General features: G+C 42.3%; 101 protein-coding genes, 6 tRNA genes and 2 pseudogenes (2 of these 109 only partly in view). 69 read left to right on the plus strand and 40 right to left on the minus strand.

Annotated features, from left to right (window positions below):
- Both dnaE and C7Y71_RS01205 read right to left on the minus strand, forming a co-directional pair.
- On the minus strand, positions 1 to 1,482 hold the 5' portion of the coding sequence (gene dnaE / locus C7Y71_RS01200; RefSeq protein WP_111897872.1) for a DNA polymerase III subunit alpha. It extends 2,331 nt beyond the left edge of the window; 1,482 of the gene's 3,813 nt are visible here — the first part of the coding sequence; it begins with the start codon at positions 1,480 to 1,482; its stop codon lies off the left edge, out of view.
- Between the two features lie 100 nt (positions 1,483 to 1,582).
- A complete protein-coding gene (locus C7Y71_RS01205) occupies positions 1,583 to 2,653 on the minus strand; it encodes a restriction endonuclease subunit S (RefSeq protein ID WP_111897871.1) in 1,071 nt (356 codons plus the stop codon).
- 672 nt (positions 2,654 to 3,325) lie between these two features.
- On the opposite strand from C7Y71_RS01205, the gene C7Y71_RS01210 reads away from it, so the two are divergent.
- From C7Y71_RS01210 to C7Y71_RS12095, 4 genes are all read left to right on the plus strand, one after another.
- The gene (locus tag C7Y71_RS01210; RefSeq protein ID WP_146739364.1) at positions 3,326 to 4,510 is read left to right on the plus strand and encodes a hypothetical protein; all 1,185 of its coding nucleotides are present in this window, start codon (positions 3,326 to 3,328) and stop codon (positions 4,508 to 4,510) included.
- Positions 4,511 to 4,522: 12 nt separating this feature from the next.
- On the plus strand, positions 4,523 to 5,401 hold the full coding sequence (locus tag C7Y71_RS01215; protein ID WP_111897869.1) for a nucleoside phosphorylase: 879 nt from the start codon (positions 4,523 to 4,525) through the stop codon (positions 5,399 to 5,401).
- Between the two features lie 290 nt (positions 5,402 to 5,691).
- Positions 5,692 to 6,549 (plus strand): hypothetical protein, encoded by an 858-nt coding sequence (locus tag C7Y71_RS01220; RefSeq protein ID WP_146739363.1) that lies wholly within the window; start codon positions 5,692 to 5,694, stop codon positions 6,547 to 6,549.
- A gap of 355 nt (positions 6,550 to 6,904) precedes the next feature.
- Positions 6,905 to 7,033: a hypothetical protein gene (locus C7Y71_RS12095; protein WP_262883955.1), complete on the plus strand. Its 129-nt coding sequence runs from the start codon at positions 6,905 to 6,907 to the stop codon at positions 7,031 to 7,033.
- Positions 7,034 to 7,044: 11 nt separating this feature from the next.
- On the opposite strand, the gene C7Y71_RS01225 is transcribed toward C7Y71_RS12095, so the two are convergent.
- The 9 genes from C7Y71_RS01225 to C7Y71_RS01265 are packed head-to-tail and all read right to left on the minus strand — an operon-like array spanning position 7,045 to position 15,946.
- Complete coding sequence (locus C7Y71_RS01225; RefSeq protein ID WP_111897867.1) at positions 7,045 to 7,638, minus strand: uracil-DNA glycosylase family protein; 594 nt, start codon at positions 7,636 to 7,638, stop codon at positions 7,045 to 7,047.
- A gap of 27 nt (positions 7,639 to 7,665) precedes the next feature.
- On the minus strand, positions 7,666 to 8,907 hold the full coding sequence (locus C7Y71_RS01230) for a DUF4421 domain-containing protein (protein WP_146739362.1): 1,242 nt from the start codon (positions 8,905 to 8,907) through the stop codon (positions 7,666 to 7,668).
- Positions 8,908 to 8,914: 7 nt separating this feature from the next.
- Positions 8,915 to 9,907 carry a Gfo/Idh/MocA family protein gene (locus C7Y71_RS01235; RefSeq protein ID WP_111897865.1) on the minus strand — a complete coding sequence of 331 codons (993 nt, stop codon included), beginning with the start codon at positions 9,905 to 9,907 and terminating at the stop codon, positions 8,915 to 8,917.
- 15 nt (positions 9,908 to 9,922) lie between these two features.
- Complete coding sequence (locus tag C7Y71_RS01240) at positions 9,923 to 11,452, minus strand: RapZ C-terminal domain-containing protein (RefSeq protein ID WP_111897864.1); 1,530 nt, start codon at positions 11,450 to 11,452, stop codon at positions 9,923 to 9,925.
- A 6-nt stretch (positions 11,453 to 11,458) separates the two neighbouring features.
- Positions 11,459 to 12,655 carry an ABC transporter permease gene (locus C7Y71_RS01245; RefSeq protein WP_111897863.1) on the minus strand — a complete coding sequence of 399 codons (1,197 nt, stop codon included), beginning with the start codon at positions 12,653 to 12,655 and terminating at the stop codon, positions 11,459 to 11,461.
- A gap of 51 nt (positions 12,656 to 12,706) precedes the next feature.
- The gene (locus C7Y71_RS01250) at positions 12,707 to 13,351 is read right to left on the minus strand and encodes an ATP-binding cassette domain-containing protein (protein ID WP_111897862.1); all 645 of its coding nucleotides are present in this window, start codon (positions 13,349 to 13,351) and stop codon (positions 12,707 to 12,709) included.
- Positions 13,352 to 13,356: 5 nt separating this feature from the next.
- Positions 13,357 to 14,598, minus strand: coding sequence for a DUF4836 family protein (locus tag C7Y71_RS01255; RefSeq protein WP_111897861.1), 1,242 nt, complete (start codon positions 14,596 to 14,598; stop codon positions 13,357 to 13,359).
- Positions 14,595 to 15,338 carry a 16S rRNA (uracil(1498)-N(3))-methyltransferase gene (locus C7Y71_RS01260; RefSeq protein ID WP_111897933.1) on the minus strand — a complete coding sequence of 248 codons (744 nt, stop codon included), beginning with the start codon at positions 15,336 to 15,338 and terminating at the stop codon, positions 14,595 to 14,597. Before C7Y71_RS01260 ends, C7Y71_RS01255 begins: the two co-directional genes overlap by 4 nt.
- Positions 15,339 to 15,376: 38 nt before the next feature.
- Positions 15,377 to 15,946 (minus strand): hypothetical protein, encoded by a 570-nt coding sequence (locus tag C7Y71_RS01265; protein ID WP_146739361.1) that lies wholly within the window; start codon positions 15,944 to 15,946, stop codon positions 15,377 to 15,379.
- A gap of 224 nt (positions 15,947 to 16,170) precedes the next feature.
- On the opposite strand from C7Y71_RS01265, the gene C7Y71_RS01270 reads away from it, so the two are divergent.
- The 3 genes from C7Y71_RS01270 to C7Y71_RS01280 all read left to right on the plus strand — a co-directional run bounded on the left by C7Y71_RS01270 (position 16,171) and on the right by C7Y71_RS01280 (position 19,810).
- Positions 16,171 to 17,133, plus strand: coding sequence for a glucosaminidase domain-containing protein (locus C7Y71_RS01270; protein WP_226943507.1), 963 nt, complete (start codon positions 16,171 to 16,173; stop codon positions 17,131 to 17,133).
- Between the two features lie 136 nt (positions 17,134 to 17,269).
- On the plus strand, positions 17,270 to 18,196 hold the full coding sequence (locus tag C7Y71_RS01275) for a hypothetical protein (RefSeq protein WP_146739360.1): 927 nt from the start codon (positions 17,270 to 17,272) through the stop codon (positions 18,194 to 18,196).
- 117 nt (positions 18,197 to 18,313) lie between these two features.
- On the plus strand, positions 18,314 to 19,810 hold the full coding sequence (locus tag C7Y71_RS01280) for an OmpP1/FadL family transporter (RefSeq protein ID WP_146739359.1): 1,497 nt from the start codon (positions 18,314 to 18,316) through the stop codon (positions 19,808 to 19,810).
- A 101-nt stretch (positions 19,811 to 19,911) separates the two neighbouring features.
- Here C7Y71_RS01280 and C7Y71_RS01285 read toward each other — a convergent pair whose 3' ends face one another.
- The 5 genes from C7Y71_RS01285 to C7Y71_RS01305 form a co-directional block, all read right to left on the minus strand.
- Positions 19,912 to 20,643, minus strand: a complete 732-nt coding sequence (locus tag C7Y71_RS01285; protein ID WP_111897856.1) for an EFR1 family ferrodoxin — start codon at positions 20,641 to 20,643, stop codon at positions 19,912 to 19,914.
- Positions 20,644 to 20,666: 23 nt separating this feature from the next.
- Positions 20,667 to 21,509, minus strand: a complete 843-nt coding sequence (gene ispE / locus C7Y71_RS01290) for a 4-(cytidine 5'-diphospho)-2-C-methyl-D-erythritol kinase (protein WP_262883956.1) — start codon at positions 21,507 to 21,509, stop codon at positions 20,667 to 20,669.
- A gap of 132 nt (positions 21,510 to 21,641) precedes the next feature.
- Positions 21,642 to 23,222 carry a glycoside hydrolase family 57 protein gene (locus tag C7Y71_RS01295; protein ID WP_111897855.1) on the minus strand — a complete coding sequence of 527 codons (1,581 nt, stop codon included), beginning with the start codon at positions 23,220 to 23,222 and terminating at the stop codon, positions 21,642 to 21,644.
- 51 nt (positions 23,223 to 23,273) lie between these two features.
- Complete coding sequence (locus C7Y71_RS01300; protein ID WP_111897854.1) at positions 23,274 to 24,551, minus strand: glycosyltransferase family 4 protein; 1,278 nt, start codon at positions 24,549 to 24,551, stop codon at positions 23,274 to 23,276.
- A gap of 21 nt (positions 24,552 to 24,572) precedes the next feature.
- A complete protein-coding gene (locus C7Y71_RS01305) occupies positions 24,573 to 26,531 on the minus strand; it encodes a glycogen debranching enzyme N-terminal domain-containing protein (protein ID WP_111897853.1) in 1,959 nt (652 codons plus the stop codon).
- 419 nt (positions 26,532 to 26,950) lie between these two features.
- Here C7Y71_RS01305 and C7Y71_RS01310 point away from each other — a divergent pair, with 419 nt between their 5' ends.
- On the plus strand, positions 26,951 to 28,621 hold the full coding sequence (locus C7Y71_RS01310) for a glycogen/starch synthase (RefSeq protein ID WP_111897852.1): 1,671 nt from the start codon (positions 26,951 to 26,953) through the stop codon (positions 28,619 to 28,621).
- Between the two features lie 39 nt (positions 28,622 to 28,660).
- On the plus strand, positions 28,661 to 31,222 hold the full coding sequence (gene glgP, locus C7Y71_RS01315) for an alpha-glucan family phosphorylase (protein WP_111897851.1): 2,562 nt from the start codon (positions 28,661 to 28,663) through the stop codon (positions 31,220 to 31,222).
- 99 nt (positions 31,223 to 31,321) lie between these two features.
- On the opposite strand, the gene C7Y71_RS01320 is transcribed toward glgP, so the two are convergent.
- Together C7Y71_RS01320 and C7Y71_RS01325 are read right to left on the minus strand one after the other, a co-directional pair.
- Positions 31,322 to 31,867 (minus strand): acyltransferase, encoded by a 546-nt coding sequence (locus tag C7Y71_RS01320; protein WP_111897850.1) that lies wholly within the window; start codon positions 31,865 to 31,867, stop codon positions 31,322 to 31,324.
- On the minus strand, positions 31,864 to 32,841 hold the full coding sequence (locus tag C7Y71_RS01325; protein ID WP_111897849.1) for a polysaccharide deacetylase family protein: 978 nt from the start codon (positions 32,839 to 32,841) through the stop codon (positions 31,864 to 31,866). The genes C7Y71_RS01320 and C7Y71_RS01325 overlap by 4 nt, the downstream gene beginning before the upstream one ends.
- A 505-nt stretch (positions 32,842 to 33,346) precedes the next feature.
- Here C7Y71_RS01325 and C7Y71_RS12100 point away from each other — a divergent pair.
- From C7Y71_RS12100 to C7Y71_RS01370, 10 genes and pseudogenes are all read left to right on the plus strand, one after another.
- A pseudogene (locus tag C7Y71_RS12100) lies at positions 33,347 to 33,718 on the plus strand (A1S_2505 family phage non-structural protein); the annotation flags it as partial.
- A 3-nt stretch (positions 33,719 to 33,721) separates the two neighbouring features.
- The gene (locus C7Y71_RS12105) at positions 33,722 to 34,162 is read left to right on the plus strand and encodes a DUF1810 domain-containing protein (RefSeq protein ID WP_193215984.1); all 441 of its coding nucleotides are present in this window, start codon (positions 33,722 to 33,724) and stop codon (positions 34,160 to 34,162) included.
- Positions 34,163 to 34,166: 4 nt separating this feature from the next.
- Complete coding sequence (locus tag C7Y71_RS01335) at positions 34,167 to 34,976, plus strand: ADP-ribosylglycohydrolase family protein (protein ID WP_111897847.1); 810 nt, start codon at positions 34,167 to 34,169, stop codon at positions 34,974 to 34,976.
- A gap of 245 nt (positions 34,977 to 35,221) precedes the next feature.
- Positions 35,222 to 35,294: transfer RNA gene (locus C7Y71_RS01340), tRNA-Gly, on the plus strand.
- Between the two features lie 28 nt (positions 35,295 to 35,322).
- A tRNA-Leu gene (locus tag C7Y71_RS01345) sits at positions 35,323 to 35,405 on the plus strand.
- A gap of 27 nt (positions 35,406 to 35,432) precedes the next feature.
- A tRNA-Leu gene (locus tag C7Y71_RS01350) sits at positions 35,433 to 35,516 on the plus strand.
- A gap of 21 nt (positions 35,517 to 35,537) precedes the next feature.
- Positions 35,538 to 35,610 (plus strand) — tRNA-Gly (locus tag C7Y71_RS01355).
- 163 nt (positions 35,611 to 35,773) lie between these two features.
- A complete protein-coding gene (locus tag C7Y71_RS01360; protein ID WP_111897846.1) occupies positions 35,774 to 36,367 on the plus strand; it encodes a hypothetical protein in 594 nt (197 codons plus the stop codon).
- A 140-nt stretch (positions 36,368 to 36,507) separates the two neighbouring features.
- Positions 36,508 to 36,582: transfer RNA gene (locus C7Y71_RS01365), tRNA-Arg, on the plus strand.
- A 94-nt stretch (positions 36,583 to 36,676) separates the two neighbouring features.
- Entirely contained in the window at positions 36,677 to 37,390 is a 714-nt protein-coding gene (locus C7Y71_RS01370) for a S24 family peptidase (RefSeq protein ID WP_111897845.1), read from the plus strand.
- 79 nt (positions 37,391 to 37,469) lie between these two features.
- Here the strand turns inward: C7Y71_RS01370 and C7Y71_RS01375 are convergent, their stop codons facing one another.
- From C7Y71_RS01375 to C7Y71_RS01390, 4 genes are read right to left on the minus strand one after another with little or no spacing between them, the layout of a single operon-like run.
- Complete coding sequence (locus tag C7Y71_RS01375) at positions 37,470 to 38,486, minus strand: carbohydrate-binding family 9-like protein (RefSeq protein ID WP_111897844.1); 1,017 nt, start codon at positions 38,484 to 38,486, stop codon at positions 37,470 to 37,472.
- A 42-nt stretch (positions 38,487 to 38,528) separates the two neighbouring features.
- Entirely contained in the window at positions 38,529 to 39,884 is a 1,356-nt protein-coding gene (locus C7Y71_RS01380; protein ID WP_394366620.1) for an alpha-L-fucosidase, read from the minus strand.
- A gap of 13 nt (positions 39,885 to 39,897) precedes the next feature.
- On the minus strand, positions 39,898 to 40,371 hold the full coding sequence (locus C7Y71_RS01385) for an alanyl-tRNA editing protein (RefSeq protein ID WP_111897843.1): 474 nt from the start codon (positions 40,369 to 40,371) through the stop codon (positions 39,898 to 39,900).
- A gap of 35 nt (positions 40,372 to 40,406) precedes the next feature.
- The gene (locus tag C7Y71_RS01390; protein ID WP_394366608.1) at positions 40,407 to 41,657 is read right to left on the minus strand and encodes an HD domain-containing protein; all 1,251 of its coding nucleotides are present in this window, start codon (positions 41,655 to 41,657) and stop codon (positions 40,407 to 40,409) included.
- Positions 41,658 to 41,744: 87 nt separating this feature from the next.
- On the opposite strand from C7Y71_RS01390, the gene serS reads away from it, so the two are divergent.
- The 4 genes from serS to C7Y71_RS01410 are packed head-to-tail and all read left to right on the plus strand — an operon-like array spanning position 41,745 to position 47,178.
- A complete protein-coding gene (gene serS / locus C7Y71_RS01395; RefSeq protein WP_111897842.1) occupies positions 41,745 to 43,019 on the plus strand; it encodes a serine--tRNA ligase in 1,275 nt (424 codons plus the stop codon).
- Positions 43,020 to 43,044: 25 nt separating this feature from the next.
- A complete protein-coding gene (gene ruvX, locus C7Y71_RS01400) occupies positions 43,045 to 43,470 on the plus strand; it encodes a Holliday junction resolvase RuvX (protein WP_111897841.1) in 426 nt (141 codons plus the stop codon).
- A gap of 23 nt (positions 43,471 to 43,493) precedes the next feature.
- A complete protein-coding gene (def, locus tag C7Y71_RS01405; protein ID WP_111897840.1) occupies positions 43,494 to 44,048 on the plus strand; it encodes a peptide deformylase in 555 nt (184 codons plus the stop codon).
- A 25-nt stretch (positions 44,049 to 44,073) separates the two neighbouring features.
- A complete protein-coding gene (locus tag C7Y71_RS01410; protein WP_111897839.1) occupies positions 44,074 to 47,178 on the plus strand; it encodes a glycoside hydrolase family 2 TIM barrel-domain containing protein in 3,105 nt (1,034 codons plus the stop codon).
- A 72-nt stretch (positions 47,179 to 47,250) separates the two neighbouring features.
- Here C7Y71_RS01410 and C7Y71_RS01415 read toward each other — a convergent pair whose 3' ends face one another.
- The 5 genes from C7Y71_RS01415 to rfbA all read right to left on the minus strand — a co-directional run bounded on the left by C7Y71_RS01415 (position 47,251) and on the right by rfbA (position 52,155).
- On the minus strand, positions 47,251 to 47,934 hold the full coding sequence (locus C7Y71_RS01415) for a class I SAM-dependent methyltransferase (RefSeq protein WP_111897838.1): 684 nt from the start codon (positions 47,932 to 47,934) through the stop codon (positions 47,251 to 47,253).
- 40 nt (positions 47,935 to 47,974) lie between these two features.
- Positions 47,975 to 49,111, minus strand: coding sequence for a DUF4831 family protein (locus C7Y71_RS01420; protein ID WP_193215935.1), 1,137 nt, complete (start codon positions 49,109 to 49,111; stop codon positions 47,975 to 47,977).
- A 51-nt stretch (positions 49,112 to 49,162) separates the two neighbouring features.
- Positions 49,163 to 50,680 (minus strand): NAD(P)H-hydrate dehydratase, encoded by a 1,518-nt coding sequence (locus C7Y71_RS01425; protein WP_111897836.1) that lies wholly within the window; start codon positions 50,678 to 50,680, stop codon positions 49,163 to 49,165.
- Positions 50,681 to 50,711: 31 nt separating this feature from the next.
- Positions 50,712 to 51,128, minus strand: a complete 417-nt coding sequence (locus C7Y71_RS01430; RefSeq protein WP_111897835.1) for a BT0820 family HAD-type phosphatase — start codon at positions 51,126 to 51,128, stop codon at positions 50,712 to 50,714.
- Between the two features lie 151 nt (positions 51,129 to 51,279).
- Positions 51,280 to 52,155, minus strand: coding sequence for a glucose-1-phosphate thymidylyltransferase RfbA (gene rfbA / locus C7Y71_RS01435; protein ID WP_111897834.1), 876 nt, complete (start codon positions 52,153 to 52,155; stop codon positions 51,280 to 51,282).
- Positions 52,156 to 52,370: 215 nt separating this feature from the next.
- Here rfbA and C7Y71_RS01440 point away from each other — a divergent pair, with 215 nt between their 5' ends.
- Genes C7Y71_RS01440 through pyrF form a run of 6 tightly spaced genes read left to right on the plus strand, consistent with a single transcriptional unit; the run spans position 52,371 to position 57,525 of the window.
- Complete coding sequence (locus tag C7Y71_RS01440) at positions 52,371 to 53,234, plus strand: TPM domain-containing protein (protein WP_146739358.1); 864 nt, start codon at positions 52,371 to 52,373, stop codon at positions 53,232 to 53,234.
- A 44-nt stretch (positions 53,235 to 53,278) separates the two neighbouring features.
- Complete coding sequence (locus C7Y71_RS01445) at positions 53,279 to 53,884, plus strand: LemA family protein (RefSeq protein ID WP_111897832.1); 606 nt, start codon at positions 53,279 to 53,281, stop codon at positions 53,882 to 53,884.
- A 25-nt stretch (positions 53,885 to 53,909) separates the two neighbouring features.
- The gene (locus C7Y71_RS01450) at positions 53,910 to 55,076 is read left to right on the plus strand and encodes an AIR synthase related protein (RefSeq protein ID WP_111897831.1); all 1,167 of its coding nucleotides are present in this window, start codon (positions 53,910 to 53,912) and stop codon (positions 55,074 to 55,076) included.
- Positions 55,077 to 55,087: 11 nt separating this feature from the next.
- The gene (locus C7Y71_RS01455) at positions 55,088 to 55,546 is read left to right on the plus strand and encodes a hypothetical protein (RefSeq protein WP_111897830.1); all 459 of its coding nucleotides are present in this window, start codon (positions 55,088 to 55,090) and stop codon (positions 55,544 to 55,546) included.
- A gap of 23 nt (positions 55,547 to 55,569) precedes the next feature.
- Positions 55,570 to 56,673: a peptide chain release factor 1 gene (gene prfA, locus C7Y71_RS01460; protein ID WP_111897829.1), complete on the plus strand. Its 1,104-nt coding sequence runs from the start codon at positions 55,570 to 55,572 to the stop codon at positions 56,671 to 56,673.
- A gap of 24 nt (positions 56,674 to 56,697) precedes the next feature.
- Positions 56,698 to 57,525: an orotidine-5'-phosphate decarboxylase gene (gene pyrF, locus C7Y71_RS01465; protein WP_111897828.1), complete on the plus strand. Its 828-nt coding sequence runs from the start codon at positions 56,698 to 56,700 to the stop codon at positions 57,523 to 57,525.
- Between the two features lie 94 nt (positions 57,526 to 57,619).
- Here pyrF and aspS read toward each other — a convergent pair whose 3' ends face one another.
- The 13 genes from aspS to galE all read right to left on the minus strand — a co-directional run bounded on the left by aspS (position 57,620) and on the right by galE (position 76,018).
- A complete protein-coding gene (gene aspS, locus C7Y71_RS01470; protein WP_111897827.1) occupies positions 57,620 to 59,386 on the minus strand; it encodes an aspartate--tRNA ligase in 1,767 nt (588 codons plus the stop codon).
- 39 nt (positions 59,387 to 59,425) lie between these two features.
- Entirely contained in the window at positions 59,426 to 62,650 is a 3,225-nt protein-coding gene (gene carB, locus C7Y71_RS01475) for a carbamoyl-phosphate synthase (glutamine-hydrolyzing) large subunit (protein WP_111897826.1), read from the minus strand.
- Positions 62,647 to 63,729 (minus strand): glutamine-hydrolyzing carbamoyl-phosphate synthase small subunit, encoded by a 1,083-nt coding sequence (carA, locus tag C7Y71_RS01480; protein WP_111897825.1) that lies wholly within the window; start codon positions 63,727 to 63,729, stop codon positions 62,647 to 62,649. Before carA ends, carB begins: the two co-directional genes overlap by 4 nt.
- A 146-nt stretch (positions 63,730 to 63,875) precedes the next feature.
- Positions 63,876 to 65,150 (minus strand): NADH:ubiquinone reductase (Na(+)-transporting) subunit F, encoded by a 1,275-nt coding sequence (nqrF, locus tag C7Y71_RS01485; RefSeq protein WP_111897824.1) that lies wholly within the window; start codon positions 65,148 to 65,150, stop codon positions 63,876 to 63,878.
- Positions 65,151 to 65,186: 36 nt separating this feature from the next.
- Complete coding sequence (nqrE, locus tag C7Y71_RS01490; RefSeq protein WP_111897823.1) at positions 65,187 to 65,813, minus strand: NADH:ubiquinone reductase (Na(+)-transporting) subunit E; 627 nt, start codon at positions 65,811 to 65,813, stop codon at positions 65,187 to 65,189.
- Positions 65,814 to 65,873: 60 nt separating this feature from the next.
- Positions 65,874 to 66,482, minus strand: a complete 609-nt coding sequence (locus C7Y71_RS01495; protein WP_111897822.1) for an NADH:ubiquinone reductase (Na(+)-transporting) subunit D — start codon at positions 66,480 to 66,482, stop codon at positions 65,874 to 65,876.
- A gap of 39 nt (positions 66,483 to 66,521) precedes the next feature.
- Positions 66,522 to 67,241, minus strand: coding sequence for an NADH:ubiquinone reductase (Na(+)-transporting) subunit C (nqrC, locus tag C7Y71_RS01500; RefSeq protein WP_193215985.1), 720 nt, complete (start codon positions 67,239 to 67,241; stop codon positions 66,522 to 66,524).
- A 26-nt stretch (positions 67,242 to 67,267) separates the two neighbouring features.
- Positions 67,268 to 68,437, minus strand: coding sequence for an NADH:ubiquinone reductase (Na(+)-transporting) subunit B (locus C7Y71_RS01505; RefSeq protein WP_111897820.1), 1,170 nt, complete (start codon positions 68,435 to 68,437; stop codon positions 67,268 to 67,270).
- Between the two features lie 62 nt (positions 68,438 to 68,499).
- Entirely contained in the window at positions 68,500 to 69,855 is a 1,356-nt protein-coding gene (locus tag C7Y71_RS01510) for a Na(+)-translocating NADH-quinone reductase subunit A (protein ID WP_111897819.1), read from the minus strand.
- A gap of 717 nt (positions 69,856 to 70,572) precedes the next feature.
- Positions 70,573 to 71,598, minus strand: a complete 1,026-nt coding sequence (locus C7Y71_RS01520) for a leucine-rich repeat domain-containing protein (protein WP_146739357.1) — start codon at positions 71,596 to 71,598, stop codon at positions 70,573 to 70,575.
- A gap of 125 nt (positions 71,599 to 71,723) precedes the next feature.
- Positions 71,724 to 73,694 carry an OPT family oligopeptide transporter gene (locus C7Y71_RS01525; RefSeq protein ID WP_111897816.1) on the minus strand — a complete coding sequence of 657 codons (1,971 nt, stop codon included), beginning with the start codon at positions 73,692 to 73,694 and terminating at the stop codon, positions 71,724 to 71,726.
- 36 nt (positions 73,695 to 73,730) lie between these two features.
- Positions 73,731 to 74,876 carry a carboxynorspermidine decarboxylase gene (gene nspC, locus C7Y71_RS01530; RefSeq protein ID WP_111897815.1) on the minus strand — a complete coding sequence of 382 codons (1,146 nt, stop codon included), beginning with the start codon at positions 74,874 to 74,876 and terminating at the stop codon, positions 73,731 to 73,733.
- Between the two features lie 101 nt (positions 74,877 to 74,977).
- Positions 74,978 to 76,018: a UDP-glucose 4-epimerase GalE gene (galE, locus tag C7Y71_RS01535; RefSeq protein ID WP_111897814.1), complete on the minus strand. Its 1,041-nt coding sequence runs from the start codon at positions 76,016 to 76,018 to the stop codon at positions 74,978 to 74,980.
- 174 nt (positions 76,019 to 76,192) lie between these two features.
- On the opposite strand from galE, the gene C7Y71_RS01540 reads away from it, so the two are divergent.
- The 40 genes and pseudogenes from C7Y71_RS01540 to C7Y71_RS01730 all read left to right on the plus strand — a co-directional run.
- A complete protein-coding gene (locus C7Y71_RS01540; RefSeq protein WP_111897813.1) occupies positions 76,193 to 77,311 on the plus strand; it encodes an SEL1-like repeat protein in 1,119 nt (372 codons plus the stop codon).
- Positions 77,312 to 77,437: 126 nt separating this feature from the next.
- Entirely contained in the window at positions 77,438 to 79,906 is a 2,469-nt protein-coding gene (gene lon, locus C7Y71_RS01545) for an endopeptidase La (protein WP_111897812.1), read from the plus strand.
- The gene (gene tgt / locus C7Y71_RS01550; RefSeq protein WP_111897811.1) at positions 79,903 to 81,033 is read left to right on the plus strand and encodes a tRNA guanosine(34) transglycosylase Tgt; all 1,131 of its coding nucleotides are present in this window, start codon (positions 79,903 to 79,905) and stop codon (positions 81,031 to 81,033) included. Before lon ends, tgt begins: the two co-directional genes overlap by 4 nt.
- Positions 81,034 to 81,140: 107 nt before the next feature.
- Positions 81,141 to 82,244, plus strand: a complete 1,104-nt coding sequence (locus tag C7Y71_RS01555) for an LptF/LptG family permease (protein ID WP_111897810.1) — start codon at positions 81,141 to 81,143, stop codon at positions 82,242 to 82,244.
- 24 nt (positions 82,245 to 82,268) lie between these two features.
- Positions 82,269 to 83,591: a DEAD/DEAH box helicase gene (locus tag C7Y71_RS01560; protein ID WP_111897809.1), complete on the plus strand. Its 1,323-nt coding sequence runs from the start codon at positions 82,269 to 82,271 to the stop codon at positions 83,589 to 83,591.
- 65 nt (positions 83,592 to 83,656) lie between these two features.
- Complete coding sequence (locus C7Y71_RS01565; RefSeq protein ID WP_111897808.1) at positions 83,657 to 84,244, plus strand: hypothetical protein; 588 nt, start codon at positions 83,657 to 83,659, stop codon at positions 84,242 to 84,244.
- A 147-nt stretch (positions 84,245 to 84,391) separates the two neighbouring features.
- Positions 84,392 to 86,548 carry an elongation factor G gene (locus C7Y71_RS01570; protein ID WP_111897929.1) on the plus strand — a complete coding sequence of 719 codons (2,157 nt, stop codon included), beginning with the start codon at positions 84,392 to 84,394 and terminating at the stop codon, positions 86,546 to 86,548.
- 139 nt (positions 86,549 to 86,687) lie between these two features.
- Positions 86,688 to 88,685, plus strand: coding sequence for a family 20 glycosylhydrolase (locus C7Y71_RS01575; protein WP_111897928.1), 1,998 nt, complete (start codon positions 86,688 to 86,690; stop codon positions 88,683 to 88,685).
- A gap of 90 nt (positions 88,686 to 88,775) precedes the next feature.
- Complete coding sequence (locus C7Y71_RS01580) at positions 88,776 to 88,958, plus strand: hypothetical protein (protein ID WP_146739356.1); 183 nt, start codon at positions 88,776 to 88,778, stop codon at positions 88,956 to 88,958.
- Positions 88,959 to 89,022: 64 nt separating this feature from the next.
- Positions 89,023 to 89,160 (plus strand): hypothetical protein, encoded by a 138-nt coding sequence (locus C7Y71_RS11750; protein WP_193215936.1) that lies wholly within the window; start codon positions 89,023 to 89,025, stop codon positions 89,158 to 89,160.
- Between the two features lie 516 nt (positions 89,161 to 89,676).
- On the plus strand, positions 89,677 to 89,973 hold the full coding sequence (locus C7Y71_RS01585) for a hypothetical protein (RefSeq protein WP_146739355.1): 297 nt from the start codon (positions 89,677 to 89,679) through the stop codon (positions 89,971 to 89,973).
- A 325-nt stretch (positions 89,974 to 90,298) separates the two neighbouring features.
- A complete protein-coding gene (locus C7Y71_RS01590; protein ID WP_111897807.1) occupies positions 90,299 to 90,628 on the plus strand; it encodes a hypothetical protein in 330 nt (109 codons plus the stop codon).
- Between the two features lie 49 nt (positions 90,629 to 90,677).
- Positions 90,678 to 90,833: a hypothetical protein gene (locus tag C7Y71_RS11755; protein WP_193215937.1), complete on the plus strand. Its 156-nt coding sequence runs from the start codon at positions 90,678 to 90,680 to the stop codon at positions 90,831 to 90,833.
- 298 nt (positions 90,834 to 91,131) lie between these two features.
- Positions 91,132 to 91,548 (plus strand): sugar 3,4-ketoisomerase, encoded by a 417-nt coding sequence (locus tag C7Y71_RS01595; RefSeq protein ID WP_226943512.1) that lies wholly within the window; start codon positions 91,132 to 91,134, stop codon positions 91,546 to 91,548.
- Positions 91,545 to 92,528: a GNAT family N-acetyltransferase gene (locus tag C7Y71_RS01600; RefSeq protein WP_111897806.1), complete on the plus strand. Its 984-nt coding sequence runs from the start codon at positions 91,545 to 91,547 to the stop codon at positions 92,526 to 92,528. The genes C7Y71_RS01595 and C7Y71_RS01600 overlap by 4 nt, the downstream gene beginning before the upstream one ends.
- Positions 92,525 to 93,625 carry a DegT/DnrJ/EryC1/StrS family aminotransferase gene (locus C7Y71_RS01605; RefSeq protein ID WP_111897805.1) on the plus strand — a complete coding sequence of 367 codons (1,101 nt, stop codon included), beginning with the start codon at positions 92,525 to 92,527 and terminating at the stop codon, positions 93,623 to 93,625. The genes C7Y71_RS01600 and C7Y71_RS01605 overlap by 4 nt, the downstream gene beginning before the upstream one ends.
- Positions 93,626 to 93,660: 35 nt before the next feature.
- Positions 93,661 to 94,467: a glycosyltransferase family 2 protein gene (locus C7Y71_RS01610; protein ID WP_111897804.1), complete on the plus strand. Its 807-nt coding sequence runs from the start codon at positions 93,661 to 93,663 to the stop codon at positions 94,465 to 94,467.
- 10 nt (positions 94,468 to 94,477) lie between these two features.
- Positions 94,478 to 95,290 carry a glycosyltransferase gene (locus tag C7Y71_RS01615; RefSeq protein WP_111897803.1) on the plus strand — a complete coding sequence of 271 codons (813 nt, stop codon included), beginning with the start codon at positions 94,478 to 94,480 and terminating at the stop codon, positions 95,288 to 95,290.
- Between the two features lie 15 nt (positions 95,291 to 95,305).
- Positions 95,306 to 96,226 carry a glycosyltransferase family 2 protein gene (locus C7Y71_RS01620; protein WP_111897802.1) on the plus strand — a complete coding sequence of 307 codons (921 nt, stop codon included), beginning with the start codon at positions 95,306 to 95,308 and terminating at the stop codon, positions 96,224 to 96,226.
- Between the two features lie 37 nt (positions 96,227 to 96,263).
- Positions 96,264 to 98,198 carry an ABC-F family ATP-binding cassette domain-containing protein gene (locus C7Y71_RS01625; RefSeq protein WP_111897801.1) on the plus strand — a complete coding sequence of 645 codons (1,935 nt, stop codon included), beginning with the start codon at positions 96,264 to 96,266 and terminating at the stop codon, positions 98,196 to 98,198.
- Positions 98,199 to 98,313: 115 nt separating this feature from the next.
- Positions 98,314 to 98,799 carry a hypothetical protein gene (locus C7Y71_RS01630; RefSeq protein ID WP_146739354.1) on the plus strand — a complete coding sequence of 162 codons (486 nt, stop codon included), beginning with the start codon at positions 98,314 to 98,316 and terminating at the stop codon, positions 98,797 to 98,799.
- A 72-nt stretch (positions 98,800 to 98,871) separates the two neighbouring features.
- Positions 98,872 to 99,747, plus strand: a complete 876-nt coding sequence (locus C7Y71_RS01635; protein ID WP_111897799.1) for a homoserine O-acetyltransferase/O-succinyltransferase family protein — start codon at positions 98,872 to 98,874, stop codon at positions 99,745 to 99,747.
- A gap of 15 nt (positions 99,748 to 99,762) precedes the next feature.
- Entirely contained in the window at positions 99,763 to 100,314 is a 552-nt protein-coding gene (locus C7Y71_RS01640; protein ID WP_111897926.1) for a DUF1599 domain-containing protein, read from the plus strand.
- Between the two features lie 12 nt (positions 100,315 to 100,326).
- Positions 100,327 to 102,368, plus strand: a pseudogene (gene tpiA / locus C7Y71_RS12240) (triose-phosphate isomerase).
- 102 nt (positions 102,369 to 102,470) lie between these two features.
- Positions 102,471 to 103,202, plus strand: coding sequence for an SPOR domain-containing protein (locus C7Y71_RS01655; protein ID WP_111897796.1), 732 nt, complete (start codon positions 102,471 to 102,473; stop codon positions 103,200 to 103,202).
- A gap of 6 nt (positions 103,203 to 103,208) precedes the next feature.
- Positions 103,209 to 103,775 carry a GTP cyclohydrolase I FolE gene (gene folE, locus C7Y71_RS01660; RefSeq protein WP_111897795.1) on the plus strand — a complete coding sequence of 189 codons (567 nt, stop codon included), beginning with the start codon at positions 103,209 to 103,211 and terminating at the stop codon, positions 103,773 to 103,775.
- A 97-nt stretch (positions 103,776 to 103,872) separates the two neighbouring features.
- Positions 103,873 to 103,944: transfer RNA gene (locus C7Y71_RS01665), tRNA-Gly, on the plus strand.
- 57 nt (positions 103,945 to 104,001) lie between these two features.
- Positions 104,002 to 105,345, plus strand: a complete 1,344-nt coding sequence (locus tag C7Y71_RS01670; protein ID WP_111897794.1) for an SLC13 family permease — start codon at positions 104,002 to 104,004, stop codon at positions 105,343 to 105,345.
- A 25-nt stretch (positions 105,346 to 105,370) separates the two neighbouring features.
- On the plus strand, positions 105,371 to 106,348 hold the full coding sequence (gene pfkA, locus C7Y71_RS01675; protein WP_111897793.1) for a 6-phosphofructokinase: 978 nt from the start codon (positions 105,371 to 105,373) through the stop codon (positions 106,346 to 106,348).
- Between the two features lie 185 nt (positions 106,349 to 106,533).
- The gene (gene atpD, locus C7Y71_RS01680; protein WP_111897792.1) at positions 106,534 to 108,072 is read left to right on the plus strand and encodes a F0F1 ATP synthase subunit beta; all 1,539 of its coding nucleotides are present in this window, start codon (positions 106,534 to 106,536) and stop codon (positions 108,070 to 108,072) included.
- An 11-nt stretch (positions 108,073 to 108,083) separates the two neighbouring features.
- A complete protein-coding gene (gene atpC, locus C7Y71_RS01685) occupies positions 108,084 to 108,320 on the plus strand; it encodes an ATP synthase F1 subunit epsilon (RefSeq protein WP_111897791.1) in 237 nt (78 codons plus the stop codon).
- A 1-nt stretch (position 108,321) separates the two neighbouring features.
- On the plus strand, positions 108,322 to 108,732 hold the full coding sequence (locus C7Y71_RS01690; RefSeq protein ID WP_111897790.1) for a hypothetical protein: 411 nt from the start codon (positions 108,322 to 108,324) through the stop codon (positions 108,730 to 108,732).
- The gene (atpB, locus tag C7Y71_RS01695; protein ID WP_193215938.1) at positions 108,729 to 109,787 is read left to right on the plus strand and encodes a F0F1 ATP synthase subunit A; all 1,059 of its coding nucleotides are present in this window, start codon (positions 108,729 to 108,731) and stop codon (positions 109,785 to 109,787) included. The genes C7Y71_RS01690 and atpB overlap by 4 nt, the downstream gene beginning before the upstream one ends.
- A 60-nt stretch (positions 109,788 to 109,847) precedes the next feature.
- The gene (gene atpE / locus C7Y71_RS01700; RefSeq protein WP_111897789.1) at positions 109,848 to 110,099 is read left to right on the plus strand and encodes an ATP synthase F0 subunit C; all 252 of its coding nucleotides are present in this window, start codon (positions 109,848 to 109,850) and stop codon (positions 110,097 to 110,099) included.
- 21 nt (positions 110,100 to 110,120) lie between these two features.
- Entirely contained in the window at positions 110,121 to 110,627 is a 507-nt protein-coding gene (atpF, locus tag C7Y71_RS01705; RefSeq protein WP_111897788.1) for a F0F1 ATP synthase subunit B, read from the plus strand.
- A gap of 30 nt (positions 110,628 to 110,657) precedes the next feature.
- Positions 110,658 to 111,200 carry a F0F1 ATP synthase subunit delta gene (locus C7Y71_RS01710; protein WP_111897787.1) on the plus strand — a complete coding sequence of 181 codons (543 nt, stop codon included), beginning with the start codon at positions 110,658 to 110,660 and terminating at the stop codon, positions 111,198 to 111,200.
- A 48-nt stretch (positions 111,201 to 111,248) separates the two neighbouring features.
- Positions 111,249 to 112,829 carry a F0F1 ATP synthase subunit alpha gene (atpA, locus tag C7Y71_RS01715; protein ID WP_111897786.1) on the plus strand — a complete coding sequence of 527 codons (1,581 nt, stop codon included), beginning with the start codon at positions 111,249 to 111,251 and terminating at the stop codon, positions 112,827 to 112,829.
- A gap of 16 nt (positions 112,830 to 112,845) precedes the next feature.
- Positions 112,846 to 113,706, plus strand: a complete 861-nt coding sequence (locus C7Y71_RS01720) for a F0F1 ATP synthase subunit gamma (protein ID WP_111897785.1) — start codon at positions 112,846 to 112,848, stop codon at positions 113,704 to 113,706.
- Between the two features lie 237 nt (positions 113,707 to 113,943).
- Positions 113,944 to 115,032 (plus strand): aldose epimerase family protein, encoded by a 1,089-nt coding sequence (locus C7Y71_RS01725; RefSeq protein ID WP_111897784.1) that lies wholly within the window; start codon positions 113,944 to 113,946, stop codon positions 115,030 to 115,032.
- Between the two features lie 49 nt (positions 115,033 to 115,081).
- On the plus strand, positions 115,082 to 115,343 hold the 5' end (the start) of the coding sequence (locus C7Y71_RS01730) for an MFS transporter (RefSeq protein ID WP_111897783.1). Its footprint extends 1,040 nt past the window's final position; only the first 262 of its 1,302 coding nucleotides appear in the window; the start codon lies at positions 115,082 to 115,084; its stop codon lies beyond the right edge, outside the window.

The raw sequence follows: 115,343 nt of genomic DNA on the forward strand, positions 1-115,343 counted from the left end.
ATTCAGGAAGCGCTCAAACAGCAGGTCGTACTTGATGGGGTCAACCTGAGTGATGCCCAGACAATATGCCACGACACTGCCTGCCGCACTGCCACGTCCGGGACCTACACTCACGTCCAGTTCATTTCGGGCGGCTGCTATGTAGTCCTGAACAATAAGGAAGTAGCCCGGGAAGCCCATCGTCTTCATGATGTGCAACTCGAACTTCACCTGCTCTGCCACATTGTCAGGGATAGGCTCGCCATATCTCCGTTTAGCGCCCTCGTATGCCAACTTGCCGAGATAGTCGGCTTCGAGTTTGATGCGGTAGAGTTTGTCGTATCCGCCGAGTTTTGAAATCTTTTTGCGCCCTTCTTCCTCCGACATAATCACATTGCCATTCTCGTCGCACGTAAATTCTTTGAAGAGGTCTTCTTCTGTCAGTTTTGCGCGATAGCCTTCCTCTGTGCCGAAGTCTTCAGGAATCTCGAAGTTCGGCATAATGGGTGCGTGGTTGATGTCGTAAAACTCCACCTTGTTTATGACTTCTATGGTATTCGACAGTGCTTCGGGCACATCGCTGAAGATGGCATTCATCTCCGCACGTGTCTTGAACCATTCCTGTTTGCTGTAGAGCATGCGGTTGGGGTCGTTGAGGTCCTTGCCGGTACTCAGACAGATGAGAAGGTCGTGTGCATCGGCATTCTCTTCGTCAACAAAGTGAACGTCGTTGCTGCAGATGAGTTTGATGTTGTGTTTGCTTGCGAGGTCGATGAGTACAGGATTTACTTTGGACTGCAACTCGTATGCCTCGCGGTTGGCACGCTGTTGCGGGTCGGTTACCTTGTGTCTCTGAAGTTCGAGATAATAGTCGTCGCCAAATACCTTTTTGAACCACAGCACACTTTCCTCAGCCCCTTTTATGTCGTCGTTTAAGATTTTATTAGGCACCTCGCCTGCCACACATGCAGAGCATACAATGAGCCCCTCATGATATTTTTCCAACTCAGCATGGTCCGTGCGCGGACGCATGTAATAGCCGTCCACCCAGGCGTTGGACACGAGTTTTACAAGATTGTGGTAGCCTGTGCTGTTTTTTGCCAGCACAATCAGGTGGTTACCACCCATGTCCTCTTTGGTTTCTTTGGTTTTCATGTCACGCCGCGCCACGTACATCTCACATCCGAAGATGGGCATAAAGTTTGCCTGCCGTTCGTGCTTGGCGATTTGGTTTCTCACTTCTTCTATTGCTGCCTCGCCAGCGCCTTGTTGCTGTAGCGTTTCCAGTTTCTCCTTTGCTTCTTTCAGCAGTGCAGCACCCTTGTTGCGCGTTTTCATGCTGACATCAAAGAATTCCTTGATGCCCATCATGTTTCCGTGGTCGGTAACGGCAAAGCCCCGCATACCATCCTTTACAGCCTTGTCTATCAGTTTCTGTATAGACGCCTGGCCATCAAGTATGGAGTATTGTGTATGTACGTGAAGATGAACGAAATCTTGCATTGTTTTTCTGAATAATAATCGACTGCGAAGATAACAAATTCCACGCAATAATCAAGACGGTTGAAAGAAAAAACATTGTCTGAATTCCCACATGTTGCATTCAGCCAAAATAGTAGTCCATTCGGCTGTTGAACAGGGTTTCTGTCTCCTTTACGGATTGCTTAATCAGTTCCTTTTGCTTCTCTATTGCCTCTATCTTCTTCGCAAATTGCTGTTGGAGGTGGAGAGGGGGGAGAGGCAAATTATACTGTTCCATACCATGCTTTGTTAAATGAACCATTCCTATGCCATGAACATCGTTCATAAAGGTATTAGTCATAGTGTTTAGCAAATAACAATAAAACATTTTGTTAAGTTGCTCCTCATCAAACATAACTTTCCATATATGATAGTGATAAATGACTTTTTCTCCATTCCAAATAAAAGCACCAAATGAAGCAGACCACGCAAATAACAAATCTCCATTGTCGCAATACTTGTTATCTTCTAATTCCAAATCAGAATAATAGTAATTGCTATTGGTAAAGAAATTGCCAACTCTTAGAACCTTATACTTTCCTTCATCTAATAGTTCGTCTTGCTTATATGCTCTGCCATTTATAAGAGTAGATACTTCCTCTAATTTCTTAATTTCCCATCCCTTTTCATTCATTACAGGGTCACCAAACATATCATAGAATATGGCTTGTGCGAGTTGTTCATATTCTTTGAGTTGTTCCTTTTTCTTCTCGATGATGCCCGAAAGAAGGTCAAGTTCAGATACTATACGCTCCTGAACGGGAAGAGGAGGGATGGGGATTTGTATTTCTTTAAGGAGTTTATAATGGCGTGAATATCCTAAACTTGGTATTTTGCACCATTTCAAATAATATAAGAAAAACTTGGCATTTAATTTGTCTATCGGTTGTAGTATCTTAACTCCATCTGCCCCAAGAACAAAATCAAAATCTATATATTTCAATGTTCTAGTGTGGTCGCCAAATATCACCACAGGTTTATTGACCTTAAATACATCAGAACCATTATCCCAATAGCCAGAAATCATATCATCTTCTTGAGAAATGATAGGATAGAGGCCTTTTCCTTTGTAGTCAGAAGATTGAACTTTAGTCGTATACTTCACCTTCTCAATGCTTTCTTCAAGTTTCCTATATATCCAATTCTCTTTCATTTATTCCGAACAGTTATAGTCTTTCATGTTAACATTTGCTGTTTTTTGCTTATCGCAAAAATACGAAATAATTTGAAAACAATTATTGTTGTCCGCAAAACTTATTCTTGTCCGCTAAAACGGGCTGAAAGTCCGTAAAGCCCATAGCACAGGGCAACGCCCTGGGGGATAAGGTCAATGGCAATGGCGCACTGTAAGTGCAAAAGCAGAACGAGATCAGTATTGAAAAATAATATGGCTTTTGTCCTTTCAGGACGCAAATACTCATACGTCCACATACCCAAGGCGTTCCTTGGGCTATAAGCAGTAAGGCTTTCAGCCTAATCAGCGTGCAGAAAATGATATATCAAAGTCAAAGCGTAAGCCCCTCATAACTCTGCTCATCCTAAAAGCACCTACGCAAACAGACTTGCGGCAGAGTTCTCGAAAATATTACCGGACACCAATAGAAAACAATAAGCATTCACCCCCTAATTTATACAGTCCGTCGCAAGGCCAGTGTCCTTGCCGAGCGATGTAATGGCAATAATCCAAGTCTGAGCGGCAATGTCCGTTTAATCCGCGTCCTTCGCGTTCTGAAACAGTGCGACAGAGTGTTACAGTTTGCCAAAAAAGAAATAATTATTATTTTTGCGATACAAACCGCTTATGCTTGAACGATATCACATAACAGTGCACCGGGTCAGAGGCATATTCCTATGCCTCGCCATCCTTACGTCTTCATCTTTGTCATCGCAGAATAACGTACAAATTGATGAATATGACTTTGATGGCAACGTAAAGTCGATAGTCAAGGATATGGCAGAAGCAAAAACGAAAGGGCAGGACACGGAAGCCATGCGGGCGAAGTTGTTTAGAAACGAACTGGGGCAGGCGCTGATGGGCAGGGTAAGCAATGTCATGATTGTTGACAGCGCAGTCATAGAGTACAGCCGCTTGCCGGAACTCTACCAAGACTTTACGATAACCATACGAAGTAACAACAAATGCTTTTCTTCTGTCTTTGAAAATTCCGACCGTACGCGTCGTTTAATACCGACTGTCGATGAGAAAGGCTTTCTGAAGATGGCAGAGTCGGTAAGAATTGGTTCTGATGCCTGGAGCCGTCCGGTCATGTTGCCTGAGTTTGAGCATGAGTCGGAGCAGGTGAATTTCCCATACCTTTCTGCTGATGGCAGGACGATGTACTATAGTGTTCAGAACGAGCACACGCTCGGAGGTTATGACATCCTTGTTTCCTGTTTCGATGAAACGACGGGAAAGTTCAGCAATGGCGTCAATCTTGGTTTACCCTTTAATTCTCCCTGGAACGATTTTCTCTTCGTATGGGACGAAACGTTGCGCTATGGCAAGTTTGCTACCGACCGCAACACACCTAAAGGCTATGTACGCGTATATACCTTTGTGGAAGGCGACAGCATAAAGTTCCTTCAAGATGTTGATAATGAAAGCCGAAAGGTATTTGCCAGTACATGTCAACTCAAATCAGACTCTCTTTCAAACGACCACGCCAGTCAGCATTTGAATGATTTACGCCAGGCAATCAAGCAGAAAACCAGCGACAGGGCAACAGTGAATACTTCTGGCAGAATTGTAATTACGGATGACGTGGTCTGTTCCAATGATTCTGAACTAAAAAGCCCTAATGCCAGGAGAATTGCCGCAGATCTCAGGAAACAGGAAGCGATGTTGATCGATAAGGCGAGAATACTTGAAGAAAAGCGCAAAGCCTATCACAACGCACCGTCCGACCAGTTAAGGAAAGAGATACTGTCGATTGAAAGTGAAGTGGATAAACTTGAAACAACAATAGCGACGATGCTTATAAACATACGTCAGGCAGAAATAAAAATCTAAAAACAGCATATTATGAAAAAGTATTTTGAACCCTCAGAGTTGATAATCAACGACGACAATTCAGTATTTCATCTCCATCTGAAGCCGGAAGAACTCGCAGACAAGGTCATCCTCGTAGGCGATCCGGGACGTGTACCTACAGTTGCCGCTCATTTTGAGGAAAAGGAATGTGATGTAGAAAACCGCGAGTTCCATTCCATTACGGGAACATACAACGGCAAGAGGATAACCGTGCTGAGTACGGGTATCGGTTGCGACAACATAGACATAGTACTCAACGAACTCGACGCACTCGCCAATATCGACTTTCAGACACGTGAAGAGAAAGACCAACTGCGTATGCTCGACATCGTGAGAATCGGCACCTGCGGAGGGTTGCAGGAGACTGTTCCCGAAGGCACGTTCATCGCCTCCGTAAAGAGCATCGGTTTCGACGGTTTGCTCAACTTCTACGGCGGAAGAAACGATGTTTGCGACCTTGAACTGGAAGACGCTTTCATCAAGCACATGCAGTGGACTGGTAATCAGTGCATACAGCATCCTTACGTTATTGATGCCAATGCAGAACTGACAGAACGCGTGGCAGGTGATGATATGGTAAGAGGAATCACCGTGGCATGCGGCGGATTTTTCGGACCTCAGGGACGCGAGTTGCGCATTCCTTTGGCAGACCCGCACCAGAACGAAAAAATCATGTCGTTTGAGCACAAAGGGCTGAAAATCACGAATTTTGAGATGGAAAGTAGTGCCGTAGCAGGTCTGTCAAGGCTGTTGGGCCACCGCGCCATGACTTGCTGCATGGTCATAGCCAACAGAGTGGCACACCGCGCCAACACAGGCTATAAGAACACCATAGACCATCTCATACAAATCGTGCTCGACAGGATTTGAACAAACAGTTTGTCATCTGATACCAAAGTGTTCACGATGTTCATGGCGTTCACAGCGTTCATGGCGTTCACGGTGTTCATGCGTTCACGGTGTTCACACTCCTCAAGCGTGAACGCGTGAACACTTTCGCTTAAATTATCAAGTAACAAACTGAATATCAAGTGTTTATGTAAATAAACAGGTGTTCACGCTATTTGTCCGATATATATTACACATGAATTTTTATCAGACAACAATAGTTTTTTTAGGCAATTATATAGGGCTTGACCAAAATAACAATAATAAACTATATGAACAACAAAAATATTTCAAAAGAACAAATAATCAACAAAGCAATTCAAAATGCTATAAATGAATTTTTAAAATCATTAGAAAAAAGGAATAGTGGTTCAGCACGTATTGATGGTGAAATACCTGATGTGAGAGAATACATAAAAACCTTCGATAATATAAATTCTTATGATATATATAATACAATGATTGATGAAGGTTTAATAAAGACTTACCCAATAGATAAGACTATAAATTATATAGTAAGAAAATATGGATTGGATAACCGTCAAGTACGTGTTTCACCTATAAATAATGGGATTGTTGATGTTGATATTATAACCATAATTCTTAGAAACACAATTGATAGTAACACATTAGGAGATATTAAACATGATTTCCAAACTTGTGGGTACTTTAATAACCAAAAACCAACACAAATTCATAATACAAATTATTTGTTTTTTTGTTTTGAGCCAAAATTTAGTCAAGATGTTACTACAATGGTTAGACAGAATTATCGTTACTTGTATCACAGTTCACCTAAAATCTTTCAAGATAAGGTAATGAGATGTGGTTTAATACCCAAATCTAAAAACACTCTCTTCTTATATCCTGATAGAACATTTTTGATGGTTGGTGATAATCTAAATTCACAACAAATTAATGTTTTAAAAAATGTACAAACTGAAAGAAATTCTAATTGCAACACTTTAAACCAAAAAGAAACTAAAGAACACATACTCATAACAATAGATGTATCAAAAATACCACAAGATGTTAAATTTTATTGTGATCCATTATCACATCGTGCTATTTTCACAAATGACAACATCCCAAGACATTCCATAGTCAATGTTGAACCATTCACATTATAAAAAGTTTAAGATGTTGTTAATTTTTAGGTAAACTTTTTTAATTCAATCAATCCTTGACTAATGATAAAAAAAATGAAAGATAACAGATTCTTATATTATTCCTAAAAACAACAGGGGTCAAACCCTATATAATTTCCTTTTTTTATTTTCAAGAATAACAGACGTATTGTTGAGCGTATGCCAAAAATTATAGAATTTATTCTCAAAAAAAAACTTGATGTGTATGAACTGAAAGAGTTGGTTGTACAGAAAATAATAATTCTAAAAATAATAATTCTTAAATTCTCAAATTGATTAACATATAATCTATTATAAAGGTTAAATAATTGATAATTAATCTTTTAACTGATATTTTGTGTCAAGTGTTCACGCGTTCACGCTTGAGGAGTGTGAACACCGTGAACGCATGAACACCGTGAACGCTGTGAACACTGTGAACGCCGTGAACATCGTGAACGCTGTGAACACCATGAAAGTGAAATGATGTTTTCCGTTTTACAATCCTATTTCATTAAGCATTTCTTTGTAAAAAGCAGCCTTCTTTTCGAGTTTCATGGGGTATGCCCTGCTACTGCTCGGCAACCTGTAAAGTTTCATGGCCCTGCCTTCGGCACTGAATTCGGTGTAATCGCCCATCTTTGGCAGATGGTTTATGCCATAGTGCTGACAAATGGTGTCGGTTGCTTTCTGGCCGGTCGTAACAATAGCCCTACATAGCGGCAACTTGTTCAAAAGTGCATCAACATCCGTCGGGCGCACCACTTCAAGGTCTTTGTCAGCGGCATTACCTTGTAAGCGTATAACTGCTTCTGCCGTGTCGTATAATGCTACGCCGATTGTATTCAAAAAAAACACCAATTCCGTTTCTTTGAACAGTTTTTGTTCGGTATCAATGAAATGGCTGGCATCGTTGAAATAAATCAAGCCGAAAATCCGCCACATATCGTTGTTGAAATTGGGATAGTAGAATTTCATTTTCCATCGTTTTTCCTGCGGTGGAAAACTGCCAAGCATCAGCAACTTTGCATGCTTCGGCAAGAATGGTTCGAATGGATGTTCTTCAATGATATGTTCTTCCGTAATCGACATAAGAAATGCTGTATCTACAAAACCCTGCTACCACCTGCGTTCTCCGTTCTTATGGTATTTCTTTTTCTTGTAGAAATTGATACCGGCATACACATTAAAGTAGGTTAAGGCATTAGTTACTGAATAGTTGGATTTGCCATAGTTGAAAAGATGGTTGACCACGGACGTACCGACATACCATCGGCTTGTGTTCCATACGAATCCTAACCTTGAAACGACATCTACATTCAGGTTACGAACGTCCATCCACATGTTCTTAGTAACAGTCTGGAGCGACTCGTTATGCGACTGCCCTTTAGTGTGTCTGTATCCGAGCGATGGCATTACGGATACAGCCAGAAGCAGATTACGGGCGCACACCCAGTTATAGCCATATCCAAAACTGATGTTGTAGTTTTGGTAGTCGTATCCCGTGTTCTTCAACTCATCCATCAGGTACTCGTCATTTTCTCCTCTGAGTTCAGGTGGTAGCAATTCATGATTGAACGTACACTTCTGTTTGTCGTATCTCAAGCCAAGCATCCACGAGCCGCAGCTTTTGCGCTGTATGGTGCTCTGACTGAATGCAGCGGGGTAGGAGAAATGTTTATGATTGAAAACATAGTAGAGGTTGAAACTCAGTGTGTTGTTGCGCATGCCATTGAATTTCACGCCCCTTACATTGGTCTTAAGAGAATCAAACCCACTGACATGGCCTATGGTGTAGTTGCCGTTGTTCTTTACATATACAAAATCAAATCCTATCCTTGAACTGTAAAGGCTCAGGGTGAATTCTGTCTGTTTGCCTGCCTTTTGCGGTCTTGCTACGTCGAAAGTATAACCCAAGAACAACCATCTCCAGCCAAAGTAAGGACCTATGCGGAATGCAGCAGTAGGATTGAGTTGTATGCTCTGTTTCCTGCCGTTATCGTTTCCCGCTCTTATATAGTAAGACTGGTAAACATTCGTGTTCTGGAGCATGAACGAATAGTTGTAGAAATTAGGTTCAATCCATGTCTCGTCGATGTCGTCGAATGTCTTTTCAAAATCTCTTTGCCATCCTTCTATAAACTCGTTGATTGACTTTCTGCGCTTTTTGGGTATTTTTTCGGGTATTGTGTCGCTTACTGTCAATGATTCTTTCGGATCAGAGAAAGATGCGACGCTGTTCTGATTGTTTTTATCGCCAACCAGACTGTCGCCACGTACATCCTGCCCATGCATTGTCAAAACACATGAGAAAAACACTGCAATCAGTGCAGCAACTGTCCTGATAGTGGCGATAGACATGTTTTTGTCAGAATTTACCAAGTATGCGGTCCATTACCCAGTTTGCCGATGTTGCACTTATGCAGTCGCAGGTGCAAATGGCTTTGCCTTGTAGGTGTCGGACAACTTTTTCTATAAGCGGACGCTGAACATAGCGTGGATTTTCAACTACTATTTCCTGTTTACCTTCAGACGTGAAGACTATTATAGGCTTGTAACTGAACACCGAGAACTCGAGGCTTCCTTTGTCGCCGATTATCTGTATAGAATCTTCTTTTGCCGATTCGTGCCCTACAAAGCACCATGAGCCAGATCCTGGAAGTCCGTCAGCGAATTTGAAACAGGCGCTTACCGTATCTTCCGTTTCATAAAGCCCGCCACGATTTGCTTTAAAGCCTTCGGCTTCTACTATCGGACCGAATATCTCCTGAAGAAGGTCTATCTGGTGCGGTGCGAGGTCGTAGAAATAACCTCCGCCTGCTATGTCGGGAATAACACGCCATGGAAGGTTCGTTCGGTTATAGTCCAGGTCGCGCGGTGGCACGGAAAAACGAATCTGTACATTGATGGCATTGCCAATCATGCCGTCTGCCACCATCGACTTCGCCTTTTGGAAATAGGGTAGTTCCCGTCGATAGTATGCCACAAAGCAAGGTATGTTTGTCTTCTCCGATATCCTGCAAACGCGCATACAGTCTTCATAATTTGCAGCCAATGGTTTCTCCACATAAACTGGTTTGCCGGATTTCATCGCCATAATGGCAAAGGTGGCATGAGTGGATGGTGGGGTTGCTATGTAAACGGCATTGACGTTAGGATCGTCGATGAGTCTCTGGGCATCATCATACCAACGTGGAATGTTGTGTCGCTCCGCATAAGATTTTGCCTTTTCTATCCTGCGACTCATCACGGCTACGACACTCGAACCTTCTATTTCGTTGAAAGCCGGTCCGCTCTTCCTTTCCGTTACTTCACCACAACCTATGAAGCCCCATTTCACTTTTGGCAATATTTCAGACATAAATGTGTCGTTTTTTTAAGTGTTTTCTAAATTCTCGTTTGTAAAAACTCTTGTATGGTTTTGAGGTAGAACAGAGTTAATACCTTGTTCGCGATGACAAAGACGTATTTCTATGCCATACTTATCATGGAGGTGTTCTGCTAAATGCTGAGCGCAATACACACTGCGGTGCTGACCGCCTGTACATCCGAATGAAAACATCAGGTTCGTAAATCCGCGCTTCATAAAGCACTCTACGTGATGGTCTGCGAGAGGATAAACCGATTTTAAGAAATCGAGTATTTCACCATCGTCTTCCAGGAATTTGATGACTGGTTCATCAAGACCTGTAATAGACTTGTATGGCTCGTATCTACCCGGATTATGTGTACTGCGACAGTCGAACACATAACCGCCGCCGTTGCCCGAGGAATCTTCGGGAATACCCTTCTTGTAACTGAAACTGAAAATTCGGACAACGAGGGGATTTTCCGTCTGATGTGCAAGCAACTCTTTTGCAAGAGGTTGCTTCTCCGCAGATTTTTGCGTTGTTTCCTTACGTTGCGACTTTTCCAGTGCTACCAATCTCTGTAACGTGTCGTACAGACACGGATATTCTGCCGAAGCGCCTTCTTTCAGACACTCATCGAGATTATCGATGGCTGCGGGAATACTGTCGAGGAAGTATTGCTTGTGCTCAAAATAGCCACGCAAGCCATAAGCACCGAGCACCTGAAGCGTGCGGAAAAGTACGAATTTTTTAAGTGTCTTCTTGAATATATCCTTGTCAGTGGGAATTAACTTGCCAAGTTCGTCAAGGTAGGCGTCAATCATCCTTTCTTTTAACTGACGCGGATAGCGTGATGATGCCTGCCATAGGAAACATACCAAATCGTATTGCAACGGTCCCTTTCTGCCGCCTTGATAGTCGATGAGGTAAGGTTTCCCATCCTTCATCATAACATTTCGCGCCTGGAAGTCACGATAGAGGAAATGCTGGGGCATTGTCTTTGAGAGGTGCTGTGAAAAAGTTTCAAAGTCCGCCTCCAAGGCTATTTCGTCGAAATGGAGGTCGCTGGGTTTCAGAAAGCAATATTTGAAATAGTTGAGGTCGAATTTGATTGATGTCGCATCAAACTGACGTGGCGTGAGACACTGGCTGTAGTCTAAGTCTTTGTGGTTTTCTATCTGTATGTGAGGGAGTAGTCTCACGGTTTTTTCGATTTCCGCGCAGTCTTCTTCAGTGTAGTGAAAACCGTTCTCACGCGCATTTTTAAGCAGGTCGTATAATGACGTGTGTCCCAGATCTTCCTGAATATAGCAATTCTCATCCTCGCTTACCGCTAAAATCTGAGGGGCGGGCAGTCCTTTTGCAGAGAGATGCCGGCTCAGGTAGATAAAACTATGATTTTCATCCCACGATGTCCCCACAACACCAATTGTGGATTTCCCCATGTCGTCATAAAGGCGATAGTATTTCCTGTTGCTACCTGCCTTGGGGAGAGGAGAGATGTGCTTGGGGTCAGCACCTTTCCAATCATTATAGAGTTGAATGAGTCGTTTCATGACAGTCTATTTCTTATTCCTCCAGATTTTGTTGATTTTCAATCTGATTGCGATAATATTGAAAACTGAAACTAATATGAATATTATTATACCCGCAATAATTGCGGTCAGTAAACTTTCTTTCACCATTTCCGGGAAAAGCGAGCCAATCATCTTCATATAGTAACCACGCACGGGCAATATCAGTAATATGGCAAGTATTAGCACCATTGCATTCATTCCTATAGTCAGCAACTGGTATGGCAGACTGACGCGCGATGGGCTATAGCCGATCAATAGCAAATTCTGAAGTTTTTCGCTGTTCTTCTGCACAAGCAGATATATGCTAAGCATGAGAATATAAAAAGACAGGGCGCTTATCAGCAAACCTATGAACAGTACAAGCGTGATAACGATTTTCAGGAAATACGTGGCTTTTGCTGCATCGAGTTTGTTGTCCTCAACCTCATAGCCATTCTGATTCATGTAAAGTGAAATGGCATCGTCGGTGGGGTTGTTTACTTTCAGAATAAGTCGGGTAGGTTCCGGTGTTTTTTCAGGTGCAAAAGTCTTGTTGCTCCATGTGATGAACTCCATCGGTACGAGAATCGTATTAAGGCGGCTACTAAAACCAATCACCTTGCCTTTCATTTCGCGTTCTTCTGTATCTCCTTTGATACGTATTTTCATCTCTATCATGCCTACAAGACCATTCGATACTTTAGGGAGACCTCTGCTTTGTGCAAAGCCGAAGTTATAGAGCGCAATGTACGTACTCGGAATGATGACCGGCACACTGTCGCTGCCTTCAGTGTATGACCAGTCGGCTTTCTTGTTGTCAACAAACTGGTCAGGCACCGCCTCGAAAAACATCTCCGTGCTCAATGCGTCCGACCCTTTCAGGCCCATAGTGGCATTTACTTTGTACTGCGATGAAGTAAACTCACCTGCGTCAACACAGAAGGACTGAGACCGAATGTCCTCTATTTCTCCTTTTTTGAAGGCGTTGTTGCTGCCTGAAAGAGATTTTACGGTACTGATGTGTTTTGAAATGACGATGAAATTGTCGTCGAAAGCATCGTCCATTGTAAAGAGAGGGACTACGTCCTTATAAAACTGTATGCCGAGCATGATGACCCACATGCCGAACAGGTTGGCAAGGAAGAAGCCTGCCAACTGAAATATGTTGATGTGCTGCCTGAGCAAGCGCCAGATTAGGGACATGAGTTATATGAATTATGGAATGTTCTGTTAATTCTGATAATTATTTATATCCTAAAGATGCAATACATGGTCGTAGTTGATTTCAACGTGTTTGCCAATGCTTGTAATTATCACACCTGCTCCTTGACGTTTCGCTTCTTCGAGCATAATGTCGCACATGATGTTGGAATTGCTGTCGTCGAGATGACTGATGGGTTCATCTGCGAGGATAAAATCGAAAGGCTGCACCAGCGCACGAATCATTGCTACGCGCTGTTGCTGACCAAAACTCATAATTCCCACCTTGCTGTTCCATTTCTCAATTATTCCAAGGCGTTCAAACCATTCCTTGATCTGACTTTCATCCTTGAAGCCTGTCAAGTTGTTCTTAATCTGTATGTTTTCGTATGCCGTAAGTTCCGGAAAGAGGCGTAGTTCCTGGAATACATGGCTCAGCGATGTCTGGCGAAGCGTAGTCCATTTGTTCACGCTGAATGAAGATATGTCTTCGCCGTCGAATTCTATCTTGCCCGAATAGTCATTCCGATAGCCAATGATGTAACTGCATAGTGATGATTTTCCTGTGCCCGACATGGCTTCCACAAGGTAGGTCTTGCCTTTCTCAAACGCAATATCCTTCTGCCATACATCGCTTTTTATGTCTGTACGGTCCTTGAAAACATTGGGTAGGGTATGGTGTAATGAAATCTTGTCCATAATTATTACTGATATGTTTCTACTTCTGTTTTTGCAGTTCTGTTCGTCGTGGCTTTGTATGTAATGCTCTTGATATTGCCAAAAAGTTTCACGAGGGTGGGGTGTTTCTCCTGCAATGCCTTGTTGTTCTGAAGCGGCAGGAAGTTGAGATGAAAATAGAACTTCAGACCTTTTGCCTGCTCTGAAATTTTCGCCCCATCAAATGCTGCTTCGGAAAGTTTTTTCTTCGACTCAATGACAACAGGTGAGCCTTCTTTCGTCTTCCCTGTGAGCAAACATGCTGCATGGAGATTTTCATCAATGTTTTCTATGCAGAAAGAATAGCCCCCTGTCATTTCTTTTATCTTTTGCTTGACATTCGTGCTGTCGTTGAAAGACGCAAAGAGCATCTGCATCGTATTGTCCTTGTTGATGATTTTTGAGAGTTGCCCGTATTCTGCATTTCCAGCCATGAAGAGCAAATTGTTACAGCCCACGCCTTCGGGTTCTACAGTTGAGATTTGTGTGTTCTTTTTTTCTGCAGTGTTCATTATGCGTAGAATATCTTCGTCTTCACTGGTGATGTTACAATCTGCCAACCATTTTCCGCCTTCATTCTTCGCGTTTGCATATATCAGCACTTTTTCTGCTTCACAGGTGTCAGGAATACACATTTTGAAAGGCAGGTTGTATGGCATGGGAATGACTTCAAGTTTTGAAAACAGGCGAATATCTCCATCTGAAGCCATCATCTGTTTGTAGCGGTCAGTATGCCCAAACCCTTCGTCTGCCGATGCATCGAGCATTATCGACAATGTCCGCCTGATATGTGCCTGATCTTCAATCGTGCTCGGACCAAGTGCCAGAAAAACATCATCAGTCCAACACAACTGCCAGGCGTCGCCAAACCACAGCCACTGCGCACCATCACCTTTTTCTATTTTCTGATTCGGAAAAGACTGTGCCACTTTGTCTTTATTATCCACCTTAATCGCCATGCCGTAGTATTCGTTCGGTGTAATAAATACATAGGATGGCTCTGTGAAGTCCAGGCCTTCCACATTGAGATTTACGATGTCTCTCATCAGTTGCTGAAGCGCTTCACCAGTTTCTTCATTCGAGGGTGTTATCACGACGACAGCCTTCGATTTGGCAGGTATATGGTCGATGACATCCTTATTGCGTATCAACAAAAAAGCAAGAAGCCCCGCAACTATTGCTGCAAGGACAATGCAAATAACTGTTATATACTTCTTTTTCTTTGTCATTGGCTTATTCTTTTCTTCATCCACATCATGAAAACTGCAGCCACTCCTGCTGTTTCCGTGCGCAAACGGCTCTCACCGAGACTGACACTTCTGAATCCAGCCTTATTTGCAAGTTCCACCTCTTCGAGTGTGAAATCGCCTTCAGGCCCTATAAGGACCAACGATGGCACGTCTGGCGACACTACGTCGTATAAGAAAGGGCTTGGTGTACTGCCGCCTTCGGAAATCAAAGAACCGCTGCCATTTCCATAGCAGTGAGCAATGAATTTTTCGCCATCAAATTGTTGATTTATGAACGACTTAAATGCAGTGATGTCATGAATTTCGGGTTTGAAAGCCTTGTGGCTTTGCTTCATGGCAGAAATTGCGGTCTTGTTGATGCGTTCCGTCTTTATGACACGTCGGTCGGAGTTGGTACTATCTAAAAATGTAAGACTGTCAAAGCCTATTTCCGTACACTTTTCTGTCATCCACTCCATTCTGTCCATCATTTTTGTCGGAGCAACAGCGAGATGCACTCCACTATACCATGAAGGCTCCACTTCTGTTCGTTCGTTTATTTCAATTTGACATGATTTCTTGTTGCACGATACGATGTTTGCTGAAAACAATTTTCCTCTGCCGTCTGTTACCTTTATCTCATCACCAACTCCCATGCGCAGCACACGTATGGCATGTGCTGCTTCTTCATCAGGCAAGGAAAGTGTTTCCTCAATATCGGGAGAATAGAACAGGTGTATTTCTTTCAAATCTTCTGATTGCTTGTAATGTTGATGATTCAGTTTGACGACTCCAGATGCAAATCTTTCCTGCGTGCTATTTCGTCGCGGAGCAGACTTGCCAATTCAAAGTTGTCTTCCTTAACAGCCATTTGAAGTGCATCGCCGAGCAACTTGTCGGTCATGGAACTGATGGGGAAAGACACCTGTCCTTCGGTTCCTGTCTGTCGGTTTGCCAGACGGCTAAATACAATTTCCGGCAACCGTAATGGCACATCTTCAGACAACGAGGCTGTCACACCGGTCGCTAAGTCCGTCTCGAGAGTTTTTGTGGTTATGCCATTTTGGCAAAGTATCAATGTGGAAACCATGCTTCCGCCAGTAGGTGGCTGATGAAGGATTACATAGTCCAACTTTATGTCAAATACAGACGCAATTTCTTTGGCTAAGTTGTTTTTGGGCTTATTTCCGCGGAACACACTGCGAAGCATGACAAAAGTCTCCTTGTCTATCAAGACAGGAATGCAGCGGTTACCATCCTTTTCTTTAAGAATCAAGATGAATACATCCTCGAATTTCATCCCTCGAGTAAGACCGATGGGTACTATGTCAACGAAATCTTCTTTCATGCCTGTTGTCATTCTTGATGCAAATTTAATAAGTGAAATGCAATATCTAAAACTTTTGCATGTAATAATTCTCGTTAAAATTGTTTAATATTTCAATGTTGTAGGATTTGATTAAATTTTTTGCATATAAATCACGTATTATATCTCATATTCACTGAATAATTGGTCAAACCATATTTATTTCCTATCTTCGCATCAGAAAAAGGTTAAATAAAATGTTTAAAATGAGGTTATATATCGTTATAGCAGCCTTCTTTGCCGTGTTGCATCTTGATGCTCAACAGAGTCAGGACTATCTGATGTATATAGAGCAATATAAGGATGCAGCGGTAGAACAGATGGAGAAACATGGCGTTCCTGCCAGCATAACGTTGGCGCAAGGCATTCTGGAGAGTGCCGCAGGCAAGAGCATGCTGGCAGTTAAGGCAAACAACCACTTCGGAATTAAGACAGGCGGCACTTGGAATGGTCCATACGTTTGTAAAGACGATGATGAAAAACAGGAGAAGTTCAGAAAATATGGTTCTGTACAGGAATCTTACGAAGATCACTCCGTGTTTCTTAAGAAACCCAGATATGCATCGCTTTTCAAACTCGAAAAGACGGACTACAGAGGTTGGGCAAACGGACTGAAAATGGCTGGCTATGCCACTAATCCTCAATATGCCAACAAACTGATAAACCTCATTGAAACATACGAACTATGGCGTTACGACTCAAAAGACGGGAGAACATCACATCATCTGGCTCAGCATGAAGAAAAGCCCCGTCATCACGTCAGGAGCCATCAACCCAAGCCGCGACAGGAAGTCAAGCATGTTGTTCGTGTTGCAGAGCCTTCTTCGAATGTAATGAAACGCTGCAATGGTGTCTATTATGTTGTGGCAGGAGAGGGTGATACGTATGCATCAATATCTGAAAAATGGAAGGTCAGTGAAAAGCATTTAAGAAGATACAACGATGTTGACGAAAGTTACAGATTAACAAAAGGCGACGTGGTTTTCCTGCAGAAGAAAAAAATGTCTGCAAGCGAGACATCAAAAAGTGATTTCCACAAAGTATTGGCAGGCGAATCGCTCTATTCTATCTCACAAAAATATGGCATCCAACTTAAAGCCCTATACAAAAAGAATCAGTTGAAGCGAAACTATATGATAAAAGTGGGCGATTTTTTGAAAATAAGGTAATGAAATTGTAAAAATGAGTTAAAAAAATAACTTTTTTGCGTTTTTTTTGAAAACTCGATTTTACTTTTCGGTGTTAAAACTATCTTTGCATATAGAAGCAATTGCAAAATTTCAGAAAACTAAAACAAACAGAAATATGAAAAGATCATTATTTATCTTGTTGGCAGCAGGTTTTGGAACACTTGCCAACTATGCGCAGGACGATGACATCTATTTCGTTCCTTCGCAAGACAGCGAAAGTGCTGAAGTAAGCCGTTCGTACAACTATGACGACGGTTCGTCCTATACAGACATCGACGAAAGCGAGTCCTTCAGCGATTACGACAACTGGGCGGAAGGACGTACCGACTACAGAGATGTGGACGAGTACAACCGCAGGGGTAACACCAAGTTCTACTCAGAATATTCGGCTGTTGACACCACAAAGACAGGCGACGACGTGTATGATAACGATTTTGACGAAACATGCACCAGTCGTCTTGTGCGTTTCCACTCACCACGCATTGGTGTTTACGTAAGCAGTCCTTACTACGGCTACTACGGATGCTTTGACCCATGGTATGACTGGTACGATCCTTGGTACTACAGCGGATGGTATGGCTATCGTTGGTATCGTCCTTGGGGATGGTACAGCAGTTGGTATGGCTGGAGTCGTCCATATTACGGCTGGTATGGCTATAGAGGCCGTCCTTACGCCGGATATCGTGGCAGACCGGGTTATCGCGGTGGCTATACTGGTCCGCGCAGCGGATGGGGACGTGGCAATGGTCGCACATATCGTGGCGGATTTGCAGGACGCAGAGAAGCGTATAACGGCAGAACTCTCGGTAACCCTTCATCACGTATGAGCGGACGCCCATCAGCAAGACAAGGTGCCCCAAGCTCACCTTCCAACAGAGGCTTTGGATCTCAGAGAACCGCGCCATCACGCAGCTATAGCTCACCAAGCCGCTCAGGAAGCTTCAGCAGCGGACGCTCAGGAGGTTTTGGCGGTGGTGCTCGTTCAGGTGGCTTCGGCGGTGGCGGCGGAAGGTCCATGGGAGGACATGGCGGTCGCAGATAATAATTGAATAATATTGAATATAGTGTTCTTGCAGTTCGCTGCAAGAACACTATAAAAACTAAAACTAAAACTTAAACTAAAACTTAAACTTAAACAAACTAAACTATACATAATATTATGAAATTAAGACTCCTCACATTATCAGGTGCGCTTCTCGCCTTGATGCCTGTCATAGCACAGGACGTATATGAAGTTGAGTCCTTGTCAAGTCAGGACCTGAATGGTACAGCGAGATATGTAGGTATGGGTGGTGCCATGAATGCTCTTGGTGCCGACCTTTCAACGATTGGTTCCAACCCGGCAGGTATCGGTATGTACCGCCGCAACGATGTGGCTGTTACAGGTAGCATAACTTCACAGCCCAACGGTGAGAAATTCCTTGACATCAACAAGGCGCGCACATCTTTCGACCAGGCTGGTATCGTTTTCAAGACCAACCTTGGTGGCAGCAGCCTAAAGTACATCAATTTTGGCTTTAACTATCAGAAGCGAAATAACTTCAAGAAGTATATAAACGTAGAGGGATCTACTGGTGGTGCTTCACAAATGGATGAACTGACCGCTCTTGCACCATACGACAACTATCCTTATCTGCTTGATGCTGCATACGATGCAGGTGCATTTAATATAATAAACAATGGCGCTGCTGGCGAAGTTGTTTATACTCCTTCTTACAATGCCACAAACAACAAGATGAAGAAAGCACAGTGGGGTTATGTTTCTCAGTATGACTTCAACGTGTCAATGAACTTCAATCATCAAGTTTATGTGGGTGTAACTATGGGTGTTTATGACGTTGACAAACATAGCGGAACTGATTATTGGGAAGGCAATGCTGCAGACCCGAATATCGGCTACTATATGAACAACGACGAGCGCCTCACCGGTACTGGATTTGATGTAAAAGCAGGTGTGATTGTTCGTCCGATAAAGGACAATCCTTTCCGTTTTGGTCTCTCTGTTGCTACACCGATCTGGTATGACCTGACATACGACGGCAATGCCTATGCAGAATACACAAACGATAATTGGGCAACAAACGGGGCAGGCGAAAAGTATTCAGCGCCTTTCGATTATAAGATACGTACACCCTGGAAATTTAACGTCAGTGCCGCTACAACTATAGGAAAGATTGCTGCCATCGATGCAGAATACGAATACAGCGACTATAGTACGGCAAACGTAAGTTATCCTGATGGTTGGGATAGATGGAACAATGTGAAAGATCAATACCTCAAAGAAGAAATCAAGCACAACCTGAAAGGAGTAAGTACAGTAAGAGTGGGTGCTGAAGTGAACTTCCTGCCTAATTGCTTCGTACGCGCAGGTTATAACTACGTTTCTTCACCTTTCGAGGACAATGCTTCGAGAAATCTTAACATTGACGGCCCCGCACCTACAGGTGCTGTAGGAACAGAATATGTCAACCTCGGTGCCATCAACCGTCTGACGGTTGGTCTTGGCTATCGTGTGAAGGGTTTCTACATGGACGCTGCATATCAATACCAGAATCAGGAAGGCAAGGTATATGGTTTCCAGTCAGCCAACCTGCCGGAACAGAAGTTTGCCCTCAATCGCAACAATTTCATGCTGACATTGGGTTATAAATTCTAAGCCATAAGCCTAATACTTATAATTGCCAACTGCATTCGTAAATGTGGTTGGCAATTATTTGTTAAGGGGTTTTTATAAATTTGGATTTAGTCCCAATCGTTTCAAATCAACTTCTTCTGTCCTTTATTCTTTGTAAACGAACTGTGTTGTATCGCGTGTTTCGGACAAACATGGTAACAGGCAGAGCAATCGGCACAATGGTGTAGCCATTTGGGAATGCCTTCATCGGTCATTCTGACATTCTGAACCGGGCAAATGTCTGCGCATCTGTTGCAATGAATACAGGCCTTTGTATCTACCTTGAATCTTTTATCACCCGTAAGGCAATGATTGAACAAAGGCCGCAAGATATAACTCTTTATCCTTGGAAAACCTCCACGAACGACGTCTATAACTTCTTTACTATCCTTCAACCGCTCTGCAATAACCTGCAAACGAATGTGCGCATTTTCCATTTTCTTGGAAACAACATCCTGGCTGTCTGTATCAAAACCCGGCAAAGCAACATAAGTGTTTGGCATCTGTAGCGAATGACAAGAATTCATCCTGCTATTCCGTTTACTGAAAAAATTGCGTAGTTCTACATCAGTCATGCCTATATCGTCACCACAAGTGAGAACAATGTCTATCTTTTGTGGCAGTTCGGCTGTTATAAGATATTGTTTCACCCATCTGGGCACACCCCATGCATAAACAGGAATAACGAGTATTTTGACTTTGATAAAGTCATCTGATGCCACGGATGTGATGTTGACCACTTCCTGCTCTAAAAGAACTCCCAATTTCTGAGCGACCCACTTGCTGTTACCCGTGCCCGAAAAAAACGCAATCATTTCAAAGCCGAAAAAAATACTTATTATCGTAATTGACTTTGATATACAAAACAATCGTTGAACACACGTTTAAGTCCTTCCTGCTTATGCCTGAAAAGTGCATAAACTGTGCTGCCGCTTCCACTCATGGAAGCGTATGTTGCCCCCATGTCGTATAAAGTTGACTTTATTGCTGCAATCTCAGGATGGAGGGCAAATACGCTTGTTTCAAAGACGTTTCTTATCATGTCCTTCCAACTGTCAACCGGTAATTGCACGGCTTCTCTCAAGTCTATATCGCTCTTGTCCGGTTTTATTCCGGAATAAGCCTCCCGAGTAGAAACAAAAGTCTTTGGCTTGATAAGCACCAATACCCAGCCTTTGAGTGAAAAGTCTATGGGTGTCAGCATATCACCTATACCTGTTGCAAAGGCAGGTGTTTTTTTTACGAAGAAGGGACAGTCTGCGCCAAAGTTGGACAATCGCTCTTCCATTTCTGCATCAGAGAGTCCGATGTTGAACATCTCGTTCAATAATTTCATCATTTCTGCAGCATCACTACTGCCACCTCCTAAGCCTGCACCCATAGGAATGTGTTTGTCAAGATAGATGTTTACAGAAGGCAAGCCGAACTCTTCTCGAAGAGATTTATACACTTTCACTATCAGATTGTCTTCAGATTTGCCTTCTATCTTATAACCAGCCGTTTCCAAGACATACTCGCGTGAATCATCTATGGGGTCAACTTGCAGTGTGTCGCAGAGCGGGATAGGGTAGAAGATGGTTTCAAGGTTGTGGTAACCGTCATCTTTTTTGGCTGTAACGTAAAGACCGATATTTATTTTTGCCATTGCGTAGCGAGTGTGGCTTTCATTATTCAGTGGCATAGTTGAAACATTTAATATTATCTTTTTGCAAATTTACAATAATAATGAATACGACAAGTCGGTCTGTAACGAAAAATCGCTGCGAAAGTTCGCAGCGATTGGGAAGATTATCAGATTGACTTTTACGTCAAACTACTTCTTCTTGGGAGCAGCCTTAGCCGTTGGTTTCTTTGCTGCTGGTTTTGCGGCAGCCTTCTTTGCGTCAACCTTCTTTGCGGCAGGTTTCTTCGGCTCTTCCTTCTTTGCTACAGGTTTTGCGACAGCCTTCTTTGCAATAGCCTTCTTTGCGACAGATTTCTTCGGCTCTTCCTTCTTTGCTACAGGTTTTGCGACAGCCTTCTTTGCTGCAGATTTCTTTGGGGCAGGTTTCTTTTCTGCCTCTTTAGTTTCCTGTTTCTCAACCTGATTGCCTGTCATTTCTTCCAGATGTGCCAGGAAATGCTGCAATTTTTCAATTTCTTTTTCCTTCATCTCAAGTTCTTCTTCCTGATTGCGAATAGTTGTCAGGAGAGAATTGAGTTCTTCGTTTTCGTATTCCGGATAAAGGTTGTTCACACGGCTTACGAAGTCGCCAAGTATGTTCATGTAGTTTGTGAAAGCATCGTATGGCGAATCATAAATACCTCTGTATCCACCATAACTGTTGGCTTTTGTGCTCATGAAGCGGAAATTGTTCGATGCCTGCAGGTAGTCGTAATCTTGCTTCAGACGCTTGTCGTTGCATATTGCTACACGTTCTGCTACACTATACAGTTTTTCGAGCGCTTCGCGTTGCATATCGTTGCCAAGCCATGGAGAAAGGTCTCGCTCTTCGTCAACCCAAGATGTTGGGTAGTTCACATCGAGTTCACCTGCACTCTTCATCTTAGCGCAAATTTCCGATGGTGTGCTGAACACAACACCGCGCTCTTTGAGTTGAGCCGGAAGAGCCTTCATGAATTCGAGGATATTAGAAGACAATGGTTGGAAGATGCCAAGTGCACAAAGTTCCATAAAGATGTTTACGACTTGTTCTTCTGCCGGCAGATTTGCAATCCATTGAGCATAATTGTCTGCAAAGAGCGGATATTCGCTCCAGGTAGAGTCGTTGAAGCGATAACTGATGTCTTCAGAGAGACTGTAATCACGCAACAACAGTTTCAGTTTCGGATTTCTGTTGCAGTGGTAAACGAAGTGTGGACTCTTCCAGCCAAGGACGTGTTTTGCACCTTCTGCAAGCATACCCTTGAAGCCCATGTCGGCAACGAGTTCTCCGATCTCATCGCTATAGATCAGGCAAGAGTTGCGGAACACCTTCGGTGTCTGACCGAACAGGGATTTTACTTTCTTGCAGACACGTGTTACCTCTTCCTTGAAACAGTCATGGTTCGTTAGCGATGAGAAGCCATGGCTGTACGGTTCAGCAAGGAACTCTACTGTGCTCTTTTCGTTAAGTTCCTGCAGGAGGTCAATCACCTGAGGTGCATAGCGTTCCAGAAGTTCTATGGCACAACCTGAAAGTGATATGGCGCATTTGAAATAACTGCCATACTGTTCTGCCATTTCAATAAGTGCTTTCAGCGCGGGCACGTATGAACGGTCGGCTGTTTCCTGAATTGAGCGTTCATTCTCGTAGTCGTCATAGTAGTAATGATCCGTGCCGATGTCGAAAAAACGATAACGTTTCAGATGAATATTCTGGTGAATTTCAAAATATAAACAAACGGTTTTCATCTATTTCGTATTTTTATAATTATTATTTCTTTTTGTTGTTCTGTTCTTGCATCATTTCCAACCCAGGCATTCCTTATAGCAGTTGTAGATGCGTTCGCCCACCTTTTCCCATGTTATTTGGTCAACCTCCTTACGTCCTTCTTCTTTAAGGTAGTGGTGGTACGAATGGTATGTGCATAGCGCATATATTGCGTCAGCCATGGCATCGATGTCCCAATAATCAGTCTTGACACAATTTGTCAGAATTTCTGCACATCCGCTCTGTTTACTGATGATGCTTGGTACACCGCATTGCATGGCTTCAAGGGGCGAGATGCCGAAAGGTTCACTGACTGATGGCATGACGTAAACGTAACTTTCCCTGAATGCTTCATACACCTGATGCCCTTTCATGAAGCCAGGGAAATGGAATCTGTCAGCAATACCTTTCTTGGCTACGAGGTCAATCATTTCGTCCATCTTGTCGCCGGAACCTGCCATGCAGAAACGTATGCCTTTGGTACGATTGAGCACCTTGGCGGCAGCCTCAACAAAGTATTCCGGTCCCTTCTGCATTGTGATACGTCCGAGGAAGGTAACAACTTTGTCGCGTTGTTCAGCATTCTCTATAGGAATGTCAACGAATTTCTTGATTTCCGGGTCTAAGGGATATACGGCATTGTGCATTGCCACGCATTTAGCCGGGTCTTGATGATAGTGATTGATAACAGTCTGACGAGTCAGTTCACTCACACACATGATGCAGTCTGCGTGGTCCATACCATCTTTCTCTATGCTGTAAACAGTGGGATTGACATTACCGCGACTACGGTCGAAATCTGTGGCATGTACGTGAATTACCAAAGGTTTGCCTGAGATAGACTTAGCATGGATGCCTGCTGGATAAGTAAGCCAATCGTGTGCATGGATGATGTCATATTCCTGCTGACGTGCTATTACACCTGCAACGATTGAATAATTGTTGATTTCTTCGTGTAGGTTTTGAGGATATTTTCCTGAGAACTCGATACAGCCAAGGTCGTCAGTCATCCTGTAACTGAAATCTGCGTAGATATGATCCCTGAGTGCATAGTATTGTTCCGGTGTCATCTTGTCGCCTATGCGTTCTTTCACATAGTCATAACTTACATCTTTCCAAACAATAGGCGTTTGGCTCATTCCGATGATGTTCATGAACGATTTGTCCTCATCGCCCCATGGACGGGGTATGCAGAAAGTAATCTCCATGTCTTGCTGTGCGGAAAGGCCTTTTGTTATGCCGTAACTTGCGGTTCCGAGACCTCCCAAAATATGAGGTGGAAATTCCCATCCGAACATTAATACTTTCATATCGTGTATATGTATTATGCGTTACTGATTATTCTGATACTTATCAAGCATTCTGATGGCTCTCAGGATGCCGCTTACATTCATGGCAAGTGATACAGCACCGCGTCCGTGGAATGGAGGATTGCCGTCGAACAGTTCTGGTATCGTGCCAAGACTGTGGTAGAACAATTCTTCTTCGAATCCTATAAGTTGGCGTTCAATATAGTTAACGCCGCTCATCTTATATACACGAAGATATGCTTCAAGATAGAAACCCGTCAGCCAAGGCCATGCAGTGCCCTGATGGTAGGCCAAGTCTCTTTGAGTCTGTGAACCTGTGTAGAGCGGATTATAACCACCGCTCTTTGGCGACAGGCTTCTGATGCCCTTTGGAGTTACCAACTCCTTTGTACAAATATCAAGAACACGCTTTCGTTCATGTATGTCGAGTGGGCAGAAGTCGAGCGCGATACCCAATAATTGGTTGGGGCGTACGCTCCAGTCTGCCATCTGTCCGTCAACGAAGTCGAAGAGATAGCCATATTCGTTCAGGAATACGTCTTTGAACGATTTTCCGACCTTTTCTGCGAGTTCTTTTGTCTTCTTTGCCATGTTTTTTTCTTCAGTCTTTCCATTTTCTGACAGAAGTTGATCGATAAAACAAAGGTCATTATACCATAGCGCATTGAACTCTACAATGTAACCCGAACGTGGAACGATGGGGCGGCCATCAATGGTAGAATTCATCCATGTTACCGGTTTGTCGTGACCATTAGTGTACAGGAGACCGTTAGAATGCATGAATAAATTCTCGTGTTTCCCATCATAGATGAACTGTGCTATGCGTTTGAGCAAGACGCCATATTTTTCGTAACATTCTTTCCTGCCGACATGTTTGCTGTATTGCTGAATACACCACATTGCCCACAACAGCACGTCGGGCTGGTCCATTTCGTAAATATCGACACTGATGTCGCGCCTTTCGAGGAAATCATCCAACGCTTTAGTGGCGGTGTCCATATATTGCTCAAAACGTTCACGTTCGCCGATAGAGAGCGTTAATCCTGGTAATGACATGAATGTGTCGCGGGCACGTGCCTTGAACCAGTGGAAACCTGCCATCATGTATAATTCGCCGTCTTTTTCAACACGGAATTGGTGCGCTGCATTGACCAGACAATGTACGAAACTGTCGTGGTGGTCCAACGTCGCCATTTCGCCGGACATGCTAATTTCTAAAAGTTTCGCGTCAGCCTCTGTCGTACCTGCAGAGAATACGATGCTCTCGCCTTTCTTCAGTTCTGTTTCGAAATAGCCGGGAACCAGCGCGTCTTCTACGTCGCCATAACCACGCTCAGCTTCTTTCGGATATTCAAGTCCGAGATACCAGTTGGGGTCGTATTTGAATTCACAAGGTCTGTCTGTTTGCATGTAGAGGTCGGGATAACCTTCATAGAGCCGCATAGAGATGCCTTGATCGACTGGTGTAAAACCTGTGTTTGCTGCGTTGTTGGCATGTGTCCAGGCTCTGACACTTCTGAATGAAAGCATAGGCTTCAGGCGAAGTAAGGTCTTGGAGTGAGCGTCAACAAGAGTGTAGCGAATCAAAATCTGGAATTTCTTTTGGCGACGGAATACTATTTCCTTTTTCAGAATGACGCCACCAACCCGGTATGTCCATGTCGGAACCTTGTCCCAATCAAAACTCATAATGTATTTATGGCCCTTAGGACTGTAGTGCCCGCCTTGATAACGATGAAGGCCAAGATTGAATTCTGCTCCGTGCTGGATAACTGTCTCATCCAGCGCAGAGAGCAATACATGGTTCTCATCGTCGATTTCGGGTACGGGGACTACCAACAGGCCATGATACTTTCGAATGTTGCAACCAACCAATGTGGTTGAGCAGTAGGCACCTTGCCGATTTGTAATCAGCAACTCTTTGAACAAACTGTCCTGAAGATTAGCCATCTGCGTCTTGTCAAAGTGTAAGTATGGCATAGAAAGTGGTTTATAGTTTTTGATGTTAATTATTATAAGGGCAACCTAATATAAAGGTTAATCTAAACTATATAATTTTCATGGTGTGATATTTCAAATATTTAACTTTGTTACAAAATTATATCATTATTTCCAATTTGCAAAATTTAAATGGCAATTTTATGCTTTAGCATATTATATCAACCCAACTTAAACTCAACGCAAGAAATAAGGTTAAAGTTCTCTTTTTACAATGTTTTTAAACTCAATATTACAAATCTTGTTTACAAACTAAAAATCATTTGGTTTTGTGTTTACTCATCTGCATATTGTTTGGTCTGTTTGGCGCTTTTATGTAATTTTGCGCAACAAAAATTGATGTGAAATGGCTTAAATGGAGATTTTAAAATTCCATGTAAAGCACCGCTATATTATTATTAATGAATTCAAAACTCATTCATGCTGACTTTGTTTTTGAAACAAGCTGGGAAGTTTGCAATAAAGTTGGTGGAATATACACAGTTCTTTCTTCTATTGCCAAGACACTTGAGCAAAGGCACAAGAACAACGTCTGCTTCGTTGGACCAGACATTTGGAAAGATGACGCATGTCCTTATTTTAAGGAAAGCAAAACACTGCACAAAGATTGGGTGAAGGCCGCAGCAGATGGTGGCCTTAAAATTCGTGTAGGACACTGGCTGGTGCCTGGCAAACCGCTTGCAGTATTGGTTGATTTCAAAACATATTACAACATTAAGGACCAACTTTATGGTCTTGCCTGGGAATACTTCAAAGTGGACTCACTTCATTCCTACGGTGATTACGATGAAGCATCCATGTTCTCTTATGCAGCAGGGCGCTTTGCAGAAATCATTATACGTGAATTCCTTTCAGAAAAGAAACATATAGTCTATCAGGCGCACGAATGGATGAGCGGACTGGGGATGATGTTCCTCAAGAAGAATCTGCCACAAGTTGCAACTGTTTTCACAACACATGCCACAAGCATAGGAAGAAGCATTACGAGCAACAACAAGAATCTCTACGAGTATTTCGAAGGCTACAATGGCGACCAAATGGCTTTGGAACTCAACATGGAAGCCAAGCATAGTGTTGAAAAACAAAGTGCGCATCGCGCGGACTGTTTTACCACTGTCAGTTCTTTTACAAATAAAGAATGCATCCAGTTGTTGGAGAAAGCCGCTGATGTGGTTATTCCAAACGGATTTGAAAATGATTTTGTACCTGTAGGTGCAGAATTAACAAAAACAAGAAAAAAGGCAAGGACAGCGATTATAAATGCAGCCGAGGCTTTGACTGCGAGCAAAATTGAAGATGATGTCCTGATTGTCAGCACGAGTGGCAGGAACGATTTCCGATGCAAGGGCTTTGACGTATATATTGATGCACTTTCTGAACTAAACAGCCAACTGAAAGGTATCCAAAACGCAAAAAAGACCATGGTGCTTGCTCTTGTGGAAGTACCTGCATGGTGTGCAGGTGCCAGAGAGGATTTGGCGGAAAGGTTAAAGACCAAAGATACATACTCCGAGCCTTTGAATGAACCTAATCTAACTCATTGGCTTCACAATCCGTATGAAGACAGGATATTGAACATGATAAAGGCGCTTGGACTGAACAACGAGCCCAACGACCCAGTAAAAGTTGTTTTCATACCGTGCTACCTCGAAGGCAACGATGGCATCTTTAATATGTCATATTATGACCTGCTTACAGCAAACGACCTGTGTGTGTACCCTTCATATTATGAGCCATGGGGATATACTCCGCTCGAAAGTTGCGCATTCAGCATACCTTGCATCACCACTGACCTGAGTGGTTTCGGTCAGTGGGTTAATGAGACCAAAGGCCATGATTGCACATTAAACGAAGGTGTTGCCGTGCTTCATAGAGACGACAATAATTATTTCAAGGTTTCTGCAGATATCAGTCTCGCCATAATGGCATACAGCGAATTAACACCACGTCAAAGAAGCAACATCCGCAAAAAAGCCGCTGCAATAGCAAATCAAGCCCAATGGAGCACCTTTGCAGACAACTATATGCAAGCGTTCCATTTTGCATTGCAAAAGGCACAAAGTCAACAATAAATTACAAAAAACGAAAACAATATATAAAACGCATAACACATGAAAGTAAGAATCTGTAATGCTAATTATCCTAATTGGATAACGCTGAACGTCAAGTCGCATCTGCCTGAAAAGTTGATTAAACTTGACGAACTTGCACGTAATCTTTGGAGTGTATGGAATCAGCCTGCAAAGGAACTTTTCCGCAGTCTTGACCCGGAACTTTACAAAGAAGTTGACCACAATCCGATGGAATTGCTCTATCGTATGGATTACGATAAATTGGAAGAACTTGCCGATGACCCAGAAGTTATTGGAAGAATGGAGAAGGTGTATAAGGAATTCAAGAGTTACATGTCTGTAAAACCCAATACAGATCGCCCTTCCGTTGCATATTTCTGCATGGAATATGGTATGCACCATACACTGAAAATCTATTCTGGCGGTTTGGGTATTTTGGCTGGCGACTACATGAAAGAAGCATCTGACAGTAATGTTAACATGTGCGGAATAGGTTTCCTATACAGGTATGGTTATTTCACACAGTCATTATCACTCGATGGTCAGCAAATAGCCAATTACGAGCCACAGGATTTTGACCGTCTGCCAATTGACAAGGTCCTTGACGAACATGGTAACCAAATTATGGTAGATGTTCCATTCCCAGGTCGTGATGTGCATGCTGGATTATGGGTTGCACATGTGGGTCGTGTTGAACTTTATCTGCTTGATACCGATAACCAATTCAATGCAGATGCCGACCGCACTATCACACACTCACTCTATGGTGGTGATTGGGAAAACAGAATTAAGCAAGAGTTTCTTCTAGGTATCGGTGGTGTGCTCGCTCTTAAGCGTTTGGGCATAACAAAAGATATCTATCATTGTAACGAAGGACATGCAGCGCTGTGTAATGTGCAACGTCTTGTTGACTATGTAGAAGAAGGGCTTAATTTTAACGAAGCATTAGAGCTTGTCCGCGCTTCTTCGCTCTATACGGTACACACACCTGTACCAGCCGGTCACGATTATTTTGATGAAAACCTGTTCGGAAGATATATGGGTGGTTATCCATCACGTCTTGGAATTACCTGGGACGAATTTATCGGACTTGGAAGGACTAATCCCGAAGACAAGAACGAAAAATTCTGTATGTCAACATTCTGCTGCAAGACTTGTCAGGAAGTGAATGGTGTAAGTTATCTGCACCAAAACGTAAGCCGCGACATGTTCCAGCACATCTGGAAGGGCTATTTCCCACAGGAGAGTCATGTAGGTTACGTTACAAACGGTGTACACTTCCCAACATGGTGCGCCTTTGAATGGAAAACGGTATATAAAAAGTATTTCGACAAAACTTTCATGTCCGACCAAAGTAATGCAAATATTTGGGAGGCCATTTACAATGTGCCAGACAAGGTGGTTTGGGAAACCCGTACTGCCCTCAAGGAAAAACTCGTACGCTTCATCCGCGCACGTTTCCGTGAGTCATGGCTCAAAAATCAAGGCGATCCTTCTCGCGTAGTTTCTCTGCTCGAGAAAATCAATCCAAATGCTCTGACTATTGGTTTCGCACGAAGATTTGCTACATATAAGCGTGCGCACCTGCTCTTCACCGACTTAGACAGACTTTCCAAGATAGTTAACAACCCCAACTATCCGGTTCAGTTTATCTTTGCAGGTAAAGCACACCCGGCAGATGGGGCAGGGCAGGGGCTTATAAAGAAAATATTCGAGATTTCACAGCGCCCTGAATTTATCGGAAAGATACTCTTCCTCGAGAACTATGACATACAACTTGCCCGCCGTCTGGTGAGTGGTGTGGATATCTGGATGAATACACCGACACGTCCACTCGAAGCCAGCGGAACAAGCGGTGAGAAAGCACTTATGAATGGTGTTGTCAACTTCAGTGTACTCGACGGATGGTGGTATGAAGGCTATCGTGAAGGCGCTGGTTGGGCACTGACAGAAAAGCGCACCTACGACAATCAGGAGTATCAAGACCGTCTCGATGCCAGCACCATCTATTCTATGCTTGAGCAGGAAATCATTCCGCTTTACTATGCCCGCAATGCACAAGGCTATAGCGAAAATTGGGTAAGAGTTGTAAAGAATTCAATCGCAAAGATTGCACCTCACTACACGATGAAACGCCAATTGGATGACTACTACGAGAAGTTCTATGGTCCTTTGGCAGAGCACATGAAAGTGCTTTCTGCAGACAACAATCGTAAGGCAAAAGAACTCGCTGCATGGAAAGAAAATGTTGCAGAGAAATGGGACGCAATTCGCATTGTATCAAGCGAAAAGAGTGAGAACATCTCAAGCAATGATGTAATCAGTGGAAAACAATTTACTGTGTCCTACGTCATAGACGAAGCAGGCTTAGACGATGCTATCGGTGTTGACCTTGTAATTATGAGCACCATCGACGGAAATGAGCACTTCTATAAGGCTTGTCCTATGGAATTAGTGAAACGCGAAGGAAATCTCTATACATTCAAGATTTCTATGGCAATGGATCTTGCAGGCACGTTTAAGGTTGCATACAGAATGTACCCCAAGCATTCACTCCTTACTCACAGACAAGACTTCTGCTATGTTCGCTGGTTCTATTGATACAAGCGTATTGTAACAACATTCTAACAAACAAAGAAGTTGACCTCATCTCAGGTCAACTTCTTTGTTTATGCATACTTTAATGAAATTGCTGTCTTCTTAGTCTTTCTCAGTGCCTGAACTGTCGTCTCTCTGCTTTATCTCTTTAATAACACGGCAGGGATTGCCTACGGCTATTGTCCACGCCGGAATGTCTTTTGTAACGACAGAACCCGCTCCGATTATTGCACCTTCTCCTATGGTTACGCCGGGCATCACAATGCTGCCCATGCCGAGATGAACACCTTTACAGATATGCACTTCAGCCTTGATATAGGGCAGTTTGTTTACATCATCGCCAACTCTGTATCCCGACATGTCGCGACGATGGCACAGCAGCAGGCAACGGCTCGTAATCCATGCGCCTTCGTCTATTCTCAAGAGTTTTGCGTTTGTTACGTCATAATACACGTCGTAGCCAATACAAACCTTGCCATTTATCTGTACTCCCGTTTTTTTCCATAACCATGGACGCAAACGTGCACTAATGCGGTTCAGAATGACCCAATTCTTTGCAATTTTGAATAGCAACCATTTAATGTAAACAACAAACTCGTGAGAGATAACTCTTGGCGCTACTTTTATTTTATGTGCTAATGAACTCATTTTCTTGGGAATAAATTGATAAGTAACTTAAAGGTGTTGAGCGTTATAGGCAGTCCAATACGTGGTATTATGGCTTTCTGTGATTGAGACGTAATGCGTTCGCGACCTTTGGTAGAGAAACCTAAAGCGTAACTGTCTTCAACACATTTGTTGCTGAACGTAGTGAAATTACCATTCGGATATGCAAAATACCGACATTCTGCTCCCAGTTCTTTTTCTATAATCTGTTTGCTTTGTTTGATTTGTTGTTCAAGAACATCTTCGTTCTGATTGTCGTGGCAACAAATGTGTTGTTGACAATGTGAACCTATTGTTGCGCCCTTTTTGTGTAATTCGCGCACTTCATCCCAAGTCATTGGACGAACTGACTTGTATTTTTCTTTAAGGGCTTCCCATACATCCTGTGAGACATTAGATATCAAATCATTGGTAATTTGCTTAACCTCATCCAAGGGCTTTGTTTTCAGAAGGTCGGAAATCTGACGAACCACCTTCCCGCGTTCATCATCATTCCGAACGCTGAAGTGCAACTGCTGCGAGGGAATATTAATCTCTTGCAAATCAGCACCTTTCACTATAATTCTATTGACAGAAGTGGGAAAGTACTCTCCGTTACTGATGTTGTCTGTTGAAACGAACACACTGAAAGGCAGACCGAAACGATTTAGAATCGGTTGAACTTTATAAAGATTGTTGGCATAACCATCATCAAAGGTCAAAACAACTTCTCTTCCTGTAAAATCGTCTGCCAAATATCGTTTTTCAAATTCTTCTATTGATACAATTTCAAAGTGTTTGGATATATACGCTATCTGCTTTTCGAAAATCTCTACATCGAAAATCTCTTGTTCAACTTCAGAATTTATCCTATCGTCAACACCATGCCAGAAAACAATTCTCGGACAGCGGTTATTCGCCCTGATAAGTGCGTCAACTTTAAATGTTAAAAGTGTATTCTTTAGAAGGTTGTTCATGATTACGAAACTATTATATCAAACGCAAAATTATGTATTTTTCTCGAAATGGTCAAAACATTTATAAAGCACATATTAAAAATTCCAAAATTCAAGACAATCACTCTAATGTAAATTTTACACAAGAAAATTGGAGCATCGACATTTAAGGCGTATATTTGCTAACAAATACACAAACAAATCGAGAGACAACAATCAATTCGCGAACGAAAGTATCATTTCACTTCAGATTTAACATCAATCACAAAGGACTGCAACGAAGGTAATTCTGGCTTGATTTAAAGGCAAAGACGACAGGATGGTCAATACTATATATGAGGAGAAAGAAAGTCAAGGTTGATAAAATGCATCAACATATAGTATTCTTAACAGAAGTGGGGATGTGTAGTGAAAGCGGCCTGAACACCTGTGGAGGAAATGACGTCTTGTGAAAAAAAAATAATTGGCGATATTATGCAAGTGAAAGAATGAATTTACTATTGGGAATAATCAAAAACATACAGACATGTACAACAGAGAATATACACCTGAAAGAATTTCAGAGTTAAAGCAGAATGAGATATTTGTCTTTGGCAGCAATCTTGCCGGAGCACACGGTGGCGGTGCAGCCCGTCTTGCTTATAATAAGTTTGGCGCAATATGGGGAGAAGGAGTAGGGCTACATGGTCAAAGTTATGCCATTCCTACGATGCAAGGTGGGGTGGAAACTATCAGACCTTATGTTGACGACTTCATTCGTTTTGCCCGGACTCGTCCCGAACTTAAATTCTATGTAACTCAGATTGGCTGTGGAATAGCCGGATTTAAGATAAGAGAGATTGCCCCACTGTTTCAAAATGCATTAGATGTGGAGAATGTCATCCTTCCGCAATCTTTTGTAATGGAACTGGAAGGTGAAGACAAGTATGATTTGAGCCGTTTTGTCAGGATTCAAGCCTCCAACTATGAACAAGCGTTGAAAGAAGTAAAGGATGGATTAAAGCGTTCACACTGGATATGGTATATTTTTCCTCAACTAAAGCATCTCGGCCATAGTTGGAATTCTAAATTTTATGGTATAAGCGGCATAGAAGAAGCAGAAGCATACCTTAATCATCCTGTCCTTGGCAAAAGACTGAGAGAGATTACGAATGTGCTTCTTATGCACAAAGATTTAGCAGCAAAAGATATATTTGGCGGCTTGGATGCAATGAAGGTGCGTTCCTGCATGACATTGTTCAATGCCGCTTCGCCTAATGACATTTTTGAAGAAGTATTAGCGGTGTTCTATGATAATACTAACGACAAGAGAACTATAAATAACCTAAAAACAAAAAAGTAGGTCAATGTTAGGAGCCGTATTTGGAGACATTGTAGGGAGTGCCTACGAATGGAATAATGTGAAAAGGAAGAACTTTCCTCTTCACAGGTCATCAACTCGATATACAGATGACAGTGTAATGACCCTGGCTGTTGCCAAATGGTTAATGGAAGATCTCGAGCATTCGGAACAAGGGCTGATAAATGCAATGCAACAACTTGGACATGCTCATCCAAGAGCCGGTTATGGTGGCAGATTCAGAAAGTGGCTGGCATCAAACAATCCTCAACCCTATAATAGTTGGGGAAATGGCTCTGCCATGCGTGTAAGCCCTGTGGCTCTGTATGCCACTTCTCTTGAAGAATCCTTGGAACTTGCCAAGAAATCCGCCATTGTAACCCATAACCACCCGGAAGGCATAAAGGGAGCATTGGCGGTTGCAGAATGTGTTTTCATCTGCAAGGATGCAGACCATCTTGAATCTGCAAAAGAAATAATTAGAAGCAAAATCCCGCAAAAATATGATTATAACTTAAACAGGACACTTGACGAGATCAGGCCAAACTATTCATTTGACGTTAGCTGCCAAGGAAGTGTGCCTGAAGCCATCATTGCTTTCCTCGAAAGTACGTCGTTGGAGGAGTGTGTGCGAAATGCTATTTCAATAGGTGGAGATTCTGATACTATTGCCGCGATTGCATGTTCCATATTTGCGGCAAATAAAGAATGGAGAGAAGAACAACTGATGTCGCAGTTCACAAAATATCTGCCTGATGATTTAATAAGAATCATGGATAAATTTGAAAAATTGGTATATCACAATAATCCTACCTGAACAGTTAAAAGATTCGGACTAAATGCATACAAGAGAATGACCACGAGACAAGGACAATCAAAGAGTGTTCAGAAAAACTCAAATTTTTGATTCTACAATGCAACACATCAGATTTTCCATAGCGTGCTTCTCCGCTTTGAGTTACACGCGTGTAAGTTTTTTTCAAAAATATTTGGATAATAAAAAAAAAGCAGTATCTTTGCACCGCATTTGACGAAATGCCGTTGCTGTAGCAATGATTATAAGCGGAAATAGCTCAGTTGGTAGAGCACAACCTTGCCAAGGTTGGGGTCGCGGGTCCGAGTCCCGTTTTCCGCTCAACATATTGTAAAGAACTCTAAATCGAGCCCAGGTGGCGGAATGGTAGACGCGCTAGTTTCAGGTACTAGTGTCAGCAATGACGTGCAGGTTCGAGTCCTGTTCTGGGCACTGAGTTCAGACTACTACGAAAAGAACGGAGAGGTGGCGGAATTGGTAGACGCGCTACTTTGAGGGGGTAGTGTCAATTACGACGTGGGAGTTCGAGTCTCCTCCTCTTCACTCTTTGAGTGATAGTATTTTGCGGAAATAGCTCAGTTGGTAGAGCACAACCTTGCCAAGGTTGGGGTCGCGGGTCCGAGTCCCGTTTTCCGCTCAACTCGGAGCGAAAGCTCCGATTTTGGTATTTTGAATTCGTTTTAGAATTCATCGTTTTACATATTACAATTCAAGAAAAACAGGAAGCCATCATTATTTTGAAAGTATAAAACAAAAACCTGATTTTTGAAGTTACGCACGCAAACTTAAATTATACAACAGTGAACATATACGCGAGATATTTTGACCAGGACGTGCTGGTTCATAACATCGATGAACTTGTAGATTTTCTCAATAGCATACCCGACATTACAGTTACACAACAGTTGTATGACGAAATCAATGCTTACATAGAGAGCGAAATGCCTTATCCTAAGCGTTACAAAATCCGGCCGCGAGTGTATTTCATCCTCATCAAGACTACTGCTGAAACTATGGAGGAATTCAAGGCATACAACAAAAAGAGTGCTACACCACTGCATGATGTTGAAGAAATGCATACTAAGAAAGATACCCGACAGAACCAACTGACAGAAGATATTCAAGGTTGGTATTTCTGTCTGATGACTTTTAAGCGCGTTATACAAATACCGGAAACACAAAAGTTCCAATATCAAGATACCAGATTCTCTGCATTTGTAAAAGGCAGAAGCGGACAGGACTGCTACGACAAGATGGTAGCACATCTAAAAAACCGTCAAGACATAGACCTTCGCAGCCAGTTCCCCAGTTCTCGAGGCAACAACTATTCATTTGATTATGTTGGAGAAGTGATTACACCCGAGGATGTTGAAAGCGTAAAGTCGATGTTTTAAGTTTAAGTAAGGGTGAGGCATTTTTTGTATTGAATTTGCTATCAATAATAACAATTTAATCAAATATAATCCCCTTAAAGAAGATTATTTCGTATTTTGTTTCGCTTAATCAATAAAATGCACTAATTTTGCAGTCGATTGGTCCGGTAGCTCAGTTGGATTAGAGCAACAGCCTTCTAAGCTGTGGGTCTTGGGTTCGAATCCCAACCGGATCACAAACTTGTCAAGGTATATATTTTTAATCTTAGCAATTATCTATACTATTCTAACGCAAGTCATTATAGCATAACCTGGTTTATCAAATAAAATATGATTAAAGCAGATAATCTTAATCCTTTATCAGAGCGCTTTCTCAAGGCTATGGATGTTTTGGGTGTTACTGGTTACAAATTGGCTAAACAAAAGATACTCCCAGCCGACTCAACACTGACAGCCATTAAGCGAGGTTATCAGAAACCAAGCAGAAACACGATTGAAGCGTTTCTGGAGGCCTATCCTAACATCAATCGTACGTGGTTGCTGAAAGGAGAAGGCAAAATGACCAACCAAAATGTAGTTAAGACGGATAGTGGCAGTCATATATTTGTAAAGGATTATAAAGAACAGGTAGATCCTGTGCCAATTTATGAGATACAAGTTTCAGCCGGTCTGAACTCCATTTTTGCAGGCAGCAATCCTGAATATCTTGCCGGAATGGTACTCTTTCCTAAGATGCCTCGCGCAGAAGGCGGCATGTTTGTTGTGGGCGACTCGATGTACCCACTGCTTAAGGCCGGCGACATCATAGGTTGCGTTTCTCTTCATGATTTGGAAAGTGTAATCTATGGTGAAATCTACGTTCTTCAGATTGAGAACGCAGGAGACATCTCTATTGTAGTGAAGTACATACAGCCTTCTGAAAAAGAGGGACATTACAAATTGGTTTCCTACAACAAGGAACATGCCACGATGGAAGTTCACAAGTCGTGTATCACATCAATAGCACGTGTAACATTCTCCATAAGGAAGTTTGCACCTATGTAATATTATTCTGCAGTTTACAGAAAACGTCATAATGAAAAATCCTGCGCAACAATGCACAGGATTTTTCGGATTCAATTGATTAGTCCTCGCTTGTTACTCTGATAGTTCTGTCGTCCGACTTATATTGAATTTCAAACTTATTGCGCGTACATTCTATGTTTAATTTACGTCTATCAATACCTATAAGATCCACTTCTGCGACTCCCAGAACTTTTGGTGAATTAGTGTAAGTCTTGTGTTTTGTGTAATAGTCCTTTTCTGCATAATAAAGTGCCCAAATCAAAATCTCTTCTTTAGTGCGTGTTATTGTTGAAGTTGTTGCTCCTTCATCAAGCAGACATACGTACCCCCAGCGTTCGGGCATGTGCATATTTATGGCACCCGTAGGCGACCATACCCAGTTTTCTTCAGGACCTCCATCTTTCAGCCATTCCACACGAGAAAAATTCACTCGCCATATACGTCCTTGCTTAAGACCATTGTCAAACCCAACTTTCAGGGCTTCATGCGGTATTGCCATCTCAACGGTCCACCCCTCGTCTATGTCGGTTGAATCATTCAATGAGCCATTGCAATGAACTGCAGATTTCAGTCCGGGACAGTCCCATGTTGAGACAAACTGTCCACCGCTTCGATAAGGACGTGTCATAAAGAGTTCGAACAGAGTGTTCCGTGCATTAACTTCTATTTCAAAATATTCCTTACCGTCACCATTAGGGTCGATAAACACTTCAAAATCATTCTCATGCCAAACAATATCATCGTGATTTTCGAGTTGTGCCCTTATGTAGGGCTCTTTGATGGTGGCAAGAACGTAGAAGTTATCTTCGTCCCAAAGCATCTTGGCACGCGTATCATAAAGTGGGGCAGGATGTCCTTCTCCGCTTATATCAACAAATAATTCTGTCTCTTCGGCTTCATGCCATGCCACGTCATCTGCACAACCATCAATAATGGGCGCCACTTTTGCTTTATGGCAATTATATACGCGAGGTACCGTCAGGCATGATGCGTATTTTTCAAGAACAGATTGAGCATCTGTCATAACGCATGAACAAAGAAAGGTAATTATAATGTATAATAACTTTGTTTTCATTCTAAGAAATGTTTGGATGGAAAGTACAATAATTATGCATTTTCAATTAACACTGATAACCTGACCCGCACCTCTGTATAGTTTTGCAGGTCCATCGAGCAGAACTGCAAGAACCGTTATTTGCGGATCGAGCACTTCGTCAGGTACATCAATATATAGGTTGCCAGGCACTTCGCTCCAATAGTTTTTGTTATAAACTTTATAATTGAGCATTGTGCCATTTCCGACAACCCAAACGCGATTTACCTTGTTAACCAAGCCTTTAATTTCAACAACGCCATTTGGACGATATGGTAGATACAAATACAAGATATCGCCTGAGGGATTTAGCGTTGTATAACCTTGGAAATGTTCGTTCGGAATACCAGCGCGTGTTTCGTATATGGCTTCCTTATGTTTTGTTATCCATCGTCCGAACTCCTTTAATATATCTATTTCTTCCTGCGGAATAGTGCCATCTTCTCGTGGTCCGATGTCAAGTAGCATATTGCCGCCGTTTGATAAACAATCCACAAAGGTGCGAAGTAGCATATAAGGCGACTTAAAATTCTTGTCATGTGGCTGCCATCCCCAACTGTCATTCATAGTCATACAAAGTTCCCAATGTGGTTCTTTGGGGCGAACAACAGGCACTCCTTGTTCTGGTGTGGCATAGTCGCCATAGCCTTGAATGCGCGAATTGAAGATAACATTAGGATTGTCTTTTCTCAGCATACTGACAATGTCTGCAGCACGCCAATCGAGAGCAGTTTGTTCCCAATCGCCATCAAACCAATACAAATCGGGTTTGAACTGATTGTTGAGTTCTTTCATTTGGGCAAAGTTGAAGTCGCAGAACCTTTGCCAGCGCGCAGTGTCATCGGAAATCTTATATCTTGTTGTAGTTTTAGTCCAATTGGGATAATCGGGATGTGACCAATCGAGTAGGGAATAATAGAGTCCTAATTTCAAACCACTATCTCTTACAGCCTTTACGAAGGGTGTTATCAAGTCTCTTTTAGCAGGTGTTGATTTTTTTGTGCTAAGCGTGCCAGCTTGTGTGTCCCACAGCGCCACACCATCGTGATGTTTCGTGGTAATGACAGTGTATTGAGCACCGCTCTCTTTTATGAGTTTAACCCATTCTTGAGGATTGTAGTGTTTTGCAGTGAATCCTTTTGCTTGTTGCATATATTCAGAGTATGGGATGTAATTGTTATAGAATGACCAACTTTCGGAAATGCCATTCACAGCATATATTCCCCAATGGATAAATATACCCAATTTTGCGTTATCAAACCACTCCATGCGCTGCTTATGTTCAGCAGATTCTTCTACATTTTGTGCTGAAATAGCAGTATTTCCAAGCGAAAACACTAATGTGGCTATTAAGGTGGGAAATCTCATCATATTCTTTATGTATTTCATGATTTTATTCTGATAAAGGTTTTACTTTATAACGTATGCGAAAATTCTTTTTCTCTTCGTCCCAGTTCGTACCTAAGAGGATAAATTCGCCTATTTCAGACGTGCTATTGACATGGTTTCCTGCACAAAGACAAGCATCATAATCGCCAATTCTGACCACTCTAACTGTTTCGCTTGCATTTTCAGGGAGACGTTCCGTTGAAATATCTTCAGGTAAGTCTTGTTGGATATAGTAATGGTATGATACGGGCAGATTGGCTTGTATTAACTCATTCATTTTCTGTACAATACCATCTACTTGCGCATCCGTTGGTTTAACTTGTATGTGATAACTTATTTTGCTTTTCATGCGTTCTATATGGGCATTTCTTGATCGTTCGCAGCCGAACATTCTTACCATAGTTTGATTGAGCAAATGTTCTGCTGTGTGGGATGGGGCATGTTCAGACTTATTATGTTCGTTAAGTTGTTTATCCATTTGTTATACTCGTCATTTCGTTTTTGAAAAGTTTCTTATAATCGCTGATACAAAAGGTAGTATTTGCTATCTTTCAAATTGGATGTTTCGTTCCGAACGATGTGCGACACACTGCTCAAATCGTGAATATTTCCATTCATGTCTATAAGGTCAATGCCATCAGCAACTGTGGAGTACATTTCATTTTGTAACTTACGATAGCGCACAAAGTATTTGCTTTCAGAATATGAAATGCCTAATTCTTTTTGCATGAGTTTACACTTTTCTTCAATGGTTTCTTCTGATAATGGTGTATCACTTACGATGGCTTTGAAGAGGGTCCTATTTATGAAATCATTGCTCAAAATAGCGAGCACTTTGTCCTCCGATTTTGACCACATCTTTAATGCAGTAAGAATGTCGCTATCATCAAGCATGGAGTATTGGTTAAGACATTCTGGATCGTTTGCAAATCTTTCGGGTGAAATCTCGTTGTAAAGAAAGAAATGCAGAGCAGGTGAGCATGGTAATTGATGTCCATCCCTTGCAAGAGACTTTGCACGCTTTAGAGCGCAACGCAACACTTCTTCAGCAGCAACAGTGGTTTTATGTAGATACACCTGCCAGTACATCACACGACGCGCCATTAGATAATTTTCCACTGTGTAGATGCCTTTCTCGTTTATAAGTAGTTTGTCATCACGCACCTCCAGCATCTGTATCAAGCGTTGTGCGCCGATGTTCCCCTCACGTACTCCTGTATAGAAACTATCTCTGCACAAGTAATCAAGACGATCCATGTCAAGTTGGCTACTGATTAGTTCATGGAGAAAATGCTTTGGATGTTCATTTTTGAAAATACTTATGGCTAATGATAACTCGCCATGCATCGCTTCATTGATTTGTTCCATCATCATAAGCGAGATGGTCTCGTGGCTCATACCTGGCACGAAAACACTTTCGAGGACATGTGAATATGGACCATGTCCTAAATCGTGCATAAGAATGGCTGCCTCTGTGGCTTCAACTTCACTATCGAACAAAAACACGCCCTTGCTTGCAAGTGTACTGAACGCACGTGTCATAAGATGGTATGCTCCCAAAGAATGTTGTTTTCTTGTATGTTGAGCACCAGGATAGACCATTGCGCTCGTTCCCAACTGGTGAATGCGTTCAAGTCGTTGGAAATAAGGGTGCTTTACTATGTTACGGAGGAGTCCGAGAGGGATATGGATAAAACCATATACAGGATCAATGATAGTTGTCATTAGGAAGTGATGAGGATTTTCCTCTGCAAATTTAGTCATAAATAGTATTATTTCGCTATTTTTGCAGATTAAAGATATGAACACTGATTCAATATTCTCTAACTGATAACAAATATTCATAATAATATGCTAACAATTAAACAAATTACAGATGACAAAGAGGCCGTCATTCGCGGTCTGGAAAAAAAGCATTTCAAAAATGCCCGTGAAGCGGTTGATGCCGTTTTAGGGTTCAATGATATAAGAAAGAAGACGCAGGCAGAACTGGACAATAATCTTTCACAATTGAAAAGCATCTCAAAGAGTATAGGGCTCCTCATGAAAGAAGGAAAGAAAGATGAAGCAGAGGCCGCCAAGCAAAAAGTAGCAGCAATAAAAGAAAGCAATAAGTCTCTTGAAGAACGCATGGCAAAAGCACAAGAAGACATGACAGCCATGCTTCTTACTATTCCAAACTTGCCATACGACTTAGTGCCAGAAGGTGCTACTGCTGAAGACAATGAAATTGTAAAAACTGGCGGACATGACATACCATTACCTGAGAATCCGCTGCCTCACTGGGAGTTAGCAAAAAAATACAATCTTATTGATTTTGATCTTGGTGTTAAGGTAACAGGCGCTGGCTTCCCCGTATATATAGGGTGGGGTGCACGTCTTCAACGCGCTCTTATCAATTTTTTTCTTGACGAAGCAAGAAAAGCTGGCTATACTGAAATCATGCCGCCTACTGTGGTAAATACTGCGTCAGGCTACGGCACAGGGCAACTCCCTGATAAAGAAGGGCAGATGTATCATTGCGAAAATGATGATTTGTATCTTATTCCAACCGCAGAAGTTCCTGTAACAAACATCTATCGCGATGTTATACTTGACGAGAAGCAATTGCCTATTAAGAATTGCGCATACACACAGTGTTTCCGCCGTGAAGCAGGTTCTTACGGAAAAGACGTAAGAGGTCTAAATCGTCTTCATGAATTCTCTAAAATAGAAATTGTACGCATTGACACGCCTGAACATTCTGCAGAGTCACATCAAGAGATGCTTGACCATGTAGAAGGATTGCTACAAAAACTTGAATTACCTTATCGCATTCTGCGCCTATGTGGTGGCGATATCAGTTTTACCGCAGCACTTTGTTACGATTTTGAAGTTTATAGCGAAGCCCAACAAAGATGGTTAGAGGTAAGTTCAGTCTCTAATTTCGATACCTATCAAGCCAATCGTTTGCATTGTCGTTATCGCAATGCAGAGAAGAAAATTCAACTTTGCCACACTCTTAATGGTTCTGCACTCGCGCTGCCACGCATAGTTGCAGCATTACTTGAGAACTTCCAGACACCCGACGGTATTCGTGTTCCTAAGGCGCTACAACCTTATATGGGTACTGATTTGATTTGTTGATTCTTATTTCAAGATAATATCATCAATGGGCAGGTTGCTTTCCATCGATTATGGTACAAAACGTTGTGGCATCGCAGTTTCCGATACGCTGCAAATCATAGCCAACGGATTAACCACAGTCAAGACGTCTGAGTTGTTGTCATTTCTAAAGGAATATGCCAATAAGGAGGATGTGGAATGTTTTGTCATGGGAAAGCCTATGCAGACCAATGGTGCGCCATCCGACACATACAGCAAAGTCATGTCCTTTGCCAAACAACTCGAAAAGGCATTCCCTGATATTCCCGTAGATTTCTATGACGAACGTTACACTTCTGTCATTGCCCATCAAGCCATGTTGGATGGTGGGCTAAAAAAGAAACAACGGCAGGACAAAGCCTTAGTGGACGAAATCAGTGCCTGCATTATTCTACAGGATTATATGAACAGCAAGCAAAGAAATAAAGTATAAAGAAATAACATTAAATAATACAAATGATACTACCAATTTATACATACGGGCAGAATGTACTAAGGGAAGAAACTGAAGACGTTACTCCTGAATACCCTGAATTATCTCAACTTATTCAGAACATGTTTGAGACGATGTATAAGTCGGAAGGTGTAGGACTGGCAGCACCTCAGGTTGGCCTTCCCATACGCCTGATTGTTGTAACACTCGATGTTCTCAAGGATGAGTACCCTGAATATGAGGGTTTCAACAAGGCTTACATCAATCCTTACATAGAGGAAGAAAGTTCGGAAACGGTGATGATAGAGGAAGGCTGTCTCAGCATACCAGGCATTCATGAAAAAGTTAAAAGACCATCAAGAGTGAGAATATCATATCAGGATGAAAAATTTGAGATGCACGATGAGTGGGTTGACGGTTACCTCGCCCGTGTGCTGCAACACGAAATAGACCATCTCGATGGATTTCTTTTTACAGACAGGCTCTCACCACTACGTAAACGTCTTGTCCGGAAAAGTCTCACAAACATCATTAAGGGAAAGGTGAGTTGCAATTACAAGATTAAAACAGCCCACTAAATGAAATCGATAAAACCATGAAAATATGAAAAAGATAATCTTAAAATCGCTGCTCGTTTTGGGGCTTTTACCGTTTGTGGCAAATGCTCAGAATGAGACAAAGCCATATTGGCTTGACCAATCAAAAAATCGCATCAATACGGAAGAGCCACGGTCTGACTTTTTTGCTTTTGAAGATGCTGACAAAGCCCTAAATGGCGACAAAAAGTCTTCAAGCCGCTATATTTCGTTGGAAGGTACATGGAAGTTCAATTTCGTTAATGATCACCAAGATGCTCCCAAAGATTTCTTTAAATCAGACTTTGACGATTCCAAATGGGAAAATTTTCCCGTGCCCGGACTGTTTGAACTGAACGGTCACGGAGACCCCATTTATAAAAATGTGGGTTATGCCTGGAACACCCAGTTTGACAATAATCCACCAGTCGTAGAAGAAAACAACAACTACACAGGGTCATACCGCAAATTTGTTGATGTGCCTGCCACGTGGAACGGGGGAAAAGTTGTTTTGCACGTAGGCTCTGCTACTTCCAATCTGCAAGTGTGGGTAAACGGAATATGGGTAGGTTATAGTGAGGACAGCAAGGTTGCAGCAGAATTCGATATTACTGAATATATAAAACCAGGTGCAAGAAATCTGATTGCCTTGCAAATTATGCGTTGGTGCGATGGCTCATATCTTGAAGACCAAGACTTCTGGCGCTTTACAGGAATCGCACGTGAAGTCTATCTCTATAGCCGCCCGAAAGTACATATCAAAGATGTTATTGCTATTCCCGACCTTGATGCAAATTATAAGAATGGTACGATTACAGTCAAAACCATAATTGAGGGTAGCGGTGCAACACCTGAATATATCCTTCTCGACACTAATGGCAACAAAGTGGTATCTGGTAAAGGCGCAGAGGCGAATCTGAAAGTGAAAAGCCCTGCTAAATGGACAGCAGAAACACCTAATCTATACAAATTGCAGGTCAATTTGAAAGATGCCAGCGGCTCTGTTGTTGAGAGCCTTGTGCAGAATGTTGGCTTCAGAAAAGTGGAGATTAAAAATGCCCAACTTCTTGTAAATGGCAAGCCAATTTTGATTAAAGGCGCTGACCGTCATGAACTTGATCCGGATGGCGGTTATGTAATAAGCGTTGACAGAATGGTGCAAGACGTCAAGATAATGAAGGAAATGAATATCAACGCTGTGCGTACCAGCCACTATCCCAACGACCCGCGTTGGTACGACCTGTGCGACCAATATGGACTTTATGTAGTTGGCGAAGCGAACCTTGAAAGTCATGGTATGGGTTACGGAAAGGCGTCTCTTGCAAAAGACATTTCATGGGAACAAGCACATATAGAAAGGAACAAGAACAATGTATATGTGCTGAAAAACCACCCGTCTATCATCATCTGGAGCCTTGGCAATGAAGCCGGCTATGGTTCAAACTTTGAAAAAGCCTACGATTTCGTACGAGCATACGACCCCTCACGTCCTATTCAGTATGAACGCGCAGAAAAAGATGGTAAGACAGATATTTTCTGCCCGATGTACTATAGACCTGATGCGAGCGAAAAATATGTCAAAGAAAGTCCTAAGAAACCTTTGATTCAATGTGAATATGCGCATGCCATGGGTAATTCTATGGGAGGTTTCCGCGACTATTGGAGAATAATCCGCGAATATCCTCACTATCAGGGTGGATTTATCTGGGACTTTGTTGACCAAGGTATAACAGCACACAGAGACGAGAATGGCGTGATGCAGGTGGGATCAGGAAAGACCAACAGCGGACTCCCGTCATTTGCATACGGTGGCGACTTCGGACGTTATCCTGCTTCCGACCACAACTTCAACTGCAATGGTCTGATACGTCCCGACAGAGTACCTAATCCTCATGCTAACGAGGTACGCTATTATTACCAGAATTTGTGGACCACACTCAAAGATGCAGAAAAGGCACAAATCGAGGTGTATAATGAAAACTTTTTCCGCACCATCGATAACGTGTCGCTCAACTGGCAGATGTCAGTAAATGGTGAGACAATGAAGGACGGAACCATATCAAACATCAAATTATTACCACAACAACGCCAAGTGCTCACATTGGGTAATGCAAGCGACTTGACGACACTTCGTTCGCAAGGCGATGTGTTAATTACATTGAAGTATGTCCTCAACAACGATGAACCTCTTCTCAAAACAGGCTATGCCGTTGCACGTCAGCAACTCGTTGCTAAGAGCACGGAATCCGTTGTGCCTGCAACACCTCTGCTTGTAAATCCACAAAAGCGCGAAATGAAAGCAGCAGTAACGCTTTCGCAAGACAACATGAGCGTTACATTCAACAAATACACCGGATGGATTGACTATATCGACATCGACGGCAAACCACTGCTTAAGTATGGAACAAGCCTCAAGCCCAACTTCTGGCGTGCTCCGACAGACAACGATTATGGTGCAGGCTTCCAAAGACGTTTTGCTGCATGGAAAGAACCCGCGATGAACCTCAAGGAATTTAAGGTAGAAGCAGGTAAGGTAACTGCAAAATATGAAATGCCTGCCGTGAAGTGCCAGCTCATCATGACATACCAGATGAATGCTGAAGGATTGGACGTAACCGAACAACTCATCCCAGAAGATCAAAACCAACTTCTTCCCCGCATAGCCATGCAGATAACACTGCCCAAAGGCTATGAAGACATTGAGTACTATGGTCGTGGACCTGGAGAAAACTACATAGACAGAAACGACGGAGATTTGCTCGGCATATATAAACAGACCGTAACAGAACAGTATTTCGGCTATGTACGTCCGCAGGAAAGTGGTAACAAAACAGATGTGCGTTGGTTCGATGTTAAGGATAATTCCGGAAAAGGGCTGTTCATCAAGTCCATAGAAGAACCAGTTGAAGTCTCTGCCCTTCATTATGAAGTAGCAGACCTTGACGGCGGTCCACAGAAAGAAGCACAGCACATGCATAGTGGCGACCTCAAACCACGCAACTATACAGTCGTAAACATAGGCTACCAAATGGGCTTAGGCTGCATCGATAGTTGGGGAGCATGGCCACTGCCAAAGTATATGCTCAAGGCAGGCGATAAAGTCGTGAAATTCAGAATTTGCAGCAAGAAGTAAGATTACAACTAATCACATAATAAAATCGGGAGCGGTATAGTGCCGTTCCCGATTGTTTCGTAAATGTCTATATCAAACTTTAAACAATTCAAAAATAAGATACGAACTATACTCTTTAAGCAATCTTGAATTGGCTAACGCATAGTCGATGCTACACATGGGTTTGCGCAGGAATTTCGGGAGGCGATGGATGGGTGCTAACATGATGCCTTTTACTTGCCTTATTTCGAAAAGTCCTTGGCATAACTCCTGCATGAGTTTGATGTCCAGGCTTGTGTTGCCGTGCCACAGTTCGGGTTTTCGGTTGGTGAGTTTTCTGCGTTTCAGCGAGGGGATGTCGCAGATCCACCTGCCGCCGGGCGCAATGATGCGGTGCATTTCGTGAAGCACTTTGACTACTGTGTCCTCATCAAGGTGCATCAGGAAATGAAAGGAAAGAACCGTTTCAAACGAACGGTCTTGAAATGGTGTCTTGCAAGCATCAGTGAGTGTGAATTGTTTATCTGGGTGCTGCTTTTGTGCTATCTTCAACATCTCCACACTGGCATCGGCGCACTCGGATGCATAGCCTGTAAGTCGCCCGGTGCCGCAGGGCAGGTCAAGAGTGCCTTCGGGCGACACGTTAAGGGTGTCCAATGCACGCCTTTCCTGTTGGTCGATAAAGCGCCCGTATGTGTTGGCAAAGCGGTCGTTGTCGTACTGTTTTGCGATATTGTTGTAATAATCGACAACTCTGTCTTCTTCCAAAGTGCTCATATTGTCAAAGAAAATGCTAATTTATGATAGGGTAGGACAACTATTTTCGTCTAAAAATAGTTGTTCTGTTCGTATTAGGAGATGCCGACGGTGCCGGTGATACTGCAGTGGTTGTTTTCTCTCCTTTTTCAATCTTCAAAATTCCACCATTTACCGGTGAATAGGTTATTTTCGTACCGAAATTATTGTCGAAATAGTCGTTACTTAGTTTTGCTGTATGTCCAAATTGCGCCATTGGTACGGTGGTGGTTAGAAGTTGTTTTGTACCGAGTGTAATTGTTGCTTTAACATTCGCAGGGATGCAATACACAACACCTTCTTGATTGTTTACATTCGCCAGTGTGTCGGGTGTGCATTCAAACTTTATTTTGTATGGGGTGCCGCTAACGTCGTCTTTGGCTGTCAAACCATAGTATTTTGAAAATCTGAATGCCACATCTTCCGTTTTGTCGCGACTTGGAACGTAGTTTGTGGTTAGTATGTGCGTCTCAATTTGTTTGGTACCCGTGAACAATTTCAACAATGCATTTTCTTCTCTTTCGAGTTCACGTAACATGACGTCCATCTGCTCTTTATCAACCGGCATATAGTCTGCTTCGCCTTTCGCCAAAGAACTGCGCTTCCGTCGTATATCGCATATTTCGCGATAAGCAGCGCGTGCCATTTCTTCCTTGCTCCCAGCCTGAAGCATAAGCGGTGTGCGATATGTGCTGCCTGTTTTGTCTGCTGCCTGAAGTAATGATGTGGCGGGCTTTATGAGTTGTGGTAATTCGGGTAAGTCGCCATTTATCGCCAACAGGCAATGGTCCGAACTGAGTTTAACAAAGCCTGATGATGAATTCTCTGGGTCGAATTTTATGGTATAACTTTTGCTTTCATCTGCAATGCCGTAAGGTGTCAGCATGAGCGACTTAATTCGCCAATTATCGCATTGTTCTGTCATTACATCAGTCAAATCCAAGTATGATGCTGCGTATTCCGACAATTCACCAGGAAAGAACGTGGTACGTTCTGCTGTTATTGCTATTTGCAGAGCAGTTTTCGGCAGACGATATTGCACGGATTTCAAAGCAACCGGTTTTTGCTGCTCACTACTTAAATTTTGGCGTACTACCTGTGCAGTAACTGACAAAAATCCGAGGACTATTGAGAAAAGTAATATAAGTACCCGTTTCATAATTTCCATTCTATATATTACAGGGAATAGACGTACAATCATACTTGTTCGTTACATATTGAGCAAGTCTCTGAATGAATTGCTAATGTTATTGACAATGTCGGATGCTGTTATGCTATACTCTCCGAGTGTAGATGAAGCCAAGTCGCCCGCCTTTCCATGAAGGAACACTGCTATCAATGCTGCAACTGAAGGTTGATAGTGCTGGGCAAGCAAACTGACTATAATGCCACTAAGCACATCGCCGCTTCCCGCTGTTGCCATTCCGGAATTGCCTGTGGAATTGAAATACACGCGACCGTCCGGCAAACAAATAGCAGTATGATGTCCTTTTAAGATTACTATTAGTTCATGACTTTCAGACAGTTCCTGTGCCACTTTCAGCCTGCTATAGCCATCATTCTTACAGTCAGTAAGTCGCTGAAATTCTAAAGGATGGGGTGTGATGATTGTTTTTGCCGGCAAAAAATCCAACCATTCCTTATTCCGGGCGATGATGTTAAGGGCATCAGCATCAAGCACCAATGGACAACGTGTACGCCTAATCTGGTCATAGAGAGCACGGGACGTGTCGGTATGCGTACCGATGCCGGGCCCTATGCAAATGGCGTCAAAGCGCGTATCACTACTGATGGGGTTACAGAATCGCTTCTCATTATAATCATGGTGAATTATAGCCTCAGGTAGCCCTATCTGAATGATATTGTTGTTTAGTAGAGGTGTATGGACCATTACTTTACCACATCCCGAACGCAAGCACGCACTCCCTGCCAAAAGTGCAGCGCCAGCCATGCCATATTGCCCGGCAACAATCATAGCAGTGCCGAACGTTCCCTTGTTTCCTGAATTTACACGAGGCTTGAACAACTCTCTAATATAATCCGCCTCTATGTATTCGTAGGGAGTAGATGTGGAATTTATCTTTGACGAAGACAACTGTATGTCCAAAACTTTTAATTTTCCAACATACATCTCATTTTCATCGAACATGAAAGCCAATTTGCGAAATTGGAAAGTGAGCGTCAGAGATGCCCTTACAATGCTTTCAAGATTGTTAGAGGAGTTGTCTTCACACATCAAACCTGACGGTACGTCAATAGACACAACTGTGCACCCTGTACTATTGATAAAACGCACCAATGTTGCAAAACCGCCTTCCAACGGGCGAGACAGCCCTGTACCAAACAGACCATCAATGATAAGTGTGTCTGCAGAAAGTTCCGGTGGCTCAAAAGTGCTTGTTATCTCTGTGAGATGGCCCTCACCCAACGATTTCAGTCTTTCTGCCTCTTCTTTACAGTCGGCGCTGATCCGGCTTGCTATATTGAAGAGGTAAGTCTTCACAGCATATCCTCCACAAATAAGCATTCTCGCGACAGCCAAAGCATCTCCACCATTATTGCCCGGTCCGGCAAAGACCACTATTGGTGTGCTTGTTGACCATTGCGAAGTTATGGCATCTGTCAGGCTGTAAGCCGCACGTTCCATCAGGTCAATAGAAGAGATGCCCTCGTCCGAAATGGTGAAGGCATCTATTTCTTTAATCTGTTTCGCAGTTGGTATTATCATGTTTTCAAGAATCTGGAAAATATAGCAATTGCTAAAAATTCCACCAATGTTTCTTTTTTCTTCTGATGGGTTGAGGATTGTCGCTATAGAACTGTTCTGCACTCATGCGCTTGGAAATCATTTCATATATGCTTCCCCAGTCAGGGATACCACCCACATTGCAGTCGTCTATAAAAACATCAGCCTTTACTTTTCGACTGAAATGGCGGTTGTTCTCTATCGTTTCTTCAGGATAATCGCGATTTACAGAATAAAAAACAACTCCCTTGCTTTCACACCATTCAACGGCTTCATCAAGCAGACGTCCTTCACGTACTGTCCAGAGAATAAGCCGATGCCCGTCTTCTATGAGTTTCTTTAAAGTTGCAGTTGCAAACGGACGTTCTTTTCCTATTTTTGGGTATTTGTGTTCAACAATCGTTCCATCAAAATCTACAGCAATAAGCATAATGATAAAGGTTATTTTTGTTTATGTCTATGTTCAGTATAAAGTTTTATTTTTATGATTTACGTGTGCAAAAGTAAGAATAAATAGGCTAATTCTGACTAATCCCACATAAAAAACGTATATTTATCAATTTATTGTTTCTTGTGGTTTTCTACTTTTTGAGAAGATTTAGAAGATATTGACCATATTGATTCTTTATCATTGGCTGTGCGTTTTCGCGCAACTGATCTTCAGTAATCCAACCGAATTGGTATGCAATGCCTTCAAGGCATGCCACTTTCAAGCCCGTACGCTTTTCTATCACTTCTATAAATGTAGAAGCCTCACTGAGACTATCGTGTGTACCTGTATCAAGCCAGGCAAAGCCCCGACCCAACGTCTGAACCATGAGTTCTCCATCTTTGAGAAACTCCTGATTTACAGTGGTTATTTCCAATTCACCTCGTGCCGATGGCTTAATGTGTTTAGCAACATCAACCACTTTATTCGGATAGAAGTATAAGCCCACTACTGCATAATTTGATTTCGGCTCGGCAGGCTTTTCTTCTATACTCAAGCATTCGCCTTTATCGTCAAACTCAACAACTCCATATCGTTCCGGATCATTCACCCTATAACCGAACACAGTGGCCTTGCGTTGTTCGGCAGCAGTCTTTACTGCACTATGAAGCATCGTACGCATACCGCTGCCATGGAAGATATTATCGCCAAGTACAAGACACACATCATCATCACCTATAAACTCTTCGCCGATAATAAACGCCTGAGCCAGACCATCCGGACTGGGTTGCTCTGCATAACTGAAGGATACGCCAAGATTACTGCCATCACCCAACAGGCGCTTAAACAGAGGCAAGTCAGTTGGGGTTGATATAATGAGTATTTCACGGATACCTGCAAGCATCAATACAGAGATGGGGTAATACACCATCGGCTTGTCAAATATAGGAATCAACTGCTTGCTTATTCCTTTAGTTATGGGATAGAGACGAGTTCCGCTTCCTCCTGCTAATACTATACCTTTCATTTGTTTATGGTGTTTGTGAATATAGATTCAATCCAGTTAATAAGATTTTTTCTCTAATTATTGTTGCAAAGATATTGCAAAACACTTTTATTACCAAATTATTTTCGCTACTTCCTCAAAGAATTTGCTTTATTAACGACTTTAACGTAATTTTGTAGCGATAAAAAGTCAATCAATAGTAGAGACATAATTTGGTACGCACAGTTAAATACATATTGTTAATACTTCTTCTGCCCATCACTGCTTTTGGGCAAGGAGTGATGTATAATGCGGACAACATTCCGATGCCGCACTATAAAGACGCCCTTCGTTACACAAGCAATCCTGATAACGTACTCGACCAAGCCGCTGTTGACAGTATTGACGTTATTTGCCAACACCTTGACAAAACGCGCGGTATTGAAATGGTTTTTGTCGTAGTTAACAACGTTGAAGGTGGCGATGTCTATCCAATAGGTGAAGCATTGTTCGACAAGCACAAGTTTGGCAAAAAAGATAAGGACACGGGGCTTCTTGTAATAATCAGCAAGAATGACCGCGGCTACTTCATACATACCGGCAAAGGTATGGAAGGCGTGTTGCCTGATGCAATATGCCACAGAATAGGTAGCAAGGTGTTGGTTCCGGAACTCAAAAACAATAATTGGAGCGAAGGTGCGCTGAAGACTGCCCGCGCCATCAAAGGCGTCATAGAAGACGATCCCGAATTTGCAGAATTGACTTCTGAAGAGGAAGATGACGATTTAGGTGGAGTAGGTCTGTTTGTAATTGGTGTATCAGCGGTTTGTGCTTATGGTGCATTTGCGAGAAGGAAGAAATGTCCTCTGTGCAAAAAGTCGATGAATCAGGTCGCTCGCCAGGTTGTAAGCAAAAGTGGATATATCACCACCTATAATGTTAAATATCGCTGTACAAAATGTGGCCATGAGATGAATATCGTTGAGAAAGTTGACCACACACCTACTGCTGGTGGAGGTATCGGCGGCGGCTACAGAGGATCCGGCGGCGGTAGTTTTGGCGGTGGAGGAAGTTTCGGCGGCGGCAGTTATGGCGGCGGCGGTGCAGGAGGAAGATTCTAATAAAAAAAGAATATCAATAACAATTAAAATAGTAAATAGAATTTATGAAAAAGTTATCAGGTACCACAATAGCCTTATTGGCTGTGGCAGTTATCGCTTTATTGTTCGGCGTTTCAAAGTATAATGGCTTCGTTTCTTCAGAAGAGGGAGTGAACAAAGCATGGGCTGACGTACAGTCTGCTTATCAGCGTCGCGCAGACCTTATCCCCAACTTGGTAAGCGTAGTAAAAGGTTATGCAAAACACGAACAAGAAACTTTTGAGAAAGTAACCGCTGCTCGTGCAAAGGCAACAAGCATTACCATTGATGCAGAAAACATGAATCCGGATGAGATTGCTGCGAAAATGAAAGAATTCCAACAGGCACAGGGAGAACTCTCCAGTGCGTTGAAATCTTTGCTTGCCGTACAGGAAGCATATCCTGACTTGAAGGCAAATGAACAGTTCTCAACACTTCAGGCACAACTTGAGGGTACAGAGAACAGGATCAACAAAGCGCGAAATGACTATAACACAACTGTTCAGGGCTACAACAAAGATGTCCGCAGTTTCCCTGGCAACTTGGTAGCAGGTATTTTCGGCTTTGAGAAAAAGACACCATTCGAGGCTGAAGCAGGGGCAGAGAAAGCACCTACAGTGAAGTTCGACTAATGAATCTCTAATCAGAATAATACTGATGACTAATCAACGCTACATGATGCGAGGCGTGAGCGCCATGAAAGAGGACGTTCACAACGCAATTAAGAATATTGACAAAGGCCTGTTTCCACAGGCCTTTTGCAAAATTATCCCCGACATTCTTGGCGGAGACCCGGATTACTGCAACATCATGCATGCAGATGGCGCGGGCACAAAGAGCAGTTTGGCATACGCCTATTGGAAAGAGGCCGGTGATCTTTCCGTCTGGAAGGGCATTGCACAGGATGCACTGGTCATGAATACAGACGACCTGCTGTGTGTTGGTGCTGTTGACAACATTCTCGTTTCTTCCACAATAGGTAGGAATAAAATGCTGATACCAGGTGAAGTTATCTCAGCCATCATCAATGGTACCGATGAACTCATGCAGCAGATGCGCGAAATGGGCATTGGCATTTATGGCACTGGCGGCGAAACGGCAGACGTGGGTGATTTGGTACGCACAATCATCGTTGACAGCACCGTAACATGCAGAATGAAACGCAGTGATGTCATCAACAATGCAAACATAGTACCTGGCGATGTCATTGTAGGTTTGTCTTCTTCAGGGCAAGCCACATACGAAACGTCCTACAATGGTGGCATGGGTAGCAATGGACTTACTTCTGCCCGACATGATGTCTTTGCTAAGTATCTTGCTGAAAAATATCCAGAAACATACGATGCAGCAGTACCTGAAGAATTGGTTTACAGTGGCTCATATAAATTGACTGATGCTGTAGCGGATTCGCCGGTTGCTGCCGGACTGTTGGTGCTTTCTCCAACTCGCACCTATGCTCCTGTAATAAAGCAACTGCTTGACAAAATGCGTCCTCGCATTCATGGTATGGTTCATTGCACAGGTGGCGCACAGACGAAAGTGTTGCATTTTGTAAGCGATAATTGCAGAGTAATAAAAGATAACATGTTCCCATTACCTCCACTCTTCAGAATCATACAGAAAGAAAGCGGCACGGATTGGTCAGAGATGTACAAGGTGTTTAATATGGGGCATCGCATGGAAATCTATGTAGATCCGAAAGATGCAGAAGACGTCATCAATATCAGCAAGTCATTTGATATTGACGCACGGATAGTGGGACACATCGAAGAAGGAGAAAAACACCTTACGATAAGAAGTGAATTTGGAGAATTTAATTATTAACACAAACTGAAATGAAGCGTTTACTTCTGTTCTTAGCAGTAGCCACATTTTCTGTCAGTTCTGTCTTTGCTGCCGCACATATTTATAAAGGCAACAGTACATATACCTACGACATCCTTTATACATACGATGGCAAACACCTGTACAGGGGCAATAGTACATACACCTATGACATTCTCTGCACTTTTGACGGCAGACGTATTTACAAAGGTAATAGTACATATACCTACGACATCCTTTACACCTATAATGGCAAGCATTTGTACAAGGGGAACAGCACATATACATACGATATCCTATGTACATTCAATGGTAACCGTATTCACAAGGGAAACAGTACATACACTTATGACATTTTGTTTACATACGACGGAAGACATCTGTACAAAGGTAACAGTACATATACCTACGACATCCTTCTGACAACTGATGCACCTATACCAATGCCTATCCTGATGTATGCCATGTAAATCTATATAATCCAAACGCAGACATGAATTCACTTTTGGAAAAACTTGACGGTTTGACAGCAAGGTTCGAAGAAGTTTCCACGCTTATTACAGATCCATCTGTCATAGCAGACCAGCAACGATACGTACGCCTTACAAAAGAATATAAAGAACTCGAGAACCTTATGACAGCAAAAAAGGAGTACGAAGAATTGCTGACAAATCTTGATGGAAGTAAGCAGATACTCCTCTCCGAAGACGATGCCGAAATGAAAGAACTGGCGCGTGAAGAAGTTGCTGCATGTGAGGCAAGAATACCGCAACTGGAAGAAGAAATAAAGATAATGCTTGTGCCAAAAGACCCAGAAGACAGCAAAAATGCCATACTGGAAATCAGGGCAGGAACCGGCGGCGACGAAGCAGCACTCTTTGCCGGCGACCTGTTCCGTATGTATTCAAAGTACTGCGAATCGAAGGGATGGAAGTTTGAGGTTTCAAGTGCAAGCGAAGGCGCTGTCGGTGGTTTCAAGGAAATAGTGGTTTCAGTAACAGGTGCAGACGTTTATGGCACTTTGAAATACGAAAGTGGTGTACATCGCGTACAAAGAATACCCCAGACAGAGACACAGGGCAGGGTACACACTTCCGCTGCAACTGTAGCAGTACTGCCTGAAGCAGAGGCTTTTGATGTTGTTATCAACGAAGGTGAAATAAAATGGGACACATTCCGGTCAAGCGGCGCAGGTGGGCAAAATGTCAACAAGGTCGAGTCAGGGGTGCGCCTACGCTATAATTGGAAGAATCCTAATACCGGCGAAGTTCAGGAAATACTGATAGAATGTACAGAAACCCGCGACCAACCAAAAAATAAGGAGCGTGCTCTTGCCCGACTTCGTACGTTCATCTATGACAACGAACATAAAAAATATGTAGATGATATTGCATCACGCCGAAAGACACTGGTATCGACAGGCGACCGATCTGCAAAAATCCGTACATACAATTATCCGCAAGGCAGGATAACCGACCATCGCATCAACTACACGATCTATAATCTGTCAGCATTTATGGATGGTGACATACAGGACTGCATAGACCATCTCATCATAGCAGAAAATGCTGAACGACTTAAAGAAGCAGAATTATAATCAGAATTTTCAAAAAGACACTAAATGAACAAGCAAAAATTAGTAGAACAAATTCGCACAAAAAGATCTTTTCTATGTGTGGGACTTGACACTGATCTCAAAAAAGTACCTCAGTGCATGTTGAGCGAAGAAGACCCAATATTCGCATTCAATAAAGCCATTATAGATGCAACAGCATCGTATTGTATTGCTTACAAACCTAATCTTGCTTTTTACGAGTGTTTTGGAGTAAAAGGTTGGGTGGCTTTTGAAAAGACAATCAATTATCTCCGCAAGAATTATCCGGAACAGTTCATCATAGCAGATGCTAAACGCGGAGACATAGGCAACACTTCTGCAATGTATGCCCGGGCGTTCTTTGAGGATCTTGACGTTGATGCACTGACAGTTGCTCCATATATGGGAGAAGACAGTGTAACACCATTTCTCAATTATAAGGATAAATGGGTGGTGCTGTTAGCACTGACAAGCAATAAGGGGTCGCACGATTTCCAACTTACAACGGACGAAAACGGCAAACGGTTGTTCGAGGAGGTTCTCGATAAGTCTCAGAAATGGGCAAACGATGAACAGATGATGTACGTTGTGGGCGCTACACAGGGAAAACTTTTTGCAGACATAAGGAAGCACGTACCCAATCATTTTCTTCTTGTTCCCGGTGTCGGTGCGCAAGGAGGGTCTCTTGAAGAGGTTTGTAAATACGGCATGACCAGCGATTGCGGCCTTATCGTAAATTCTTCCCGAGGTATCATCTATGCCGACAGCACTACAAATTTTGCAGAAGCAGCCGGCAAAGCAGCAAAAGCTTTACAAGAAGAGATGGCGACATTACTTTTAGCCCATAAGGTTTAGCGTCATCTAACACGTCTCAACAACAAAACTGCGCCATAGCACAATTGCTAATGGCGCAGTTTTGTTTGTTGAAAAATAGCATATAGGCACGTTGCTATTCTTCATTATGCCTGACATCAATCATAAGTTCGTCCAATTGCTTTTGATCAACATGTGCCGGCGCATCAAGCATAACATCGCGTCCTGAGTTGTTCTTGGGGAATGCGATGCAGTCACGTATGCTGTCAAGCCCTGCAAAGAGGCTGACCCAGCGGTCGAGCCCGTATGCCAAACCGCCATGGGGTGGGGCACCATATTTGAAGGCATTCATCAGGAAGCCAAATTGTGCTTGTGCCTGTTCGGGTGTGAATCCAAGAATTTTAAATATTTTGGCTTGAAGCACGGCGTCGTGGATACGAATACTGCCGCCTCCGACCTCGCAACCATTGCAAACCATGTCGTAAGCATTGGCTTTTACGTTGGCAGGATCTGAATCGAGAAGCGGTATGTCTTCAGGTTTTGGTGAAGTGAAGGGGTGGTGCATAGCCATTAAGCGTTGTTCCTCATCACTCCATTCAAACATAGGGAAATCAACGACCCAAAGAAGGGCAAATTTGTTTTTGTCTCGAAGTCCCATGCGGTTTCCCATTTCCAGACGTAGTTCGCAAAGTTGCTTACGCGCTTTCATGGCATTGTCGCCACTAATAATCAGTATCAAGTCGCCTGGTTTTGCTGCCATTTTCGTCTTAAGTTCCTGAAGTACTTCCTGACTATAGAACTTATCAACGGAACTTTTTACTGAACCATCTTCGTTTACGCGAGCATAAACCAACCCTTTTGCACCAATTTGTGGGCTTTTCACAAAGTTGGTGAGTTCATCAATTTGCTTACGAGTATAAACAGCACACCCTTCTGCACAAATACCACCGATATATGCTGCATCATTGAATACGGCGAAGTCAGATTTCCCCTGCAGCGTATCCATCAACTCCACAAACTCCATGCCGAAGCGCATATCAGGTTTGTCTGACCCGAAACGTTTCATCGCATCCAACCATGGCAAGCGAAGGAATGGTTTTTCTCCAAGGTCAACACCGCGTACCTTTTTAAAAAGATATTTTGTCATTTCTTCGAAAAGACTGATAACGTCATCCTGTTCGACAAAACTCATCTCACAGTCTATCTGAGTAAATTCAGGCTGACGGTCAGCGCGCAAATCTTCATCACGGAAGCATTTCACGATTTGAAAATATCTGTCCATGCCTGCCACCATAAGTAACTGCTTCAGTGTTTGCGGACTTTGGGGCAAGGCATAGAAACACCCGGGATTCATTCGTGAGGGTACGATAAAGTCACGTGCACCTTCAGGTGTTGAACCGACCAAAACTGGAGTTTCTATTTCCAGAAAGCCTTTACTGTCCAAGAAATGACGGACTTCAATGCACATTTTATGCCGCAATTCCAGATTTTTACGGACGTTTTCTCTTCTCAAATCCAGATATCGGTATTTCATGCGTAAATCATCGCCGCCGTCTGTGTCATTTTCAATAGTAAAAGGAGGTGTTGTCGATGCGTTGAGTACAAGCAGTTTATCAACAATGATTTCAATGTCTCCGGTTGGCATCTTGGCATTTTTGTTATAACGCTCGTTGACGATGCCTTCAACTTGTATGACATATTCACGGCCTAACTTGTTAGCCTCTTCACAGAGAGTGGTATTTGTTTCTTCATTGAAAACCAACTGTGTGATGCCATATCTGTCGCGAAGGTCAACGAAAGTCATACCGCCCATTTTTCGGATTCTTTGTACCCAACCCGACAATGTTACTTTTGTATTGACGTGGCTGATTCTTAGTTCGCCACAAGTGTGAGTTCTATACATTTTTATTGTGATTGTAAATCTTTATTCTAAAACATTTTATCAATATTCATCCCAGCTCTTCACTTCTATATCATCCACCTTTATTTTGCAGAAGGCATTGATAAATGCGCTTGCTAATCGTGCATTGGTGATAAGCGGAATGTTCAGGTCGATGGCTGTACGGCGTATCTTATATCCATTGGTCAATTCGCGAGGCGTCAAATCCTTTGGAACATTCACAACAAAGTCGATACCATGATTGTGCATGATGTCGAGCACCTGCGGCTCTTGTCCTTCTTCGCTTGGCCAATGAACGAGAGTGTTCGGTACACCATTCTGTGTGAGATAACGACTCGTGCCCGGTGTGGCATAAAGTTTATAGCCGTGTTCAACCAACATTTTTGAGGCATCGAGCATATCTGCTTTTTGATGACCATCACCTGTGGAAAGAAGTATATTCTTTTCAGGTATGCGTTGCCCTACAGAAAGCATACTCTTCAGAAGAGCATCGCTCGAATTCTCACCGATACATCCCACTTCACCTGTACTGCTCATGTCAACTCCCAAAACGGGGTCTGCCTTCTGTAAACGGTTGAAGGAGAACTGACTTGCCTTAATACCTACATAATCGAGGTCGAACAGATTTTTGTCCGGTCGTTCCACAGGAAGTCCTAATATGATTCGCGTAGCCAGTTCTATAAGATTGATTTTAAGGACTTTGCTAACGAATGGAAAACTGCGGGAAGCACGCAAGTTGCATTCTATGACCTTTATGTCGTTTTCACGTGCAAGGAATTGTATATTAAAGGGACCACTGATGTGAAGTTCTTTAGCAATGAGACGCGAAATCTTCTTAATCCTCCTGAATGTTTCGATGTAAAGTTTCTGAGGGGGAAACTGAATGGTAGCATCGCCAGAGTGTACACCTGCAAACTCAATATGTTCACTTATGGCGTACGCAATGATTTCTCCATCTCTGGCAACTGCGTCCATCTCTATTTCTTTGGCATGTTCTATAAACTGCGAAACGACTACAGGATGCTCTTTAGAAACATCTGATGCCAATCGGAGGAAGCGCTCCAATTCTTCCATATTGGAACAAACGTTCATCGCTGCACCGGAAAGAACGTAAGAGGGGCGCACAAGTACAGGAAATCCTACTTCTTTTATGAACCCTTGAATATCCTCAAAACTTGTCAAAGCGCTCCAAGCAGGCTGGTCCACATCAATCCGTCGAAGCATCTCGGAGAATTTTTCACGGTCTTCTGCGTTGTCTATACATTTTGCAGAAGTGCCGAGTATTGGAACGTTTTGCTTGTCAAGGCGCATGGCAAGATTGTTTGGTATCTGTCCTCCCGTTGACACGATAACGCCCTTGGGTGTTTCAAGATCAACAATGTCGAGCACACGCTCAAAAGTCAGTTCATCGAAGTAAAGGCGGTCGCACATGTCATAGTCGGTGGAAACCGTTTCGGGATTGTAATTTATCATCACACTGCGGTAGCCTTCCTTACGAATTGTATTCAGTGCCTGTACGCCACACCAGTCAAATTCTACCGATGACCCTATTCTGTATGCACCGCTTCCCAAGACAACCACAGAGCGTTTGTCATTTTCATAACGTATATCGTGCGAAGTGCCTAAATAGGAAAGATAGAGATAATTGGTATGAGCAGGGTATTCTGCTGCAAGTGTGTCAATTTGCTTGACGTATGGGACGATGTTGGCCTGTTTGCGTCGTTCACGGATTATGAGGCTTGCCTTGTTGATTGACATTTCCTTTTCCATGTCTAAGGCTCGCGCAATCTGGAAGTCGGTAAAGCCCATCACCTTCGCCTCGAGGAGTAGTTCATTGTCGAGGTTGTTGATTGATTTGCATGCGTGGATTTTCTTGTTAATGTTGTATATATTCTCCAACTTATATAGGAACCATTTGTCAATCTTGGTAAGTTCATTGATTTCATCCACAGTCATGCCATCAAAGAATGCCTTTTCAATTACCAACAGACGCTTATCAGTGGGTGCGGCGAGAGAGGCACGTATATCATCGATTTTCAATTCTTTATTACCAACAAATCCATGAAGACCTTGACCTATCATGCGGATGCCCTTTTGGATTACTTCTTCAAAAGTACGTCCTATAGCCATTACCTCACCAACACTCTTCATAGAGGAGCCTAATTCGCGATCTACACCTCGGAACTTACCCAAGTCCCATCTTGGTATCTTGCATACCACATAATCCAATGCTGGTTCAAAGAATGCACTCGTTGTCTTTGTTACAGAGTTCTTTAGTTCAAAAAGTCCGTATCCTAATCCAAGTTTCGCAGCAACAAATGCTAAAGGATAACCTGTAGCCTTCGATGCTAATGCAGAGGAACGACTCAGACGCGCATTTACCTCAATTACCCGGTAGTCTTCACTTTCCGGGTCGAAAGCATACTGAACGTTACATTCACCAACTATACCGATATGGCGAACTATTCTGATGGCTAACTCACGTAGTTTGTGATATTCATTATTGGTCAGAGTCTGCGATGGGGCAATGACGATACTTTCTCCTGTATGTATGCCAAGAGGGTCGAAATTTTCCATGTTGCAGACCGTGATACAGTTGTCAAACTTGTCACGAACTACTTCATATTCAATTTCTTTCCACCCTTTCAGGCTTTTTTCCACCAACACCTGTGGGGAAAAACTAAAGGCCTTTTCAAGGAGAATATCCAACTCCTGATCATTATTACAAAAACCACTTCCTAACCCTCCCAGGGCATAGGCTGCACGGACGATGACCGGATATCCTAAAGCGTTGGCTGCTTTCCTGGCATCTTCGGGTGTTTCACATGCTTCGCTCTTGATAGTCTTGACGTTAATTTCATCAAGGCGATTTACAAACAGTTCTCTGTCTTCGGTGTCCATAATCGCCTGAACGGGGGTGCCAAGCACCTGAACGCCATATTTATCAAATACACCGTCTTCGTAAAGTTTCACACCACAATTAAGTGCCGTTTGTCCTCCAAAAGCCAACATGATGCCTTGCGGACGCTCTTTCTTAATGATTTTTTCAACAAAGAAGGGTGTTACAGGCTGAAAATAGATTTTGTCAGCAACACCCTCACTCGTTTGCACTGTTGCAATGTTGGGGTTGATGAGGATAGTCTCTATACCTTCTTCACGCAAAGCCTTCAAGGCTTGAGATCCACTATAGTCAAATTCACCGGCTTCGCCAATCTTAAGCGCACCGCTACCAAGGAGAAGAACTTTCTTTATATTGTTATCTATCATGACTTATTCAGAATTTTAACGAATTCATCAAAAAGGAACGTAGTATCAACAGGACCTCCACATGCCTCAGGATGGAACTGTGCAGAAAACCACGGATTGTGCTTGTGCCTGATTCCTTCATTGGAGCCATCATTCATGTTGATGAAGTAAGGTTCCCAATTATTATCCAAGGTATCTGTGTTGACGGCATAACCATGATTTTGGCTTGTGATGAAACAGCGCTGAGTGCCTACCATCTGCACCGGTTGGTTATGACTACGATGTCCATACTTTAGTTTGTAAATTGTCGCTCCGGCTGCTTTTGAAAGCAACTGGTTACCCATACATATTCCCATACAGGGTTTTACGTCGGGATTTTGAAGGAATTTCTTGATGTTGTTGACCGTTGTGATACATTTGTCAGGGTCTCCAGGACCATTTGCCAAAAACAGAGCATCAAAATCCAATGTATTGAAGTCATAGTCCCAAGGCACTCTGATGACTTCAACGCCTCGCGTTATCAGACTTCTGATGATATTGTTTTTTACACCGCAGTCAACGAGAACGACCTTTTTGTCGGCACCTTCATTGTATCTGATGATTTCAGTACACGATACACGCTCTACAAAGTTAATATCACCATAATTTTCATCAACAACTTCTTCTGAGACACCCTCTACTACAATTTTTCCCATCATCACTCCATGCTCTCGAAGCACTTTAGTGAGTGCACGGGTATCAATGCCAGTAATTCCAGGAACTTTTTCTCGCTTCAACCATTCTGAAAGGCTTTCCACTGCATTCCAATGGCAATATTTTTCACTGTAGTCGCTTACTATTATGGCTGAGGCATATATTCTGTCGCTCTCCATATAATTTGCCAAGCCATTTTCTGAATTACTGTATGGCGGCACACCATAATTGCCTACCAAAGGATACGTTAGAGTCATCAGTTGTCCGGCATAGGAAGGATCTGTCAGACTTTCAACGTATCCTGTCATAGCGGTGTTGAAGACAACTTCACCGCGCACAGCAGCATCATAGCCGAAACTTTTGCCACAAAAAACGGTTCCATCGTCAAGGATAAGTTTTGCTTTCATATCGTGTTTATGGATTCTCTTTTATAATATGCAAAATTAGTAAAAAAATGATGAACGAATGCTGGAAATCCAGTGTTTACTTCCTTTATAATTTACAGATTTTATAAAAAATAACCCACCAGTAAAAAAAACTGATGGGAAATTTCTTATCCGCCGAAATCATCGTACATAATGCTTTCAGGTTCAACGCCCAAACTGTCGAGCATATTCTTCACTGCATTCGACATCGGACCCGGACCGCACATGTAATACTCTATGTCTTCAGGTGTTTCGTGATCTTTCAAGTAGGTATCGTACATCACCTGATGAACAAACCCCGCAGTGTATGCCACACCTGCCTTGTCTGCCTCAGGATCAGGACGGTCAAGAGCAAGGTGGAAATGGAAATTGGGATATTCCTTCTCCAGGTCATGGAAATTGTCAAGATAGAACACTTCGCTCAAAGAACGTGCTCCGTAGAAATAATGCATTTCACGGTCAGTCGTATGTAGCGTCTTGGTCATGTGCATAATCTGTGCTCTGAGAGGTGCCATGCCAGCACCACCACCGACCCATATCATTTCTTTCTTGGAGTCAAAGATGGGATGGAAATCTCCGTACGGACCGCTCATCAATACCTTGTCGCCTGGTTTCAGCGAGAAAATATACGTAGATGCAATACCTGGATTTACGTCCATAAAACCACCGCCCTGTTCTTTAGGTTTGAAGGGTGGGGTAGCGATACGAACGGTCAGCATGAAACGATCGCCTTCAGCAGGATAGTTCGCCATGGAGTATGCACGGATGGTATCTTCTGTATTTACGCACTTCAACGAGAAGAGACCAAACTTTTCCCATGCCGGAAGGTAGTCACCCAGATCTGCCTTGTCGATATCCTTATCGTAGTCTATTTCAAACTTTGGAATACGTATCTGAGCGTATGAGCCGGGAATGAAGTCCATGTGTTCACCTTCAGGAAGTTGTACTATAAATTCCTTTATGAAACTTGCAACGTTTTTGTTGGAAATTACTGTACATTCATACTCTTTTACGCCAAGTATGCTTTCAGGCACTGCAACTTCAAGGTCGGACTTAACCTTGCACTGGCAGCCAAGTCGCCAGTTGGCCTTAATCTCCTTACGAGAGAAATGAGGTTTCTCAACGTCAAGAATCTCGCCGCCGCCGGCATCTACCTGACATTTGCATTGTCCGCAACTGCCTTTTCCGCCACATGCCGAAGGAAGATGTACACCATTGTCGTTGAGGGTGGTAAGGAGAGTACCTCCTTGACCTACCGTCAGTACTTGCTTGCCGTTATTAATATTGATTTTTACATCCCCACTTGGCGTCAGATAATTCTTTGCTACAAGAAGAATAATTGTCAATACAATGATAACTGCAAGAAATACGCAAATGCTCGATAAAATGAAACTTATATCCATTATTTATTGTATTCTTTTTCTGTTTTATAAAATGTACTACAGTTTCAGACCGCTAAAGCACATGAACGCCATGGCCATAAGTCCAACAGTAATAAATGTTATACCTAACCCCTGTAAAGGTTTGGGAATATCTGTATATGCCATCTTCTCTCGTATTGCTGCCAAGCCTACAATAGCAAGCAGCCAGCCTACGCCTGAGCCAAGGGCAAAAACGATGCAATCGCCTATGCCAGAGATGGCTTGCGAACTGGTTTCCGGATCCATTTCTATGCGTTGCTGCATAAAAAGAGAAGAACCCATAATGGCGCAATTTACTGCAATCAAAGGCAGAAAAATGCCCAACGAATTATAAAGTGAGGGAGAAAACCGCTCTACAATCATCTCGACCAGTTGCACAATACCTGCAATAACAGCAATAAAGAGGATAAATGCTAAATAGGTAAGATCCATGCCGAATATGCCGTCCTCAGCCAAAACCTTAGTTTGGAGAAGATAATTGACAGGACAAGTTACTAACAAGACGAAAATAACTGCCAGACCCAGACCAAAAGAAGTTTTCACATTTTTGCTCACAGCCAAATATGAACACATGCCCAGAAATGAGGCAAATATCATATTGTCAACGAAAATCGAGCGAATGAATAGGCTCAATGCGTGTTCCATCAGACGTATTTTTTTGGAAAGTGATTTTTAACTTATATTTGAAAAGATGCAAGGATTGGCTTAGTCTTCTATTTTTACAACAGAACGATGTGCCCAAATAATACATCCTAGAATTATCATAGCCATTGCCGGCATGGTCATCATACCGTTGTTGGGATAACCTTCAGGGAAGATGCGAATGTCCAAAAGCGTTCCGTTTCCGAATAATTCCCTAATAGCACCTACAGCAACAAGTATCCAGGCATATCCAAGACCACTGCCTATTCCATCAAGCAAACTTGGCCAAGGCGCATTGGTCATGGCAAATGCTTCAAGACGACCCATTAGGATACAGTTCGTGATAATCAAACCCACATAAACGCTAAGTTGGACACTTACATCGTATGCAAATGCTTTAAGCACCATGCTGACGATTGTTACCAACGCTGCCACAACGACCAACTGTATGATGATGCGTATTCTGTTTGGAATGGTTTTCCTAAGGAGTGATATGATGATATTTGAAAAGGCGGTAATTACCGTTACTGACAATCCCATCACGATTGAAGGTTCCAGTTTCGAGGTAACAGCCAATGCAGAGCAAATACCCAAAACCTGTATCAGCACAGGGTTGTTCAGATTGAGTGGCTCCATGAAAGCCCGCTTGTTTTCTGCTGAGAATAAAGCCATTTTTATTGCGTTTCTTATGGTTCGTGTTTTATTTTCAAATTATTTTTTTACTGAATCTACTTGTTGAGACTGGATAGAGGAAAGATATTTCCCATAAAGTTTAAGATAATCCTTGAGCATGGCATCAACACCATTTCCTGTCAACGTGGCACCACTAATACCATCGCATTTGTTGATGTCATCTTGGCTTGCCGTTCCATGCTTCACAACAGACAGAGCAATCTCTCCGGCAGTATCGTAGATTGATTTACCCTTAAACTGATCCTGGAATTTCTCTTCTGTAATCAAAGCACCCAGACCGGCTGTTTCACTTTCATGGCTAAAATATGCGCCATAAACGGTTTTTGCATCGTCATTTAGCGACAAATATCCCCAAATGCCTCCCCAGAGACCTTTGCCCACCAGAGGTATAACGTATTTTTGTGCACCTTCAACTTGAGCCTTGAAAACCGGTAGTTTGTTGAATTCAGCCTTTATTTCCTTTCGAGGTATGTCGAAGCCTCCTTTGTCGGCAAGTATCTTTCCTGACGTATCAACGAGTAATTCTTCCTTGATTACTTGGTCGTATCGTGCTTCAACATCTTCGTTCGCAACACCACGTATATTGAGAGATGCCAATATCTGTTTTTTAGTGTCTATGCGCACATTGGCATCAGAGCGACTCTTGAGCACCGAAGACACTGTAGCCAAGAGGAATGCAACGACAACAACTACTACTGCTGCGTAAACAATCGTGTAAACATTGCTATTTGTATTCAACTTCATAATTATAGTCTTTGTTTCCTTTAGTCATTATTAACTTTCATACGTTTAGCGCGTTTACTGATGTTCTTCTGCACAAAGCAGTAGTCTATCAGAGGTGCAAACATATTCATAAACAAAATAGCGAGCATCATGCCCTCAGGATAACCAGGATTGAGAACTCGGATTACGATTGCAAGTGCACCAATCAGGAATCCATAAATATACTTGCCTTTCTCTGTACGCGCACTGGTAACTGGATCTGTCGCCATGAATACAGCACCAAACGCAAAGCCACCAAGTACAAGATGATTGTACCATGGAATTTTAGCGACTTCATTGCTATCGAGTCCAGACACATTAAAAAGAAATGCAACTATGGCTCCGCCGACAAAAACGCTTGACATCGTTTTCCAGGAAGCAATTCTCGTCCAAAGCAGAATCAGAGCACCTATCGCTATTGCTATTACGCTCGTCTCGCCGACTGAGCCAGGCATTGTGCCTACGACATATTGCCAAAAGTCACCACTGACTGCTTGGTCTGCTGCTGCCTCACCTAATGCGGTAGCCTGAGTCATTGTATCAGGCAGGGCATTCCCTAATCCAAAAAACTGACTGTCGCACACCCAAACTTTGTCGCCTGACATAGAAGTAGGGTAGGCGAAGAAGAGAAAAGCACGAGCCACAAGAGCCGGGTTGAATATATTCATGCCGGTTCCTCCATATATTTCTTTAGCGAAAATCACAGAGAAAGCAACAGCAAGTGCCATCATCCACAAGGGTGTGTTAACTGGCAATATCATCGGTATGAGCAAGCCAGTTACGAGATAGCCTTCTTGTATTTCTTCTTTCTTCCATTGAGCCACGACAAATTCTATACCCAAGCCGACGGCATAAGAAACGACTATTCTGGGCAACATCACAAGGAAGCCATAGAGGAAATAAGTAAACCAACTTGCCGACTGTCCTGCCAAAGTATAGTTTTGGAGGCCGATGTTGTACATGCCAAAGAACAAAGCGGGCAACAACGCGATAACAACAAACGACATAATTCGCTTGGAGTCAATGGCGTCGTGTATGCTCACACCCGACTTTGACGTTGTGTTCGGTACAAGGAGGAAAGATTCGAAACCTTCAAAAACAGAGTGAAATGATTTTAACTTTCCTCCTTCTTCGAAGTTGGGACGAATCTTATCGAAAAGTTTCTTTATCATGTTGAAATTATTTGCCTGATTATAATGTCTTTACTGATAGTGCTGTTAGTGTTTGAAAAATATCATGCATTTTCCTTTCTTAAGATATCCAGTCCTTCACGAACTATTTTCTGCAGTTCCAACTTAGATGAGCAGATAAATTCAGCCACTGCAAAATCTTCTGGTGCTACTTCATAAATGCCCAGTTCTTCCTGGCGGTCAATGTCGCCTGTAATAATGGCTTTTATAAGATAACTGGGATAGATATCCATAGGGAAGACACGCTCATATTCACTGCTCATGATCATGTGGCGCTCTCCACCCTTTATCCTGCAATCAAGGTCATATTGCTTATTTTTGCCAGACAACCAAGAGAAATAACTCTTATTTGTGGAAAAGTCATTGAAGCGAGGCATAATCCATCCGAGAACTTCATCCACATCGTCACCTTCCGGAATAACAGACACTTCTGTGGTATGAGCACCAAGGTATCCGTTCATTGATGATTTGCGTCCTACGAGTGGGTTCCCGTCTATAATACGTTGGTGCTTTTCTGTTTTATTGACATTGCCTTCAATCAAATCAGCCAAAGGCGCACCAATCAACGTTTCAATATATTGCGGCTGCTGAATGCCGGAACCTGCTATTGCGATGCGGCGAGTCAGATCAACTTTTCCTGTTTCGATGAGACGTCCTATGAAGATTACTTCTTCAGCACCAATAGTCCATACTACTTCACCTTTGTTGATGGGACTAATTTTATTGATGTGCACTCCAACATTACCAGATGGGTTGGGACCATTGAATACGCTGACTTCAGCATCATGAATGGGCATTATGTCTGTGTTAATCTGTTCTGGCGATATGCCGACATAAACACTTGCCAATTTACTCAGAGCCGAAATACCTGTTTTGAATGTGCTCTCCTGACCTTCCACTACGTAAGTGAAATCTGCTGCCAACGGCATCTTACTGAATGTTGACACAAAAATGCCTTTAGGTTCATCGTCAGGATTGGCAACGACATCGTAGGGGCGCTGTCGGAAAAAAGCAAACAAACCGGATTTAAGCAGCAAGTCTGACAAGTTTTCGCGAGAAATGTTGTTTAAGTCGATTTTTCCAAAGTCAACAATTGTCGATTTGTCATCTGCTTCAACTATTGCATGAAGAATTTTTCTTCTCTCACCACGAACGATGCTCTTGATAGTACCGCTTACAGGCGAAACAATGTTAATGCGTTCTGTAGCCTTGTCTGTAAAAACAGGCGTGCCGGCATCAACATGAGTTCCTTCCTTAGCCAATATGCGAGGAACAAAGCCATGGAAGTCAATGGGTGAAATGGCGTACTCCTTAGAAGTCAGAGTTTTACTGATACTTTTTTCAGCAACTCCTTTAAGGTTGATATCCAAACCTTTTCTAATCTTGAAAAGACGTTTCATTCGCTAAAAATATTATTTGCTCGCAAATTTAGCCAAAAAATATTAAAATAAGGTCTTATTGTTAAAAAATGTAAGTTTAGCATTTGATTTCACCTTACAAATATCAAATTTTGTTTTTTAAACTTCAAAAATTTCAAACAAAAGGGTAAGCAGCGCAAGCGCAGGCCGTGGTTCTCGCGCTCATGGGCGATTTCCTCTCGCGCCATCGCAGAAGAATGGCAAAAATCCGTCGGAGATTCTTTTGTCGGATTGTTCGATAATTTGGAAGAATAATTTTGCCATGTCAAATATTATCGCTATATTTGTGGTATGGGAGACGTACTTGTTATCATAGGAATCATTTTTGTGGTCTTAGCATCTATTGCTTGGCTGTTCACTTTGATACTCGCCATCTACACTGGCGAATACCAAAGGATTCAAAAAAGGTATGATGAACTTAAAAGAAATAAAAAATACGGAAGAGAACAATGGTGGGCGAGAAATTTTGGCACAACTGGTAAAAGCCCAGGTATAACAGACCCATGATGTTATAATAATTGTCTTTTTAAGAAAACTAATAATCGGTTTACTTTGCAAAATAAGTAAACTGATTTTTTTATGAATCAACAGGATATCCGTAATATCGTCATCAAAATGATGACGACGTGCAGAAGAAAATCAAAAACTTAGAAGCAGGCCACATTATTAACATCACCCACGGAGAAGATCTTTGAATTATTATTTAATCGTTGCAGAAAAAGTCAAATGAAATTCTTTCCAATCGCATGAGTTACGGTATTTGGTTTCAGAGTTTTTGGGAATATAGACTTCGATTGTCTCAGATTCATTAGAAAAATAAAACACACCATTTTCTATATGAAGCATAGAAGGTGGAGTGGGGCAATGGCAATAAATGGCTCTGAGCGAGATACAGTCATAGAATACTCCTTCGCCTATTTCTTCTACATTTTTACCTAAATGAACATTTCTGAGACCGGTACAATCATAGAAACAAAAGTATCCGATATGTCTCACTTGGTCGGGAATACGTATGTTTCTTAATAAACTGCATCCCTGAAATGCCCTGTCTCCAATGAATTTGACGTTATCAGACAAAATAATAGTGTCAAGCGAAGTTTGTTCCTGAAAGGCTGAAGCGAGTATAGTGTCCACACTCTCTGGAAGCACCACAGACAACAACTCACTATTATTTCCACACAGTGCATAGGATGCTATCGTAGAAGTGCCGGCTTTAACTACGCAATTCAGGTCTGGATTATATGCGGTTATGAGGGTCGTGCCTTTATATAATATGCCATTCTCTGTGAATAGTCTTGTCTTTCCTTTGTCAATATTGATTCTCTTAAGTTGAGGAGTTTTCCAGAAAGCACCTTCACCAAATTGCCTGACAGAATGCGGCAAATTGATTTCTTTAAGTGAGTCGCATCCCGAGAATGCATAATCGCCGATAGCACTGACAACGTAATTTTTGCCATTATATTTAATTGATGCAGGTATCTTTAAAGTGCCTGAATATGCCGTCCTTGGAGACATAACCACTTCGACTTCGCTTTGATTAAGTGTACGATAACAGATACCATTCTTCTCAAAAGTCTCATTGGAATCAGATACGTTTAATTCTTCTTGAGCAAATGCAAAAGAGTTGCACCAAGAAAATAATAGCGTATTTATAAAAAATACGAAGACTGTTTTATGTAACCTTAGAGATAGCATAAAGGAAGAGTTACCAACACCTGTTGGCAATTAAATAGTTTACAAAGTTATGCACACAAATGACATAAAGCATCTCCGCTTTGCTACATCATCCGTATGCATAACTTTCATACAATTATCATAAAATGCTCATATATAACCTATTGAAGGTGAGGCTATTTCCTAACTCTCATGCAAGTGTTGACAAAAAAGACTATCAGCAGCACATACATTACCAACGACAGAAGTTGTCCTAAACCACTATCAGCCCAGCCGTGTATGACAAGATCAACATTGAAGAACTGCAGTCCTGCACTGACTACACCCATCAGGGCACCTCCGGCAATAAAACCACTTGCAATAAGTGTTCCCCGCTCGCTGCGTGCATTGCTGAGCACACTGTCGTTGCCACGGTGTGTCACAAAGTGGTTGATACTTCCTCCGACAACAAGCGGCAGGTTAAGGTGCAAAGGAATGAACATGCCCAGCGCAAATGCCAAGGCTGATATGCCAAGTCTGTCAAGAATAATGGCTAATGCTGCACCTATGCCGTAATAAGCCCAAGGTGCATCGCCACCGGTCATAATGGGTTCAATAGTTGCAACCATGGCTCGTGCCTGAGGAGCGGCCATGACGTCTGTATTCTCTTCCGTAAAACCGTATGCTTGCTGGAGTATCATTATAACTCCGGCAGCAGTCGCTGCAGAAACGAGAATGCCTACAAATTTGAGACTTTCCTGCTTGGCTGGCGAAGAGCCGAGCCAATATCCAATTTTAAGGTCTGTTACAAAACTGCCAGCAGAAGATAACGCTGTACAGACAACTCCTCCCATTATAAGCGCGGCTACCATGCCATGAGTGCCCTGGAGACCAACAAGAACCATGATAAAACTGCTCAGAATGAGTGTCATCAATGTCATACCGCTCACTGGGTTACTACCTACGATGGCTATTGCATTCGCTGCCACTGTAGTGAAAAGGAATGTAATCACAGCAACAATCAAAATTCCAACTATAGTGAAAAGAAGATTGCCTTCCATCGGACCAAAAAAGAAGAACACAGTTGTCGCTATGATGGCCAAAAGGGTACCTATGCCAATAACTTTCATGGAGAGATCGCGTTGCGTGCGAAGTATCTGTTCATCAGTTCCCTGTTTCTTTCCAAACACCTGGCCTATTACGCTAAATGCACTCTTTATGACACCCCAACTCTTTATAATACCGATGACGCCTGCCATTGCTATGCCACCAATACCGATATTCTTGGCGGTGAAAAATATCTGGTCAGGAGTGGCGTTGCCTGCTAATATGCCATCTTTCACGGGAAGGTCAGGGAAGATGAGCCCCATGGCTGGTATGACAACCCACCATATCGTAACACTGCCCGCACAAATAATCAATGCATACTTCAGTCCCACAATATACCCCATGCCAAGCAGTGCGGCACCAGTATTCAGATTAACGGTCAGTTTCACTTTCTCTGCAATGAAAGCGCCCACTGATGTAGCCTGAGTGGTGATGGTCTCTGCCCATGCACCGAATGTTGCAATGGCAAAGTCGTAAATACCGCCTATTATACCAGCAACTAGCAAAGTTTTAGCCTGATTGCCACCAGACTCTCCTGACATGAGTACTTGTGTAGAAGCAGTAGCCTCCGGGAACGGGTATTTGCCATGCATGTCCTTCACGAAATATTTTCGGAAAGGTATCAGGAAAAGGATGCCAAGCACTCCTCCTGCACATGAAGCAAGGAATACTTCAAGAAAATTTACGCTGATGTCGGCATATTTATTCTGAAGAATGAAAAGTGCAGGTAAAGTGAAAATAGAGCCCGCCACAATCATACCCGAACAGGCACCAATGCTTTGGATAATTACATTTTCTCCGAGTGGGTCTTTGCGGTGGGCTGCACCACTAAGTCCTATGGCAATGATGGTGATGGGTATTGCGGCTTCGAACACTTGCCCCACTTTCAGGCCTAGGTAGGCAGTTGCAGCAGAAAAGATGACTGCCATCAATATACCCCAGAAAATCGACCACGGTGTAACCTCACGATAGGTCTTTTTAGGGTTCATTACCGGTTGATACTCCTCGCCTTGTTTTAGTTCTCTGAAGGCGTTTTCAGGTAATTTTGTTTGATTTGACATTTGTAGATATTTGAATTTTGTTAATTAAAGTAATTATTAGTCCATTCTGTCGCGATAGTCTTCGTATCTGAACGTTTTCAATATTTCAACATTTCCGTCTAAACGTTTAAGTCTGATATCGGGATGATCAATGCCATTGAACATGTTTGTCTTGACGGTAGTGTAATGAATCATATCCTCAAATATAATCTCATCGCCAACACGGAGTTCTTTGGGAAATCTCCAGAAACCCATATAGTCACCACTGAGACAACTGCTACCGCCTAACCGATAGATGCCATCTTCAGCCTGCATCGAAGGCTTTATTTCATTTGGTTGTAAAGTTTCTGCATTTGTCACTTTCGGCATATAAGGCATTTCGAGACAATCTGGCATGTGGCATGTGAAACTGACATTCAAGATCGCCGTTTTTATACCATGATTATGAACAATATCCACAACATTGCACACCAAATCGCCAGTCTGCCATGCGAAAGCACTGCCCGGTTCCATGATAATTTGCAATTCAGGGTGTCTGAGCTTGAATGTATTAAGCGTACGGACAAGATGTTCTATGTCATAATCTTCATGAGAGATAAGATGACCGCCACCCAAATTAAGCCATTCAATCTTATCAAGCCATCTGCCAAACTTATCTTCAATGTGCTGCAAGGTCCGCTCAAGGGCGTATGAGTTGCTTTCGCAATGATTATGGCTATGAAAACCGACAACACCTACGGGTAAATCATCCTCAAGTTGATCGGCGAGAATACCAAACCGAGAACCAGGCGCACAAGGATTATACAACTCTGTTTCAATCTCACTATACTCGGGATTTATTCTGATACCCATTGAGATTTTATCACGATATCCCTCTACCTGTTCCTTTAAAAGTTCGTATTGAGAAAGGCTATTGAATGTTATACACTTGCTGTATGCCAGAATATCCTTGAACGTGTCGCTCTCGTAGGCAGGGGAATAGGTATGTGCTTTGTTGCCAAACTCTTCATAAGCCAAACGTGCCTCGTATGGTGAACTTGCTGTGCAATGTGAAATGTATTCCCGAAATATGGGAAAGGTTTTCCAAAGCGCAAAAGCCTTGAATGCAAGGATAAACTCTACGCCCGTACGCTTTTCAATACTTTTTATCAGTTCGAGATTATTTCGCAGTTTCTTTTCTTCGAGCAAATAATATGGCTTCATCAAGAGTGATTTTGGCTGATTGAATATCAAAATCCGGCAGCAATGCCCAGGATACACCTTGCACATTGCTGCCAGAAATTATTTTGGCATTGTGACGGAAATTACATGATGCCGCGTTCACGGAGTTTCTTTTGCCAGTTCCAGGCACTTGAGAGTGCTTCTTCGAGTGTGTGAACGGCTTTCCAACCAAGCACTTTATTTGCCTTATCCACGTTGCCCCATACTTTCTCAATATCACCGGCACGGCGAGGTGCTATCTTGTAGTTTAATTTCACTCCCGTGCACTTCTCGAACGTGTTAATCAGTTCCATTACGCTTACACCGGTTCCTGTACCTACATTAAAGATTTCAACAGGATCAGAGTTCTTGCCGTCGAGGATGCGTGCCATAGCAGCAACGTGAGCCATTGCAAGGTCAACAACGTATATGAAGTCGCGGATACATGTGCCATCAGGTGTATCATAGTCATCACCGAAGACACTAAGTTGCTCTCTGACACCAATAGCGGTTTGTGTAATATAAGGAATCAGATTTGCCGGAACACCATTAGGCATTTCACCTATAATGCTTGATGGGTGAGAGCCTATTGGATTGAAATAGCGAAGAAGGATTGCACTGATAGGTGCACCGCTCTTGACAAAATCCTGGACAATTTCCTCATTTATCTGTTTTGTATTACCGTATGGGCTCTCTGCCACCTTGATTGGTGCTTCTTCAGTTACGGGCAGATTTTCGGGGTCAGGCTGACCATATACAGTACATGAACTCGAGAATATGATACCTTTTACATCATACTTAGGCATCAGTTTCAGGATATTGATAAGCGAAACTATGTTGTTTTCATAATACATCAGTGGTTTTTCAACGCTTTCGCCAACGGCTTTTGAAGCTGCGAAATGTATAATACCTTTTATGCCTGGATATTTTTGGAACACAGCTTCAAGTGCTTCGAGATTGCAGCAATCAACGTTTTCGAAAGCGGGACGTATTCCACTAATCTGTTCGATGCCATCAACAACATCTGCCTTAGAATTAGAAAGGTTGTCAACAATGACAACATCATAACCTGCAGCCTGCAGTTCAACTGTGGTATGGGATCCTATGAAACCTGTACCACCTGTTACCAAAATTCTCTGTTTCATTTTTGATAGAGTTTTTTTTTGTAAGTATAAATTTTTGGCGAAGTTAAGCATTTATTTTTATCAAATTGTATTTTTTAAGTTTAAAATTCTAATTTCTGCAAAATAGTGAGAAGTCATTTCCTATTAGCAGATTTTTAACTAATTTTGCTCATTAAATAAACACAGGGAATAAAAATGGCAAGTATCTTTTCTTTTTTCAAAAACAAAAAGTCAATACCACAAGAAACTAAAACAAACATTAAGGAGGAATTAGCCAACGAGAGCAACACAGAGGAAACGCCTCAAGACAACGTAAATGCAAGTTTAGAAGACAATCAAGAAACTGTCCGACAAAAATACGACGCACTAAGCATGAACGAACTCATCCTGCTATCGGAGACTGGCGACGCAGAGGCTCAGAATCGGCTAGGTTACTACTATCACACGGGAGAGAATGTTGACAAAGACCTCAAAACGGCAGTGATGTACTGGGAGATGGCGGCAAAACAAGGACTTGCCAAGGCGCAATCCAATCTTGCATCATGTTATATGAATGGGCAGGGTGTGGAGAGAAATCCTCAAAAAGCAATAGGCCTTTGGGCAGAAGCCGCAGGAAAGGGGTATGCACCTGCACTAACGGTAGTAGGAACCTTCTTCCTTCAAGGAGTGGCTTTTCCGCAGAATTTTGAGAAAGCCGTTGACTTACTGACGCAGGCTGCAGACCAAGATTATGCACAAGCACAGTATAACCTCGGGATATGTTACGAACAAGGACTTGGTGTGGAGCAAGACGATGCCGTTGCCGCAGAATGGTATCAAAAATCTGCAGACCATGACTATACTGATGCCCAATATAAATTGGGTAGAGCCTTTATCTTTGGAAATGGAGTAGAAGAAGACCATGTCAAAGGCATGGAACTCTTAAATAAAGCGGCATCGAAAGGACATGGCCGATCTATGGACATTTTAGCGTCATGCTATGAAAATGGACAGGGAGTGCCGCAAGACAGGGAACAGGCTTTGCTCTGGTATGAAAAAGCAGCCAAAGCAGGAGATGCATACGGACAATATCATCTTGCTTCAATCTATGCACAGGAGCAAGACATAGAAAAAAACGCAGAAAAGGCAGTTTTGCTATATGAAGCATCAGCAGAACAAGGACATGAACTTTCTCAATACGAATTAGGGAAATGCTATTTAATGGGCTTTGGCACACAAGTTGATGAAGACAAGGCACTGTTCTGGTTGCAGCAAGCCTTTTCACAAGGCAACGAAGAGGCTGAAAACTTGCTGAAAGAGAAAAATTGGATCTAAAATTGCACAAATGGCCTGATTGGTACGGTTTTTGTAACAATTAGTAAATTCATAATATAAAACACAATCTGAAATTTGACTTAAGGTCATAAAGTATCAATCATTCAAACACTATAAGAGAAATATATGAATTCACAAGATATGCCTCACAATCCGTTCTCTTTAATCGCTGATTATGAAGGCGATATCAAAGATTTGTTTAAGCAAGAGATAGGACAGACATTGCCCATACTGCCTTTGCGCAACATGGTTCTGTTCCCAGGTGTTGTTACTCCTGTCATGATTGGCAGGGAATCATCTATGAGGTTAATTGAATTTGCCCGGGATAAGGATGAGTTGATAGGTGTCGTAACCCAACAAGATGGCAACATTGACAATCCCAGAGAAAACGACCTGTTCAAAGTTGGTGTCGTAGCAAAAGTCGTTCGCGTCCTGGAAATGCCAGACGGAGGAGTTACAGTTATATTGCAAAGTTTTGGCAGATTTCGACTTTTGAATATTACAGATGTAAAACCATTTCTTTGGGCAAATGTCAAACCTGTAAAAGAAGTTTTACCTGGTGCAAACGACAAGGAATTTTCCGTAATGACAGATACTTGTCGGGACCTTTGTATAAAGTACCTTCAAACCAGCGATGCATTCAGAGAAGAGTCGTCCTTCGCCGTTAAAAACATCAGCAATCCCATTTTTATGGTGAACTTCATCTGTACAAATCTACCATTCGACTTGACAGAGAAGATTGAATTGCTTGAAGAGGGTAATCAGAAGAAACGCACATCAAAACTTATTTCCATACTATACAGGGAATGCCAGTATGCACAACTCAAGGAAAGCATACAAAACAAGACCCGTGCAGATCTTGACCAGCAGCAACGCGAGTATTTCCTTCAGCAGCAAATAAAAAACATTCAAAACGAACTCGGCGGAAGCGACAACGCAGATAGCAATGAATTGCGAAAAAAAGCCGAGAAGGCAAATATGCCACAAAATGCAAGGGAAATCTTTGACAAAGAACTGGCCAAACTGGAAAGGATTAACCCACAAGTACCAGACTACAACGTTCAGTTGAATTACCTGCAGACATTAGTTAGTTTGCCTTGGGGAAAGATGTCAAAAGACAATCTGAATCTCGTGAACGCCAAGAAGATTCTGAACAAAGACCACTATGGAATGGAACGCGTGAAAGATCGTATTCTTGAATATCTTGCCTCCATTTCATACCGAAAAACCATAAAAGCACCCATTATCTGTCTTTACGGACCTCCGGGCGTTGGAAAGACATCACTCGGTAAGAGTATAGCAAAGGCGCTTGAACGAAAATACGTCAGAGTAAGTCTTGGCGGAGTACACGATGAAGCAGAAATTCGAGGTCATAGACGTACATACATTGGCGCTATGCCAGGTCGGATATTGAAAAGTTTGATCAAGGCAGAAACCAACAATCCTGTCTTCGTACTTGATGAAATTGACAAAATTTCGCAAAACAACTACAATGGCGACCCGCAATCTGCACTTCTTGAGGTGCTCGACCCTGAGCAGAACAATGCATTCCACGACAACTTTCTCGACATAGACTATGACCTCTCAAACGTCATGTTCATTGCGACGGCCAACACACTGTCAACCATTCCTTCTGCCTTGCTCGACAGAATGGAAATCATTGAGGTGGAAGGCTACCTCACTGAGGAGAAGAAAGAAATTGCACGTCGGCACCTTATCCCAAAAGAATTGAAAAAATACAGGAAGGAATTGGCTGACTGCATTAAACTGCCGATGAAATCTATTGAATATATCATCGAGAAATATACACGCGAGAGCGGAGTCAGAGGTTTGGAGAAACAGATAGAGAAAATCGTAAGGAAAATCTCACTCAAGAAAGCGCTTGCCGAAGACGTCCCTCTTGATAGTAGTATCGATATCAAGACTGTCGAAACACTTCTTGGTAAACCGCCTTATAACAGAGATAAATACCAAGGAAATGACTATGCCGGTGTAGTCACAGGACTGGCATGGACCTCAGTTGGAGGTGAAATTCTTTTTATAGAGTCCGGGGCTTGCAAGAGCAAAAATCCAACGTTGACACTAACGGGAAACCTGGGGGATGTAATGAAAGAATCCGCAGTAATCGCACTCGAATACGTTAAAGCGCATGCCGCTGATTTGAGCATCGACTACCGCATATTCGAGCAATGGAGCATTCATGTCCATGTGCCGGAAGGCGCAACGCCTAAGGATGGTCCTTCTGCTGGCATTACGATTGCAACAAGCATAGCCAGTGCACTGACACAGCGAAAGATAAGAAAACAACTTGCCATGACCGGCGAAATCACACTGAGAGGAAAAGTGTTGCCCGTTGGTGGAATCAAGGAAAAGATTCTCGCAGCAAAACGTGCAGGGGTTACGGAAATCATCATCAGCAAGGAAAATGAAAAGGATATTGAAGAAATAAACGAAAAATACCTTGCAGGGCTTTCTTTCCATTACGTTGAAAACGTGAGCGAAGTCTTCGACTATGCACTATTGGACGAAAAGGTGGCAAGACCTATTGTTTTTGATGTCTCAAATAATGACAGTTCCAAAATTCTAAATAATTGAAATTCAAGTTACAACACACATCAGCGAATTCCTGTGCAAGGGCAGGTGAATTTACCACTGACCACGGAGTAATCAAGACGCCAATTTTCATGCCGGTTGGCACCGTAGGTAGTGTCAAGGCGGTGCATTTCCATGAACTGAAAAATGAGGTCAAGGCTCAAATCATTTTGGGCAATACGTATCATCTTTATTTAAGACCTGGTACAGAAATTCTGGAAACTGCCGGCGGGCTCCATAGATTCATAGGCTGGGACCGACCAATTTTGACTGACAGCGGTGGTTTTCAGGTGTTCTCACTTGCTGGTATAAGAAAACTTACCACAGAGGGATGTGAGTTCAGAAGTCATATTGATGGCAGCAAGCATTTCTTCACACCTGAAAGAGTTATAGACATAGAACGCGTCATAGGTGCAGACATTATGATGGCATTTGATGAATGTCCTCCTGGCACAGCAGACTATGACTATGCCAAAAAGAGTTTGTCTCTGACGCACGATTGGCTTACAAGGTGTTTCAAGAGATTTAACGAGACAGAGCCATTATATGGACATGCTCAGTCGCTATTTCCTATTGTTCAGGGATGTGTCTATAAGGATCTCAGGCAAGAAAGTGCGAGATATGTATCCCAGTTCGATGCAGATGGCTACGCCATAGGTGGGTTAGCGGTTGGCGAACCTACGGAGAAGATGTATGAAATGATAGAGGTAGTGAATGACATCTTGCCTATAAATCGCCCACGATATCTTATGGGTGTAGGAACTCCTCAAAATATTCTTGAAGCAATTGATAGGGGCGTGGACATGTTTGATTGTGTGATGCCCACAAGAAATGGACGTAATGCCATGCTTTTCACATCTCAGGGCGTTATCAACATGAGAAATGCCAAATGGGCAACAGATTTCACACCCATAGACCCCTGTGGAACAGCAAGTGTTGACCAAACTTGCACCAAGGCATATCTTCATCACCTCTTCAAAGCAAAAGAGTATCTTGCCTTGCAAATTGCAAGTATTCACAACCTTTCATTCTATTTATGGTTGGTTGGAGAAGCAAGAAAGCATATTATCGCAGACAATTATGCCAGTTGGAAAGCAGAAATGCTGGAAAGGTTGTCTGTCAGGTTGTAAAGCACTGACCAAATTACTGTATTTTGCATTTTTATATTATTTTTGCACTATAAATTCATTTGTAACGAGATTTGAAAAATCGAATTGGGAATTGGTTCAATAGTGCGATGGATGCTCTGCACATCAAGCGTATCGACCGCTATATCATATGGCGGTTCATCAGCACGTACTTTTTCCTTCTTCTGATTATCATTGCTATTGCTGTCATTTTCGATTACAACGAGAAAATCGACAAGTTTTCAAATAGCGGAGTAGGATTGGGCAGAATCATAACCGAGTATTATTTTAACTTCATACCTTACTTCATCAATCTCTTCAGTCCGCTGTTTGTATTTATAGCCGTAATCTTTTTCACTACGAACTTGGCAAGTAAGTCAGAAATCATAGCCATGAAGGCTGCTGGAATGAGTTTCAAGCGATTGCTGCGACCTTACATGATTACTGCAGGCATCATTGCCATAATTACATTCTATCTCGGTGCATTTGTGATACCAAAGGGCAATGTGGCACGCGTTAATTTTGAAAACACATATATCAAAAAGAAAAAGATAACGAGTGTTGATAATGTGCAACTCGAAGTGGACAAAGGAATAGTCGCCTTTATTCAGCACTTCGACAACACCACAAAAAGCGGATATGGCTTTTCGCTCGACAAGTTCAAGAATAAAAAACTTGTATCCCACTTTACTGCACAAAACATTCAGTACGACACCTTGTCCGACCATCGCTATACCTGGCATCTAAGCATCTGCCAATCAAGGGTTTTCAATGGTTTAAGAGAGAAAATAGAGTATAAGGATAAAGTGGACTCTATTATAAAAATAGAACCCGCCGACCTTATCAATACTCGAAATCAACAGGAAACAATGACGCTCCCAGAATTGAACGAGTACATAGAGAAACAGAAAATGCGTGGTGCAGCAAATGTCAGCACATTTGAAGTAGAGTTCCACAAACGCTTTGCCATGCCTTTTGCTGCCTTTATACTCACTCTGATCGGGGTGTCACTATCAAGTGAGAAACGAAAGGGAGGGGGAATGGGTACATCCATCGGTATAGGACTGGCTTTGAGTTTTTCCTATATACTGTTCCAAACAGTGAGTTCCACATTCGCTGTAAATGGCGGATGGCCACCCATGCTCTCAGCATGGATTCCTAACATACTCTTTGCTGCAATAGCCATATATTTATACAAACGTAATCCGGCATAAACGCTTACAAAGCAATATATTTAGATGTATTTTGAAGATTTAAGATTGTCCGAAGATATACTTGATGCGCTTTACGACATGAAGTTTGAGAAGTGTACGCCTATACAGGAAAGATGCATTCCACTCATTCTTGAAGGTAAGGATGTGGTTGGCATCGCGCAGACAGGAACAGGTAAAACAGCGGCATATCTGCTCCCACTGATGTCCATACTTCAAAATAAACCGCATGACAAAGACAGAGTAAATTGCTTGATTATGGCACCCACACGCGAACTCGCACAACAAATTGACCAGGCATTGCAGGGATTCGGCTATTATACAAACATAAGTGGTGTGGCTATTTATGGCGGCAATGACGGCATAAGATATGAACAGGAAAGAAAAAGCCTTCAGATGGGTGCTGACATCGTAATTGCAACGCCTGGACGACTGCTTACACACATTGATCTTGGCACACTCTCATTATCCGGCACAACCCATCTTGTGTTGGATGAGGCTGACCGTATGCTCGACATGGGTTTTGCCGACGATATCCTGAAAATTGTGAGCCACATGCCTAAGGACAGACAAACAGTTCTTTTTTCAGCCACCATGCCCGAGAAAACGGCAGAACTGGCACATGCCATCATGCACAACCCACAAGAAGTAAAAATCGCGGTTAGCAAGCCTGCAGACAATATCAAACAGACCATATATCACTGCTCAAACAAGGACAAGAACAAACTGGTTGAACACATACTTACAGAAAATGTTCCACACAGATTGCTCTTATTTGCCTCAAAAAAGACAAAAGTCAAGGAACTTGCCATACAATTCACAAGACTGTACAGCAAGAAAGGCAATAATCAGATAGCCGTTGGAGCAATGCACTCCGACCTTGACCAGAAAGACCGAGAAAAAGCAATCCTGGCTTTCAAGGCAGGACGCATACAACTACTCATTGCAACTGATATTGTGGCAAGAGGCATTGATATTGATGATATAGAAATGATTATCAACTACGATGCGCCGAAGGATGCTGAGGACTATGTCCACCGTATCGGAAGGACGGCAAGAGCCGGACGTTCGGGACAGGCCATCACTTTAATCGGAGAAGACGATTTCAGTGCGCTCCGAAATATAGAGCGACTTCTCGGAAAAAAAATTCCACAAGGAGTTCTGCCCGAAGGGTTGTCAGCGCCTTCAATACCAGAGAGGCATACATCAAGCAAAAGGACAAAACACAAAACAAAACGCAATAATAATTCCAACGACAAATCATCAGCAAAAAGCCATAAATCACATCAAAAGAACAACAAGAGCAAAAACAACAAGCAAGTACGAAACTCTCAAAATCCAAATAAATGAAATATTCAGTCCTGCCAGCCATTTGTTTTGTATTCATCTTTGCTTCGTGTGAAAAAAAGGTGGATATGAATTTTAGCACTTCGCCGCTTTCTGTTTCAGACTCAATACTGATTTTTGGAACTACAAGTGATACAACAGTCGTAGATTCAACGCAAATCAGAAACACGTCCGATCCAACATATTCCTACGACAACAATCCGTCCTCCATCTTGAGAACAACAAGCATGTCGGCAGATTCATTAAGTCATATTTCACCCGACTTGAAACCAACTTCGCCTGTTATAGTTACAGATGATTATGCCAATGCCGAGCCAGAAAAGCCAATAAAAAGAAGTTCGGCAAATGTTAAGTCAGACAGTAAAACCACCACGCCTTTCGAACAAAGACAAAGACCGGCTGAAACAACTGCGCCTCGTGAAGTACACACTGGAGTGAGTATTAAACCAATTGAAATCCCCCAAGACATCGCAAGTTGTAAGAATCTTCTCTCACAGCAGGAACGATTGTTTCAGAACGAGAGAAATCCGGAACGTAAAGAGCAAATCAGACAAAACATCATTTCTTTGACTGATAAAATACGCTATGAAGCAAAGTGGAAAGGCGATGACGAAACATACAATGAGGCAAAAAACACCTACGAGAAATATAAATAGTTTGTTCAAAAACGAATAATATTTCATGCCTTTTTGATTTTTTTACTTTGTTACATAAAAAAAAACTGCTAAATTGCGCCCGTTTTTGGCAGAACAATGCCACGAGCGATTTATTCCATACTGCATCAAAACAATAAAACCAATATCATGAAAGTTTACAAATCTCAAGAAATCAAGAACATTGCGTTGTTAGGAAACGATGGCTCAGGGAAGACCACTCTGACAGAAGCCTTAGTTTTCGAGAGTGGTCAAATCAAACGCAGAGGTCGTATCACACAGAAAAACACTGTCAGCGACTATTTCCCGGTAGAACAGGATTATGGTTACTCGGTTTTCTCAACCGTATTCCATGTAGAACGCAACAATAAGAAACTTAACATTATTGACTGCCCGGGTAGTGACGACTTTGTTGGAGCAGCACTTACGGCATTGAACGTTACAGACACTTGCATACTCCTCTTAAATGGAACAGTGGGTCTGGAAGTAGGCACACAAAATCATTTCAGATATACCGAACGTCTAAAAAAACCGGTTATTTTCCTTGTTAATCATCTTGACGATGAGAAAACCGATTTCGACAACGTGGTAGAACAACTCAAAGCAGCATACGGCAACAAGTGCGTGCCAGTACAATATCCTCTGAATGTAGGTCAAGACTTTAACAGCGTTATAGACGTGTTGCTGATGAAGAAACTGACCTATCAGAACGATGGCGGAGACTATAAAGTGGAGGATATCCCCGACGCAGAGAAAGACAAGGCAATGGAATGGCATCAGGCACTCGTAGAAGCAGCCGCTGAAAACGATGAAACACTGATGGAGAAATTCTTCGAAGAAGGAGAACTCACAGAAGACGAATTGCGAGAAGGACTTCGCAAAGGACTCGTTTCACGTTCCGTTTACCCCATATTCACAGTTTGTGCATACAAGAACATGGGTGTTGGCAGACTGATGGAGTTTTTGAGCAATGTCGTTCCCTACGTAAACGAAATGCCTGCAGTTCACAACACACGCGGTGAAGAAGTTACTCTCGACCCGAATGGTCCTACAAGCGTATTCTTCTACAAGACCGGTGTTGAACCACATATCGGTGAGGTGCAATATTTCAAGGTAATGTCAGGAACACTTAAGGCTGGCGACGAATTGACAAATGCAGACAGGGGCAGCAAGGAGCGCATCGGACAAATCTATGTAAGCACCGGAGCAACCCGAGAAGCAGTAGACCAAATTTCTGCAGGCGACATAGGTTGTACAGTGAAACTAAAGGATGTACGCACGGGCAACACCCTGAATGCTAAAGACTGCGACAACAAGTTCAATTTCATAAAATATCCCAACCCGAAATACACACGCGCTATACGTGCCGTTGAAGAGAGCAATACAGAAAAACTCATGGTGGCACTCACACGTATGCGTCAAGAAGACCCCACATGGGTGGTAGAACAGAGCAAGGAACTGCGCCAGACACTCGTGCATGGTCAGGGAGAATTCCATCTGCGTACACTCAAGTGGCGTCTTGAAAACCTTGACAAGATAGCCATAGAGTTTGCAGAACAGCGCATACCATATCGTGAAACGATTACCAAGTCGGCACGCGCAGACTATCGTCACAAGAAACAGAGCGGTGGTGCCGGACAGTTCGGTGAAGTACACCTTATTGTAGAGCCTTACCAAGATGGAATGGAGGACCCGACCATGTATCGTTTCGGCAATCAGGAAATCCGTGTAAATCTCAAAGGTAAAGAGGAAATTGACCTCGAATGGGGCGGCAAGTTGGTATTTATCAACAGCGTTGTGGGCGGTGCCATCGACACACGCTTTATGCCAGCCATCCTGAAAGGTATCATGAGCCGAATGGAGCAAGGCCCGCTGACAGGTTCTTATGCCCGCGACGTTCGCGTCATCGTTTATGACGGCAAGATGCATCCAGTTGACAGTAATGAACTTTCGTTTATGCTCGCAGGACGTAATGCATTCAGCGCAGCGTTCAAAGAGGCTGGTCCAAAGATTCTTGAGCCTATCTACGATGTGGAAGTGTTCGTACCATCCGATTACATGGGTGATGTCATGAGCGATCTGCAGGGTCGTCGTGGTCTCATCATCGGTATGGGCAGCGAAAGCGGCTATGAAAAGATTCAAGCCAAAGTGCCTCTCAAGGAAATGGCAAACTATAGCACATCGCTTTCGTCACTGTCTGGAGGACGCGCCAGTTTCGTTATGAAGTTCTCAAGTTACGAACTCGTTCCTGGCGACGTGCAGAATAATCTTATTGCACAGTTCGAGGCAGAAAACAACGAGGAATAAAACAAATTTTCTCAATAGGATAGGGGAGTGGCGAATTTTTTCCGCCACTCTTTTTGGAATTAAGCATTTTCTTTCATAATTTTGTAAAACATTTGAAAATATCATCTAATTGGTGAGCCATAATAAGACAAAAAACAACATGAAAAAAGTATTTGCATCTCTGTTATTCCTTTTCGCTATTAACGTAATTGCTCAAGAAAAGCCTTTCACAATTCCTGAAGTTAAAGGTTGGGAAGCCGCTGAAGGTCGCATCATTCCAACAGGTAAGATTATTTATCAAGACAAGGAGGTATTGCCTGTCGCAGAAGCACTTGCAGAAGATTACAAAGTGATGTTTGGCAAGCAGTTGACTATAGAAAAGGGGAAACCACGTCCTGGCGACATACATCTTGTCATTGAAAACCTCAGGGCTTTAGGCGAAGAAGGTTACCAACTGGATATCGACAACATTATCGTAATAAAATCTGGCAATCTGAAAGGACTTTATTGGGGCACGCGAACCATGTTGCAAATGTGCGACAACAACGCAGCACACACACTGCCCAAGGGACATCTGACAGACCGACCCGAATACAGCCATCGGGGTTTTATGATTGACTGCGGAAGAAAATATATTCCAATGTCTTATCTCAGAAACCTCGTCAAGATTATGGGCTATTACAAGATGAACGTACTTCAGATTCACCTTAATGATAATGGCTTCAAGCAATTCTTCGGCGACGATTGGAACAAGACTCAGGCGGCATTCCGACTTGAGTGTTCTACTTTCCCAGGCCTGACAGCCAAAGACGGAAGTTATACCAAGCAGGAGTTCATTGATCTACAGATTCTTGCCGAAAAGAGTGGGGTAGAGATTATCCCGGAGATAGATGTCCCCGCTCATTCTCTCGCTTTCACACAGTATAAACCAGAAATAGCCAGTAAAGAGTATGGCATGGACCACCTCGATCTGATGAACCCAAGGACATACGAATTCTGCGACGCGCTCTTCAAAGAATATTGCAGCGGTGAGAATCCTGTGTTCAGAGGTAAGAAAGTCTGTATCGGCACAGATGAATATTCTAATGCCAACAAACAGGTGGTAGAAGCGTTTCGCTCATTTACAGACCATTACATCCGCCTTGTTGAAAGTTTTGGTAAAACGGCAGTAGTCTGGGGTGCCTTGACACACGCAAAAGGAGAAACTGCCGTGAAAAGCGACGGCGTCATCATGAACTGTTGGTATAATGGCTATGCTCAGCCAAAGGATATGAAAGAACAAGGCTATCAGTTAGTTAGCATACCCGATGGTTGGGTGTATATAGTTCCTGCAGCAGGCTACTACTACGACTACCTGAACTGTGAACACTTATATAAAAACTGGACACCTGCACAAATTGGCAATGTAAAATTTGATGAGAACGACCCTGCAATACTTGGCGGAATGTTCGCTGTGTGGAACGACCATGCAGGCAATGGCATCAGTGTGAAGGATATACATCATCGGGTGTTCCCCGCTATGCAAACCATTGCTGCAAAATGCTGGAGTGGAGCAAACAATATCGTAACTTATGAAAAATTCAACGAACTAAGAACATCACTGTCTGAAGGTCCGGGGGTAAATGAACTCGCAACTTACGGCACCGACAAAAAAGTCGTGTTTAAAAAAGATGTCATTTCGCCAGAAGAAACACTTGACATAGAAGAAATTGGCTACGACTATTCAGTTACATTCACCGTCAACGGAAAAACAGAAGAAAAAGGCACTATACTATTTAAAAGCAACAACGCCATATTCTATCTGAGTGATCCCAAACTTGGTAACCTTGGATTTGCACGCGACGGATACCTCAATCAGTTCAACTATAAGTTGCCTGCCAACGAGACACATACCATAACGATACAAGGGAACAATAAGATGACACGACTTCTTGTAGACGGAAAACAACGCGAGCAACTTAACCCTCTGACACTATACGCCGTCAAGGAAAACAATCGCTTCCATCAGCAAATAGAAAGCATGAACAGTTATGAGCCAGAGGTATATGACCTGAAAACAAAGATGTACTACCAAAGGACACTTGTCTTCCCACTAAGAAAGGCAGGAAAATTCAATAGCACCATAACTGACCTTGTTGTCGAGAACTATATTAGGTAAAATGTCTGCTAATTTGCAAATTTTCATGCTGTAACAGGAGGTGCTTTCAATTTATTACTGCCTTCATGGCATGTAGGACAAGTAGCAAATATGGCAAAGGGAGAAGGTTCAGCTAAAGGTTGGTTAGAAAATGAAGGGTGGGGTGAAATTCCAGGAATTAATCCTACTTTAGCCACAGTATTAAATGGAACTACAGATGTGGTTGTACTTGCACCAAGAGCTTCTTGGCAATTAACAAAAGCAACAGGAAAATGTTGCTTAGAATATTGCTAAAACAATCGCACGACAAGCGAAAAATGCTCAAAGAATTGCATCAAATCCAGAACTTGCTGAACGTATGGCAGAACATTATTGGAAAGTTGTCCTAGATGTTTCTAAAAATGCAGGAAATACAGCAAAAAATACTGCAAAAGCTTTGGGTAAAGGAGAAACTTATACTAATTTTGCAAGAAGTGCATGGCAAGGTATAAAATAGGCCGCTAAAACTGCTTGGCAAGAAACTAAGAATTTTGCTAAGGCAATGAAAACAGGAGAATATCCTGAACTGCCAAAAAAATAGTATATTGAACCAGAAATTAGATATTATGAAAATGGCGTACTTATACTACCAAAACCTACAGTAGTTTATGAACAGGGAGTACCTATAATACCTGTAAAAAATTCTCCAGTAGATAATTTTGGATTTCCTTACACAAGAAGAATTGCCAAAGAAACGCCTTTTGATGAAATTAGTTTTATTCATTAGGATTCTAAAGGAAGAGTCTATTTAACTAATCCTCATTCTGGTAAAAATTCTTGGGTATACGAAGAACTCAAACCAAATATGGGGAATGAATATTTAAAATGGATACAAAGAGTTGATGAAACTAGAATAACAAGTCCAGAGTTTAGAAAAGATTTTCTTAATACTCGAAATTATAGTACAGGTAAAAATTTTACCGAAAAAGAGTATGAATAGTTTCTTAAAGAATAGGAAGAAATACGAAAAAATATGGAATTTACACACTCTGTAAATATGACTACTAATTGGGTTACTAAATTACCAATGGATTATACTAAATGGCCAAAAGTAATTGAAAGTCTATCTAAATCCTCAGAAGAAAACTTTAATAACATATGGGGACGTGTAATAAATAGAAATCTTAATGGGAGTGCATATATAGTGCCAGAAACTCCAAATCTTACTGGATTAATGACATTAAAAACTGGACCTGATCTAATCCATGTTATAGGACATGAATTTACTCATTTAACAAGGCCCTATGATTGGCTTCATACTCTTCCTTAGCATTTGGCAAAGTATTCAAAACGTTATCCTATTACAACTTAGGTTATTAGGTCTAATGAATAGAAATTAATGAAGGATGCTTTATATAATCAGCTAGTAAAGGCTTCACGTAAATTAAAAGATGATTGGAATACTTATGCTAGTTCAGTAAACGAAATGGGAGCAGAAATAGGTAGCTATTAGCTAACTGGAACACCGTCTAATCTTTTACCTGCATTAGTGAGAGGTGCAAATTTACATTCAGTATTCGGAGATATTAGAAATTATTCTAAATTATTAAGTACATTACCTGCTTCATATTTAGGAGCACAAGCATTAATTAACAATGAATGAATTTAAATTTCCAAAAAGAATTGGAGAACCAAAATATGAAATAATTGAAGGTTGGATTCGTACAACAACTTTAATAGATCCAAGTTATTTTCATGATGACAATATTATAAAAGCTTATATAATAGAAGAAGAACAACCTCCAGTATATGAAAGGAATGGTTTTATTATTGTCAAAAAAGACGGGAGTCGTGAAGAAAAAATTTCAGGCATACTGCATGATGATTATTTTGATAAAGAAGGTTTTAACGCTGCCTTAAATGAGGCTCTTTCTAAATATCCAAAATTAATAAGAGAAAAATACAATGAACGAAGAAACACCTAAATGGCTATAGACTTGTATGGTGTACTTAAATTTTTAAAGAGAAAATAGAATGATAAAAAGTAAACATTTTATTAGACATATTTCATATAATCCTTCAATGCCTTTAGAAGATATTGAAAAGTGTGAAAAAGAACTTACTAAAAAATATGAAGAACTAGATAAAATAATAGATTCTTTAATAAGTAACGACCAATTACCAACATAATCAGTTCCCAAACTTCTCTTTAAAGTTTGTGACTTTTGATGTATTTTCAACAAGAATAATACTTTCGGGGCTCTGGGAAGACAGAGTACGGGCACATAGAGTGTACAGAGGGTAGTGTAATCCTTTTCCATAAGTAATCTATTATGACTCTTACTCTTTACTTTATTAAACATAATCACAATTCTAATTATAAAGGTTTTGAACAAATGATTTCAATAATTGAAAATGCCTTACAATAGTCGGTTTTGTTAAAAGTTTTCAGTATTTTTGTATTTTTGAATAAAATAATAAAGAATAAGTGAAACAGTATAGAAAAGAGGAACTCCTGTTCAGGTTACCAACATTCGCCGATCATCGTGGCATGTTGACGTCTGTTCAAAATTGTGAGAACTTTCCTTTTGAAATAAAACGCGTGTTTTGGATTTACGATGTTCCATCTGCAGCACAGCGCGGCGGACATGCACACACATCCTGCGATGAACTTTTAATTGCCGTTAATGGTAGTTTTGACGTTGCTGTAGATGACGGGAGAAACAAATATACCTACCACATGAACAATTCTCGTGTCGGTCTTTTCATTCCTGCCAGCGTTTGGTGTGAATTGCTGAATTTCTCAAAAGATTGCGTGTGCTTGGTCATGGCATCGCAAACTTACAGTGAAGAAGGCTATATCAACAGTTACGAAGAGTTTAAACATTTCTCAGAACACAAATGACAGAATTGTTTCCATATAAAGACAGCGACCACCGCGAAGACTGGAATCGCTTTGTTCGGGAAAGTGTGAACGCCACATTTCTTCTCGACAGAAATTATATGGATTACCATAAAGACAGGTTTTCTGATTGTTCACTCGTTCTGACGAACAATAATAGAATCATAGGCCTCTTTCCTGCAAATGCCACAAAATCTGATGCTTGCATTTACTCACACCAGGGACTTACATACGGCGGGCTAATCGTTGGTAATGGAACTACTTCAAGCGAGGTATTTAAGATGTTGGATGCAATTTGTGCGTACTACAAAAATATTGGTTTTAAGAAACTGATTTATAAGGAGATACCATCTATATATCATTCTTATCCTTCCGCGGCTGACCAATATTGGCTGTTCCGGGCACAGGCACTGCTAAAGTCACGCAGCATTTCATCGGTGGTGCCATTAAACACGCCACTACCCTTCTCTAATTTGCGACAAAGGAAAATCAAGAAAGCAGCCTGCGCAGGTCATATAGTAAAACTTAATGATAGTAGTCTGGAAGCGTTTTGGGGCTTGCTAACTGAAAATCTCCTCAAAAACCATCATACACACCCTGTTCACACTCTTCAGGAGATAATCCATCTCAAAAACAAATTTCCACTGAATATCCGGTTTCACTCGGTTGCAGACTCGAATAACGCCATGCTGGGTGGTTGCGTTGTTTACGAAACGAAGAATGTTGCTCATATACAGTATATTGCCGCCAACGCAAAGGGAAAGGATTCTTGTGCGTTGGATTTGCTTTTTTATGAACTGACGTACTATTATCGCCAACTGAATAATTTCAAGTATCTGGATTACGGTATTTCGACCGAAGATGGCGGGAATGTGCTCAACAACGGATTATTGTTCCAGAAAGAAGGCTTTGGTGCACGCGCCATTTGCTATGACACCTATGAATTAAACCTACAAAATCTCTCTGAAAGTTTCTACACATGATACCTTATTATCCATTAAAATCAATTTGCGCCACATACGAGCCGGATCTGAGCATGAAGATTAAGGATGTGATAGATTCAGGCAGGTTTCTCCGTGGCGATGCTAACAATGAATTTGCAAAACAATTCTGTGAATTTGTTGGGAGTAAGCATTTTGTGGGTGTGGGTAATGGTCTTGATGCCATAGCGCTGATATTGATGTCGATGAAAATACTTTATGATTGGAAAGATGATAACGAAGTTATTGTACCGGCATTTACTTTCATTGCGTCGGCAGAAGGTGTAGCACGCGCAGGACTTACACCTGTATTCTGCGATATTGCGGACGATTTTCTTATCGATGCAGACACCATAGAACAACATATTACCCCAAAAACACGTGCCATACTTACAGTACATCTTTATGGCAAGGTCTGCGACATGGAACGCATCAACAACTTGGCAAAAAAATTCGACTTGAAGGTTGTGGAAGATGCAGCACAGGCACATGGTGCCACATATAAAGGTAAAATGGCAGGTAGTTTGGCTGATGCTGCGGCTTTCAGTTTCTACCCGGGTAAAAATCTTGGTGCACTGGGCGATGCAGGAGGAGTAATGACAGATGATGACAATTTGGCAGAACTGACAACCGCCTTGTCAAATTATGGAAGTAAAGAGAAGTATCATCATGAGTTTCAGGGGATTAACAGCAGAATGGACGAAATTCAGGCAGCAGTACTGATAGCCCGGCTGAAACATCTTTCGAGAGAAAACAACAGACGACAGCAGATTGCCAAGATTTACAGTTCTTTAATATCAAACAAGGCGTGCAAGATTCCATACAAAGGCGATATCAATAGCAGTGTCTTCCACATCTACCCCCTACTATGCGAAAAGCGCGAAAAACTTGCTAACTATTTGAAAGACAATGGCATAGAAACATTGTGCCACTACCCTGCCCCATTACATCTCCAACCAGCATATAGCAACCACAAAAGCAAGAAGTTCAACATATCAGAACAGGTGGCTGCAATGGAATTAAGCCTCCCCATACACCCTTTGCTCTCTGATGAAGAAGCCAGATTCGTTGCAGAAATATTAAATAATTTTTCTTACTAACAAGCAGTATAAACCAACATAAACCACACATAATCATGACATTAGACATTCTGGTATGTACCATAAACAAGGGAATAGTCAGAATAGAAGAGTTTCTGAAACCACCTCAAGATAAGGTGCGCTACATCATCTCTTACCAATATACAGAAGAGCGCTATCTCGATCTGATACCTGAGAATTTGAAGAATCGGCACGATGTGACTCTTTATTTGTACAAAGGTCAAGGACTTTCCGCCAACAGAAACCTTGCCCTGGAAAAGGCCACGTCCGATTTGGTGATGTATGCTGATGACGATGAGCGATTGTGCGAAGAGGCATTCTCAGTGATTTTCGACACATTTGAGAAACATCCGGAAATAGACGTGGCATTCTTCAAGGCGAGTACATATACTGGCAAGCCGCTCAAGGACTATCCTGAAGAAGAGTTCGACATCACACAGCTGCCAGAAGATTATTCCATCTCTACTATTGAGATGGTTTGCCGCAGAGAAAAGGTGCAAGGTAAGATAAGATTTGACGAGCGGTTCGGACTTGGCACACAATTTCTTACTTGCGGCGAAGAAGACATCTGGATGGAAGATGCGATACGGGCAGGTCTGAAGATGCGCTATTTCCCCATAAAGATTTTCGAGACTTCAATAGAACTAAAAAAGAAGTTGATTTATGTGGATGTCGGGGTTCAACGCAGTTATGGGGCACAGACATATTATCGCAATGGCAGGAAGGCATGGTTAATCTGCTTCAAATTTGCCATGAAATCGTCGACAGCTGGTCTGTGTCATTTTTGGCCCATGATGAAACATCTTGCCGAGGGCATCAGATATATGCAGAAAAACCACTAAATACGCGACAATGTCTCCTCGGTTAACGGTATTGTTCTCAACCATAGACGATCGTATTAAGCAGTTGTTGCAGAAAGAACTGCCGATAATTCCTGAAGTGCGCTATCTCGTCGTATGGCAACGAACAAAACCGACAGATAGTCTTGAACATCTTGTGGAGTACTCCACGAAGAAGCAACCTATGGATGTTATAAGACTTGAAGGAAAAGGAATTTCGAGGAGCAGAAATGCGGCAATCAAAGCGCTCCAAACTGAATTCGCCATCTTTTCAGATGATGACGTGGAATACACAGAGGAGCAACTCAAAATGGTAATTCAGGCCTTCGATGAGCAGTCTTTTGCGGATATACTCCTTTTTCAAATGTCGGACTACGAAGGGCATCTGATGAAAAATTACCCGTCATTTCCATACGATTACAGAAACGCACCAAAGCGCACATTTGTGTCGTCTTGCGAAATAGCATTCAGGAAAACGGCGGCAATTCCATTCTTTGACGAACGCTTTGGACTGGGTAGCGACTACCTGACTGTAGGCGAGGAAGAAGTTTTTATTCATGAAGCAGCATCAAAAGGACTGAATATCAAGTACATACCAAAAGTAGTATGCCGCACTAATCCGTCAACAACGAGCAAACGCCTTAAAGATGACGATAAATTTTGGAGAAGCAAGGGGGCTGTTAACTATATGCTTCATGGCAAATGCCTTTCTGTAATGAAAGCCGCAAAATATGCATTTGTCTCACCATATTCAAGAACAATCCACAGATTTTGTGAAATGCTGAAAGGCATCAACTATGTGGCAAATACAAACAACAAAAAATAATAGTCTGTAAGTGTTATGCGAATATCTGTTGTAATACCTGTTTATAACCGAGAACAACACCTTCCAAAGTTGTTCTCTTCCATAAAGAAAATCAAGGGAGTCTCTCTTGAGTTTGTTTTTGTGGACAACGGGTCTGTTGATAATTCGTATCACTTGTGCCAGGAATTTGGAGAACAACAGTCGGACAATACGATTAACATACGCGTCATCACAGAAAACCGGAAAGGAGCATCTGTGGCACGCAATGCCGGAATGAAAATATGTAGTGGTGATTACATCTACTTTTTTGACAGTGACGATGAATTGTCGCCACACTTCTTTTGCGATTGCATGAATCACGAAGGAAAGGACTTAATCGTCTGCAACACCCTCATCGTTTCCAACGGAAAGGAACATCCAAGAAAGACGCTATTCCCATTGACGCTCGAAGGGCACATCTTGTCATCCACACTTTCAACCCAAAGTTTTATGATAAAACGCTCGCTCATAGAAAAAACAGGCGGATGGGATGAGGACTTGCCAAGATGGAACGATTGGGAACTTGGTATTAGAATAATGCTTCAACGGCCTGACATTGCTTACCTCAACAAGACATATCACAGAATTCTTCAGCATTCAGACAGCATTACGGGTAAAGACTTTGCTCATAGTTACGAAGATTTGATGAAAGCATTACAAAAAGGACAACACAATATTTTAGTTTCTCGCATAGACCAGGCGCATAAAACGAAGGCATTAAATGCATTAAGCGCCAAGACACAATTACTGTCTGCATGGCTATATAGGGAAAACCGAACAGAAATGTCGGAACAGGCATATAACTTCTCAAGGCAGATTCAAACATCCGGATTGTTCAAATTTTTCTCACCCCCACTCCATTTTCTTTCAAAAAAAGGAATAAGAGGCACTTGGTTGCTATATAATAAATTATTGTAGTCAACGTTTCATAAAATTTTCAGAATTAAGTCTAACAATGCTCTCGGTAGAAAACTTAAAAATAGAATTTGGGGCTAAGCCATTATTTGCCGGAGTTACTTTCGTTATTAACAGAAAGGAACGTGCCGCACTTGTAGGTAAGAATGGTGCCGGCAAGTCCACCCTGCTGAAAGTTATAGCAGGCGAAAGTGCTCCGAACGAAGGTTCTGTAAACATACAGCGAGACTTAGTTATAGGTTATCTACCACAAGTAATGAAACTCAGCGATGAGACGACGGTTGTTGAAGAAACCAAGAAGGCTTTTCGAGATTTACACAAACTGAAATCAAAGGTAAGAGAACTAAACGAAGAGTTATCCCGAAGAACAGATTATGACAGCCCGTCATACATGGACCTTGTGGAATTATTCACATCAGAAAGCGAAAGGCTGCAACTGATAGAGAGCGAAAACCATGAGGCACAGATTGAAAGAACGCTCACGGGATTAGGATTCAAACAAGAAGAATTCAATCGTCCCACTAATGAATTGTCTGGCGGATGGCGAATGAGAATAGAATTGGCAAAAATTCTTCTTCAGCACCCTGATATTCTCCTGCTTGACGAGCCGACCAATCACCTTGATATTGAAAGTATTCGCTGGCTTGAGGATTTTTTGAAGAAGTCAAACTGCGCAGTCATAGTAGTAAGTCACGACAGAGCATTCTTAAACAACGTAACAAATCGCACGATGGAATTATCATGCGGACAAATGACTGATTACAAAGTCTCTTACGACGAGTTTATGAAATTGAGAGCGGAACGTCGTGAGCAACAGTTGCGCGCATACGAAAATCAGCAAAAAGAAATTGCAAGTATCAAAGATTTCATTGAACGTTTCAGGTACAAACCAACAAAAGCCATACAGGTGCAAAGCAGGATAAAGCAGTTGGAAAAGATTGTCCCTATTGAAATAGATGAGATAGACAATTCTGCCTTGCATCTGAAATTTCCACCTTGCACAAGAAGTGGTGATTACCCTGTCATTTGTGAAGATGTAGCCAAATCATACGGTAGTCACAGTGTGTTCAAAAACGTCAACCTTGTTATAGAAAGAGGACAGAAAGTCGCTTTTGTAGGAAGGAATGGTGAAGGAAAATCAACATTGGTAAAATGCATCATGGAAGAGATTGAGCATGATGGCATCTTGAAAATTGGACATAACGTTGAAATCGGCTATTATGCTCAAAATCAAGCGCAATTACTTGATGAAAATCAGACTGTATTCGACACGATAGACCATGTTGCCACTGGTGAGATACGTTTGAAGATCAGAGACATTTTAGGTGCATTTATGTTCGGTGGAGAAGCGTCCGATAAAAAAGTCAAAGTGCTTTCAGGAGGCGAACGCAGCCGTCTCGCGATGATAAAACTACTGCTCCAACCCGTAAATTTCCTCATTCTTGATGAGCCGACCAATCATCTTGACATGCGCACAAAAGATGTGCTGAAAGAGGCGTTGCTGGCATTCGATGGGACCGTCATTGTAGTTTCTCACGACAGAGATTTTCTCAACGGACTTGTAGAGAAGGTTTATGAATTCGGAGGCGGTGCTGTCAGAGAGCACATTGGAGGAATATATGATTTCCTAAAGAAAAAGGATATCGAGAAACTCGACGAACTGCATACAATCAACTATAATCCACTCGATAACAATGAACAGCAAAAGAAGGAAGTTGTACAATCGGAGGGAAGACAATCGTACGAACAACAAAAGGAGCGCACAAAGATTGTCAGAAAGGCTGAGAAATTAGTAAAAGAGAAAGAAGACACTGTAACAGCATTGGAATGCGAATTGGAGAGCATTCAGAGTCAAATCGCATCCGGTGAAACCAGTGATGACATTTTCATCCTACACGCAGAAATAGAAAAGAAACTCGAAAACGCCATGAACGAATGGGAAAATGCTGTAGAAGAATTGGACAAACTGAAGTAAATTGATTTCAAAAAAACAGAAAAACAAAAACAACATTATGATGATAAAGAAGTTTATTATACTTGTATCGGCATTCTTATTCACAATAAGCATAAATGCCCAACACTTTCAATTCATGGGAATACCTATAGACGGAAATATAGACGAATTCTCAATGGCACTGAAATCAAAGGGGTTCAAGAGAAACACGCTCATTGACCCTAAAGGCAACAAAAATTTCAAAGGTGTCTTTGCCAACGAGAAGGCCAAACTATGTGTATTCTTCCACCCTACCACAAAATTGGTGTATGCACTTGAAGTGGACATCTCATGCTACAATGCAAGTGAGGTAAAGGAAAAATTGGAAAAGTTCGAAACGTCTATAAAGCAGAAATATGGAGAACAGGTAGTGGACGAGGACTTGGAAAAGTCGGTAGAGGGAGACATCCGGCATACATTCCACATTCTTGACAAGACGAGCGGCATGAAAGGACAAATCCAACTTCACTCATATTGCAGGGAAGGTAATAAATATCTTGGAGGAACATACCGACTGGAGATATTCTATTGTGACGTAGATAATTACGACGCTTACAAGGCTAAGGAAGTGAACGATTTATAAATCGGATGATGTGCCGCAATTTTGTTGTTAAACAAGATATCAGTAAATTTGCGCAAAATCTGTCCATAAACTATGGTAATACTACCCCAGGGACTTCCAGAAGCCTCAGGCATAAAATCAAGTAAGATTACTACTGTTGACAAATATACTGCCAACAAAGATTTTTTGCGTGTTTTGTTCCTGAACCTAATGCCAGAGAAGCAAGCCTCAGAACGCTATTCCGCTTTTAGTTTGGCAGAAAGCGAAACTGATGTCTTGTTAGTTCCGATAAAAATACGGGGACAGCAGTATAAAACAACACCACAAGCACACATGGACCTTTTTTACAAGGACTTTGAATGTGTCAAGGGGGAGGAATGGGATGGTTTGATAATAACTGGTGCACCATTGGAGAACATAGATTTTGAAGAGGTACGTTACTGGAAACAACTTCAGGAAATCATGGATTGGGCAGATTGCAATATACGTTCCACATTCTTCATCTGCTGGGCGGCGCAAGCGGCTCTTTACCACAGATATGGCATACCTAAGCACATGTCAAGCAGAAAGAAATTTGGTGTATATGCTTTCGAGAACAGGAATTTGAGCCATCCGCTACTATCAGAGTGTTTAAATATCATACATATCCCTATAAGCCGCCATACCGAAGTAAAAGAGAAAGATTTCATTACCGACGACTCCCCTGAAATTCTTTGTGCAGGAGTAGGAGGAGTCGCCATTGCGGCAGACACTAACAATAGAGATGTGTATGTAACAGGACATTTGGAATACCCCATAGAAAGGCTTGACTTTGAATACCACCGCGATCTCGGCAAAAATCTGCCAATTACAAAACCTGCCAATTATTATATAAATGATGACGAGGAATCAGGTATAGACTTTAGTTGGAAGGATGATAGCAAGAGGATTTACAACAACTGGATAGAACATTTTTTAAAAGACAAATAACACATTATGCCAAACATAAAAGACACAAATAAGGAGTTCGAGCAAGTCATGGACATTTGTCGCGAAATCTTCTCTAAGAAATTACACGACTATAAGGCAGCATGGCGAATCATGCGTCCTGAAAGTATCACCGACCAGATTTTTATCAAGGCCAAACGTATTCGCGGCATTGAAACAACAGGTGAAAATGCTGTGGGTGAAGACATCACAGGCGATTTCATTGCCATCATCAACTATAGCATTATCGGACTAATACAACTGGAGTTGGGATATGCGGATTTTGATGACTTAGGACCAGAAAAGGCACTGACTGAATATGACCGACATGCCACAGAAGCCCTCGAACTGATGAAAAAGAAAAATCACGACTATGACGAGGCATGGAGAGGTATGCGGATATCATCCTACACCGACCTCATTCTGATGAAACTGTTTCGAACAAAACAAATCGAAGACCTTGAAGGCAAGACTTTGGTCTCAGAAGGTATTGCCGCCAATTATATGGACATGTTGAATTATTCAGTGTTTGGACTTATCAAATTGTTGATAGAAAAAGAAAAGAAATAAGCTTAGACTCCAATGAATATGAAAAGCAAAATCCTGTCCATCCTTAACGGCATATTGACGCTTGTGGTAAATCTTTGCCGATTTACCTTGAGCGCAGTATTCTTGGCTTCTGGCTTTGTCAAAGCCGTAGACCCTACGGGCATGGGCTACAAAATAAATGCTTATCTGCATAATTGGGGATTTTCTTTTAGTGACGACGCTGTCGTTCTCATTGTCTTGGCTGTTGCCCTTGCGACTCTTGAATTTTTGCTCGGGATATATCTTCTTTTAGGCATTCGCCGTAAACTGACAACAATAACCACAACGGTGTTCGTCGGTGCCATGACTTTCATTACAGTCTATATTTACAAAACTAATGCTGTCCCTGATTGTGGCTGTTTTGGCGATGCCTTGACGCTGACAAACCAGCAGACAATGTATAAGAATTTCATTCTGTTTGCATTGTGTTTACCTGTTGTGTTCTTTCCGCAGCGGATATTCAGGCTCATTTCTCAGCGAAATCAGTGGATAACATCAATGTACGCATTGGTATATATAGTCATTCTTGGCGTCTACACTACATATTATCTGCCTGTAATCGATTTCATGGCATATAAGACGGGTACGGACTTGAAGACCGTGCGCACCAACCCTGACACAAAACTGTTAGAAGAACTTGGAGAAAAGAATTTCGGAGAAATTTTAAACTTGGGATTCTTCGATGGTCAGGAGGATGTTACAGACGAAATCTTAAATCAAGACAAATACACTTTCCTGCTCATCTCACCAAGACTTGAAACAGCAGACGATGGTGTCGCAGACAGGATAAACGACCTGAAAGATATTTCGGACGACAAGAATTACTTGCTTTACTGCATAACAGCCTCTGACTCTGCGGCAATAAAACAATGGACAGACCACACGGGAGCAGCATACAATTTCCTCATCGGACAAGAAGAGCAACTAAAATCAATAGTCAGGAGTAATCCCGGACTGATTCTCTTAAAAGACGGGAAGATACTTAATAAATGGAGCAAGAACACACTCCCTATTGATCCAAACGGCAATCTCGATGCAAAAGAACTTGCCGCAACGGCTACAAATGTGCAGGATATATTATTGAAATTGGCACTTTGGTTCTTTGTTCCACTATTTTTAATTATCTTTGCGGACGTTTTATGGAACGCTGCGAAACGTTTGCACGACTATAATATTCAAAGGCAAATTGACAAGTCGAAGGCAAAGAAAGGAAACGAACTAAAACGTTCTAACTTAAACAATTCTGAAAACTAAACAAATTAAAACAACATAACAAAATGAGAAAGAAAATTGTTGCCGGTAACTGGAAAATGAACAAAACCCTCCAGGAAGGCATTGAATTGGCAAAAGATCTTAACGAGAAATTGACTGCAGACAAGCCAAACTGCGGTGTTGTAATTTGCACCCCTTTCATCCATCTTGCATCTGTAGCAGGTATGATCGACGAAAGTATCATGAGCCTTGGTGCTGAAAATTGTGCAGATAAGGAAAAAGGTGCATATACAGGCGAAGTGTCTGCAGAAATGGTTAAATCAACAGGTGCTAAATACGTTATTCTTGGTCACAGCGAAAGACGTGCGTACTATGGAGAAACAGCTGAGATTTTGAAAGAAAAGGTAAATCTTGCACTTGCTAATGACCTGAAAGTAATATTCTGCATCGGCGAAGTCCTTGAAGAAAGAGAGGCTGGCAAGCAGAATGAAGTTGTAAAAGCACAGATAGAAGGTTCCTTGTTTGATCTTACTGCTGAACAATATTCCAACATCATACTTGCATACGAACCTGTCTGGGCTATTGGTACTGGCAAGACTGCGACTGCAGAACAAGCAGAAGAAATGCACGCATTCATTCGAGAAGTCATTGAAGAAAAGTTTGGCAAAGCAGCAGCAGAAGACACTACTATTCTTTACGGTGGCAGTTGCAAACCCAGCAACGCAAAAGAACTCTTTGCAAAACCAAATGTAGATGGTGGACTTATCGGTGGTGCGGCACTGAAAGCGGACGACTTTAAAGGCATTATCGACGCTTGGAAATAATTTATTAAACGAAAAGAGGAGCAGACCTTATGCTTTTCAATAAGGTCTGCGCCTCAAATAAAAACAGGTGGTGTTCTAAAGTTTTTCAAAAATTCAACTAAAATGAAATACCTCTTCACTCTTTTCATGCTGTTGACTTTTACAAGTGCATCTATTTATGCACAGGAACCAGTCAACAACACTGAAAACTCGTCTAAAACCAATGAAAGTAATGGTACAGTAGTTCCCACACCTCAGTCAACAGAAAAGGCCGATCCGCAGAAGAAGAAGGATGAAACAGAAAAGCAGAAACCGGTTGTTAAGAATGATGTGGAACCTGTAATCACGCCTAAACCTGAAGAGGTAACCCCAACTCACGTTGAACCACAAAAGAAGGCGGAGGCCATCAAGCAGGAAGAGCCGGCAAAACAACCAGAGCAAGTTCAGAAACAAGAAGAGCCCAAACCTGCCGAAACCTTAACTCCAAACAAAAATCGTGGACATAAAGTTCTGAAGAAGGACTTGTCACGTCGAGTGGTTATCCGCCGAGTAAGTCCAGGCGAAAAGTCAGCAGAAAAACGCCCAAGGGTATTGAAAGAAGGATATCGGATTCAAATATATACCGGTGGCAACAAACGCGAGGACAAGGCTACAGCACAACGGGTTGGTGAAAAATGCAGAAAATGCTTCCCACAGTTATCTGTTTATTCGCACTTCATCTCTCCTCGTTGGACGTGTCGTGTGGGTGATTTTGAGACTTTCGAAGAAGCGAAAAAATATCTGTTGTTAATTACAAAGGCAAAGGCTTTTCCTGAGGCGAGAATTGTCAGGAGTAATGTTCTTGTGGCAAAATAGAAAAAAGTGGAACAGATAGAATCTATCAAAAAAAATATTCAGGATGTCCTTGCGTCCTTGGGCGAGGATACAGAACGCGAAGGTCTTTTGAAGACACCCGAGCGAGTAGCCAAGGCCATGTTAGACTTGACTCGAGGCTACGCTATGGATGCAGCAGCAGTTCTCAACTCGGCAAAGTTCAAAGAAGACTATAACCAGATGGTCATAGTTAAGGACATTCCTTTCTATTCTTTATGCGAACACCACATGCTCCCCTTCTATGGCAAGGCGCATGTTGCATATATACCTAACGGCTATATCACAGGATTGTCTAAGATAGCACGAGTGGTGGATATATACTCCCACCGCTTGCAAGTGCAGGAGAGGCTTACAACACAAATTAAAGAATGTATTCAAAACACGCTCGAGCCATTAGGCGTTATGGTGGTTTTAGAAGCGAAACACATGTGTATGCAAATGCGTGGAGTGGAAAAGATAGGTTCTATTACTACTACAAGCGATTTTTGCGGAGCATTCAATCAGGCAAAAACAAGAGATGAATTTTTGAAGTTGGTGATGAACAAAACAGTATAAATCATCTTCAACTCACAAGGATTTAACAAATGATATTGCTTCAAAGATATTTTATATAAAAGTTTTTTATTTATCTTTGCATCAAAGTCTCTGCAATGCGGCAGTAGCTCAGTGGTAGAGCATCGGCTTCCCAAGCCGAGGGTCGCGGGTTCGAACCCCGTTTGCCGCTCTAAGTCTAAATAAGCGAAACAGCCTTTTAAAATTTCACGAAACCGTAAACTTTATTATGACTACAGTAATAGTTTCCATATTGATAATAGGACTCTTACTAATAGCGACGGCTCGTATCAACAAAATGAATACTGCAGCCGTCGCAATGTTTATGGGCGCGTCTTGTTGGGTTCTTTACACAATCGATGGCAGCCATTATGTTAATGAGTTCCATCTGTCAGCATTTGTTCAATCAGGACTCGACGTAAAGTCTTTTATTGCTGAACACATCTTTTTCAAATATGTGGTCAGTGCTGCAGAAGTGGTGCTTTACCTTTTGGCAACAATGACGATCGTGGAAATCTTGTCGAACAACGGATGCTTTGATTTTATAAACGAAGGACTAAAGACGCGCAAGCCAAGAAAGTTCCTTTGGATGCTTGCTTTGTTTACCTTCATCCTCTCTGCTAATCTTGACAACCTTACAACTACATGCCTGATGCTTTCCATCATGCACTCACTTGTTGCCAACGACAAGTTGAGACGTGTATATGGATTTATTATAGTGATTTGTGCAAACATGGGTGGAGCATTCACTGTAATAGGAGACATAAGCAGTTTGACACTATGGAACAGTGGAGCGGTAACGGCTACGCAATATTCTGCCTATCTCGCACTTCCAAGTCTCGTTGCACTTGTAACGACACTACTTCTTTTTTATGAAAAACTGCCACACCGCTTAGAGTTGGTAAATACCATTCCACCCTATCGTGGCGATGACACAATTCTCAATAGGTGGCAAAGATTTCTAATGCTCATCGTGGGAATAGGAGGACTGTGGTTTATACCTACTTTTCATAGCATTACTGCCCTACCGCCTTTCGTAGGTGCTTTGTGCGTATTAGCACTACTCTGGATTGTCAACGAACTGTGTAACAGACAGTTGATATACAGCGACCAAATGATTCATAGAAGATTTCCATTGGCTCTGCAGTATGCCAACATTCAGAATATGATGTTCTTTATAGGCATCATCTTTGCTATCGGAGCTGTAAACGAGACAAGTATGCTGAAACAATTTTCCAATTTGCTTGTAGGAAATCTGCAGAATCCATATATAATAGGTGCTGCCGTAGGTTTGCTTGCCGCTTTCATCAATAACATGACATCGTTGGTTTCTAACATCTACATCTTCTCCGATGTTACTCAACTGACGTCTGATCAAGCCTTTTGGCCACTGATAAGTTTCTGCTCTACAATGGGCGGCTCGCTTCTCGCCATGGGAACAATCGCTGGTATATATTTCGTTCGCATGGAAAATGCTACTGTAGCATGGTATCTCAAGCATTGTTCTTGGCGAGTGCTCGTTGGCTGGCTGGCAGGATTGGTCACATTTGCTGTAATGCACTGGTTGATGTAATAATTATAATAATAGGGTGTTTAATATGCGTAAAATCAAATGTATAGGAATCTTGACTTCAGGTGGCGATGCTCCTGGAATGAATGCCGCAATAAGAGCCGTTACACGTAGCGGTATATGCAATGGATTCAAGATAAAAGGCATTTACAAAGGCTATGAAGGGCTAATTAACGATGAGGTTAGAACTTTCACGACTGAGAATGTCAGTAACATCATCCAAACTGGTGGAACAATCCTTCGCACTGCCAGAAGCAAGGAGTTTATGACGCTTTCAGGAAGAAAGAAGGCATACGAAACGCTTGTGAAAGAATCTATCGATGCACTTGTTGTCATCGGTGGAAATGGCTCACTTACCGGCGCAAAAGACTTTGCTGAAGAATATGATTTTCCATGCATAGGACTGCCTGGCACAATAGACAATGACCTCTATGGTACAGATAACACCATTGGCTACGACACAACGCTCAATACCATAACACAATGTATCGACAAAATCCGTGACACAGCCACTTCGCACGAACGTATATTTTTTGTAGAAGTGATGGGGCGTGATGCAGGTTTTCTTGCACAAAACAGTGCTATTGCAGCCGGAGCAGAGGCCGCAATTATTCCTGAAGACAGCACAGGCAGCGACCAACTGATAGAATTCATGGAGCGTGGCATACGTAAGAGTAAAAAGAGTTGCATCGTTATCGTAAGCGAAAGCCCCAAATGCGGTGCACTATATTATGCTAATCGCGTCAATCAGGAATACCCGGAATTCGATGTACGCGTATCTATTCTTGGACACTTACAACGCGGAGGTTCTCCCACTGCCCGCGACAGGATACTTGCATCAGAAGTGGGATATGGAGCAATTCAAGCATTAGTACAAGGTCAGCGTAATGTAATGGTTGGAGTCAGGAACAACGAGATAGTATACGTACCCTTCGTTGATGCCATAGGAAAGCGTAAAAATATCGATAAACAACTCATAAAGGTTCTTGACGAACTTTCTATATAAGAAAGTTTGGAAATTCCGACAGACTAATTATTGCATGTCTTATATAAAGAAAATAGCATATAAACTTTGCAATTTGTAACTGTCAACAGCACTAACCTTCTTATTGAGTGATAATTATTGAGTTGTTAACGAATTTTAAAACTTTTTAATTAAATTTGCAACATAATATTAAAACAACGAACATAATGAGCGATAAAAAACTCCAGTCAGGTCGTATATCCCAGATAATCGGTCCTGTCGTAGATGTTAGTTTCGAAGTAAACGAAACTGACACCACATCATCTTTACCCCGAATTCACGATGCGCTCGAGGTAAAGCACCCCGATGGTCGAAGCATCATTATAGAAGTTCAGCAACACATCGGTGAAGACACCGTACGTACTGTTGCGATGGACAACACTGATGGTTTGCAGAGAGGGCTAGAAGTAAAGAATCTCGGCTCTCAAATATCAATGCCTATTGGTGATCAAATTAAGGGCAGAATGCTCAATGTTATCGGTGAGAGCATTGATGGTTTGAAAGAATTTGATAAGTCGAAAGGTGCATACGAGATACACCGCAAGGCACCAGAATTTGAAGAATTGAAAACCAGCCGTGAAGTATTATACACAGGCATTAAGGTTATCGACCTGCTAGAGCCTTACGTTAAGGGTGGTAAGATTGGCTTGTTCGGCGGTGCTGGTGTGGGTAAGACCGTGCTTATTATGGAACTTATCAACAACATCGCAAAGGGACATGATGGTTTCTCTGTATTTGCAGGTGTTGGCGAGCGCACACGTGAGGGCAACGACTTGCTCCGCGAAATGATTGAATCAGGCGTTATCAAATATGGAGAAGAGTTTGTAAAAGCCATGGAGAATGGTGAATGGGACTTGTCGAAAGTTGACTACGACGAAATGGCAAAGAGTCAGGCAACGCTGATCTATGGCCAGATGAACGAGCCTCCAGGCGCACGCTCAAGTGTGGCTTTGTCAGGTCTGTCTGTTGCAGAGTCCTTCCGTGATGCCGGTGCAGATACGGGTAAGGCAACCGATATATTGTTCTTCATCGACAATATTTTCCGTTTCACACAGGCTGGTTCTGAAGTATCTGCTCTTCTTGGTCGTATGCCTTCAGCCGTAGGCTATCAACCTACATTGGCAAGCGACATGGGTGCAATGCAGGAACGCATCACATCTACAAAGAACGGCTCTATCACTTCTATTCAGGCAGTATATGTACCTGCTGACGACTTGACCGACCCTGCTCCCGCTACAACCTTTACCCATCTTGATGCAACGACGGTGCTTAGTCGTAAGATAACAGAGTTGGGTATATACCCAGCGGTTGACCCTCTTGATTCCACATCAAGAATCATGGACCCCAACGTGATTGGTGAAGCACATTACCAATGCGCTCAACGTGTTATCCAAATTCTCCAGAAATACAAAGAGTTGCAAGACATTATTGCTATCTTGGGTATGGACGAATTGTCGGACGAGGATAAGTTGACTGTAAACAGAGCACGCAGAGTTCAGCGTTTCCTGAGTCAGCCATTCACCGTTGCAGAGAAGTTCACTGGCGTTCCTGGTGTGATGGTTCCCATCGAAGAAGTCATCAGAGGTTTCAATATGATTCTCGATGGCGAAGTGGACGACCTCCCCGAACAGGCATTCATGAATGTGGGTACTATCGACGACGCTATTGCCAAAGGCAAGAAACTTCTTGAGAATGCTAAAGCCTAAAATTCTTTGACATGCTGAACGTTACAGTTGTCTCACCAGAAAAGACATTATTTGCCGGTCAGGTGGATAGCGTCTTTGTCCCTGGCAAAAAGGGTAAATTTGAAATTCTTCAAAACCATGCCCCGATAGTCTCCATCCTTACTGAAGGCATTGTGAGATGTGTGGGTAGTGAAACTTTTGAAATTGCCATCAAAGCAGGTTTTGTAGAAGTTTCAAACAACGAAGTATCTGTTTGCATTGAAGTCTAAAATGACGAAAGTTCTCAAATCGGCAGGGATTTTAGCGATTATCTTCTTCATTGCAGGTCCTCTCCTACTCTTGATAGAAAAATCGTTTATTACGATTGAGGCTTCCCAGCAGGCACTGCCAATAGCAATCATTGCATGCATATACTTTTTTGCAGCCATGACTGATATATGCATCTGCGAGAAGTTGAGAAGGACAGACAGCAAGATGCTAATGGGCTTCCACCTGTTGATGAACGTTTTAAGGTTATTACTCAGCGCACTGATTATTATCGTTTATGCTATTTTCATAAAGCAAAACTTAATGGTGTTCGTCATCAATGTTTCAGTGTTCTATTTGCTGACCATGGCATTCTGCACTGCAAAACATCTGAATGCGGAAAAAGAAATTACAAAGAATAAAAGAAAAAAATGATTCATAAAAGACTCATAAGGACATTATTTATGCTGGCGTGTGTTTTCTTTCTGACCATACCCGTCAATGCGGAAGAGAAGGAAGAAAGTAGCGTAGACGTAAAGGAGATTGTTCTCGGTCACATGAGCGATGCTTATGAATGGCATATCACCACCTGGGGTGGACATCACATAAGCATACCTTTACCAGTCATCGTGAAGAGCCATGAAGGAGGCTGGCACGTCTTCAGTTCTTCCCGTTTCCACGAGAGTGAAAATCATCATTATATGGGCTTCTATGTTGACTCCAAGAGGCAGGGAAAAATATATGAAGAGGGTTATGATGACCGTCCTTGGGATTTTTCCATCACAAAAGACGTTGTACAGATCTGGATCAATGTACTCATACTCCTTCTGATATTCATTCCATGCGCCCGCTGGTATAAAAGACACCGCATCGAAGATGGTGCTCCAAAGGGCATGGTCGGCATGATGGAAGTTTTGGTTATGTCAATCAATGATGACGTAATTAAGGCAAGTATCGGTGAAAAGCATTACAGGAAATATTCACCTTATCTGCTCACAGTATTTTTCTTTTTGCTAGTCACCAATCTAATGGGTCTTATCCCGATTTTTCCTGGTGGCGCAAACGTTACAGGCAATATCACCATCACATTCATCCTTGCTCTGCTGACATTCCTGATTACAAATATCTTTGGTAATCGTGAATATTGGAAAGAAATCTTTTGGCCAGACGTACCAGTATGGATGAAATGTCCTGTACCACTGATGCCAGTGATTGAGTTATTCGGTATTTTTACCAAGCCCTTTGCGTTGATGGTCCGTTTGTTTGCGAACATGCTTGGCGGCCATGCTGTAATTCTCTCACTGACTGCTGTCATCTTCATTACATTTGAGATTAATGCCATCGTTGGCACCTCTCTCTCTCTGGTCAGTGTGCTCATGATGATATTCATGAATGCTCTCGAACTTCTTGTTGCCTTCATTCAGGCATACGTCTTTACGATGTTGAGTGCCGTATTCATTGGCATGGCTCATCCAGAGCATGAACATTAAAATTACAGATAAAAGAATAAAAATAATAAACAATAATAATAACTAAAAACAACTTAAATTATGTTACTATCTCTTTTACAAGCTGCTGCAGGTGTAGGTCTTGCAAAATTAGGTGCCGGTCTCGGCGCAGGTATCGCTGCTATTGGTGCCGGTCTTGGCATTGGCAAAATTGGCGCATCAGCCATGGAAGCAATTGCTCGTCAGCCCGAATCAACAGGCGACATCCGTTCAAACATGATCGTGATTGCAGCCCTTATTGAAGGTGTTGCCTTCTTCGCTGTGATTGTCTGCTTGCTTATTCTCTTCTTATAATAACGAAAAAAACGGCAAATCATGCAAAACATGCCATCCATACTTACTCCGGATTTCGGTCTGCTCTTTTGGATGCTACTTGCTTTTTTGGTAGTTTTCTTTCTGCTCAAGAAGTATGCGTTCGGTGCCATAACAGGTGCAGTGGAAGAACGTAAGAACTTCATTGACGAAAGTATCAAAAATGCCAGAGAGGCCAACGAGAAGTTGGCTAACATAAAGGCGGAAAGCGAGAAGATCCTGATGGAAGCACGTGCCAAACAGGCTGACATCATAAAGGAGGCGATGGCAACACGTGACAATATCATTAAGGCTTCGCAAGTAAAGGCACAGACAGAAGGCGCAAAGATACTTGAAGAAGCCAAAGCGCAAATTCAAGTAGAAAAGGAAAATGCTCTGCGTGATATTCGTTCACAAGTTGCTGACCTTTCCCTGCAAGTGGCAGAAAAAGTGGTACGCCGCCAAATCGAAACGGACAAGGAGCAAGAACTATATATCGAACGCTTGCTCGACGAAGTGGCAAAAGCCTAATCCAAATTGATAATAAAAAAGATTTTTGACATGGATTTAGGAACAACTTCTTCACGATATGCAAAGGCTTTTCTTACGTTTGCAACGGAAAACAAGGAGGAAGTGCAGGTGTACAAGGAGATGCAGACTGCTGCTGAGGCGTTCATACAACTCCCGCAGTTACAGACACTGCTGAAAAACCCTGCCGTTTCTGATACTCAAAAAGTTGAGTTGCTTGAGAATGCATGTACTTCTTCTGGTAAACTTTCCAAGAGTTCCGGTCGTTTTGTCAGGTTAATTACTCAAAACAAACGTGCCGATATGATGATGTTCTTTGCTAATTCATACATCAATATGTATCAGAAAGGCAAAAACTTCATCAAAGGTAAACTTACTGTTGCCTCTCCAGTCAGTCAAGCGCTGCAAGAGAAAATGCAAGAAGTCGTGGAGAAACTGTCGCAAAGCAAAGTTGAATTTGAAGTCAGTGTAGATCCATCTATCGGAGGCGGGTTCATCCTTGAATATGACACGTATCGAATGGATGCCAGCGTGCGCGGTCAGTTCAACAAATTGCACAGAGAGTTAGGCAGATAGAATGAATTGTGAATATCACAAGAAACTAATCAACAAAAAAACAAATTTATGCCAAATACAATCAAACCAAGTGAAGTGTCCCAAGTTCTCTTGCAACAACTGAAGGACGTTGAGACCCAACTTAAGTTTGAGGAAGTTGGTGTCGTACTTACCATTGGTGACGGTGTGGCTCGCGTATATGGCCTGACCAACGTTACCGAGAATGAACTGGTAGAGTTCGAGAACGGCACAATGGGCGTTGCGATGAACCTTGAGCAAGACAACGTTGGTGTTGTATTGTTCGGTTCTTCGGAAGGCATTAAGGAAGGTCAAAGTGTGAAACGTACGGGTAATGTCGCATCCATTCAGGTTAGCGAAGAGATGCTCGGACGTGTCATCAATCCTATTGGTGAGCCGTTAGATGGCGGCCCTGCCATAGGTGGAGAGAAATTCCTGATGCCTCTTGACCGAAAAGCGCCAGGTGTGATATATCGTCAGCCTGTGGACACCGGTTTGCAAACGGGTCTTAAAGCAGTTGACTCGATGATTCCAATTGGTCGTGGACAGCGCGAATTGATTATTGGCGACCGTCAGACAGGTAAGACAGCGATAGCCATCGACACCATCATCAATCAAAAAGAAAACTATGAAAACGGCGACCCTGTGTATTGCATATATGTAGCAATAGGCCAGAAGGCTTCAACAGTAGCCAACATAGTCAATTCACTCAAAGAGCATGGTGCGATGCCCTATACTATAGTTATTGCAGCAACGGCAGCATCCCCCGCTGCACTGCAATACTACGCACCTTTCGCAGGTGCTGCCATAGGTGAATATTTCAGGGACAGAGGACTTAATGCTCTCGTGGTTTATGACGACCTGTCAAAACAGGCTGTAGCCTATCGTGAGGTTTCCCTCATCCTTCGTCGTCCCTCTGGACGTGAAGCATACCCAGGCGATATTTTCTATCTTCACTCACGCCTTCTTGAGCGTGCTGCACGTATCAATAACCAGACAGAAGTTGCCGAGAAGATGAACGACCTGCCCGAATGCATGAAAGGCAAGGTTAAGGGTGGCGGCTCACTAACAGCACTGCCTATTATCGAAACACAGGCTGGCGACGTGTCTGCTTACATCCCCACGAACGTGATTTCAATTACAGATGGTCAGATATATCTTGACACGAACCTCTTCAACAGCGGTACGCGTCCTGCTATCGACGTAGGTATTTCAGTATCACGTGTGGGAGGTGCTGCTCAGATCAAGAGTATGAAGAAAGTGGCTGGTTCATTGAAGATAGATCAGGCACAGTATCGCGAATTGGAGTCGTTCTCAAAATTTGCAAGCGACATGGACCCTGTAACAGCAATGACCATTGACCGTGGACGCAAGAACAACGAACTGCTTATTCAACCTCAATACAGTCCGATGGCAGTGGAAGAGCAAGTAGCCATTCTTTATTGCGGTACTCATGGCCTGATGAAGGACGTTCCACTCGATAAAGTCCGCGATTTCCAGACAAACTTCCTGCAAATCATGCGTAGTAATAATGCCTCCGCACTGGAAGAAATCAAATCAGGAAAGTTGTCAGATGAGGTTTGCGCAACTATTGAGAAAGTTGCTGCTGATCTGGCAGAACAATATAAGTAATCTTTAACAAAGACTTATGGCCTCCTTAAAGGAAGTAAAAAACAGAATAGCCTCTGTAAACAACACACGCAAGATTACAAGTGCGATGAAAATGGTAGCATCATCAAAACTTCATCGTGCTCAGCAATCTATCGAAAATATGCGTCCTTACGAAAGTCGTTTGGACAATATCATGTCGACCTTTGTGGGCAGTTTGGAAGGAGAAATTTCCTCTGCATACGCCGAGAAGCGTGAGGTGAAGAAGGTGGCTATTGTTTTGTTGACTTCAAACTCCAGTCTGTGTGGTGGTTTTAATGCTAATGCCATCAAAGCACTCAAGAAAAAAATTGAATCGTACAAGCAGAAAGGTGTTGAAGTTGTAAAGATTATTCCACTCGGAAAGAAAGGATTGGATGCCACAAAAAAGATTTGGGATAACGGTCTGCCTGATTATTCCAAACTGATGGACCATCCTTCATACAGTTCTACTATGAACATATCGGCAGAATTGATGAACATGTATTGTGATGGCGAGATTGACAAAGTGGATCTTATCTATCATCATTTCAAAAGTTCTGCAAGCCAAATCCTTACAGAAGAGACATTCTTGCCCATTGAATTAAAAAATAATGGTGCTGGTGCGACTCCCAACTACATTGTAGAACCTTCTGTTGAGGCTATCGTGGAAGAACTCATACCTAAAGTGCTTCACCTAAAATTATATACGGCACTATTAGACAGTCTGGCAAGCGAGCATGCTGCTCGCGTCATCGCTATGCAAATAGCGACAGACAATGCCGATGAGTTGCTTCAAGAGTTAACGTTGACATACAACAAGACGCGTCAACAAGCAATTACCACAGAACTCCTTGATATTGTGGGAGGTCAAATGCGTTAATTTGCAATTTTTCTTTTTAACAAACGGTTGGCAATTCGCCAACCGTTTGTTGCTTTATATCGTTACGAAATATTTTTTTTGTTTTTCATAAAGAAAGTTATTGAAATATCAGAATTTCTTTGCATATTTGCGTATGAAATGAAAGAATGACCTTTTGCCACCTAAAATGTGACAAATACATTTCTTCAATAAGTTACAATAACAGATTGTTAAACAAACTATATAAAAAACAACTCCATGGAAAACGAAACTAAATCCGTCAGCGGATTGTGTAAAAAAGACTTTCAGAAAGTCATCAATGGAAAACAAACTGATTTATTTTTCCTAAACAACGAAAATGGTGTAGAGATTGCCATAACTAATTATGGTGGTAGCGTTGTAGCCATCATGGTGCCTGATAAAAACGGCAATATGGCAAACGTTATCCAAGGGCATGACAATATTGAAGATTGCATTTCCTCTCCCGAACCATTCCTCAGTACATTGGTAGGACGTTATGGTAACCGCATTGCGCGAGGTAAATTCACCTTGAATGGCAAAGAGAGAAATCTTGCCATCAACAACGGTCCGAACCATCTACATGGTGGTCCAACCGGGTTCCATGCTCGTGTATGGGATGCAGAGCAAGTAAATCCCAATTGTGTGGTAATGCGATACATTTCAGCATACTATGAAGAAGGTTTCCCCGGAGAACTACACATGAATGTGATGTTCCGCCTTACAGACGACAATGAATTCGTAATAGACTATCGCGGTACAACCAACAAGAAGACAGTTGTCAACATGACACATCATGGTTTCTTCTCCTTGGCAGGCATAGCCAATCCTACTCCCGTTTGCGATGACATTCTTTGCGAAATCAATGCAGATTTCTTTGTACCTATCGATGACACCTCGATACCTACTGGCGAAATCCGCAGTGTGAAAGGCACGCCATTCGACTTCACTACCCCCCACCCTGTTGGAGAGCGAATTGACGACCCGAACGATGAACAAATCAAAAACGGCGCAGGCTATGACCACTGCTTTGTGCTCAACAAGAAAGAGCCCGGAGAATTGTCATTCGCGGCTCGTATAACAGAACCTGTCAGTGGTCGCGTGATGGAAGTATACACCACCGAGCCAGGCGTTCAGTTCTATAGCGACAACTGGGCTGATGGCTACAAAGGTCAGCATGGTGCTACATTCCCCCGTCGTTCTGCACTCTGTTTCGAGGCGCAACACTTCCCCGACAGTCCCAACCATCCTTGGTTCCCGAGCACAGTACTCCGCCCAGGTGAGGTTTACACGCAAAAGACTATTTACAAGTTTACTACAACTGAATAATCGCAGAATTATCAAAACTATAAACATTAATAAATAAACAAAAAATCAAATGGCACAAAAAACAAAACAGTGGGGAGCGATAATCGTAATGATTGCACTCTTTGCTATGATTGCGTTCGTAACGAACCTTTGTACGCCGATGGCGACTATCATCAAGAACCAGGGTGAGATTTCTAATGTTCTGGCTCAGATTGGTAACTATGGAAACTTTGTAGCATATTTGGTTATGGGTATTCCTGCAGGTATGCTCATCGCTAAATTTGGCTACAAAAAGACTGCTCTTATCGGTCTCGTAGTGGGCATTATCGGTA

Origin of the sequence: Pseudoprevotella muciniphila (assembly GCF_003265305.2) — a bacterium.
Lineage (GTDB): Bacteria > Bacteroidota > Bacteroidia > Bacteroidales > Bacteroidaceae > Alloprevotella > Alloprevotella muciniphila.

Bases quoted from the DNA above. Each gene is read 5' to 3' on its own strand.
- C7Y71_RS01720 (WP_111897785.1), top strand. From the start codon at position 112,846: ATGGCCTCCTTAAAGGAAGTAAAAAACAGAATAGCCTCTGTAAACAAC.
- lon (WP_111897812.1), top strand. From the start codon at position 77,438: ATGAATTCACAAGATATGCCTCACAATCCGTTCTCTTTAATCGCTGAT.
- C7Y71_RS01325 (WP_111897849.1), bottom strand. From the start codon at position 32,841: ATGAACAACCTTCTAAAGAATACACTTTTAACATTTAAAGTTGACGCA.
- C7Y71_RS01610 (WP_111897804.1), top strand. From the start codon at position 93,661: ATGACATTAGACATTCTGGTATGTACCATAAACAAGGGAATAGTCAGA.
- C7Y71_RS01250 (WP_111897862.1), bottom strand. From the start codon at position 13,351: ATGGACAAGATTTCATTACACCATACCCTACCCAATGTTTTCAAGGAC.
- C7Y71_RS01295 (WP_111897855.1), bottom strand. From the start codon at position 23,222: ATGAAAACCGTTTGTTTATATTTTGAAATTCACCAGAATATTCATCTG.
- C7Y71_RS01455 (WP_111897830.1), top strand. From the start codon at position 55,088: ATGAAGCGTTTACTTCTGTTCTTAGCAGTAGCCACATTTTCTGTCAGT.
- C7Y71_RS01280 (WP_146739359.1), top strand. From the start codon at position 18,314: ATGAAATTAAGACTCCTCACATTATCAGGTGCGCTTCTCGCCTTGATG.
- C7Y71_RS01370 (WP_111897845.1), top strand. From the start codon at position 36,677: ATGATTAAAGCAGATAATCTTAATCCTTTATCAGAGCGCTTTCTCAAG.
- C7Y71_RS01430 (WP_111897835.1), bottom strand. From the start codon at position 51,128: ATGCTTATTGCTGTAGATTTTGATGGAACGATTGTTGAACACAAATAC.
- galE (WP_111897814.1), bottom strand. From the start codon at position 76,018: ATGAAACAGAGAATTTTGGTAACAGGTGGTACAGGTTTCATAGGATCC.
- C7Y71_RS01560 (WP_111897809.1), top strand. From the start codon at position 82,269: ATGTATTTTGAAGATTTAAGATTGTCCGAAGATATACTTGATGCGCTT.
- C7Y71_RS01225 (WP_111897867.1), bottom strand. From the start codon at position 7,638: ATGTCGATTACGGAAGAACATATCATTGAAGAACATCCATTCGAACCA.
- ruvX (WP_111897841.1), top strand. From the start codon at position 43,045: ATGGGCAGGTTGCTTTCCATCGATTATGGTACAAAACGTTGTGGCATC.
- pfkA (WP_111897793.1), top strand. From the start codon at position 105,371: ATGCGTAAAATCAAATGTATAGGAATCTTGACTTCAGGTGGCGATGCT.
- C7Y71_RS11755 (WP_193215937.1), top strand. From the start codon at position 90,678: ATGATAAAAAGTAAACATTTTATTAGACATATTTCATATAATCCTTCA.
- def (WP_111897840.1), top strand. From the start codon at position 43,494: ATGATACTACCAATTTATACATACGGGCAGAATGTACTAAGGGAAGAA.
- C7Y71_RS01630 (WP_146739354.1), top strand. From the start codon at position 98,314: ATGGGAATACCTATAGACGGAAATATAGACGAATTCTCAATGGCACTG.
- aspS (WP_111897827.1), bottom strand. From the start codon at position 59,386: ATGTATAGAACTCACACTTGTGGCGAACTAAGAATCAGCCACGTCAAT.
- atpB (WP_193215938.1), top strand. From the start codon at position 108,729: ATGATTCATAAAAGACTCATAAGGACATTATTTATGCTGGCGTGTGTT.
- C7Y71_RS01655 (WP_111897796.1), top strand. From the start codon at position 102,471: ATGAAATACCTCTTCACTCTTTTCATGCTGTTGACTTTTACAAGTGCA.
- carA (WP_111897825.1), bottom strand. From the start codon at position 63,729: ATGAAAGCAAAACTTATCCTTGACGATGGAACCGTTTTTTGTGGCAAA.
- pyrF (WP_111897828.1), top strand. From the start codon at position 56,698: ATGAACAAGCAAAAATTAGTAGAACAAATTCGCACAAAAAGATCTTTT.
- C7Y71_RS01505 (WP_111897820.1), bottom strand. From the start codon at position 68,437: ATGATAAAGAAACTTTTCGATAAGATTCGTCCCAACTTCGAAGAAGGA.
- C7Y71_RS01580 (WP_146739356.1), top strand. From the start codon at position 88,776: ATGGCAAAGGGAGAAGGTTCAGCTAAAGGTTGGTTAGAAAATGAAGGG.
- C7Y71_RS01390 (WP_394366608.1), bottom strand. From the start codon at position 41,657: ATGACTAAATTTGCAGAGGAAAATCCTCATCACTTCCTAATGACAACT.
- C7Y71_RS01420 (WP_193215935.1), bottom strand. From the start codon at position 49,111: ATGAAACGGGTACTTATATTACTTTTCTCAATAGTCCTCGGATTTTTG.
- C7Y71_RS01690 (WP_111897790.1), top strand. From the start codon at position 108,322: ATGACGAAAGTTCTCAAATCGGCAGGGATTTTAGCGATTATCTTCTTC.
- C7Y71_RS01575 (WP_111897928.1), top strand. From the start codon at position 86,688: ATGAAAAAAGTATTTGCATCTCTGTTATTCCTTTTCGCTATTAACGTA.
- C7Y71_RS01510 (WP_111897819.1), bottom strand. From the start codon at position 69,855: ATGAAACGTCTTTTCAAGATTAGAAAAGGTTTGGATATCAACCTTAAA.
- C7Y71_RS01525 (WP_111897816.1), bottom strand. From the start codon at position 73,694: ATGTCAAATCAAACAAAATTACCTGAAAACGCCTTCAGAGAACTAAAA.
- glgP (WP_111897851.1), top strand. From the start codon at position 28,661: ATGAAAGTAAGAATCTGTAATGCTAATTATCCTAATTGGATAACGCTG.
- C7Y71_RS01585 (WP_146739355.1), top strand. From the start codon at position 89,677: ATGGAATTTACACACTCTGTAAATATGACTACTAATTGGGTTACTAAA.
- C7Y71_RS01620 (WP_111897802.1), top strand. From the start codon at position 95,306: ATGCGAATATCTGTTGTAATACCTGTTTATAACCGAGAACAACACCTT.
- C7Y71_RS01710 (WP_111897787.1), top strand. From the start codon at position 110,658: ATGGATTTAGGAACAACTTCTTCACGATATGCAAAGGCTTTTCTTACG.
- C7Y71_RS01625 (WP_111897801.1), top strand. From the start codon at position 96,264: ATGCTCTCGGTAGAAAACTTAAAAATAGAATTTGGGGCTAAGCCATTA.
- C7Y71_RS01220 (WP_146739363.1), top strand. From the start codon at position 5,692: ATGAACAACAAAAATATTTCAAAAGAACAAATAATCAACAAAGCAATT.
- C7Y71_RS12105 (WP_193215984.1), top strand. From the start codon at position 33,722: ATGGAACTGGAAGGTGAAGACAAGTATGATTTGAGCCGTTTTGTCAGG.
- C7Y71_RS01540 (WP_111897813.1), top strand. From the start codon at position 76,193: ATGGCAAGTATCTTTTCTTTTTTCAAAAACAAAAAGTCAATACCACAA.
- serS (WP_111897842.1), top strand. From the start codon at position 41,745: ATGCTAACAATTAAACAAATTACAGATGACAAAGAGGCCGTCATTCGC.
- ispE (WP_262883956.1), bottom strand. From the start codon at position 21,509: ATGCCACTGAATAATGAAAGCCACACTCGCTACGCAATGGCAAAAATA.
- nqrF (WP_111897824.1), bottom strand. From the start codon at position 65,150: ATGGATATAAGTTTCATTTTATCGAGCATTTGCGTATTTCTTGCAGTT.
- C7Y71_RS01495 (WP_111897822.1), bottom strand. From the start codon at position 66,482: ATGGCTTTATTCTCAGCAGAAAACAAGCGGGCTTTCATGGAGCCACTC.
- nqrE (WP_111897823.1), bottom strand. From the start codon at position 65,813: ATGGAACACGCATTGAGCCTATTCATTCGCTCGATTTTCGTTGACAAT.
- C7Y71_RS01410 (WP_111897839.1), top strand. From the start codon at position 44,074: ATGAAAAAGATAATCTTAAAATCGCTGCTCGTTTTGGGGCTTTTACCG.
- atpC (WP_111897791.1), top strand. From the start codon at position 108,084: ATGCTGAACGTTACAGTTGTCTCACCAGAAAAGACATTATTTGCCGGT.
- C7Y71_RS01245 (WP_111897863.1), bottom strand. From the start codon at position 12,655: ATGTCCCTAATCTGGCGCTTGCTCAGGCAGCACATCAACATATTTCAG.
- C7Y71_RS01275 (WP_146739360.1), top strand. From the start codon at position 17,270: ATGAAAAGATCATTATTTATCTTGTTGGCAGCAGGTTTTGGAACACTT.
- atpD (WP_111897792.1), top strand. From the start codon at position 106,534: ATGAGCGATAAAAAACTCCAGTCAGGTCGTATATCCCAGATAATCGGT.
- C7Y71_RS01375 (WP_111897844.1), bottom strand. From the start codon at position 38,486: ATGAAAACAAAGTTATTATACATTATAATTACCTTTCTTTGTTCATGC.
- C7Y71_RS01570 (WP_111897929.1), top strand. From the start codon at position 84,392: ATGAAAGTTTACAAATCTCAAGAAATCAAGAACATTGCGTTGTTAGGA.
- C7Y71_RS11750 (WP_193215936.1), top strand. From the start codon at position 89,023: ATGGCAGAACATTATTGGAAAGTTGTCCTAGATGTTTCTAAAAATGCA.
- C7Y71_RS01565 (WP_111897808.1), top strand. From the start codon at position 83,657: ATGAATTTTAGCACTTCGCCGCTTTCTGTTTCAGACTCAATACTGATT.
- C7Y71_RS01265 (WP_146739361.1), bottom strand. From the start codon at position 15,946: ATGAAAGAAGATTTCGTTGACATAGTACCCATCGGTCTTACTCGAGGG.
- C7Y71_RS01635 (WP_111897799.1), top strand. From the start codon at position 98,872: ATGGTAATACTACCCCAGGGACTTCCAGAAGCCTCAGGCATAAAATCA.
- C7Y71_RS01205 (WP_111897871.1), bottom strand. From the start codon at position 2,653: ATGAAAGAGAATTGGATATATAGGAAACTTGAAGAAAGCATTGAGAAG.
- C7Y71_RS01285 (WP_111897856.1), bottom strand. From the start codon at position 20,643: ATGATTGCGTTTTTTTCGGGCACGGGTAACAGCAAGTGGGTCGCTCAG.
- C7Y71_RS01615 (WP_111897803.1), top strand. From the start codon at position 94,478: ATGTCTCCTCGGTTAACGGTATTGTTCTCAACCATAGACGATCGTATT.
- C7Y71_RS01670 (WP_111897794.1), top strand. From the start codon at position 104,002: ATGACTACAGTAATAGTTTCCATATTGATAATAGGACTCTTACTAATA.
- nspC (WP_111897815.1), bottom strand. From the start codon at position 74,876: ATGAAGCCATATTATTTGCTCGAAGAAAAGAAACTGCGAAATAATCTC.
- C7Y71_RS01385 (WP_111897843.1), bottom strand. From the start codon at position 40,371: ATGGATAAACAACTTAACGAACATAATAAGTCTGAACATGCCCCATCC.
- C7Y71_RS01600 (WP_111897806.1), top strand. From the start codon at position 91,545: ATGACAGAATTGTTTCCATATAAAGACAGCGACCACCGCGAAGACTGG.
- C7Y71_RS01445 (WP_111897832.1), top strand. From the start codon at position 53,279: ATGAAAAAGTTATCAGGTACCACAATAGCCTTATTGGCTGTGGCAGTT.
- C7Y71_RS01255 (WP_111897861.1), bottom strand. From the start codon at position 14,598: ATGACAAAGAAAAAGAAGTATATAACAGTTATTTGCATTGTCCTTGCA.
- rfbA (WP_111897834.1), bottom strand. From the start codon at position 52,155: ATGAAAGGTATAGTATTAGCAGGAGGAAGCGGAACTCGTCTCTATCCC.
- C7Y71_RS01450 (WP_111897831.1), top strand. From the start codon at position 53,910: ATGACTAATCAACGCTACATGATGCGAGGCGTGAGCGCCATGAAAGAG.
- C7Y71_RS01335 (WP_111897847.1), top strand. From the start codon at position 34,167: ATGTTAGGAGCCGTATTTGGAGACATTGTAGGGAGTGCCTACGAATGG.
- atpE (WP_111897789.1), top strand. From the start codon at position 109,848: ATGTTACTATCTCTTTTACAAGCTGCTGCAGGTGTAGGTCTTGCAAAA.
- C7Y71_RS01270 (WP_226943507.1), top strand. From the start codon at position 16,171: ATGAGGTTATATATCGTTATAGCAGCCTTCTTTGCCGTGTTGCATCTT.
- C7Y71_RS01230 (WP_146739362.1), bottom strand. From the start codon at position 8,907: ATGTCTATCGCCACTATCAGGACAGTTGCTGCACTGATTGCAGTGTTT.
- prfA (WP_111897829.1), top strand. From the start codon at position 55,570: ATGAATTCACTTTTGGAAAAACTTGACGGTTTGACAGCAAGGTTCGAA.
- C7Y71_RS01605 (WP_111897805.1), top strand. From the start codon at position 92,525: ATGATACCTTATTATCCATTAAAATCAATTTGCGCCACATACGAGCCG.
- C7Y71_RS01215 (WP_111897869.1), top strand. From the start codon at position 4,523: ATGAAAAAGTATTTTGAACCCTCAGAGTTGATAATCAACGACGACAAT.
- C7Y71_RS01590 (WP_111897807.1), top strand. From the start codon at position 90,299: ATGAATGAATTTAAATTTCCAAAAAGAATTGGAGAACCAAAATATGAA.
- C7Y71_RS01305 (WP_111897853.1), bottom strand. From the start codon at position 26,531: ATGCCATACTTACACTTTGACAAGACGCAGATGGCTAATCTTCAGGAC.
- C7Y71_RS01300 (WP_111897854.1), bottom strand. From the start codon at position 24,551: ATGAAAGTATTAATGTTCGGATGGGAATTTCCACCTCATATTTTGGGA.
- C7Y71_RS01425 (WP_111897836.1), bottom strand. From the start codon at position 50,680: ATGATAATACCAACTGCGAAACAGATTAAAGAAATAGATGCCTTCACC.
- atpF (WP_111897788.1), top strand. From the start codon at position 110,121: ATGCAAAACATGCCATCCATACTTACTCCGGATTTCGGTCTGCTCTTT.
- C7Y71_RS01235 (WP_111897865.1), bottom strand. From the start codon at position 9,907: ATGTCTGAAATATTGCCAAAAGTGAAATGGGGCTTCATAGGTTGTGGT.
- atpA (WP_111897786.1), top strand. From the start codon at position 111,249: ATGCCAAATACAATCAAACCAAGTGAAGTGTCCCAAGTTCTCTTGCAA.
- C7Y71_RS01725 (WP_111897784.1), top strand. From the start codon at position 113,944: ATGGAAAACGAAACTAAATCCGTCAGCGGATTGTGTAAAAAAGACTTT.
- C7Y71_RS01240 (WP_111897864.1), bottom strand. From the start codon at position 11,452: ATGAAACGACTCATTCAACTCTATAATGATTGGAAAGGTGCTGACCCC.
- C7Y71_RS01310 (WP_111897852.1), top strand. From the start codon at position 26,951: ATGAATTCAAAACTCATTCATGCTGACTTTGTTTTTGAAACAAGCTGG.
- C7Y71_RS01555 (WP_111897810.1), top strand. From the start codon at position 81,141: ATGGATGCTCTGCACATCAAGCGTATCGACCGCTATATCATATGGCGG.
- carB (WP_111897826.1), bottom strand. From the start codon at position 62,650: ATGATAGATAACAATATAAAGAAAGTTCTTCTCCTTGGTAGCGGTGCG.
- C7Y71_RS01415 (WP_111897838.1), bottom strand. From the start codon at position 47,934: ATGAGCACTTTGGAAGAAGACAGAGTTGTCGATTATTACAACAATATC.
- C7Y71_RS01320 (WP_111897850.1), bottom strand. From the start codon at position 31,867: ATGAGTTCATTAGCACATAAAATAAAAGTAGCGCCAAGAGTTATCTCT.